95 protein-coding genes and 30 pseudogenes (2 of these 125 only partly in view) are annotated in these 115343 nt (G+C 34.6%); 64 read left to right on the forward strand and 61 right to left on the reverse strand.

The genetic code is table 11. The features are described from left to right. The 3 genes in view from bfr to wVul_RS01110 are tightly spaced (at most 59 nt apart) and all read right to left on the reverse strand, a layout consistent with a single transcriptional unit that may run on beyond the window. Nucleotides 1-355, reverse strand: partial view of a bacterioferritin gene (bfr, locus tag wVul_RS01100; RefSeq protein WP_047758815.1) — the 5' portion only. 122 nt of this gene lie to the left of the window's left edge; only the first 355 of its 477 coding nucleotides appear in the window; its start codon is at nt 353-355; its stop codon lies off the left edge, out of view. Between the two features lie 59 nt (nt 356-414). Then, a complete protein-coding gene (locus tag wVul_RS01105) occupies nt 415-891 on the reverse strand; it encodes an RDD family protein (RefSeq protein WP_047758816.1) in 477 nt (158 codons plus the stop codon). Continuing rightward, nucleotides 891-1529 carry an HAD family hydrolase gene (locus wVul_RS01110; RefSeq protein WP_047758817.1) on the reverse strand — a complete coding sequence of 213 codons (639 nt, stop codon included), beginning with the start codon at nt 1527-1529 and terminating at the stop codon, nt 891-893. The genes wVul_RS01105 and wVul_RS01110 overlap by 1 nt, the downstream gene beginning before the upstream one ends. A gap of 151 nt (nt 1530-1680) precedes the next feature. Between wVul_RS01110 and wVul_RS01115 the strand changes: the two genes are divergently transcribed. From wVul_RS01115 to wVul_RS01135, 5 genes and pseudogenes are all read left to right on the forward strand, one after another. Further along, on the forward strand, nt 1681-2556 hold the full coding sequence (locus wVul_RS01115) for a hypothetical protein (RefSeq protein ID WP_047758818.1): 876 nt from the start codon (nt 1681-1683) through the stop codon (nt 2554-2556). A gap of 236 nt (nt 2557-2792) precedes the next feature. Further along, nucleotides 2793-3530: pseudogene (locus wVul_RS01120) on the forward strand (transposase family protein); the annotation flags it as partial. Between the two features lie 134 nt (nt 3531-3664). Beyond that, nucleotides 3665-4027: a ferredoxin family 2Fe-2S iron-sulfur cluster binding protein gene (locus wVul_RS01125; protein ID WP_047758819.1), complete on the forward strand. Its 363-nt coding sequence runs from the start codon at nt 3665-3667 to the stop codon at nt 4025-4027. Then, the gene (locus wVul_RS01130) at nt 4020-5051 is read left to right on the forward strand and encodes a hypothetical protein (RefSeq protein ID WP_047758820.1); all 1032 of its coding nucleotides are present in this window, start codon (nt 4020-4022) and stop codon (nt 5049-5051) included. The genes wVul_RS01125 and wVul_RS01130 overlap by 8 nt, the downstream gene beginning before the upstream one ends. Next, nucleotides 5035-5424: a cytochrome c-type biogenesis protein gene (locus tag wVul_RS01135; RefSeq protein WP_047758821.1), complete on the forward strand. Its 390-nt coding sequence runs from the start codon at nt 5035-5037 to the stop codon at nt 5422-5424. The genes wVul_RS01130 and wVul_RS01135 overlap by 17 nt, the downstream gene beginning before the upstream one ends. Nucleotides 5425-5513: 89 nt before the next feature. Here wVul_RS01135 and wVul_RS10225 read toward each other — a convergent pair whose 3' ends face one another. Further along, entirely contained in the window at nt 5514-6002 is a 489-nt protein-coding gene (locus wVul_RS10225) for a PD-(D/E)XK nuclease family protein (protein ID WP_410543404.1), read from the reverse strand. A 26-nt stretch (nt 6003-6028) separates the two neighbouring features. After that, complete coding sequence (locus wVul_RS01140; protein WP_410543405.1) at nt 6029-8797, reverse strand: UvrD-helicase domain-containing protein; 2769 nt, start codon at nt 8795-8797, stop codon at nt 6029-6031. A 74-nt stretch (nt 8798-8871) separates the two neighbouring features. On the opposite strand from wVul_RS01140, the gene wVul_RS01145 reads away from it, so the two are divergent. The 5 genes from wVul_RS01145 to holA all read left to right on the forward strand — a co-directional run bounded on the left by wVul_RS01145 (nt 8872) and on the right by holA (nt 12240). Beyond that, nucleotides 8872-9741: a 4-(cytidine 5'-diphospho)-2-C-methyl-D-erythritol kinase gene (locus tag wVul_RS01145; protein WP_047758822.1), complete on the forward strand. Its 870-nt coding sequence runs from the start codon at nt 8872-8874 to the stop codon at nt 9739-9741. Nucleotides 9742-9744: 3 nt separating this feature from the next. Beyond that, entirely contained in the window at nt 9745-10092 is a 348-nt protein-coding gene (locus wVul_RS01150; RefSeq protein WP_047758823.1) for an Mth938-like domain-containing protein, read from the forward strand. Beyond that, the gene (locus wVul_RS01155; protein WP_047758824.1) at nt 10086-10895 is read left to right on the forward strand and encodes a metal ABC transporter permease; all 810 of its coding nucleotides are present in this window, start codon (nt 10086-10088) and stop codon (nt 10893-10895) included. Before wVul_RS01150 ends, wVul_RS01155 begins: the two co-directional genes overlap by 7 nt. Before the next feature lie 122 nt (nt 10896-11017). Next, on the forward strand, nt 11018-11203 hold the full coding sequence (locus wVul_RS01160) for a hypothetical protein (protein ID WP_047758825.1): 186 nt from the start codon (nt 11018-11020) through the stop codon (nt 11201-11203). A gap of 5 nt (nt 11204-11208) precedes the next feature. Further along, on the forward strand, nt 11209-12240 hold the full coding sequence (gene holA / locus wVul_RS01165) for a DNA polymerase III subunit delta (protein ID WP_047758826.1): 1032 nt from the start codon (nt 11209-11211) through the stop codon (nt 12238-12240). On the opposite strand, the gene gltX is transcribed toward holA, so the two are convergent. Continuing rightward, the gene (gene gltX, locus wVul_RS01170; protein WP_047758827.1) at nt 12224-13558 is read right to left on the reverse strand and encodes a glutamate--tRNA ligase; all 1335 of its coding nucleotides are present in this window, start codon (nt 13556-13558) and stop codon (nt 12224-12226) included. The genes holA and gltX overlap by 17 nt on opposite strands. 285 nt (nt 13559-13843) lie before the next feature. Here gltX and wVul_RS09650 point away from each other — a divergent pair, with 285 nt between their 5' ends. The 3 genes and pseudogenes from wVul_RS09650 to wVul_RS01185 form a co-directional block, all read left to right on the forward strand. After that, a complete protein-coding gene (locus wVul_RS09650) occupies nt 13844-14371 on the forward strand; it encodes an ankyrin repeat domain-containing protein (protein WP_238580340.1) in 528 nt (175 codons plus the stop codon). Continuing rightward, nucleotides 14340-16433 (forward strand): ankyrin repeat domain-containing protein, encoded by a 2094-nt coding sequence (locus wVul_RS09655; RefSeq protein ID WP_238580341.1) that lies wholly within the window; start codon nt 14340-14342, stop codon nt 16431-16433. The genes wVul_RS09650 and wVul_RS09655 overlap by 32 nt, the downstream gene beginning before the upstream one ends. Nucleotides 16434-16829: 396 nt before the next feature. Then, nucleotides 16830-17363 (forward strand): annotated as a pseudogene (locus tag wVul_RS01185) (GTP-binding protein); the annotation flags it as partial. Here wVul_RS01185 and wVul_RS09660 read toward each other — a convergent pair. Next, nucleotides 17354-17669, reverse strand: a pseudogene (locus tag wVul_RS09660) (IS66 family transposase); the annotation flags it as partial. The pseudogenes wVul_RS01185 and wVul_RS09660 overlap by 10 nt on opposite strands. 91 nt (nt 17670-17760) lie before the next feature. Next, nucleotides 17761-18450, reverse strand: coding sequence for a hypothetical protein (locus wVul_RS01190; protein WP_153295413.1), 690 nt, complete (start codon nt 18448-18450; stop codon nt 17761-17763). 159 nt (nt 18451-18609) lie between these two features. On the opposite strand from wVul_RS01190, the gene wVul_RS01195 reads away from it, so the two are divergent. After that, on the forward strand, nt 18610-21159 hold the full coding sequence (locus wVul_RS01195) for a valine--tRNA ligase (protein ID WP_047758831.1): 2550 nt from the start codon (nt 18610-18612) through the stop codon (nt 21157-21159). Nucleotides 21160-21208: 49 nt separating this feature from the next. Then, the gene (locus wVul_RS01200) at nt 21209-23242 is read left to right on the forward strand and encodes a hypothetical protein (RefSeq protein WP_238580342.1); all 2034 of its coding nucleotides are present in this window, start codon (nt 21209-21211) and stop codon (nt 23240-23242) included. Here wVul_RS01200 and wVul_RS08205 read toward each other — a convergent pair. Then, nucleotides 23198-24264, reverse strand: a pseudogene (locus tag wVul_RS08205) (IS4 family transposase); the annotation flags it as partial. The gene wVul_RS01200 and the pseudogene wVul_RS08205 overlap by 45 nt on opposite strands. 196 nt (nt 24265-24460) lie before the next feature. On the opposite strand from wVul_RS08205, the gene wVul_RS08210 reads away from it, so the two are divergent. Both wVul_RS08210 and wVul_RS01220 read left to right on the forward strand, forming a co-directional pair. Then, nucleotides 24461-24610: a hypothetical protein gene (locus wVul_RS08210; RefSeq protein ID WP_153295416.1), complete on the forward strand. Its 150-nt coding sequence runs from the start codon at nt 24461-24463 to the stop codon at nt 24608-24610. Between the two features lie 246 nt (nt 24611-24856). Beyond that, the gene (locus tag wVul_RS01220) at nt 24857-25078 is read left to right on the forward strand and encodes a hypothetical protein (RefSeq protein ID WP_047758834.1); all 222 of its coding nucleotides are present in this window, start codon (nt 24857-24859) and stop codon (nt 25076-25078) included. Nucleotides 25079-25433: 355 nt separating this feature from the next. Here the strand turns inward: wVul_RS01220 and wVul_RS01225 are convergent. Beyond that, nucleotides 25434-25757, reverse strand: a pseudogene (locus wVul_RS01225) (IS4/Tn5 family transposase DNA-binding protein); the annotation flags it as partial. A gap of 80 nt (nt 25758-25837) precedes the next feature. On the opposite strand from wVul_RS01225, the pseudogene wVul_RS01230 reads away from it, so the two are divergent. Both wVul_RS01230 and wVul_RS09670 read left to right on the forward strand, forming a co-directional pair. Beyond that, nucleotides 25838-26198: pseudogene (locus tag wVul_RS01230) on the forward strand (IS110 family transposase); the annotation flags it as partial. A 15-nt stretch (nt 26199-26213) separates the two neighbouring features. Then, nucleotides 26214-26453, forward strand: a complete 240-nt coding sequence (locus tag wVul_RS09670) for an ankyrin repeat domain-containing protein (RefSeq protein WP_410543406.1) — start codon at nt 26214-26216, stop codon at nt 26451-26453. Here wVul_RS09670 and wVul_RS08215 read toward each other — a convergent pair. Next, nucleotides 26426-26621 (reverse strand): annotated as a pseudogene (locus tag wVul_RS08215) (transposase); the annotation flags it as partial. The gene wVul_RS09670 and the pseudogene wVul_RS08215 sit on opposite strands and share 28 nt — an antisense overlap. After that, nucleotides 26611-29202, reverse strand: a complete 2592-nt coding sequence (gene alaS / locus wVul_RS01240) for an alanine--tRNA ligase (protein WP_047758835.1) — start codon at nt 29200-29202, stop codon at nt 26611-26613. The gene alaS and the pseudogene wVul_RS08215, both read right to left, overlap by 11 nt. A 195-nt stretch (nt 29203-29397) precedes the next feature. Here alaS and wVul_RS01245 point away from each other — a divergent pair, with 195 nt between their 5' ends. After that, the gene (locus wVul_RS01245; protein WP_047758836.1) at nt 29398-30405 is read left to right on the forward strand and encodes a hypothetical protein; all 1008 of its coding nucleotides are present in this window, start codon (nt 29398-29400) and stop codon (nt 30403-30405) included. 178 nt (nt 30406-30583) lie between these two features. Next, nucleotides 30584-31174, forward strand: coding sequence for a hypothetical protein (locus wVul_RS01250; RefSeq protein WP_238580343.1), 591 nt, complete (start codon nt 30584-30586; stop codon nt 31172-31174). Here the strand turns inward: wVul_RS01250 and wVul_RS08220 are convergent. Continuing rightward, nucleotides 31171-31323: a hypothetical protein gene (locus wVul_RS08220; RefSeq protein ID WP_153295420.1), complete on the reverse strand. Its 153-nt coding sequence runs from the start codon at nt 31321-31323 to the stop codon at nt 31171-31173. The two genes, wVul_RS01250 and wVul_RS08220, sit on opposite strands and share 4 nt — an antisense overlap. A gap of 73 nt (nt 31324-31396) precedes the next feature. Here wVul_RS08220 and wVul_RS01255 point away from each other — a divergent pair, with 73 nt between their 5' ends. The 6 genes and pseudogenes from wVul_RS01255 to wVul_RS08225 form a co-directional block, all read left to right on the forward strand. Next, nucleotides 31397-31840, forward strand: coding sequence for a PAS domain-containing protein (locus wVul_RS01255; RefSeq protein ID WP_047758837.1), 444 nt, complete (start codon nt 31397-31399; stop codon nt 31838-31840). A 90-nt stretch (nt 31841-31930) separates the two neighbouring features. Next, nucleotides 31931-32137 (forward strand): 50S ribosomal protein L35, encoded by a 207-nt coding sequence (gene rpmI / locus wVul_RS01260; protein WP_047758838.1) that lies wholly within the window; start codon nt 31931-31933, stop codon nt 32135-32137. A 21-nt stretch (nt 32138-32158) separates the two neighbouring features. Then, nucleotides 32159-32524: a 50S ribosomal protein L20 gene (gene rplT / locus wVul_RS01265; RefSeq protein ID WP_047758839.1), complete on the forward strand. Its 366-nt coding sequence runs from the start codon at nt 32159-32161 to the stop codon at nt 32522-32524. A 19-nt stretch (nt 32525-32543) separates the two neighbouring features. Further along, entirely contained in the window at nt 32544-33443 is a 900-nt protein-coding gene (fmt, locus tag wVul_RS01270) for a methionyl-tRNA formyltransferase (RefSeq protein ID WP_047758840.1), read from the forward strand. Nucleotides 33444-33523: 80 nt separating this feature from the next. Continuing rightward, nucleotides 33524-35032, forward strand: coding sequence for a bifunctional phosphoribosylaminoimidazolecarboxamide formyltransferase/IMP cyclohydrolase (purH, locus tag wVul_RS01275; RefSeq protein WP_047759078.1), 1509 nt, complete (start codon nt 33524-33526; stop codon nt 35030-35032). A gap of 129 nt (nt 35033-35161) precedes the next feature. After that, nucleotides 35162-35837, forward strand: a pseudogene (locus wVul_RS08225) (transposase); the annotation flags it as partial. 127 nt (nt 35838-35964) lie between these two features. Here the strand turns inward: wVul_RS08225 and tnpC are convergent. Then, nucleotides 35965-37310: pseudogene (gene tnpC, locus wVul_RS10230) on the reverse strand (IS66 family transposase). A gap of 86 nt (nt 37311-37396) precedes the next feature. On the opposite strand from tnpC, the pseudogene wVul_RS09680 reads away from it, so the two are divergent. The 4 genes and pseudogenes from wVul_RS09680 to wVul_RS01300 form a co-directional block, all read left to right on the forward strand. After that, nucleotides 37397-38035: pseudogene (locus wVul_RS09680) on the forward strand (IS5/IS1182 family transposase); the annotation flags it as partial. A gap of 302 nt (nt 38036-38337) precedes the next feature. Next, nucleotides 38338-38937: a peroxiredoxin gene (locus wVul_RS01290; RefSeq protein WP_047759079.1), complete on the forward strand. Its 600-nt coding sequence runs from the start codon at nt 38338-38340 to the stop codon at nt 38935-38937. Further along, entirely contained in the window at nt 38924-39871 is a 948-nt protein-coding gene (trxB, locus tag wVul_RS01295; protein WP_047758842.1) for a thioredoxin-disulfide reductase, read from the forward strand. The genes wVul_RS01290 and trxB overlap by 14 nt, the downstream gene beginning before the upstream one ends. A 91-nt stretch (nt 39872-39962) precedes the next feature. Next, nucleotides 39963-40283: an ankyrin repeat domain-containing protein gene (locus wVul_RS01300; protein ID WP_047758843.1), complete on the forward strand. Its 321-nt coding sequence runs from the start codon at nt 39963-39965 to the stop codon at nt 40281-40283. A gap of 138 nt (nt 40284-40421) precedes the next feature. On the opposite strand, the gene wVul_RS01305 is transcribed toward wVul_RS01300, so the two are convergent. From wVul_RS01305 to wVul_RS01325, 5 genes are all read right to left on the reverse strand, one after another. Beyond that, nucleotides 40422-41855, reverse strand: coding sequence for a Mur ligase family protein (locus wVul_RS01305; RefSeq protein WP_047758844.1), 1434 nt, complete (start codon nt 41853-41855; stop codon nt 40422-40424). Further along, nucleotides 41824-43056, reverse strand: coding sequence for a cystathionine beta-lyase (gene metC / locus wVul_RS01310; protein ID WP_047758845.1), 1233 nt, complete (start codon nt 43054-43056; stop codon nt 41824-41826). Before metC ends, wVul_RS01305 begins: the two co-directional genes overlap by 32 nt. A 7-nt stretch (nt 43057-43063) precedes the next feature. After that, entirely contained in the window at nt 43064-43348 is a 285-nt protein-coding gene (locus tag wVul_RS01315) for a BolA family protein (RefSeq protein ID WP_047758846.1), read from the reverse strand. Between the two features lie 71 nt (nt 43349-43419). Further along, a complete protein-coding gene (gene dnaK / locus wVul_RS01320) occupies nt 43420-45333 on the reverse strand; it encodes a molecular chaperone DnaK (RefSeq protein ID WP_047758847.1) in 1914 nt (637 codons plus the stop codon). A 73-nt stretch (nt 45334-45406) separates the two neighbouring features. Next, on the reverse strand, nt 45407-47170 hold the full coding sequence (locus tag wVul_RS01325; RefSeq protein ID WP_047758848.1) for an Rne/Rng family ribonuclease: 1764 nt from the start codon (nt 47168-47170) through the stop codon (nt 45407-45409). Nucleotides 47171-47319: 149 nt separating this feature from the next. On the opposite strand from wVul_RS01325, the gene rpmG reads away from it, so the two are divergent. Beyond that, a complete protein-coding gene (gene rpmG / locus wVul_RS01330; RefSeq protein ID WP_047758849.1) occupies nt 47320-47520 on the forward strand; it encodes a 50S ribosomal protein L33 in 201 nt (66 codons plus the stop codon). Between the two features lie 859 nt (nt 47521-48379). Next, nucleotides 48380-48738 (forward strand): annotated as a pseudogene (locus tag wVul_RS08230) (IS4 family transposase); the annotation flags it as partial. Between the two features lie 34 nt (nt 48739-48772). On the opposite strand, the pseudogene wVul_RS08235 reads toward wVul_RS08230, so the two are convergent. The 13 genes and pseudogenes from wVul_RS08235 to wVul_RS09695 form a co-directional block, all read right to left on the reverse strand. Further along, nucleotides 48773-49125: pseudogene (locus wVul_RS08235) on the reverse strand (integrase core domain-containing protein); the annotation flags it as partial. Nucleotides 49126-49169: 44 nt separating this feature from the next. Continuing rightward, nucleotides 49170-49980: pseudogene (locus tag wVul_RS09685) on the reverse strand (transposase). Nucleotides 49981-50148: 168 nt separating this feature from the next. Beyond that, nucleotides 50149-51025 (reverse strand): annotated as a pseudogene (locus wVul_RS01345) (IS110 family transposase). Beyond that, nucleotides 50922-52291: pseudogene (locus tag wVul_RS01350) on the reverse strand (IS4 family transposase). Before wVul_RS01350 ends, wVul_RS01345 begins: the two co-directional pseudogenes overlap by 104 nt. A gap of 75 nt (nt 52292-52366) precedes the next feature. Beyond that, nucleotides 52367-52543 (reverse strand): annotated as a pseudogene (locus wVul_RS01355) (IS110 family transposase); the annotation flags it as partial. Between the two features lie 344 nt (nt 52544-52887). Next, entirely contained in the window at nt 52888-53079 is a 192-nt protein-coding gene (locus wVul_RS01360; RefSeq protein ID WP_179943843.1) for a hypothetical protein, read from the reverse strand. 312 nt (nt 53080-53391) lie between these two features. Then, the gene (gene argS, locus wVul_RS01365) at nt 53392-55098 is read right to left on the reverse strand and encodes an arginine--tRNA ligase (RefSeq protein WP_047758851.1); all 1707 of its coding nucleotides are present in this window, start codon (nt 55096-55098) and stop codon (nt 53392-53394) included. Nucleotides 55099-55222: 124 nt separating this feature from the next. Continuing rightward, nucleotides 55223-55834, reverse strand: coding sequence for a hypothetical protein (locus tag wVul_RS01370; RefSeq protein ID WP_153295422.1), 612 nt, complete (start codon nt 55832-55834; stop codon nt 55223-55225). A 162-nt stretch (nt 55835-55996) separates the two neighbouring features. Then, nucleotides 55997-56606, reverse strand: a pseudogene (locus wVul_RS08240) (transposase). Between the two features lie 124 nt (nt 56607-56730). Further along, nucleotides 56731-56898: pseudogene (locus wVul_RS08245) on the reverse strand (transposase); the annotation flags it as partial. Nucleotides 56899-56941: 43 nt separating this feature from the next. Then, on the reverse strand, nt 56942-57709 hold the full coding sequence (gene surE, locus wVul_RS01385; RefSeq protein ID WP_047758854.1) for a 5'/3'-nucleotidase SurE: 768 nt from the start codon (nt 57707-57709) through the stop codon (nt 56942-56944). A 112-nt stretch (nt 57710-57821) separates the two neighbouring features. Beyond that, nucleotides 57822-58445, reverse strand: coding sequence for a hypothetical protein (locus tag wVul_RS09690; RefSeq protein ID WP_238580348.1), 624 nt, complete (start codon nt 58443-58445; stop codon nt 57822-57824). Further along, nucleotides 58423-59232 (reverse strand): hypothetical protein, encoded by an 810-nt coding sequence (locus wVul_RS09695; protein ID WP_238580349.1) that lies wholly within the window; start codon nt 59230-59232, stop codon nt 58423-58425. The genes wVul_RS09690 and wVul_RS09695 overlap by 23 nt, the downstream gene beginning before the upstream one ends. 136 nt (nt 59233-59368) lie before the next feature. Here wVul_RS09695 and wVul_RS01395 point away from each other — a divergent pair, with 136 nt between their 5' ends. Both wVul_RS01395 and wVul_RS01400 read left to right on the forward strand, forming a co-directional pair. Further along, entirely contained in the window at nt 59369-60643 is a 1275-nt protein-coding gene (locus wVul_RS01395) for an APC family permease (protein WP_047758855.1), read from the forward strand. Nucleotides 60644-60713: 70 nt separating this feature from the next. After that, on the forward strand, nt 60714-61991 hold the full coding sequence (locus wVul_RS01400) for an APC family permease (RefSeq protein WP_047758856.1): 1278 nt from the start codon (nt 60714-60716) through the stop codon (nt 61989-61991). Between the two features lie 36 nt (nt 61992-62027). On the opposite strand, the gene wVul_RS01405 is transcribed toward wVul_RS01400, so the two are convergent. Continuing rightward, nucleotides 62028-62453 carry a hypothetical protein gene (locus wVul_RS01405; RefSeq protein WP_047758857.1) on the reverse strand — a complete coding sequence of 142 codons (426 nt, stop codon included), beginning with the start codon at nt 62451-62453 and terminating at the stop codon, nt 62028-62030. 132 nt (nt 62454-62585) lie between these two features. On the opposite strand from wVul_RS01405, the gene wVul_RS01410 reads away from it, so the two are divergent. After that, complete coding sequence (locus wVul_RS01410; RefSeq protein WP_047758858.1) at nt 62586-63623, forward strand: aspartate-semialdehyde dehydrogenase; 1038 nt, start codon at nt 62586-62588, stop codon at nt 63621-63623. A gap of 603 nt (nt 63624-64226) precedes the next feature. Here the strand turns inward: wVul_RS01410 and wVul_RS01415 are convergent. Then, entirely contained in the window at nt 64227-65291 is a 1065-nt protein-coding gene (locus wVul_RS01415) for a 5-(carboxyamino)imidazole ribonucleotide synthase (RefSeq protein WP_047758859.1), read from the reverse strand. Between the two features lie 89 nt (nt 65292-65380). Here wVul_RS01415 and apaG point away from each other — a divergent pair, with 89 nt between their 5' ends. After that, on the forward strand, nt 65381-65782 hold the full coding sequence (gene apaG, locus wVul_RS01420; protein ID WP_179943847.1) for a Co2+/Mg2+ efflux protein ApaG: 402 nt from the start codon (nt 65381-65383) through the stop codon (nt 65780-65782). Here the strand turns inward: apaG and wVul_RS01425 are convergent. Then, on the reverse strand, nt 65779-67386 hold the full coding sequence (locus wVul_RS01425) for an ABC transporter permease (protein ID WP_047758861.1): 1608 nt from the start codon (nt 67384-67386) through the stop codon (nt 65779-65781). The genes apaG and wVul_RS01425 overlap by 4 nt on opposite strands. A gap of 130 nt (nt 67387-67516) precedes the next feature. Here wVul_RS01425 and trhO point away from each other — a divergent pair, with 130 nt between their 5' ends. Beyond that, nucleotides 67517-68380 carry an oxygen-dependent tRNA uridine(34) hydroxylase TrhO gene (trhO, locus tag wVul_RS01430; RefSeq protein ID WP_047758862.1) on the forward strand — a complete coding sequence of 288 codons (864 nt, stop codon included), beginning with the start codon at nt 67517-67519 and terminating at the stop codon, nt 68378-68380. 294 nt (nt 68381-68674) lie between these two features. Here the strand turns inward: trhO and wVul_RS01435 are convergent, their stop codons facing one another. The 6 genes and pseudogenes from wVul_RS01435 to wVul_RS01450 form a co-directional block, all read right to left on the reverse strand. Next, complete coding sequence (locus tag wVul_RS01435; protein ID WP_238580350.1) at nt 68675-69058, reverse strand: hypothetical protein; 384 nt, start codon at nt 69056-69058, stop codon at nt 68675-68677. After that, nucleotides 69051-69374 (reverse strand): HNH endonuclease signature motif containing protein, encoded by a 324-nt coding sequence (locus tag wVul_RS09700; protein WP_238580351.1) that lies wholly within the window; start codon nt 69372-69374, stop codon nt 69051-69053. Before wVul_RS09700 ends, wVul_RS01435 begins: the two co-directional genes overlap by 8 nt. Before the next feature lie 42 nt (nt 69375-69416). After that, nucleotides 69417-69641, reverse strand: a pseudogene (locus wVul_RS10235) (group II intron maturase-specific domain-containing protein); the annotation flags it as partial. A gap of 16 nt (nt 69642-69657) precedes the next feature. Next, entirely contained in the window at nt 69658-70830 is a 1173-nt protein-coding gene (locus wVul_RS09520; RefSeq protein ID WP_202966470.1) for a reverse transcriptase domain-containing protein, read from the reverse strand. 424 nt (nt 70831-71254) lie between these two features. Continuing rightward, a pseudogene (locus wVul_RS01445) lies at nt 71255-71791 on the reverse strand (Rpn family recombination-promoting nuclease/putative transposase); the annotation flags it as partial. Nucleotides 71792-71934: 143 nt separating this feature from the next. After that, nucleotides 71935-72279 (reverse strand): group II intron maturase-specific domain-containing protein, encoded by a 345-nt coding sequence (locus tag wVul_RS01450; protein ID WP_153295425.1) that lies wholly within the window; start codon nt 72277-72279, stop codon nt 71935-71937. 60 nt (nt 72280-72339) lie between these two features. On the opposite strand from wVul_RS01450, the pseudogene wVul_RS08250 reads away from it, so the two are divergent. The 5 genes and pseudogenes from wVul_RS08250 to wVul_RS09720 all read left to right on the forward strand — a co-directional run bounded on the left by wVul_RS08250 (nt 72340) and on the right by wVul_RS09720 (nt 74188). Then, nucleotides 72340-73446, forward strand: a pseudogene (locus wVul_RS08250) (IS3-like element ISWpi17 family transposase). A 151-nt stretch (nt 73447-73597) separates the two neighbouring features. After that, the gene (locus wVul_RS09705) at nt 73598-73753 is read left to right on the forward strand and encodes a hypothetical protein (RefSeq protein ID WP_238580352.1); all 156 of its coding nucleotides are present in this window, start codon (nt 73598-73600) and stop codon (nt 73751-73753) included. Beyond that, on the forward strand, nt 73741-73890 hold the full coding sequence (locus wVul_RS09710) for a hypothetical protein (protein ID WP_238580379.1): 150 nt from the start codon (nt 73741-73743) through the stop codon (nt 73888-73890). The genes wVul_RS09705 and wVul_RS09710 overlap by 13 nt, the downstream gene beginning before the upstream one ends. Next, nucleotides 73841-73945 (forward strand): annotated as a pseudogene (locus wVul_RS09715) (group II intron maturase-specific domain-containing protein); the annotation flags it as partial. The gene wVul_RS09710 and the pseudogene wVul_RS09715, both read left to right, overlap by 50 nt. Before the next feature lie 15 nt (nt 73946-73960). Further along, nucleotides 73961-74188, forward strand: a complete 228-nt coding sequence (locus wVul_RS09720) for a hypothetical protein (protein WP_238580380.1) — start codon at nt 73961-73963, stop codon at nt 74186-74188. A gap of 53 nt (nt 74189-74241) precedes the next feature. On the opposite strand, the pseudogene wVul_RS10415 reads toward wVul_RS09720, so the two are convergent. The 3 genes and pseudogenes from wVul_RS10415 to proS all read right to left on the reverse strand — a co-directional run. Beyond that, nucleotides 74242-74353, reverse strand: a pseudogene (locus wVul_RS10415) (IS5 family transposase); the annotation flags it as partial. Nucleotides 74354-74494: 141 nt separating this feature from the next. Further along, complete coding sequence (locus wVul_RS01470; protein WP_047758864.1) at nt 74495-74881, reverse strand: holo-[acyl-carrier-protein] synthase; 387 nt, start codon at nt 74879-74881, stop codon at nt 74495-74497. Beyond that, nucleotides 74878-76146: a proline--tRNA ligase gene (gene proS, locus wVul_RS01475; protein ID WP_047758865.1), complete on the reverse strand. Its 1269-nt coding sequence runs from the start codon at nt 76144-76146 to the stop codon at nt 74878-74880. Before proS ends, wVul_RS01470 begins: the two co-directional genes overlap by 4 nt. Nucleotides 76147-76403: 257 nt before the next feature. Between proS and wVul_RS08255 the strand changes: the two genes are divergently transcribed. Beyond that, nucleotides 76404-77509 (forward strand): IS3-like element ISWpi17 family transposase gene (locus tag wVul_RS08255; RefSeq protein WP_153295427.1). Its coding sequence is split into 2 segments (ribosomal slippage): nt 76404-76677 and nt 76677-77509, totalling 1107 coding nucleotides; the frame shifts between segments, so codons are not numbered across the junction. An 89-nt stretch (nt 77510-77598) separates the two neighbouring features. On the opposite strand, the gene wVul_RS01490 is transcribed toward wVul_RS08255, so the two are convergent. Further along, nucleotides 77599-78750 (reverse strand): hypothetical protein, encoded by a 1152-nt coding sequence (locus wVul_RS01490; RefSeq protein WP_153295429.1) that lies wholly within the window; start codon nt 78748-78750, stop codon nt 77599-77601. 92 nt (nt 78751-78842) lie between these two features. Here wVul_RS01490 and wVul_RS01495 point away from each other — a divergent pair. Then, a pseudogene (locus tag wVul_RS01495) lies at nt 78843-79064 on the forward strand (IS4-like element ISWpi18 family transposase); the annotation flags it as partial. Between the two features lie 111 nt (nt 79065-79175). Here the strand turns inward: wVul_RS01495 and wVul_RS08260 are convergent. Further along, nucleotides 79176-80282: pseudogene (locus wVul_RS08260) on the reverse strand (IS3-like element ISWpi17 family transposase). A 343-nt stretch (nt 80283-80625) separates the two neighbouring features. Between wVul_RS08260 and wVul_RS01510 the strand changes: the two are divergent. From wVul_RS01510 to wVul_RS01530, 8 genes are all read left to right on the forward strand, one after another. After that, on the forward strand, nt 80626-81141 hold the full coding sequence (locus wVul_RS01510; protein ID WP_202966467.1) for a reverse transcriptase domain-containing protein: 516 nt from the start codon (nt 80626-80628) through the stop codon (nt 81139-81141). Between the two features lie 262 nt (nt 81142-81403). Next, on the forward strand, nt 81404-81541 hold the full coding sequence (locus wVul_RS08265; protein WP_153295389.1) for a recombinase family protein: 138 nt from the start codon (nt 81404-81406) through the stop codon (nt 81539-81541). Nucleotides 81542-81558: 17 nt separating this feature from the next. Beyond that, the gene (locus tag wVul_RS08270; RefSeq protein WP_161794180.1) at nt 81559-82053 is read left to right on the forward strand and encodes a recombinase family protein; all 495 of its coding nucleotides are present in this window, start codon (nt 81559-81561) and stop codon (nt 82051-82053) included. Continuing rightward, the gene (locus wVul_RS10240; RefSeq protein ID WP_153295385.1) at nt 82013-82159 is read left to right on the forward strand and encodes a recombinase family protein; all 147 of its coding nucleotides are present in this window, start codon (nt 82013-82015) and stop codon (nt 82157-82159) included. The genes wVul_RS08270 and wVul_RS10240 overlap by 41 nt, the downstream gene beginning before the upstream one ends. A 61-nt stretch (nt 82160-82220) precedes the next feature. After that, on the forward strand, nt 82221-82676 hold the full coding sequence (locus tag wVul_RS08280; protein ID WP_161794179.1) for a recombinase zinc ribbon domain-containing protein: 456 nt from the start codon (nt 82221-82223) through the stop codon (nt 82674-82676). Beyond that, nucleotides 82666-83007, forward strand: coding sequence for a hypothetical protein (locus wVul_RS08285; RefSeq protein ID WP_153295381.1), 342 nt, complete (start codon nt 82666-82668; stop codon nt 83005-83007). The genes wVul_RS08280 and wVul_RS08285 overlap by 11 nt, the downstream gene beginning before the upstream one ends. Before the next feature lie 218 nt (nt 83008-83225). Continuing rightward, entirely contained in the window at nt 83226-83657 is a 432-nt protein-coding gene (locus wVul_RS01525; protein WP_161794178.1) for a group II intron maturase-specific domain-containing protein, read from the forward strand. 183 nt (nt 83658-83840) lie between these two features. Then, a complete protein-coding gene (locus wVul_RS01530; protein WP_047758867.1) occupies nt 83841-84674 on the forward strand; it encodes a P44/Msp2 family outer membrane protein in 834 nt (277 codons plus the stop codon). A gap of 181 nt (nt 84675-84855) precedes the next feature. Here wVul_RS01530 and topA read toward each other — a convergent pair whose 3' ends face one another. The 3 genes from topA to wVul_RS08300 form a co-directional block, all read right to left on the reverse strand. Further along, on the reverse strand, nt 84856-87306 hold the full coding sequence (topA, locus tag wVul_RS01535) for a type I DNA topoisomerase (RefSeq protein ID WP_047758868.1): 2451 nt from the start codon (nt 87304-87306) through the stop codon (nt 84856-84858). A gap of 79 nt (nt 87307-87385) precedes the next feature. Next, entirely contained in the window at nt 87386-89629 is a 2244-nt protein-coding gene (locus wVul_RS08295) for a TomO hydrophobic C-terminal domain-containing protein (RefSeq protein ID WP_153295431.1), read from the reverse strand. A gap of 125 nt (nt 89630-89754) precedes the next feature. Then, complete coding sequence (locus tag wVul_RS08300; RefSeq protein ID WP_153295434.1) at nt 89755-89922, reverse strand: hypothetical protein; 168 nt, start codon at nt 89920-89922, stop codon at nt 89755-89757. Between the two features lie 41 nt (nt 89923-89963). On the opposite strand from wVul_RS08300, the pseudogene wVul_RS10420 reads away from it, so the two are divergent. Together wVul_RS10420 and wVul_RS01555 are read left to right on the forward strand one after the other, a co-directional pair. Next, nucleotides 89964-90865 (forward strand): annotated as a pseudogene (locus wVul_RS10420) (transposase). 248 nt (nt 90866-91113) lie between these two features. After that, nucleotides 91114-91396: pseudogene (locus wVul_RS01555) on the forward strand (transposase); the annotation flags it as partial. A 259-nt stretch (nt 91397-91655) separates the two neighbouring features. Here the strand turns inward: wVul_RS01555 and ltrA are convergent. Further along, the gene (ltrA, locus tag wVul_RS01560; protein WP_338062139.1) at nt 91656-92579 is read right to left on the reverse strand and encodes a group II intron reverse transcriptase/maturase; all 924 of its coding nucleotides are present in this window, start codon (nt 92577-92579) and stop codon (nt 91656-91658) included. Between the two features lie 129 nt (nt 92580-92708). Beyond that, nucleotides 92709-92867 (reverse strand): hypothetical protein, encoded by a 159-nt coding sequence (locus wVul_RS01565; protein WP_238580355.1) that lies wholly within the window; start codon nt 92865-92867, stop codon nt 92709-92711. A 360-nt stretch (nt 92868-93227) separates the two neighbouring features. Between wVul_RS01565 and wVul_RS10425 the strand changes: the two are divergent. From wVul_RS10425 to wVul_RS01590, 4 genes and pseudogenes are all read left to right on the forward strand, one after another. Beyond that, nucleotides 93228-93829: pseudogene (locus tag wVul_RS10425) on the forward strand (transposase); the annotation flags it as partial. Nucleotides 93830-94383: 554 nt separating this feature from the next. Continuing rightward, on the forward strand, nt 94384-96114 hold the full coding sequence (locus wVul_RS01580) for a hypothetical protein (protein ID WP_047759087.1): 1731 nt from the start codon (nt 94384-94386) through the stop codon (nt 96112-96114). 40 nt (nt 96115-96154) lie between these two features. Continuing rightward, nucleotides 96155-96751, forward strand: coding sequence for a riboflavin synthase (locus wVul_RS01585; RefSeq protein ID WP_047758871.1), 597 nt, complete (start codon nt 96155-96157; stop codon nt 96749-96751). 56 nt (nt 96752-96807) lie between these two features. Continuing rightward, a complete protein-coding gene (locus wVul_RS01590) occupies nt 96808-97395 on the forward strand; it encodes a CvpA family protein (RefSeq protein WP_047758872.1) in 588 nt (195 codons plus the stop codon). Between the two features lie 132 nt (nt 97396-97527). Here wVul_RS01590 and wVul_RS01595 read toward each other — a convergent pair whose 3' ends face one another. Continuing rightward, the gene (locus tag wVul_RS01595; protein WP_179943844.1) at nt 97528-98853 is read right to left on the reverse strand and encodes a phosphomannomutase/phosphoglucomutase; all 1326 of its coding nucleotides are present in this window, start codon (nt 98851-98853) and stop codon (nt 97528-97530) included. A 129-nt stretch (nt 98854-98982) separates the two neighbouring features. Between wVul_RS01595 and wVul_RS01600 the strand changes: the two genes are divergently transcribed. Beyond that, nucleotides 98983-101298: a hypothetical protein gene (locus wVul_RS01600; protein ID WP_047758874.1), complete on the forward strand. Its 2316-nt coding sequence runs from the start codon at nt 98983-98985 to the stop codon at nt 101296-101298. 146 nt (nt 101299-101444) lie between these two features. Here the strand turns inward: wVul_RS01600 and wVul_RS01605 are convergent, their stop codons facing one another. Next, complete coding sequence (locus wVul_RS01605; protein ID WP_047758875.1) at nt 101445-102149, reverse strand: ComF family protein; 705 nt, start codon at nt 102147-102149, stop codon at nt 101445-101447. 65 nt (nt 102150-102214) lie between these two features. Next, complete coding sequence (uvrA, locus tag wVul_RS01610) at nt 102215-105037, reverse strand: excinuclease ABC subunit UvrA (RefSeq protein WP_047758876.1); 2823 nt, start codon at nt 105035-105037, stop codon at nt 102215-102217. A gap of 278 nt (nt 105038-105315) precedes the next feature. Between uvrA and wVul_RS01615 the strand changes: the two genes are divergently transcribed. After that, nucleotides 105316-106944 (forward strand): ankyrin repeat domain-containing protein, encoded by a 1629-nt coding sequence (locus wVul_RS01615; protein WP_047758877.1) that lies wholly within the window; start codon nt 105316-105318, stop codon nt 106942-106944. Nucleotides 106945-107011: 67 nt separating this feature from the next. After that, nucleotides 107012-108010: a pyruvate dehydrogenase complex E1 component subunit beta gene (locus wVul_RS01620; RefSeq protein WP_047758878.1), complete on the forward strand. Its 999-nt coding sequence runs from the start codon at nt 107012-107014 to the stop codon at nt 108008-108010. Nucleotides 108011-108015: 5 nt separating this feature from the next. Here wVul_RS01620 and wVul_RS01625 read toward each other — a convergent pair whose 3' ends face one another. Further along, entirely contained in the window at nt 108016-108369 is a 354-nt protein-coding gene (locus tag wVul_RS01625) for a TrbC/VirB2 family protein (RefSeq protein WP_047758879.1), read from the reverse strand. Nucleotides 108370-108682: 313 nt separating this feature from the next. Between wVul_RS01625 and lepB the strand changes: the two genes are divergently transcribed. Continuing rightward, nucleotides 108683-109429: a signal peptidase I gene (gene lepB, locus wVul_RS01630; protein WP_047758880.1), complete on the forward strand. Its 747-nt coding sequence runs from the start codon at nt 108683-108685 to the stop codon at nt 109427-109429. A 3-nt stretch (nt 109430-109432) separates the two neighbouring features. Here the strand turns inward: lepB and wVul_RS01635 are convergent. The 4 genes and pseudogenes from wVul_RS01635 to iscU all read right to left on the reverse strand — a co-directional run bounded on the left by wVul_RS01635 (nt 109433) and on the right by iscU (nt 112523). Further along, a pseudogene (locus wVul_RS01635) lies at nt 109433-111285 on the reverse strand (Hsp70 family protein). Then, nucleotides 111263-111721, reverse strand: coding sequence for an iron-sulfur cluster co-chaperone HscB C-terminal domain-containing protein (locus wVul_RS01640; RefSeq protein ID WP_047758882.1), 459 nt, complete (start codon nt 111719-111721; stop codon nt 111263-111265). The pseudogene wVul_RS01635 and the gene wVul_RS01640 overlap by 23 nt, the downstream one beginning before the upstream one ends. Then, entirely contained in the window at nt 111714-112127 is a 414-nt protein-coding gene (locus tag wVul_RS01645) for a HesB/IscA family protein (protein ID WP_047758883.1), read from the reverse strand. The genes wVul_RS01640 and wVul_RS01645 overlap by 8 nt, the downstream gene beginning before the upstream one ends. A gap of 12 nt (nt 112128-112139) precedes the next feature. Beyond that, nucleotides 112140-112523: a Fe-S cluster assembly scaffold IscU gene (iscU, locus tag wVul_RS01650; RefSeq protein ID WP_007548853.1), complete on the reverse strand. Its 384-nt coding sequence runs from the start codon at nt 112521-112523 to the stop codon at nt 112140-112142. Between the two features lie 191 nt (nt 112524-112714). Here iscU and ftsY point away from each other — a divergent pair, with 191 nt between their 5' ends. Beyond that, nucleotides 112715-113626, forward strand: coding sequence for a signal recognition particle-docking protein FtsY (gene ftsY / locus wVul_RS01655; RefSeq protein ID WP_047758884.1), 912 nt, complete (start codon nt 112715-112717; stop codon nt 113624-113626). On the opposite strand, the gene radA is transcribed toward ftsY, so the two are convergent. Continuing rightward, entirely contained in the window at nt 113613-114956 is a 1344-nt protein-coding gene (gene radA, locus wVul_RS01660) for a DNA repair protein RadA (protein WP_047758885.1), read from the reverse strand. The genes ftsY and radA overlap by 14 nt on opposite strands. A gap of 375 nt (nt 114957-115331) precedes the next feature. Continuing rightward, nucleotides 115332-115343 (reverse strand): annotated as a pseudogene (locus wVul_RS01665) (cbb3-type cytochrome c oxidase subunit I); its annotated part runs 435 nt beyond the window's last position; the annotation flags it as partial.

Raw genomic sequence — 115343 nt, forward strand, 5'->3', positions numbered from 1 at the left:
CGAAATCTTTTTCTTTTTTGGCGACAAAAATTGCCTCTCTGATATCTTTGATACCCTTGTCCTCTAATTTCAAATTAGCTTCTAAGATTTTCTGTATTGTATCTTTTGTAAATTTTCCATCACACTTTGATATCTCATTTGTATCTTGAAAATTTGGTACACCTCTAAGCAATAAAATCCTTTCTGCTAGCTTGTCTGCATGTTCAAGTTCTTCGTTAAGCTCATTTTTTACCTTTTCTGCAAGTCTATTAATTCCACTGTTTTTGAGAATCGCAAAATGCAAAAGATACTGGCGTACAGAGGTCAGCTCATTGGTTAATAATTTGTTCAAATGTTTTACTATCTCTTCATTCATAATCTTCCCTTAGTTCAATTTATCAGCATAATTTATATGATAACGATAGTTATAGCAACTCATTTAATAGTTCCTTTGATAACAACCGTATTAAATAGCATGTCGTGGTATGTCTGTTTCTTTTTAGAAAAACAAGCAACTAGATACCAACAGAGAGTAAGCATAACTATAATTGTTTCTAGTGTACTTAAAACATTTACTAACGTATGAAAAAGTTTGATAAGGGTGATAATAAAATTATGTAGCAGGGGAAGAAAAAACTGAGAGATACTGCGATCAAATGCTAAGCTCAAACCTATTTTAGAATTATCTAAATTTTTGGTATATATATTTAGTAACTGTTGACCTGGAGTTGCTTGGGCTGTTGAAGATATGAAGTATGTAAAGTAACTACAATTTATACACATGTATGACACGTGTAAAATCAATGGAAAATCCCCTATTAACAATACAATTAGTAAGCTTGGAATTAATAAAATTGCTACATCTATTAAATATGCGCAGAAGCGTCTTTGTATACTAGCAATTTCTGTCATTATCTGTCTTTCAAATATTTTATTATGAATTCTGTAAGTTTATCAAAATGTTGAAAACATAACAAATCTTCATAACCGCTTATCGATTGACCGTATATAATAGGTAAGCAATTGGCATTTTGTGCACATAGAATATCTGTGATGCTGTCACCAACAAAAAACACATTTTCTCTATTTACAGGTAACGTACTCTCTTCAAGTGCAAATAGCAGTGGAGTTGCAGATGGCTTATCTTCTGCAGTATCACATGAACCAACTATTCTTTCAAAGTAAGAATCTAGTTTAAAATAGGCAACTTCTTGACGTAAATTAGTATTTTTCTTATTGCTAACTATCGCTAGATAAATATTGTGATTTTTCAGTGTCTGCAGCATTTTCTCTACTCCTTGGTTCAGAGTAATGTTTTGCAGTAGTGCATTATCTAAGTATTTTTGATATATCTGATTTGCTTTTTTCCACTGATCACCAAACAAATTGACCATGTAGCTCTTTCTTGATTCATTAGAGTTTCTATCAGCAACTTTGTTGCTGCACCCCATTGAATTCAAGGTGTGCTGAATAGCATTAGAAATATTATCTTGAGTGTCAACTAAGGTATTATCCCAATCGAATACTACTGCTAATGGGCTATTTTTCATTTTTATATTGTTACGTATTTTAAGTTAATAAGTAAATGATATTTTGATGAAAAAAGCATAAAGAGTTGGTCTTTATTGCAAGTTATGTTAATCATTTTTACATAATAGCCTAATACACTGGTTATATGATATGTTTTAATAGGTAACAGGTATGGCGCAGACATCTAAAGAAAGTGTTGAAAAAAAGTTTAAAGATGTTTTTGAACGTTCTCCGGGTGCTTTTCCAGAGGGTACGTCGCTGGAAGAGAAGGTTGATCGTATAGCAAAAGGAACAAAGGCTCTAAGGGCTATGAAAAGTGAAGAGCTCGAAAACAAAATGGAAAATATTGCAAAGTTAAACAAAGAACTTGAAAGACGACAAAGGCAAGAAAATGAGGAAATAGATAAACTTAGACGATCAACACAAGAGTTAAGGAAAGAGTTTGGTACAAGTAAAAGAAGTAGATCAGGTGCAATACTGCAAGAAGCTAGGCAAGATACGCAACTATCAAGGATTGAAGGGTTGCGTGATAATAAAGAATTTCAAGAAGTGACTAACACTCTTAGAGAAACTATAGCAGAAGGTAAAAGTGTTGAACAGAGTGGACAAAAAAAGACTTCTGAAGCTTCTGCGCAAACAGATACACAGCCATCAAAGCACATCGTTAGTCCCTCAGTGAGCAAGAGTTCTGTAAAAGAGAAGCTCAACACTGAGTCGGACAAAAAAGATAACACACCTCAACCACAAGAAAATCAAAAAGAAGAAGGGTTTTTGAGTCTTCTGAAGCGCTTTGTTAAGAAAATATTAGAAAAACTTTTAGGTGAGGGTAAAAAGAGTGTGGAAAATGCTCGTGGCATAAAAGAAGATGCTCAAAGAGATACGCCAAATAACGAAGAGCAACAAAAGAGTAAGCACTTTGATAAAATTTTAAATCAGGACCAAAGTATAAGCAAGGGCTTAGAGCAAGCAACACAACTTGAAAACCCAACGATAACACCTGTTAATACTCCTGAAGTGAATGAGGTGCAAACAGGACGTGAGAGATAATTCACCTTAAAATAAAAGGAGAATGTGAAACAAAGCATAGGAGCCAAGTTGAGAAGAAAGTTGGAAAGAAAAAGAAGATAAAATCTCAATCTGGAATAAAGTTACAATTAGTTTTTGGTTACCTAAATTAGGTATAACAGATAGGAAGCAAATAACTAAACAGGAATAAGTTGTATTAAACAAGACTTACTTTAAAAAAGTAAGTTATAGAATAATAAAAGAAAGGAGTGTTAGAAATGAGAAACAAAAATATTAAAACCAAAGCTAGAGAACTAGCAAAGCAATTAGGTAACGTATCACAAGCATGTAAAGTGATGACGTGATACATTTTATAGGTTCAAGTAGTTATATGAAAATGGGGGAGAAACATGGAATAAGTAAGAAAAAACCGCTATTAGCAAACAGAGTTTCCGAAGATATAGAAAGAACAATAATTGGCATAGCTACAGAATTTCCAGCATATGGACAAGAAAGAGCTGCAAATGAGCTTAGAAAAAGAGGTATCCCAAGGTGGATGTATAGCTAAGAAATGACCTTGAAATTTTGAAAAAGAGACTTAAGGCACTGGAGACAGAAGTAGCCCAAGACGGAATCATTTTAATTGAAGAACAACTTGTAGCCTTAGAAAAAGTGAAAGAACGAAGATGGTGAAATTGACACTCAGGGGTTATTTGGGTTCTCAAGATACCTATTATGTAGAAGGGTATAGGACCAGCAGACTTTCATTGATACTTATTCTCGAGTTGCATTTGCCAAACTTTATGTAGATAAAACAGCAATTACTGCTACTGACTTGTTACCAGAAAATCACAGCTATATTTAGGAATTGAAAATGTTGATCATTCTAGAACCAACTTCGTAAACTAATGGCATATGCGAGAGATTTCATAGAAGATGAGTGTTATAATATTATTTTTCGCAAGAAAATCTACAGTTCTTTGGAAGATCTGCAGATAGACGTTGATCATTGGCTGCCTTTGCTTACAATGCTGTGAGATGCTGGTGGCACTGGCCTACTCTCCTAATAGAAACACAAAAGAGTTTGCAAGTACTAGTTATTATTTGTAGAATGTAGAGAAATTAGTAGGGATTTCAATAGGAAAATAGTATGCCATCTGTTACTTTTATCTTACCTGATGGAAGCAAGAAAAGCTATGAAGCTGCGGAGGGAGAAACTCTGCTTAATTTAGCCCACAGAAGTGATCCAGATCTGCTTGAAGGTGCATGTGAAGGCTCTCTTGCTTGTTCTACATGCCACGTAATTGTTGATCCAAAATTTTATGATGTTGTAGAAACACATAATCCTATATCTGATGAGGAAAATGATATGCTGGACCTAGCTTTCGGCTTAACAGAGACATCAAGGCTTGGATGTCAAATAAAAATCACAAAAGATATTGACGGTTTGTGTGTAACCGTGCCAAGAGGTACAAGAAACATATCATTAGATAAACAAGGAAACGATGCGTAAGATTTTTATCTATATTGTCTTCTCTTTACTTTTGTTTATTCCTGTAGCGTATAGTGGTTTTTGGTATTTTTCCGCATGTAAGGTAAAAAATCTTTTAGCTGAAACAATACTATACATTAACGACGAAAAGTTTGATATTTCACATGATTTTAGCGGATTTCCTTTTAACCTAGTTTTTCGTCTAACGAACCCAAAGGTCTCCAATGAGCAATTAACTATTTCATCTGAAGCTTTATTGATAAGAAATAAATTGCTTGATAAATCAGCATATATCTACATACCAAGCAATGAAGTCAATATTACTGTCCGTGGTGATGAAAAAAAGAATATAAAATGTCACACAAACGATAGCAGCCACTTTGTTGTTAGACTAAATGATTTACCATCTTCATTACAATTCAACAGAAATAGCACTGTGATAGACTATATAGATGCACTTCGTTACGAAGATTACGGATTGAAATGTGATGTTTCAGAAAATCAGCAAAGTGTTATAACTGAAGTGAGTGATAAAAGTAATTACATTCAATTTCACCTTGATAAAGAACTGAATGGAAATACTAAACTAGGGTTTGATTTTTATACTTATCGGTATAAACATACTGCAAGTCCTGAAAATTACCTTAGTTTCGACGCTAAATTCGATTATGAATTTGTAAATCATATTTCAGCCTCCAAGATTAATTTCAACATAGAAAAATTTTTGATCCAGAGTAATAACTTTTCTATTATTGCGAATGGCGGGATAAATAATTACAATTTAATCACATCTTCATTTGAAGACAAAATCAACATAGCCATATCAAATTATAAAGAATTAATTTCGTTTGTGACTGGTGATTTAAAGACTGCAGATGCATTAGAAAAATCAATGTCTTCCTTATCAGAAAAAACAACTGATAACGATATTCAATTTTCAATAAAGTACGACGATAATGTAGGTTCAGGTTTTATTGGAAAATTATCCACTATTGATTTTATGAGGCAATTTACTGAATTCACCAAGAATGAGAATAGTAATTAGCTTACTTTTTACACTGATATTCCATTTAGGCATAAATGCTTTCACTTTGGATGATAAACTAAGAGACGAAAGCATGGAAGAGCGAGCAATTAGCTTATTTGTAGTGATAAAGTGTCCAGTATGCTCTGGTGAATTATTATCCGAATCTGAGTCTCAAGTTGCATATGGTATGCGCAAGGCAATTCGCAAGAAGATCAGTGATGGATATACTGACGAGCAAATAATTTCAGAGCTAAAAAATTCTTATGGAGATTCAATTATAATTGCACCACCTGTAAAATCTAGTACCTACATTTTATGGTTTATTCCACTTATAACTCTGCTTATTGGGTGTTTTCTAATACGAAAGTACAGCAGGAGAGCGGCAAAATAAGATAGATAAGGCAGTATAAAAAGATAATCATAGAGTAAAGTGAGTTTACAACAAATGCAATGTGCGAACTTTATACTATATTATTGAGTTTAGATCAAAGATTGTAAGGTTAAATCTTCTACCCAAATAACCGCACACTCTACCTGCTTATCTGGGTAGACTTCTTGCACTAAGGTTTTATAGATCAACATTTGCTTTTTTATTTCATTTAATGAGGAAACAGAAACGTTATGGTGTGATTTATAGTCAATTATGATTGCTTTATCTTCTGTTATGCATAGCCTGTCTAGCCGTACTAATACTGGTTTGTCGTCAATTGTTCCACTCAGTGTAATTTCTGATTTGCCTTCTAAGTCGAATAGATAATCATATTTTTCATTAAAGGCTAATATTTTGCTGTAAATTTCATCTTTATCTTCACTAGTGTTTATGCTATTAAGATATTTCCTAACCCAATTTTTTCTCCTGTCTTTCTCTATCTTGGGCATATATTGCAATATACTGTGGATTATTAAGCCTCTTGCATAACCGTCTGCTATCCCATTGCTCTTTAAGGTGTCATCCCAATGCTCCAACACTGGCTTTTTTTCTCCAGATTCTAGCGTTACGTGCTGTCCTTCTTTTTACTGGATAAGCACTGGGATGACATTGACAGGTTTGGCGGAGGTGAAATCACTGGAACGTCGAAATAATCACGTTTTTTATAAGTGTAAGGGTAATTTGCATTCATGCATAGTACTTCAACTTTTTCTTTAAATATTGGCTGTAAGTGTGCTTGTTTCTTCTCATATAATTCTCCATATTGAATAACTAGATCATACCAAGAGCCCTTTTGTACCGGTTCTTTACCTAAAATGTATAACTCATCTTCAGCACGCGTGAGTGCCACGTATAGCAAACGCAAATATTCGTTATAATCTTCTAGTTTTTTCTCTCTTTTTACTTGATCGCAATAAGCATTATTATTTTTGCCACACCAAAATGGCGCTTCTGTTGCATCAAACACAATACTTTCGCTGTTTCTTGGCACCGTATTTGTGTCAACTAAAAACACTATGGGAGCTTGTAGACCTTTTGATTTATGAATTGTCATTATTCGCACAGCATTGCGTTCTGATTGCATATCGTTTTTAATCTCAGGATTGTTTTCCTTGATCCACTGAACAAATGCTTGAAGAGATGGGTTCTCAAATTGCAACACGAGGTTCATAAATTCGTCTAAAACCTCGAAGCACTCAAGACCTAGCCTTGAAGCAAATTTTTTCTTACCTGTGCGCAATATATGCGTGAATAATGTAAGAGGGGATTCTGTCTGAGATAAGTTAATCAGATAGTTTAATTCACTATAGATAACCTTATGATAATCTTGAATTCTTTCCCATAACGACTGTTCTTTACGATCATATGCAATATTGAATAAATCATCCTCAGTGAAGTTAAATAGTGGTGATTTTAAAACATTTGCAAGAGCAAGATCATTTGCCTGGAGGAGCAAAAATTCAGCCAAAGCTATTAAGTCCTGCACAGCTATGTAATCCATGATTCTGAAATAATCTCGGCCTATAACTGGTACATTTACTTTTTTTAATTCACTTATTATGTAATCAACTAACACATTTCGCTGCCGTACCAAAATCATAATGTCCCTTGGTTCTATATGGCGATCTTTAGCGACTAAAATCCGCCCTTCGTTTAACCAATTGTGAATTCTGCGAGCTATTGCCTGAGCAAGCAATCGATCTGTTACTACATAATCTTTCCTCTGTGTTAAATGAATTTGTAAGACTTGCTGCTCTTCCTCTTTATATCTTGGTAATAACGGCCAAATTTCAATGTACCCTTGATCATTTTCTCTATGCGGAACATGTTTTATCTCGTTATCATTGAAAGATATTTCTTCACGGAAGTTGTTAAATATCCTGTCTACAAGCATCAAAACTTCTGGAGTTGAGCGAAATGACTTTTCAAGTTGACATGATATCCAATCTCTACCACCAGTTTTTGTGTAAAAGTATTGTTGCATGTAGTTAAATAGGTGGGGATTTGCTCCTTGAAATCTGTAAATCGATTGTTTTACATCACCAACAACAAATAAGGTTCGCTTTTCATCACCACCGGTAAAAAATTCATCACAGAGATTTGTTATAATTTTCCATTGACTGATACTATTGTCTTGTGCCTCATCAACAAGAATGTGATCTATTTTTTGGTCTAGATTAAACAATATCCAATCTTTATAGCCTGGGTTGCTAAGGAGATTTGTTGCTAAATTGATGAGATCATTGTAGTCAAGCAGTGCGTTTTTTGATTTTTCATTATTATATAGATCAACATATACTTTAAATATACTAAGTAAACTACTGGTTCTTTTGAATATTTGATAAGAATTCATGTCTCTTATATAAGTAAATACTGCATTTTGAATGCTTTCTATCATTTGCTCTGCGTCTTCAAATTTTTCCAAAGTACTTTTTGTTATGACCGATGATATGTTTTTCTTTTCATATGATTCTGACTTCAAAAATACTTTAGCTAAGCTCTCTATCTTGGTGTTATTCCACTTTATTCCGGTATTATCCCACTTTATTCCATTATCATCCAAGTAGCTGACACCATTTGGTACGGACGATTTTATGCTATTACACCAATCATAGAGCATTGTACTATAACTCTGATCTCTTTTGCTGCCCTTGCTTAATATTTCAGCCAATCTTTTTATCTGCTCAATCGTTTCATTCTGTAAATCGTGAATCTTATCAGGGGCACTCAATTTATTTTTGATATACTCTAAATTATTTTCTAGAACTGATCTCTTTACACATAAAGTATAGAGCAAATCACGCAGCTTATTTTCATCAATTTCAGCTGCAATGATATTGATATCGTTCTGCACAATTTCGTTATGAAGCGTTTTGTCAAAAACGATGGAATGCAATTCTTTACATTCGCTCAACGTACAATTTGGAGCGATACCAGCTTCTGTAGGAAAGCTGGAGATTAACTTGTAACAAAAGGCGTGTATAGTTTGAATAGTAAGACCAAGATTTTCCAGTTCAGAAAAAAGCCTTCTTGCTCTTGTTAAATAATCTTTATTTTCTCTGGTCACGCACTGAGATGACATCGGAAAGAAATCTAATTGTTCTAAATCTGCAACTAATATACCCTCTGGACATATTGCCCACTTACTAAGTGTACTGTAAATGCGATCTTCCATTTCATTTGCTGCAGCATTGGTAAATGTTAAGCAGAGAATATTTCTCTTATTTTCTAATAAAAGTCTTAATACTCTGTCTATTAAGATTTTTGTTTTACCTGTACCAGCGGATGCACTTACCCATACAGAGAAATTAGGATTTATGGCATTTAATCTCATTAGGAGTGTATAAAGTTTGACTGAAGTGGCATTTCAAGTATAGTAAATAAGGTAGTGTTAGTGAAGATATACGAATGGAAAGTTTTTGTGTAAAGGCTCCTGCAAAGATCAATCTTTTTTTACATATTATAAATAGAGAGGAAAGAGGGTATCATTTGATCGAAAGCTTGGTTGTTTTTGCTAAGCTTTCTAATTTTTTAGAAATAAAAGTAGGAAAAAAAAAATTTAGATATGATCACTCTACAGTTGAATTTGTAAATTCTGAGTTTAAAATAAATTATCGATATAACACTGTAACGAAAGCAGTTAATTTACTGCTTAGGTATGCTCCTGCACGCACTAAAGTCACTGTGAGGGTTATAAAAAATATACCAATTGCTGCGGGACTTGGTAGTGGTTCCTCAGATGCTGGAGCTGTGATACGCACGCTAGGAGAGCTATGGGAGGTTGATAGGCAAATTTTAAATGATATAGCTTTAAGCGTTGGTGCTGATGTGCCTGCAAGCATAGATGATAGTAAGCCAGTTTTTGTTAGAGGTATTGGTGAGGAATTATGCCCCGTTAAACAATGCTCTTTACCCACAAGTGTGGTACTTGTGAAACCGAAAAAAAAGTTTTTAAATACATCAGAAGTATTTTCCAAGTATAAAGGGGATTTCTCTCAGCCAATTAAGTGGAGTAATAACACTGAGGAGGGTTTGTTAGAGCTTCTTAAAGAGACAAAAAATGACCTGCAAGAAGCAGCAATAAGTCTTGTACCTGAAATTCAGGATGTAATATCAACACTAGAGTCACAAGAAGGCTCTATACTTTCTCGCATGTCAGGCAGCGGTGTAGCGTGCTTTGGAATGTTCAATAGTGAAGAAAGTGCAAAAGCTGCAGCGGCAAATATCAAAAAGGAATATCCAGAATGGTGGGTGTACGATACGCAATTAATAGTTTGATTTATGTCCTTAGTTTCTGAGAAGAAAAATCTTATAAATGGTTACAGGGAAGGAAGGTTTTGGGTAAATAATCAAGAATATCATGGCTCAATTATAATTTTTCCTGAAAAGGTGGTTGAATTGAAAGAAAGTGATATAAATAATAAGGAGTATTTTAAATCTTTTTTAACAAAGGAAATAGAGATTTTGATAATAGGTACTGGTAAAATATTCGATTGTTCAATGAAGTCTTATCTTATGGAGCAAAAGAATTTAAATTTTGAATTTATGACGACTGATGCAGCATGCAGAACCCATAATGTTTTAATATCTGAAGATAGGTTTGTTGTCAGTTATCTGATAGCATGTTAGAAATATTTACACAGAGTTTTTTTATCAATAGCCTAATTGCAGTAGTTATGATTAGCCTAGTAACAGGAGCTTTAGGGTCATTTATGATATGGCAAAGGTTATCGTATTTGGGTGATAGTTTGTCTCATTCTTCATTGCTTGGTATTGCACTTGCTTTGATCTTTAATATCAGCCCATCGGTAAGCATAATGCTCATTGCAATTATGTTTGCGATACTACTTTCTCTTAATTTTAATAAATTATATTCTGCTGATACGGTATTGAACATAGTTACCAATGTAGTTTTATCATCGAGTTTAATACTTATGTCTTTTCTTCCATCAGGTAATAATAGTATTATTAGCTCATTGTTTGGTGATATATTAATGATTGACCAAAGTGATATAATATCAATTTTTCTAACCTCCTTAATAGTTACTTTGATATTAATATTTAGATGGCGCTATTGGCTGATGATTTCAATTAATCAAGACTTGGCAGCAGTTGAGAAAGTTAATGTTAATTTTGTTAGGCTAGAATTTTTAATTGTACTTGCTATCTTTATTGCAATTTCTGCTCAATTAATAGGAATATTACTCATTGCTGCATTTTTGTTAATACCTGCTGCATCAGCGAGGCTCATTTCAAAAACTCCAATGCAAATGATTATTATTGCAACAGTTTTTTCTGTGATCTCTGGTGTATCGGGTCTGATATTATCTGCAAGTTTTGATTTATTAACTGGACCTGCAATTATACTTATTGCAGCTGTGTATTTAATCATTGCTTATTTTATAAGGTTAGTGTTAAGTAGATCGACTTAATTTTGGTCTTGGGTATTCATAATTCATTAATAAAGGAATGTAACCATCTTAGCGTAAAGTAGTTTTTGCTACATTGTTTTTATGTGCTAATAATAAATTGTTAATTTTATGGAGTGAAAGATATGGCCGAAGAAGGATTTTTTTTTAGGTATGTAGGGCAGCCTGTGAAAAAATTTTATAATTATATTACAGGAAAGAAAGAAGTGTCAGATGATACGAAGAATACAGCAAATCAAGAAAGCTCAGAATTTTTGGACATTGATGTGCAACCAAGTGATGTACAATCAAATGAGAATGATATAATATAGATGGCATGAGAATAACGCCATCTAAAGTTAAAAAATTCCTTGAGAAACCTGATACTTTAAGTGGTGTGTTAGTTCATGGAAGTGACAATAGTAAAATCGATATTTTCATACAAGAAATAATTGCCAACTTGGATGAGTATTCAGTCCAGGTGATGGATTTTGCAGTAGTGAATAAGTCGCCCGGTTTGTTATTTTCCGAGCTGGCAAACATTTCAATGTTTACTAACAAAAGATTAGTTAAGCTGATAAATGTAAGTGGAAGTATATCTAAAGAGTTAAAAAACATATTGGATCATAATATAGGCGGTCATTATGTAGTGATGATAGCAAATGATCTTCCATATAATTCTGCAACTAAAAGTTATATGGAAAGCTCAAAAATTTTTGGTGTAATTACCTGCTATAAGGACAGCGTTAGTAATCTTTGTGATATTATATCAAGTTACTTGAAGCAAAATGATATAGAGTACACAAGTGAGATAATCTACCACTTGCAGTCTTACTTTAATCGTAGCAAACTGCCCATACATCGAGAGCTTGAGAAATTAGTTTTATACCTAGGAGAGAGAAAAGACCTTAAACCTGCTGATATAGACCTGTGCTTTTCAACCTCCGGAAATGATTATGTTACACTTGATGATCTGTGCTCTGCAATAGTGAATAAAGACATGGCACAATTCATCAAAATTTCCGATACATTGATATTACAAGAGAATTTTTCACCGATAGCATTAATCCGTATTATATCAAATTATTTTCTACGACTGGAAAGCGTTTTGCTGTTAATACAAGGTGGAATGAGTGGACAAGCTGCAATTGACCAGCTAAATCCTCCATTGTTCTTCAAACAATTGCAGAGTTTTAAATCTCATTTGAAAAGTTTGCAACTTTCAGAACTTAAGAAGATCTTGGAAAAATTGATGAGCTTGGAAGTGACCTGCAAAAAAACTGATCTAAATCATAAAATGATCTTTCAGCATGAGATTAACTATTGGTGTCATTCAAATACATCCAGTGCATTTAAACCTTTTGTATAATTCTTTGACTTTCTTCTAACCTTGCAACAATGCTCTCTCTACCGATAAAAATTAATAATTTAGCGAGTTCTGGACCTGTTTCTGTTCCTGTTAAAGCGAGACGCAACTGCGTAAATAGGTCTTTTGCCTTTATATCTACTGTTTGTCGAATATTTTTGACCCACTCTGATAATGTGTTTTCATTACAATCACCTTGAGGTAATGAACTTAGCGCTATTTTTATAAACTCCTTATTAAGAACCACAGGCTCTATATCGGATTTGCATATTTTCCACCACTTAGCCACCTCAGAAAACCTGTTTATGTTGTTTCTTATAAAATACCAAAACTCTGAACCAATTTGACTTAAGCGGTCTTGCACCATTTCAAATGGCATTTGTTGCAGCACTTTACTATTTAGCTTATACATTTCACTCAAGCTGAACTGTGCAGATGCTGAGCTAAATTTTTTAATATCAAATGAGTTAATTAAAGACTGCATATCAACATGAGCTTCTATCGGATCAGATGTGCCAAGTTTTGCTAAATAGCTAGTTAGCGCCATTGGCTCAATCTCATCTTCTCTTATGGACTTAATATCCAGCCCGCCTTTCCGTTTCGATATCTTGCTATCATCAAAATGTAGTAGGGAAAGGTGAGCAAAGATAGGAATTTTCGCTTTTAATGCTTGAATCATTTGGATCTGAACTGCGGTATTAGTTACATGATCTTCCCCGCGTACAACATGGGTTACATTAAAGTCAACATCATCAACAACAGAAGGTAACATGTATGTATAAATTCCATCTTCTCTTTTTACCACAGGATCGCTAATGTGAATTGTTGCAATATTTATTTCACCTTTAACTTCATCATTCCATTTTACAATTTCGTTTCTATTCAATTTAAATCTGAAATGTGGTTTTCGTCCTTCTTGTTCATAACGAATTTTCTCTTGCTCAGTTAGAAGCAACGCACCTCTATCGTAAACAGGGGGAAGACCTTGTTTTAATTGCAATTTTCGTTTAATGTCTAACTCTTCTCTCGTGTCATAGCATGCATAAATATGACCTTCTTTCATTAACTGTAAGAACACCTCGTTATAGCGCTCAAAACGCTCTGATTGCTTGAAACTTGAATCCCAATTTATGCCAATCCATTTTAGATCTTCTATGATATTATCTACATATTTGATATCTGAACGCTCAAGATCAGTATCATCAAAACGTAGTAAAAATTTTCCATTTTGATTACGTGTGTACATCCAACAAATGAGAGCAGTGCGTATGTTTCCTACATGTAGGTAGCCAGTTGGGCTTGGAGCGAATCTTGTTAGCATTTAAATTGTAAAATAATTACTTTAGTTTATTTTAATTTTATATAAATGTACTGCTAAAGCAAGATTCTTTCTCTTTAATATACAGTTGGTACGAAACTTCAAAAAAAGTTGCTAAATATTTATAGCGATAAAATTGTTATTTTTAATCGTTTATTCTCTTCTTAACTAATTATACATTTCCACTTGGATGAAAAATCAGCATTTCTAATTTTTTCCAACTGTAAATTAGAGTCTTTACAAGTTTCACAAATATGGTATAATAAAACTAATCTTTATAGAGGGTATATGACAACAACAGAAAATAGTAATAGAATTACTATAGCATGTGAGCAAGCGGAAAATATTGCTTACTTAGAAAGAATACAAAGACCATTAAAAAATGAAGTATTTTACGATGCAGAATCTGGCTTTGGAGATGCATTAGAAAATGAAGCATCTTATGATTCAAAATCTGATTTTGAGTATTTTGAAGATGTGTTAAAAATAAAAAACAACATCGATAGGGAAAACAAAATTAAGCAGCTTATCAAAGATGATGTAAACATAAATGCTACGAAAGATGGCAAAACTATTCTAGATATTGCTATAGAAAAAAGATGCTCACCAGAAATTGTAAAGTCATTGGTAAGCAATGGTGGTAAGATTAATACTATAGATGCTGACGGCCGTACTGTGTTGCATAGGTCTGTTAAGAATAAAAATAGAAAAGTTGTTGAGGTGCTTTTAGAAGCTAAAAAAAGAAGTGCTTTGGCATCCATTAGCAGGACTCTTTTTAGCATTTATGCTATGTCATCCAATAGAAGTCAACGCTAAGGATAATGACAATTTTACTGCCTTAGATTATGCTCATCATGGCAGTGAAATGTATAGCCTGCTGCAAAAATATGGAGCACAACATAGTGAAAAATTTTTATACTTACGTAACCTTAACATAGAAGAATTAGATTTAAATAAACTTGTTTCTGATAACAACTACTGCTTTGATATATTTACAAAAGCATTGGAGATTGAAGATACATACAAGAAGAAAGAGACTATAGATTGGTTACTAAACAATGGTGCCAACATTAATGTTATTAAAGATAATCAAGCACTACTGAGTATCACAGCTGCAAAAGGTGATGTTGAAAATGCTGTGCTACTGCTTGAAAGGGGAGCACGTGGAGAAATAAACTCTCAAGACGCTGAAGGAAGAACGTTATTACTAAATGCAATTATTCAAGATAAGTTGGATCATGCAAAATATCTCATGAAACAGAAAGTTAACGCTAATATACCAGATAATAATGGAAATAGTTTATTACACTATGCTGTTGTCAATACAGCTGACGCTACTTTTTATGATTTGCTTAAGAATGGCGCAGATTTCTATATAAAAAATCATGACAACCTTACAGCATTTGAATATGCTTTTCATGTAGGAGTAGCTCCTGGGAAAGCCGTTTATTTATTCAAGCTATATATAGAAAAAGGTGACCAGGATAAAAATACACAGTTAGTGAAAAATTTTAGATTACCTTCTGGTGAAACATTACTTGAGTATTTTTTCAACAATAAATTATTTGATAGTGCTCAATCCTGCATAAATTTAGGAGCGAATGTTTCGCGTAATGGATCATCTTTACTGATGCAAGCTCTTCAAAATAGAGATATAGAAGGTATTCAGTTTCTTTTGCGAAATGGAGCAGATGTTTTAAATAATAAGAAAAATGGTAAATTATATTTCCAAGTAGCAGTTGGGTGTGTAGCGATGTTTTCACTTGGTATGGGAGCTGCAGCTACGTTTACTTTAATTAAAATGTCTCCGCTAGCGTTAGCGATAGTAGCTACAACCATCTTTTTGACTGCAATAGCAGCTATGTCTCTGTTTGTGTTATATAAGAGAGTAAAAGAAGAACGCATGCACGAGAATAATACTGAATTTAACATAAGCCTAAGAGAAGCAGCTAATGATTTGTTTAGCGGGTTATCAACTGTAGCAGAAAAAGGAGCAGAAGCAGGTGCACTATGCCTGGAAGTAAAGGAAAAGGCTGAAAGTGTAGTTGAAAAAATAACATTCAAACAGGAATTAATTGCGGCAAAATTTAAAAATATACAAAGGATACGCTCTAACATTCCTATTTCTAATTTACACCTGCTGTCACTTGTTTATCATTCCTCATTGGAAGTATCATGGGCTATTTTTCAGGCAATAACTGATCCAACTCTTGTAAGTACGATTTTAACTGCCATAAGTGAAAGAAGATTGCCTGAAAATAAGCAGTGGGCTAAGGTATTAAAAGATACAGTACCAAACTTAATAAGAAATCAAGAAATTATGCAGAACGTTATAGTACCAACTCTTACTGATATTTTAAAGAGCTTGTCGGAGTCAAAAGAAGAAAGAAAATTTATAATCTATACTCTGGTCTGCCTGAAAGAAGTGATTGATGAAGTTTATACGACATCGGTACAAGAGTCATTACGTAGAATTTTAGGAATAGAACTTGCAAATAGCTTAAATGGTACAATGCGGGCAATAAATAACTTACTCAACTGTTATGGACATGAAGAAGTAGAGCACGCAAAAATTGCAAATGAGTTAGATTATAGAGTAGGTAAACTTACACCGAAACAAACAGAGCAACTTGTTAGAGAGTTAGGAGAGAGAGTAGGGCCTCTCAGAGAGTTTGAGGGTCAAATTGCAGATAAACAATCAATCAGTAAATTGGTAGATTATTGTTTGGATCCAAAACCGAATGACAGGGAAGCAGCTGCAACACTATTAGGTTATATATGCGTATATACTGAAGGTTTGGCTGCTGAAGCTGGTAATTTATCTCATGTTGTACTTGTTAAGCACGTAGGAGTAAATCGGGTAGCACAGCAAGGCTAGAAATAGTAAGATAGTTTCAGGAGCAAAGTACAGTAAGTGGGTAGATTATGGCAAGGCTAGAAAGTGTGCAGTATTATGCTAGATTGCTCCGTTGAATGATATGAGAACACACAAATTGAGGTATTAGTATAATGAGAATTTTTTAAAAAATTCTAGAGAAAGTGTTAAGTACAGTCTTTCTTATTAAGATAGGGAGCTCTTGTTCAGGAGAGTAGTCAAAGAAGTCATGTATTAATTCAGTGATCATATTTTACCACACTCTATCGTGATATTTCTATATTAGAAACCTTAATTATATAAATTGATTATTGACACCTGGCACTTAACTAATCAGTTATTTACTCTAAATATATTATACGTATACTTATTATTAAATTAAATTTGAAATGATAAGAAATGAGTGAATTTAAATCAATCCGCAATATTGCAATAATTGCACACGTTGACCACGGAAAAACTACTTTACTTGATAACATGTTAAAACAAAGTGGCACGTTTCGTGAGAATCAAGAAGTTCAAGAACGAGTGATGGATAGTGGTGATCAAGAACGTGAACGTGGGATTACAATACTTGCAAAATGTACGTCAATAATGTGGGGTGATGAGAAAATCAATATCATTGATACACCAGGACATGCGGATTTTGGTGGAAAAGTGGAAAGGGTGCTCTGCATGGCAGATGGTGTATTACTACTGGTTGATGCTGCAGAAGGTCCAATGCCACAGACTAAGTTTGTGTTGTCAAAAGCACTAAAGGCAAATTTAAAACCGATTGTGATAATCAATAAGGTTGATCGACCAGACAGCAGAATTGATGAAGTACTAAATGAAATATATGAGTTATTTTTTAACCTTGATGCAACCAACGAGCAACTAGATTTTCCAGTACTCTATGCTTCAGGTAGAAATGGTTGGTGTGCTAAGGAGCTACTTCTTCTTTTTCCACACCTTCAACTGATATTCTACTACATAAGACTTGATTTGGTGAATTCCCCACCACATTCGCAAGAATTCTACCTTTACTACCTTCCATTTTAGATGCCCAACCTGACCGCCAATGTTCCTCTTGCTTATCCTTTTTTATTTTATACAATTCTTTTGAACTTGGCATTGATGAATTTTTCGAGTTTAAACCAAGCCTTTCCTTTCTTTGAGCATTCTCAGAGCTTCTTTTTCGGCTTTTAAATTTTCTACCTCTATTTTTAAGTTTTCGCAAGGTTCTAAAAGTTTTACCATATTACCTCATAGCTATTCTATGATTAGACCACCTTGCTACTCCCCTGAACAGATACGGAGAATTAACTGACAGAAGAATTGAAAACTAATATCAGCATTCTGTTAAATGTATGTTACTTGTAGAGATTAAGTTTTGTCTTTTACAATTTATCTGTACTTCCTTTGATTCATTTACTTGAGTATTAGGTCTTAGTGTTGTATGTGTAACGTAACCAGCTACGAGTGCAGATACTATTGCTATACCAACCATTAACCATATATCTAATTTAGTTGTATGCTCAAGTGCAATATATGTTGCTAACCCAACAGCAAGAACAGTACTAGCATTAGCGATGTATGTTGTTTTTTTTCTTAGTTGTCCAGTTGCTTCATTTTTGGTTTCTAATATTTTCTTTTCTTGCTGTGAATGCTGGATTTGAGTATTTAGTTTATTTTTTTCAGCTTTTAATTCTATATTTTCGTTCTGAGCTGTCTTCCTTGCATATTCTAAGGATCTATTTAACCGTTCAGCTCTATCCTTTTTAGTTTGTAAGTCTTTATTTTCCGCCTTTAGTTGCTCAAGCTTACTTATTTTTTGTTTCATTTCACTGCTCATTTCATTTTTTAGTTCATTTCTTATTTTATCTTTTAATGTAGCTACTGCTTCTTCTGAGCTTTTTTTACCTTTTAACTCCAGCACGTCTTCAAGCAATTCTGCTAGATCTATTTTTGCTGAGTGGGGCACATAGTATGGGTGAGTTAAAATATCTCTCATCTCTTTTAAGTTGTGAAAGTTAAGCATAATAAACCTCAATACTAAAAATTTATCATGTAATACATTAAAAATTATAAGATCAAGAAAAATTTGTATTGTAACGAGGCTAAACTAAAAATGGCAGACATTAAAATTGCTGTATTTGCTCAATTGTGCTAACTTAAAGCTTAAAACTGAAAAATATTTATGTTAGAAGAAAAATACAGCTTTAGAGAAATTGAAGACAAATACAACATATTATGGGAAGGTAGTAAAGTTTATAAATGGAATGGTGAAAAGGATAATACTTTCACTATAGATACGCCTCCACCAACGATATCTGGAAAGTTGCACATTGGCCATATATTTAGCTATTGCCATACAGACTTTATTGCAAGGTTTCAACGTATGCTGGGGAAAGATGTATTTTATCCAATTGGGTTTGATGATAATGGGCTTCCCACTGAAAGGTTAGTTGAGCAAACCTATAAAACCCGTGCAAAAGAAGTTGGCAGAGAAAAATTTATAGAAATGTGCCATGAAGTTATTGAAAAGTCAAAACAAGAATTCAAGGAGTTGTTTAAGTCAATTGGTATTAGTTATGACTGGAATTTGGAGTATCACACAATCAGTAAAGAAGTTGTGACACTTTCTCAAATGTCATTCATTGATCTATATAATAAAGAGTATGCATACAGAAAAATGCAACCTATTCTTTGGGACCCAGTCGATAAAACTGCAATTGCACAAGCAGAAATAGAGGATAAAGTCTTTGAGTCATTTTTGAACACGATAGTTTTTTCCACTGAAGAAAATGAGCAGATTAAGATTGCAACTACACGGCCTGAGTTGCTTCCAGCATGTGTTGCAGTTTTTTGCCATCCAGAAGATGCACGCTATACTCATCTGATTGGAAAAACAGCTACAGTAGCAATAACAGAGGCAAAAGTTCCAATAATAGCTGATGATAAGGTAAAAATAGATAAAGGTACTGGGCTTGTTATGTGCTGTACATTTGGTGATGAGCTTGACATATATTGGCAGCAAAAACATAACTTGCCGATGAAAATTATCATTGATCAGAATGGAAGGATGAATCTGCATGCAGTGTGTGATCAAAAATGGATCCCAGTGTCAAGCACTGGGATGACAGGGGAGAAAGATGCTCAGTGTCAAGATACTCAGATGACAGAGGAGACACATGTCGGTGTCATCCGAGTAGCTGACACTGGGATCCATGGACTAAAAGTTAAAGAAGCAAGAAAGAGAATTATTGAAATCCTAACTGAAAAGGGCCTCTTGATAGAAAGTACTAGTATTTCTCATTCTGTCAAATGTGCGGAAAGATCTGGTACACCACTTGAAATATTACCTACTTATCAATGGTTTATCAAGATTTTAGAGCAAAAGGCTCAAGTATTAGATAAAGTAAGAGAATGTAATTGGCATCCAGAGTCTATGCGTAAACGTATGGAGGTGTGGATAGAAGGGCTAAATTGGGATTGGTGCATTTCAAGGCAGCGCTATTTTGGTGTGCCATTTCCGGTATGGTATTCAAAGCGTAAAGGAGAGGAAGGCAAAATTATTCTAGCTGAAGTAAAGGATTTGCCTATAGATCCACTTAAAGATTTGCCGAAAGGCTATAGCAAAGAAGAGGTTGTTCCAGATCAAGATGTAATGGATACTTGGGCTACAAGTGCAATTACTCCTCAGCTAAGTGCACTAGCAGTAAACAGTGAGCTCAGCTTGCCAAACCATCGCTATGACAAGATATTTCCTGCAGATCTGCGCAGCCAAAGCCATGAGATAATAAGAACTTGGGCTTTTTATACGATTTTGAAGGCACATTATCATGCAGATTCACTGCCGTGGAAAAACATTATGATTAGCGGTTGGTGTTTGGCTGATGATAAAAAAAAGATGAGTAAATCAAAAGGTAACATCATTACTCCTCATGTAATGCTTGATACTTATGGAGCTGATGTGGTTCGCTATTGGGCAGCAAACTCAAGACTTGGTGTTGACACAGTCTACTCTGAAAATATCTTCAAAATTGGCAAACGGCTCGTTACGAAACTTTGGAATGCCAGCAAATTTGTTTCCATATTCATGGAAAAACATCAAACTATGAGCATAAATTCCATCAGTGAGACGATGGACAAGTGGGCATTGTCCAAATTATATAAAGTGATAGAAAAGGCAACGAACAACCTATTACAATTTGAATATTGCGAAGCTTTAAGTGCAGTAGAAGAATTTTTTTGGAAAGATTTTTGTGATAATTACTTAGAGCTAGTAAAAAAACGTGCATACGGTAGCAGTGAAGCAAATTCAAGCGCTAAACAGAGTTTAGCATATGTTTTAAATATTGTTTTGCGGTTATTTGCACCCTTTTTGCCATATATTACAGAGGAGATATATCACCAACTGTATAGTTATAACTCCGTACATAATAAAAGTAATTGGCCTAGCAAGGAAGAATTGATCTATGATAAGCAGTCTGAAGAAATGGGAGATAATTTCGTGCAGATGTTAAACTTAGTGAGAAAAATAAAAGCGGATAATAATGTGTCAGTTAAGCACTTGATAAAAAAATTGATGATAAAAGCAAATGCAAAAGAGGATAAGTTAAATCAATCTGCACAGGATGATTTGCAGGCAATTTGCAATGCTGAAGTGATAGAATGGGTTGAGAGTACAGAGGCAGAGCTTATAACTGAGAATGGAAAATTTACTGTAAGTGTATTGATTGCATAACTTAGCATTCGTGTTAGCATGATAATTATTTAGCTGTGAGGGAATGGTGATGGGTGGTTCATATTATAGTAAAGCTAAAGGACAAGAAGACGATTATCATAACTTCGTTCAAAAATTTTTGTTTTTGCTCAATAAGATAAGAGAAAAAAATAAATCAATTCACACTGCTGTAGCTAATTTTAACGTATTATGTTTTTTAATAAAACATAATACCAATTTTAATGAAGATGAAGTATATAAAGCCATTATCCAAGATTACAATAGTATAGCTAGACCAGAGCTTCAAGATGAGGCTAAAAAAGTGTTGAATGGATATATTGAAAATGGTGTTGAAACAGTCTCAATATATAGAAGTTGTGCAGAAATTGAATTGAGGGCTAATAAACATGAATTCAAAATCAGTGAGTTTTTAAATAGTAATTTCTGTAAAGATAATGGAATTTTAGGGTTTTCAACGCTGCATAGCAATGGAAAAAGTGGAATACACGGCTTTGTTTCTGAAGAAGGGATAAGGTATTACATTGTAACTGATGGTTCATACGAAATGACTCTGAACTGGTATGATAAGGATGGAAAAAAGTGTACTATTATAATTAACATTGATGCTAGTGGTATAGAACTCATTGAGCGTAATAGTGTTACTGACGATCAGTTGAAAGCGAACAAAGATGTAAAAATAGGTAACTTATTCTTGTATCAAATAAAATTTAAAAATAAGGAGGAAGGCAATCATAAATCATCTGAAACCGTGATAGAAAATGGTAATAGAAATATTAACATTCAAACAACTCAAGAAATTGAGTGTGATAGCAAAGAAACTCAGATAAGTGCTACTAAAATGCAAGACAAAAGTACACAAGCTATAGATGACAGCTTAAACGAAGAGATTAATAAATTGGAAAAAGAAAATACAAGATTAACTGAAGATAAAGAGGCTATATTAGAACAATTCCAGCAAAAAGTGAGAGAGGTAGAGGAATTGAATGGAAAGGTAAGGAAAAAAGATGAAGCTTTGGCTGAAGTAACACAAAAACTCAAGCAGCCAAGTGATGAGTTAGAGAGTGAGTTTGAAAAGAGAAGAATAGAGAAGGAAGAGTTAGAATTGAAGTTAATGGAAGCACGGAAAAAGATACAAAAGTTAAGTGAAGAAAAAGCTGAATTAGTGCAAGAAAAGCAAGGCTTGGAAGAATATGCTAAAGTTCTAGTTGTCAAAAGACAAACACTAATTGATCAAATAGGGCGATCAGATCTTAAACTGAACGAATCAATAAATGAAAATAAAAGGTTAGAACAAGAATTGAATGATACTAAAAAAGAGTTAGATGATAAATATAGTGAAATCCAGAGATTAGAAAGTCAATCACATGAATTAGAAAGTCAAAAAATAACAGAATTGGAAATGTGCTTAGCAGAGAAAGAGAAAAAAATAGCAGAGTTAGAGGTGCAGTTGGGAGAAGAAGAGAGCAAAGCTTCTGATTTAAGATCTAAATCATGGAGTTTAGAAGAAGACAAAAGACAATTAAAACAAGAGTTAAGTGAAGAAAAAGCTAAAGTAGCGCACGAAAAGCAAGTTTTGGAAGAACTAAATAATAAATTGGAAGAGAAAGAAACTGAATATTCCAATAGGATTAAAGAGTTAAAAAAATGTCTTAAGCAAGAAGTAGAAAAAAATAAAACTCTGCAGAATTATAGCAGAGCTCTAGAAGAAGAAAGTCAAAATCACTCTGAACAGTACAAAAAGTTACTATCTGAGAGACATATTCTAGAAGAAGAAATTTCACGTTTGGAGGATCAATCTTCATTAGCTCCTCAGGATTATATGAGCTCGGTACAGGATTTGGTAAAAGATATGATATGTTTGTTTAAAGAGAATGCGAAAGAAGGAGGTAACGTGATTATATTAAAGGAAACTGTGACAGAGATTTTTGGCAGATTTGACGAATTGCTCAAGCGTGAGGGAGTAAGTAATGAAGAAATAAAAGAGATGATTGAAGAAGCATCTGAACAAATGAAGGATAGTCCTGCTTCTTTGGATATCTTACCCACAAGTATAGAATTGATGAGCAAGTCGCCATCCCTCTGATAAATCAAAGAGACGTTTACATCCTTTCCAAAGAACATAAGGTCCTGGTTCTGGATCATTTTTTCTTGCTAAATGGCTTCCAAGTTCAGGAAACAGCTTCTTTTATAGTAGGAGTTACATTTGGGCATTTATGTATTTTTACGTATAAAACTTTCCATTCTTCTTCAGCTAATAAGGTGGTACATGGCAATAGATCTTGCAATTGTTGTAATAAAGAAAATTCTCCAATACTCATAACTGTTAGATATCTCATTAGCCTTTCTGCTGTTCCAAGCTTCAATTTTGAGGCCAGATTTTAAAATTTTGTGTAATATCTCTATTTTCTATCTCAGGCAATAATTTTTTCAACAGCTTCATCAAAAGTATTAACTGGTTAGCAGCATCCACTCTAGCGGTTTTTTTTCAAAAGAAGAATTTTTCTCAACAGCATAAACTGCGTAAAGTGGTAGGTTAGGTAACTCTTCGGTTTTATGTCTTATGCTGCTTTTGTCCGGATTCATCATAAATTTTCCAAATCTCACCTCCAAACACGCTGTCCTTTTTGGCTTATTATCTCTTGCAGGAATTTCAACTTTTATTATCCCTTGACAAGGAAAGCCTTTAACAACTTCCCATAATCTTTGCTTATCATTAGAAAATCTGGATTGTTTGTTTATGCTTCTATTTTGGTAAGCTCTTACTAAAACTGCTGAGTTAAGATTATGTGCACACTCAAAAAAATCATATATGTCTGCTTCTCTGTCACACACAGTGACAACTTCAGTTTGAGTACTATCTATAAGATTATTTGTTTTTTTTAAGGCTTCTAACCACCTCACACTCTTCTTATCTTCAATACGGATAGCAGTGTTATGCTTTCTTTTTTCTAAATTTTTGATTTCTTTAGAATTAGAAGGTCTCGAATGAATCTTTTGATCTAGTATTCCCAACACTAATCCTCCCGTACTAACAGCAAGAGCTGTATGCATTACCATGCCCTTAGCTTGACCATTACTCATCTTGCTAGAAATAGCCCCCAACCCCCATAAGTGTTGAAAGTGTCATAAGAAGAAGATAAAAGAGCTATTATTAAAGAAAAATGGAGGCAATAATGGATCAAATAGAAAGAATACTAAACTTAATAAAAGACGAGGATTTGGAAAGACTAGGAAAATCAACAGAGGTAGATAAATGTAATACTAAGTTAGTTGGTAAATAATATTTAAAGGCTTAATATTAATGGGTCAGAAAACAAGCTTAAGAGCACTAGAAATGGTAATAAATAGGTGTGTGATAGATAAAAATGATGATAAAAGTACAGTTACATACAGTGGCTTATCGAAAAGGTTAAAAGTTCTGATTATTTTAAAGGTGTATATATCGATTTAATAAGCAAAGTGGAAAAATTATTGCCCAGAAAAACGTCACATAACTTACATAGATTCGATTCAACAATTATAAATTTATCAGGGTACCTTATAAAAGATGGGTTAAAAATAGGTGATGACAGTCAAGTCAAAGTAAGCGTTGGATTAAAAGGCCAATTACCGACGAGTTTTGTCAAGGGCAAGAAGAAAGTAGCTAGCGCTGGTTAGAGCAATTAATGAAGCTAAAGTTAAAAAAGAGGATATTTTATTGTTTGATAGAGGGATTGCAAAAGTTGCAACTTTCACTGAGTTTGACAAAAAGGAGTACAAATTTATCACAAGAACATACTTAAAAAGAAGGTACTGCGTTATAAGAGAGAATGAAATTACGCAAAAACAACAACCAGATGGATCGGAAATTTTGGAAGATAATATAGTGAATCTTTACAGCGGAAGCAGAGCAATAGCAAGTACGACTAATAAAAATTAAAAATAGAACAGAAATGGTTTTTGACCAACTTATTTGAAATACCGGCTTATGAAGTAACACAAATATACAGACGCAGGTGGGATATAGAAGTATTTTTCAAATTTAAAACCTCGGATATAAGCATTTTTTAAGCCATGACATGAATGGAATAAAAGTGTATATTTATATGATTATTATTACAGCTTTATTATTTCTTGTTTATAAAATAAGAAACAACTTAGACGGATTTAAGATAGCACTATTACAGTTTACATTAGATCTTAATGACCCTTTTTTACGTTCAATTATCAGGAGGTAACTTACATGCCGTTGATCACCTTATATCACGCCATTTTTGATACTTTCAACACTTATGCCCCAACCCGCTTGTTTTTTTGTGGCCAGTATATGAAAGAAAACTTGTATCTTGAATTACAATAATTCTTTTATAATCTTTTGCTCTTTCAACAGTTTTTGTAATATGTGATGCTAAGATGTCAGCTTCTTTTATGCTCTCGTTTTGGAAAAAGCGATATGCTGCCTTTGCCTCTGACCAACTTTCACATGCTTGATTGATTGAACTTTCAGGCATATTTGCCAAGCTATCAGCAATATCTACTAATCGATCAGTTAATCTTTTATCCCCAAGTACAGCATTTCCAAATTCATTTTTAGCCCATTCATTACTCTTGCTTTCCATTTTACACCCTCAATATTTGCAAACTTTAATATTGTAATACTTTGTTTTTATGTCCATTTATATTTGTGGGTAATAGTAAGACTTTAGAAAACACAGGAAAATATGAGCTTGGTTTGTCGAATTTTCTTATTGACAAGAATATCACAGTACATCGAGCTAATACCCGCAAAGTAAAAAGCTTCATCTTGTCTCACGGAACTTTAGCAAAGTCTGATAAATCAGACGCAAGGGCTCTTGCTCAATATGGATTTGAACGTCATAGAACTCTCTCTCTATTTGTACCTACCCCTAAAAAACAAACAACTTTGATCGCACTTTGTCAACGTCGTTACGCAAATGAGAGCTCAAGAAAAATGCAGACTAGAAGCACCGGAAAATGACCATATGAAGGAAAGTTGTCAAAAAACTATAGAATTCTTTAATAGTCAAATAGATGAAATACTATACAAAAAATTATTGACTGCTATAGAAAATGGAGATCTCTCTGAAGTCAGAAAATTTGTTAGTCAGGGTGCTAATGTTAATGCTATAGAAGTGGGCATTTTTGGTAAGAAACCTATACACATTGCTGCTGAAAAAAATTACAAGGATATTATAGAGTTCCTTCTCGGTAAGGGGGTAAGCGTTGATGATACCAGTATAGCCCTTCTCATAACAGTCCAAAAAGGTCATAAGAAGAAAGAATCAACAGCATGACGAAAAGATGTGAATAGAGTTCCTGATTCTGTTTTTTATAGCAAACCAATGATGCTCAATTTTGTTAAAATCTGGAGAATACGGAGACAGATATAAAATTTCTGCACCAACCCCTTTAGCAAGTTCGGTAATCTTATTAGACTTATGAAAAGTAGCATTATCTGTAATAGTCCTTATAAGCTGTTATTTTGCTATAAATAGCTGTAATGGCATCATCTATTTTATTGCTATCACAGCCTATTTGAGCAAGTTCGGCATTTCCACCGCAATCCCTTTCGGTTACAGTAGATACTAGCTCTTTTGCATTGATCTTATCAGTCAAGTCTTTACTTACTTTGACAATCAAAACTGTTTTATCCTTTTCTGTTACCGTGAAGGCTATTACAGTTTTTGGTTTTTGTTGCTGCAAAACAAATTCCCTTATTATACTTACTGGAACGTCATTGAAAGTGTGGCTTACGAAATTTATTCCATTTATTTCGGTACTTTTTATATTCTCTACACTGACAAGCTTTTTATAAAGATTTTTTATTTTGATTTCAAATTCTTTGCGCTCTTGGCTTAAAATACTGAGTCGACTTATTATTTCATTTACTGGTGCTTTTACAGATTCTGCAACTTTTTTTAAGCTAATTTCATTATTGCGTACATAATTAATTGCTTCTTGATCGGTTAAAGCTTCAATTCTTCTTACTCCAGATGCAACGGAACATTCTGCTGCTATCTTAAACAAACCAATTTCTCCAGTACGCTCCACGTGTGTACCGCCACATAATTCTTTTGAATCTCCAATTTTTATAACCCTAACCTTATCACCATATTTTTCACCAAATAAAGCCATGGCTCCTTCGTCTATTGCCTGATCCATACCTTGAATTTTTGTAGATGTAGAAAGGTTTTCTCTGATTAGAGAATTTACTGTATCTTCTACTGAAAACAGCTGATCCTGAGTGACTGGCATGCTATGACTGAAGTCAAATCTTAGTCTATTTGGTGCGACTAGAGAACCTTTTTGAGTGACATGATCGCCCAAAATTTGCCTCAATGCAAAGTGCAAAAGGTGTGTAACAGAATGGTTTCTTTTTAAGTTTTGCCTTCTTTCTTTGTCAATGCTTGCTGTAACTGTGTCACCTTTACGAACTGAACCAGATCTCACGATACATCTGTGTAAATATAGGTCGTTAATCTTGTTGGTATTTTCAACTGTGATAATACTTTTGTCAGATTTGATTATGCTTCCAGTATCTCCCACTTGTCCACCTGACTCACCATAAAAAGGTGTTTTATCAAGTATAACGGTTATCTTCTCTCCCTCTTTCACAGAATCAATCATTTCATTTTTAGGAGAAATTATTGCTAGTACTTTTGCGTCCTTTACTTCATCACGCTCATAACCAACAAATTCCGTTTTGCCAAACTGATCAATTAAATTAAACCATACTTGTTCAACAGATTTTTCACCAGATCCAGACCAATTAGCACGTGCTCTTTCTTTTTGCTCTTTCATTGCATTGTCAAAACCTTTTTGGTCAAAATTTATTTTCCTTTCTTTCAAAATATCAAGAGTGATATCCAAAGGAAATCCATAAGTGTCATATAGTTTAAATGCTGATTCTCCAGGCAGAGTGTCACCTGATTTTAAATCTGCAGTAAATTTGTCCAAGAGATTAATGCCTTTCATTAAAGTGTCTTTAAAGTTTTCTTCCTCTGATTTTAACGTCGTTTCTATTAAGCTTTTAGCTCTGATTAGCTCTGGATAAACATCTCCCATATAAGCCAAATTTGTGCCATCTATGAGTGCAGGAAAAACAAGGTGCAATAGAGAATCATTATATCCAAGTAGGTGAATATAACGTGCTGCTCTCCTGATCAGTCTGCGTAGTACATAATTTCTGCCTTCGTTTCCAGGGAGCACTCCTTCTGCGATGAGAAATGCAGCTGCACGAAGGTGATCTGTGATAATCTTATGAGCTACTTTATTTTCCTTATTTCCACAGTACTCTTGCGATTTACTTACCAGAGCGGAAAATAGGTCGATATCATAGTTATCATGGACCTTCTGCATAACAGCTGCTATTCTTTCAAGACCCATTCCGGTATCGATGCATTTTTTTGGTAATTTTTGTAAATTACCTTTCTCATCTTTATTAAATTCCATGAACACCAGATTCCAGATTTCAATAATTCCGTCGTCCTCATGCAAATCAGGACTTCCATAATCGTAAAAGATTTCAGAACACGGACCGCATGGGCCAGCATTGCCCATGCTCCAAAAATTGTCATCTGTTGCAATTCTGATGATTTTATCATCTGAAAAGCCACTTATCTTATGCCAAATCTCATATGCTTCATCATCAGTGTGGTAGACAGTTATGGACAGTCTGTTTTTATCAAGAGGCAATTCTTCAGTGATAAATTTCCACGCGAGTTCTATTGCCGTTTCTTTGAAGTAATCACCAAAGCTAAAATTTCCAAGCATTTCAAAAAATGTGTGGTGCCTGGTTGTATAGCCAACGTTTTCCAGATCATTGTGTTTACCGCCTGCTCTGAGACATTTTTGACTCGAGACAGCACGTTTCATTTCAGTTTTTTGCGCACCGGTAAAGATGTTTTTGAACTGCACCATGCCAGCATTTGTAAACATGAGTGTTGGATCATGCTCTGGAATCAAAGGAGAAGAAGGAACTTGCTCATGATTATTATTTACAAAAAATTTTATAAATCTTTCTCTAATTTCGTTTAGCTTCATCGTTTTTACTGAGGTTATCTACGCATAATAAGCTGTAATGAGAGTAAAATCAATTTATCAATCTAAATATTGATATATATTATTTAGAATAATATATATAATTTTTATGTAAAAATCTTAATAAAAATTATAGACAAAAATAATTTATCCATCATATATGTAGTAATATTTATTAATTAATTTAAGGAGCATAAAATGCCAAAAGAATTCCAAAACACTAAGAATAGCATGCGAAAGAGAGAAACAACAAATAAGCAGGAGATGGATAGTCCAACAATTAGAATTGCATCTGATTTGGAAAGTATAGAACAAAACAGAAGGATAGAATTTTCAATTAAAGGAAAGGATTTAACAATAGACTACCTCTCTATATCTTCTAGAGTAGCTCAGATAGGCTTTGTTACAGGAGAAGTAAAATCAATAGAAACTCCTCAAGCAATTTGTGAATCGATAATAAATGGAATTATTTTAGGTCTTAAGAGTAGAAAAATACAAAATAATAAAGAATATGATTATAGAGAATTTAAGGAAAGATATCTAAAAAAGCTTTGGGATAAGGAAGTAACACAAGAGCTAAAAGAAATAATTGATGAAAATATGCAAATTAACCAATTGAGAAGATCTACTACTGAAGGGGTTGATTATCAGATGAAAGAAGATAGTGAATATGTAACTATAGAACCAGCTTCTTTAAAAAAACAAGAGCCAGAATTATTCGACTTTGCATCAAGCAAAGCAACTACTAAAGAGATTAACAACGTAGTAGGAGAAGTAGTAAGATCAAATGCTAGCAATGGAATTGCGACTGAAAATATAAGGAGTGTTTCCCGTTTTGATAGCAATTCAAAAGAAGTATTAGAACATCCTATATTTAATAGTACGGATGTGGAAGGGCCTAAATTACCGGAAATAAATGGAGGACAATATATAAGAATATCAGTAGCAGGGATTGCTGGTGGTATATTGGGTGGAGTGCTAGCAGTAGCTTTTGCAGGATTAGGATACTTTATATGGCACAGAAAAAATAGGGAAGGCAGCTACGATGTTGAAAAAGCACAGAGGAGCAATGGTGAGACGGCAAGCCTTTCTGAGCAAGCTCAACTTGAGCATTCCAGAGCTACACCAGAAGCAGAAGAAAGAGAATCTTTGCTCAGCAATGCTACATCAATAGCGCATCTATCTTCTCAAATTAGCATCGAGTAAAATCCCAGATTGTGATGGCACAACAGTGCCATCACAAGGATGCACCTTAAGCTCTACCAGCATTTGTAATGCTTTGGAATCAAAGGGGAAAAAGAAACCTGCTCGTGGTCACTACTTACAAAAAATTTTATAAATCTTTCTCTCTATTGGGAGGAGGTGATTTAAAACTCAATTATGTATGCTTGATGATTCATCTTATCGTATACTTGTTGCTGAAGGAGAAATAGTGCATGCAGAAAATCCCAAAGTAAATTATCGATCGATGATTGATGATATTGTTTCTGGTCTTAAGAGTGGAGAAATACAAAGTCATAAAAGATGTAATGCCAAAGAATTTTATGAAAAATATCTCAAAGGGTTTTCGAGTAAGGAGGGTTTGCAAAAGCTGGAAGCTAGTGCTATTGAAAGTGCAACAACAGAACTATCAGACTTAAAACAAGTAATAGAAGAAATAAAAAAGTCAAATGCTAGTCATAAAATGATGACACAAAATATAGAAAATGTTAAAAATACAACAAATATTTTAGATAGTCTTATACTTCGTGATACGAATGTGAGAAGGCCTAAATTATTGGGAACATCTCGATCAAACAAGGAAAATATGGGAGTGTTAACAGTAGGTATGTTAGCAGTGGTAGCAGCTGTACCATTTAAATATTGGTTTTGTAATAGAAAAAGTAAAGGCCATAGTAGGTCTAAAGAAGAAACTCCATCTAGTAATTTATTAAATGTAATAACCTTAGAAAGTAGAGATAATTGTATTAATTAGCCAAAATATTCCAAATACTCTTTAATAGAATTCTTTTCAGTACTTTTTTTTATAACTTCCTCATTTAATAATTTTGATGTTCTAATTATTATACTTAATTTATCATTACTTATTGTGCAAGCAGGATGAGAATTTTCAACAATGTACATCCTTTAGTAAGAAAAAATCAATACATTCACGATAAATTTACCTCATATCTGTGTTTTATGTATGGAATTTGTAATGGAAAATTATGCAGGCAAAGAAAGAAGAATAGTGAATGTAGTTATTCAACATTGGAGCGATATAAAAGGATCAGATAGGGAATGGCCAGAAAGACATGAAATAGACACTGCAGAAATCATGGAGTCATGGCAGCATTGTTTTATTATTGAAGTTAAAGATCGAGGTTATGTTTGTGAAAGTGCAGGAGAAAAAGCCATTGAATTCTATGGTTTTGAAAAAAGGATGTTTATCGATAATAAGTATGCAATTGATGCACCGTTTTTGCTGCTATATAAAATAGGTGCAGTTATTGATAAACTTGATGCTCTAATAGAAAGTAAATGCCCAATTAACGAAGAGGAAGAAAGTGAAAGTGTTAAAATGAGGCAAGTATTGTTGCCAATTGGGGATAAAGAAGGTATAACACATATATTAGGCGTAATTACATTTAAGCTCCTTTAGAATATAATTTTAATTTGATTCTTTAATAAAATTATCTATACTTGTACTACTAAGGAACTAGATAGTGGTGTTTGTAAATTTGTTTGGGATATGACAAAAATAAAATTAAAAACTAAATCTTCTGTTAAAAAGCGCTTTCGCCTTACAGCTAAGGGTAAAGTCATCTCTACTCAGTCAGGCAAAAGGCATGGCATGATAAAGAGAAGTAAATCTAATATTCGTAATCAGCGCGGCACAGCAATTCTCAATAAATCTGACTCGCGTATAGTTAAACTTTATATGCCTTATGGTATTTAATAAAATGGAGGTAAAATAAAAATGGCTCGGGTAAAATGTGGAGTCAATACTCATGCTCGTCATAAAAAGATATTGAAATTAGCAAAGGGTTATAGAGGACGGGCAAAGAATTGTTATAGAATTGCATTACAAAGAGTTGAAAAAGCACTGCAGTACGCTTATAGAGATAGAAGAAATCGCAAACGTGATTTTCGTGGCTTGTGGATAATACGTATTAATGCAGCAGCAAGAGAACATGGGCTTACTTATGGTAGGTTTATGCATGGTCTTAAACTTGCTAAAATTGATTTAAACAGAAAAATTCTTGCTGAGATGGCTGTTAATTATAAGGATAATTTTGCTAAATTAATAGAAACTGTAAATAGCAAATTAGCAGAAAATTCTTAAAGCAAAAACACTTGAAAACATGAGAATTATTTTCATGGGGTCACCGGAGTTTGCGGTTAGTACGTTAAACTTACTATTGAAATCGCACAACAAAATAGTAGCAGTATATACCAAGGCACCAAAACCTTCAGGGCGTGGGCAGAGACTAACAAAATCTCCAGTACATGTTGTTGCTGAAAAAAGTGACATGGAGGTATGTATCCCTGCCTCTCTAAAATCTCCAGTAGAGGAAGAAAAGTTTAGAAATTTTAAGCCAGACGTTGCAGTTGTTGCTGCGTATGGATTGATACTACCAAAAGGAATTTTGAATATTCCAAAATATGATTGTATTAATATTCATCCTTCATTGCTACCTAGGTGGCGCGGTGCAGCTCCGATACAGCATGCAATTTTAGCAGGGGATCAAGAAACTGGGATCAGTATCATGCAATTGGATGAAGGATTAGATTCTGGCCCTGTTTTCAAACAGAGAAAACTTCTTATTGAAAAGAACGATAATTACAAGACGTTGCATGATAAATTGTCTGAATTAGGTAGTGATTTACTGCTGGAAGTGCTAAACGAAATTGAAAAGCAGGTTCCCTTAAAACAGAATGATAATGACGCGTGTTACGCTGACAAAGTAGAAGACTATCAAATTTACGCAAGTGATACCTGTGAAGTTGCTTATAGAAAAGTTAAAGCTTTTTATCCAAAAGCATTCATTAAGATAGAGAATAAACGTATCAGGATACTTGATGCTGACTTTGAAGCTTCTGCTTCAGAACATGGCAAGATTATTAACGATAATATACATATAAGTTTAAGAGGCGGCACTTTAATTCCTAAAGTTGTACAAATGGAAGGAAGAAATCCTTGCAGTATTGAAGACTTCGTTCGTGGCTTAAAGTCAAGTGTGACAAAAAAATTTATAGAATAAACTACTTTAAATTAGTACAGAAATGTAATAGCTAAATTTCTTTTTCTTAGATATAATCTTAAAAAACCTTCCATATGAAAATGAAAATTAAAAGAGCTTTAATATCAGTATATGATAAAACAAATATAATTGACCTTGCATCATTTCTAATGCAGCAACAAATAGAAATTCTTTCAACGGGCAATACTTATGAAGTGCTATCTGATGCCGGAATAAAAACACGAGAAGTTTCAGATTACACACAATTTCCAGAGATACTAGGTGGTAGAGTGAAAACTTTACATCCTAAAATTCATGGAGGAATACTTTGTAATAGAGAAAAACACAAAACGGAGATAAAAAATCTAGATATTGAGCCGATAGACCTGCTTATAACTAACCTATACCCATTTTGGGAAACAGTAAGTGGTGGCTCAAGTGAGGAGGAAATCATAGAACAAATAGATATTGGTGGAGTGGCATTAATTAGAGCTGCAGCAAAAAATTTTCATTTTACTTCAGTCATTTCTAGCACTCAAGATTATGAAACACTAAAAGCTGAGATGATAAAAAATAACAATGAAACAACATTGGAATGTAGAAAACATTTGGCAACTAAAGCGTTTGCTCTCACTGCACACTATGATTCTAACATTCACAGTTGGTTTTTATCCCAGAGTAAAAATAATGAATTGCCAGAGTTTTTTGCACTATATGGACATAAAGTACAAGAACTCAGGTATGGTGAAAATCCTCATCAAAAAGCTGCATTTTATAGCAATCAATTTACCAAATATCCGCTGGAAAAAATACATGGAAAAGAGTTGAGTTATAATAATATAGTAGATATAGAGTCCGCACTTAACATAATTTCTGAGTTTAAAGAGCCTGCAGCAGTGATAGTAAAGCACAATAACCCATGTGGTGCTGCTGTTGGCAATAATGCTTTGGAGGTATATGAAAAGGCTCTATCGTGTGATGAAATAAGCAGTTTTGGTGGCATAGTTGCCTTAAATCGGGAGATAGATTTAAAGCTAGCAGAAAAATTAAACGAGATATTTTTGGAAGTAGTGATAGCACCTTCAGTCAGCAATGAAGCACTAAAAATTTTGCAAAGAAAGAAAAATTTAAGAGTGATTATTCATAAATCTTTCCAACAAAATGAGAAGTACCAAATTAAAAATGTTGTTGGCGGGTTCTTAGTGCAAGAAAATAATAACCACGCAATAGGAGAAATGAGTCAAGTAACAGAATGTACTACAACAGAAAAAGAGGACCTTATTTTTGCTTGGAAAATATGTAAACACGTAAAATCCAATGCAATAGTGATAGCAAAAGGCGGTTGTGCTATTGGCATTGGTGCAGGACAAACAAGCAGAATAGATAGTGTAAATATTGCAGTAAAAAAAGCAGGTGAAAAATGTAAAGGCGCGGTACTTGCTTCAGATGCATTTTTTCCATTCCCAGATAGCATAGTAGAAAGTGCAAAACATGGGATCACAGCTATAATTCAGCCTGGCGGTTCGTTGAAAGATCAAGATGTGATAGCAGCTGCAAATGAGAATAAAATTGCTATGTTTTTCACTGGCGTTCGCAGTTTTTTCCATTAGGCTTTGTGTCTTATGGCTAGAGATTTTTCCATATCATACCACCATAACTGTACGAACATTGTGTGATATAAGAGATCAAGAATGACGTCAGCTGACACTGGTTAGCTATAGCAGAAATATCAAACATTACTACTGCCAGTAATCAATGAATGGCGCAGCCGCCCACTGCAATCAATGTATCCAATAGTGTTCATGGTTTTTTAAGGAGTTGTGTGAGTAGATGCATGTATAACATATTAGCAAAATGGCAGAAAAGAAGTTTTATTTGGCTGAAAGCGAAGTTTTAGTTGGGAGTGCTAAATGACCTTAAAGAGAGAGGAGTAGAGGACTGCATGTATTAAAAAGCTTTCCTACAGCGATAAATAGCTAATGCGGAAATGTATAGTGCATCAGATAAGGAATTCACTGAAATATGTATCCAGTAAAGATGTGAAAGTTTTCATGAATGATCTGAAAAAAGTATACCGTGCTGCAAGCAGAGAAATTGCCGAGAATTATTTGCTTGAGCTGGAAGAAAAATGGAGTGAAAAATATCCCTTGGTTACAAAATCGTGGCAAAACAATTGGGAAAATTTGTCTGGTTATTTTAAGTATTCTGGGCCAGTTAGGAAGCTAATTTATACTACTAATCCTATTGAGGGGCTGCATAGGCAGATCAGAAAATTTACCAACACAAATGCCTTGTATAAGCAGGTATATTGTGCTATAAAAAAAGTAGAGTAAAAGTGGACTACAACTTTGCCTTTTAACTATGTCTCAACTTGACATCTTCTTTCCTGGTAGATTGAAAATCGAGTTGAATTAAAAATTCGGTTTGACACAGTTTATTTAACACTCCCTAATCTTTTTACAGGGATTTAAAATAGCACTATTGCGATTCACACCAGATCTTAATGAGTAACCGTTCACGGATTGTGAGAATGAATAAAGAACTAAGCAGTGACAGCTACTAGATTCTGTAGCTTTTGAAAGGGGTTCTGGCCATTTAGACGTGATGTCAAAAATATCGACAACATTCTTTCCACGAATCTTTCTCCACGTTCTGACCAGGTGAAAAAGCTGTTTTTACGATAAATTACGTACCGTCTAATTTGCCGTTCTGCAAGGTTGTTGGTTGTTTCTATCACTTCAGGTTTTCTTAAAAACTTCCACATCATATCCTCAGACCGTAACATCTTAGCGGCCATTCTTGAAGCTTGAGTGCTATTTACAACCCTCGTCATTTTACGTAAAAAATGTTTTACCCTTTTCTGAATTTTTCGCATCAGTCGATAAAATCTCAAATTATCTATCAAATTTTGTTTTTTTGCCTTATCTACTACAAACACCTTATTGCTGAGCGATTTTAGTGCTTGGCCAATTTTGCTTACTTCAACATTTTTACTATGGGCAAATCTCTCAAAATCTCTTGCCAAATGTGCCCAACATATCTGTCTATTTTCACGATTGAAGTAATTGTATACAGCGTATCTATCGCTCACAACTATACCATCATATTCTGGCATAAACTCTTCAACACCTTCTTACCACGAGACTCAGTTACCCTCAGAAGTGTCAACGCTTTGTTCGTTATTACCCAACTCCAGCCTCTCTTTCCTTGATCTGTTTCGTCTATATGCAAATATTCGCTTTCTTGCAACTCTTCCTTCATTTTTTCATATTCAGATGCACACTTCTTCGATACCCTGCGTTCAGTATTTGAAACTAAACCAAGGCTTATATTTAGATTAAAAATACTGCCTAAAATTTGCTGTACCTCTCTTTTTGAGTTAATAAAAAAGCCGCTAAGGCTGCTTATGATCGCTTTAGCATTAGACCCTAGAAGATCTCTTGCAACACCTTCGGGTAAATTTGCTGTAATTCTTTTTTTACATACTCTACAACGTCCTCTTTGCAATCTGTACTCAGTTATAATTGGCTTAATTTCTGGCAACTCTGCCTTCTGATGAATAATTTCATCTTCTAAAATAACCTTACCTCCACACATACAAATCGTATCAATTGTGCAGCTCACTACCTCATCTGCAGCCATTAATTTACGCTTATGCACCTTATGTCCTGGCTGACCTCCTGGTTTTTTATCACTTTTCTTTTTTGCTTTCTTACGATATATATCTCGTGACGGTGGTAGCGATGAATTTTGCGAATTTAAGCCCAATTTGTCTTCTAATTCAACTATTTTTGCTTTCAAGCTATCATTTTCTCTGATCAGCGCTTTTATTTCTTCCTTGAGATTAACGTTTTCTGCTACAACCCTCTCTTGCAGCACTGTTATCATTTACCCATTCCATATTTAGCTTCCTATTTCTTTACACTTTTATACTTACTTTGTAAACCACTTTATCTCCGTGAACGGTTACGCGGGAAAAGGTTGAAAAACAGAAGAAATGTCATGGAAGAACGTCAAAATTGCCTGTATTGGAAGGCAAAATCCTCTGTATTATCAAACTTATATAACACACCGATTCTTGAGTAACTTGTATAACTCAAACATTTGCCGATTATTCAAGAAAATGGAACCACTTTTGGCTAAAAAAATCTCAATAAAAAAGGACAGGCCAGAAAGAATTTTGAAGATATTAGCAGATGTAACCAATACAACGGCCAAAAGATAGAAAAATTGTCTTATTCTGGAAAGAAAAGAGTAAACACAATGAAAGCAGAAATCGTTATAAAAGAAGATGGGCAAATTCTATCAGTGTCACACAGAGCACGATTTTAAGATACGAAAACAGGAAAAAATGTTGCCAAAAGAGAATGTAAAGTATGCAGATTCTGGGGTGGCAAAAATTGAGAGTAACGTTGTAATTCCACATAAAAGGTATCGGGCTGACGGATGATCAACAATCGGAAGCTGGTATCATTTAGGTAGAGCATAAAATCCGTGAAATTAAGATTTTATGTCGCATACCTATCGCAATTTTCAGAAGAAATACAACATGAATAATTGCTGATCTGGTAAACCTCAGACATGGGTTTTTATTGATCCTGCTGTTCGCCTAACTCATGCTGAAATTAGTTGCATACCGTTTCGCAGTGGGTCTTTCAATCAACCATCTTGCCAGCAAAAATTTACCTTCCATGAATATAAATGTAAAAGAAATGGTTGCACAAATTGAAAAGAGAAAAGGTGGAAAATAGTAATATTTGGATATAAACTACTTCCTTGCTCACGAAAGTTAGCTCTTATCATAACATTTTTACAAACGTAAAAGGAAGTTTTTATAGGATTGGGGCTAAAGAAAACTTGCATATAAATGTATCAAGGTGTAAAATTGTAAATATTGAAAATGAATAGGTTAGTTATGAATCTTGTAACAAGATCCGCTATCGATTTCACTGCTCCTGCTGTTCTCGCTAACGGAAAAATAGTTGACGACTTCTGCTTAGGTAAACATATAAAGGATAAGTATGCTGTCCTTTTTTTCTATCCGCTTGATTTTACTTTTGTCTGTCCAACTGAGTTGATATCACTTAGTAACAAAATAGAAGACTTTTCAAAACGTGGTGTTGAAGTTATAGGGTTAAGTGTAGATTCAAAATTCTCACATTTTAAATGGAGAGAGACTCCAGTTAATGATGGTGGCATTGGAGAGATTAGCTACACTTTAGTATCTGACCTTAAAAAAGCTATAGCAAGAGATTATGGAGTATTACATGATGACTCAATTGCACTAAGAGCAACTTTCATTATTGATGATAAGTTTGTTGTGCGTCATCAATCGATAAATGATTTACCTTTAGGACGTAATGTCGATGAGTTTATTAGAATTATTGATGCAATAAAACATAATGAAGAGCATGGTGAAGTATGTCCAGCAGGGTGGAAAAAAGGCAAGCCTGCAATGCAGGCAAGCGATGAAGGAGTGGCTGATTATCTAAACTCACACAGTGCAGAATTATAGATTTAGTACAAAAGTTCTTATTATTGGATCTGGAGCAGCGGGTTATGCTGCTGCTATATATGCAGCACGTGCAAATTTAGAGCCAATTGTAACAACAGGAATGCAACCTGGTGGCCAACTTACAATTACTACTGATGTTGAAAACTATCCAGGTTTTATTTCTATACAAGGTCCAGAACTCATGGAACAAAAGAGGTTGCATGCAGAGAAGGTGGGGGCAAGGATAATAGATGACGAAATAAAAAGCGTTGAACAATTTGAGGATTCTAATGAGTATAGATTCAAGTCCTTTGGTAATAGTAATGACTACTATTCAGATGCAATTATAATCGCAGCTGGTGCGCAAGCAAAGTGGCTTGATCTGGAGAGTGAAAAGAAATTTCAAGGTTATGGAGTTTCAGCATGTGCAACTTGTGATGGCGCATTTTTTAAGAATAAAGTTGTAGTTGTGATTGGTGGTGGAAATACTGCCGTTGAAGAGGCAATATTTTTAACTCGATTTGCCAAAGAAGTAATATTAATACACAGGCGTAATTCATTAAGAGCGGAAAAAGTAATGCAAGATAGACTCTTTAAAAATGATAAGATAAAAATAATGTGGAACCATACCGTGGAGCAAATTCTTGGGGAAGAAAATCCTAAAAAAGTTACTGGCATTACAATTAAATCGACGGAAACCAATGAAGTTCAGGAGTTGAAAGTGGATGGTGTGTTCATTGCAATTGGGCATGCACCAAATACAGGTATTTTTAAGGGCTTTGTTGAAATGGATCAGCAAGGTTATATAATTACGAAACCTGGGACAACTCTAACCAGTAGGGCAGGAGTGTTTGCTGCTGGTGATGTTCAAGATAAGGTATATCGCCAGGCAGTAGTTGCTGCAGGAACAGGGTGCATGGCTGCACTTGATGCGGAAAAGTTTTTAGAATCATAACTAGTTTTAAAGTTTTCAATTAAATTGCTTGCAATTTTCTTTGTTTTTTTTATAATTATGTTAATAAATTATAAGATGAGGAGAATTTAGTATGCCTTTTGAAAACAATGTAGCTTTTGGAAGAAGATTTGTTGATGGTACAGCATTAGGACAGTTCAGTGCATCAACAAAAAAGTTATTTAAGGCAATTGATGATGAAATTCTAGAAGATTTTAAACAAGCTCTGGAAGAAGGTGCGGATGTTAATGCGTTTGATGCGGGATATACACCACTAATGACTATTATCATGAATGGTGATGACAGCCCTATATGTTTGAAAATGATGATGTTGCTTTTACAACATCAAAATTTAAATATTAATGCTCAAGAAACTAAAGAACGCAATACTCTAATTTTGGATTTAGAAATTTAGAAAAAGGCATAGGAAACCCACTTAAAAAGTGTTAATAGTATACACTATTCTCTACGATTTTTCAACGTTATAGTAAAAAACAACTCTATAAACATATTATATACATTCCTCCTTCCTCTTCACCTTAGGTGGCTTCGCTCAGCTCAAAAATAACTCATTTTTTTGGCTCTTTCTAATAACCTCAACATCACTAAATTCAAAAGTTTGGCTTCCTAAAATTTGAAATTTCTCATGTCCTTTTCCTGCAACCAGCAGAACCATACCCTCGTTATAGGCAATATCTACTCCTTTCTCTATAGCTTCTCTCCTACCTCCTATCTCCAGTGCATCAGGGCAATGTAGTAAAATATCATGGCGAATTTTTGCCGGATCTTCATCACGCGGATTGTCATCTGTGATTATTACTTTGTCCGCACATATTTGTGCTATTTTACCCATTTCTGCACGTTTTGTTTGATCACGATTTCCACCACAACCGAACACTAGAACTATTTTTTTGTTAAAGTGCCATTTTAAAGACAACAGAGCCTGTTTAAGTGCACTTGGAGTGTGCGCATAATCCACAAATGCAAAAGGCTTCACTTTTTCTATTCTCCCTGGTGGAGAAGCGAGTTTGTCTATACATATCCTTTGATATTCCACTCCAGATGAGATAACTATGCCAATTGCACACAGCAAATTATACGCCTGAAATTGCCCTAGAAGTGGAAAAAACGTATCATAAATTTCACCACCGATTTTAATTGTCAGATGTTGGCCACTTTGAGTTGGTATTTGCTTTATTAAAGCAATGTCAGAAGCTGCTTTTCCATAGGTTATAATTTTGTTGCCACGCTTTTCAGCTATGTTGAGCAACTCTCCGTATTCGCCTATATCTGCATTTAAAATCGCTGTTTTTTCTTTTGGCAATACCTCACAAAACAACCTTTTCTTAGCCTCAAAATACTCATCGATACTTTTGTGATAGTCTAAATGATCTTGAGAGAAATTAGTAAAAGCTGCAGCAGCGAGCCTAAGTCCGTGGATTCTGTATTGATCAATTCCATGACTTGATGATTCCAACACTAAGTGTTCTACATTTATACCACGCAATGTTGCGTAAAGGTCATCTGCACCTGGAGTGGTAAGACTGTTGCTATTACCTTTTCTGCCATTATTGATACATGTTCCAAGTGTTCCTATAGATGCTGCATTATCTTGCCAAATCTGGCGGCAAAATTCTACTACTGAAGTCTTGCCATTTGTGCCTGTTACAGCAGCAACATATTTTGGCTGCTTGAATTGATAAAACCTGCTGACTATTTCGCTGTATATTTCTTGAGGGTTCGAGTGGAAGATATGGATTCCAGTGTCACGCACTGGAATGACACCATTTGCTATGCAATCACTTGCAATTATCGCTTTAGCTCCACAAGATAATATCCGATCTATGAAAATCCTATCCCTTTCTGACGCACAAACAAAAAGATAACCTTCTTTGACTCTCTTAGGATTACATGTGACGCCTTTGATTTCAATATCAAAATCAACATTTATAATATTATGCAGTAGTTCTTTCAGTCTCACAATCATTTTTAATGCTTGAACATGGCAGTCTTACTAATGCAGCATCCAAGTCAAAAATCAAATCTTCAGGATCTTCTAATCCGCAAAATATTCGCACAAAACTTCCATCATAATCTGAATTCATTACAGATCTTGACATAGATCTATGATCTATTGGTAATATCAAACTGTCGCACCCTCCCCAAGAAGCACCGATGCCGAAAACTTTCATATGATCAACCATGCAGCTTAGTTTCTCACATGAATATTCTCTATCCAGTACTATACTAAATACGCTACTTGCTCCTTTGAAGTAACTTTTCCATAATTCATGTTGGAAATGGGAGGGAAGTGCTGGATACAAAACTCTTTTGATTTTTGAATGTTTCTCTAGCCACTTTGCCACTTCCATTGCTGTACTTTGATGCTTCCTCATACGTGTTTGCAGTGTTCTTAATCCCCTATGTGCAAGGTAGCAGTCGTGCGATTGAACGGTTACTCCATAATTTTTATAGCTCTCATAAAGCAATTTAAAAGTTTTACCTTCGGCAACCATAGTTCCCATCACTAAATCTGAGTGACCAGCTAGATACTTTGTCACCGCATATAGTGCAACATCAATTCCATAATCAAGTGGCTTGAATAATAAAGGGGTAGCCCAAGAATTGTCACAAATGGTTACGATTCCATGTTTCTTAGCAATTTTTACTATGTGTTCTATGTTTGAAATTTCAAACGTTACAGAACCTGGAGTCTCGATCATGATGAGTGAAGTGTTACTCTGAACTAAATCAATTATATCCTGTGTTGGATCATAGAAAGTTACTTCTACTCCTCTTTTTGATAGTTCATTTTCGGCAAATCTCTTGAGCCTATAATAACTATTATCTTGAATTAAAACATGCGAGCCTGTTTTAGTAAAAGTCAAAATAGCAAAAGTAAGTGCAAATAATCCAGAAGGATAGATCAATGCTTGCCCCCTACCCTCAATCTCAGCTAGTGCATTTGAAAGATAATGAACAGTAGGCGTACCAACATTACTGTAACTGTAATCCCTTGCAACACCATCGTTGATTACATCGTATATACTTTCTCCATTTGCTGCATTTAAGTAATCCTTGTAAGTAGGAAATAATATAGTAGAAGAATGATAAACTGGCGGGTTCATAGACCCTTTATAATCATTAAATTTTCTTCCTGCTTTAACTAATACAGACTCTTTCTTCACATTTTTATTATTTATTTTTTAGATTGTATTCGCTTTGCGTATACAAGTGAAGAGAAATCGCATGTACTCGCTCTATTTCACTCTTTAATAATTCATAGATCAATTTATGCCTATTTAAAGAGCTCATTCCAGAAAAGTCGTTAGATATTAATATTAATTTGATATGTGAAGGTACTGTTGAAGACGAAGCAAAATAATGACCTGTATGCTTAGTTGACTCATCTATAATATTAATACCAATTACACCTATTGAACCACGCAGCTTTTCTTCTATCGTCTTAATAATATCCATAAATGGTTCCTTTAAGCAACAATACGCTCCTCTTGTCATCCAAGTAGCTGACACTGGGATGACAATCACAATTACTTATTCTCTTCTTTATTATCTATGTCTTGATAATCAGAATCTACTACTTTTTCTTCCTCATTATTTGTTGTGGATGAGCTTTCTCCACCTTGCTGTTGTTGAGATTCCTTATACATAGCTTCTCCAAGCTTCATAGAAAGCTGGGAAAGATTAGTAACCTTTTGTTGCATTGAATCAGCATCATCAATGTTATCAGATTTACTAACTTCCTTTAATTCGTTAACTGCATTTTCAATAGCAGATTTATCTTCCGGAGAAATTTTATTACCATACTCTGTCAGAGATTTTTCTGTAGAATGAACTAAGCTATCTGCCTGATTCTTCACTTCAATAAATTTCTTACGCTTTTCATCTTCTTGTGCTTTTTCTTCAGCTTCTTTTACCATGCGATTTATTTCATCATCAGATAGACCACCTGAAGACTGAATACGTATTTTCTGCTCTTTTCCAGTAGCTTTATCTTTTGCAGAAACGTGCGCTATTCCATTTGCATCTATATCAAATGTCACTTCAATTTGTGGAACTCCACGCGGAGCAGGAGGTATTCCTTCTAAACTAAATTGACCAAGTAACTTGTTATCAACTGCCAATTTTCTTTCACCCTGATGCACCTTAATTGTAACAGCTGTTTGATTATCTTCTGCAGTTGAAAACACCTGGGATTTTTTAGTGGGAATAGTAGTATTACGTTCAATAAGTGGAGTGAATACTCCTCCTAGAGTTTCAATACCAAGAGAAAGTGGAGTCACGTCAAGTAGTAACACATCTCTTACATCACCTTGAATGATCCCTGCCTGTATTGCAGCTCCAATTGCTACAACTTCATCAGGATTGACTCCTCTATGTGGATCTTTGCCAAAGAATTCTTTAACTTTCTCTATGACTTTTGGCATACGAGTCATGCCACCAACGAGAACCACTTCGCCAATTTGACTAGCAGACAAACCAGCATCTTCAAGAGCTTTTTTACAAGGAGCCATAGTTCTTTCGATTAAATCATTCACTAAGCTTTCAAGTTTTGCTCTCGTTAATTTCATATTTAAGTGTTTTGGAACAGTTGCATCAGCTGTAATAAACGGTAGATTTATTTCCGTTTCCATTGCACTTGATAATTCAATTTTCGCTTTTTCAGCAGCTTCTTTGATTCTTTGCATAGCCATTGGATCATTCTTTAAGTCAATCCCATTACTTTTCTTAAATTCATCAAGTAAATGATTCACTACTGCATTATCAAAATCTTCACCACCCAGATGAGTATCACCGTTTGTCGCTTTCACTTCGAAAACTCCATCACCTATTTCAAGTATTGAAACGTCAAATGTACCACCACCAAGATCATACACTACTATTGTGTGTCCGTGCTTTTTATCAAGACCATAAGCAAGTGCTGCAGCAGTTGGTTCGTTAATTATCCTGAGCACATTTAATCCAGCAATTTTTCCTGCATCTTTTGTTGCTTGACGTTGAGAATCATTGAAGTATGCTGGCACTGTTATCACAGCATCTTTTACTTCCCCTCCAAGATAAGCTTCTGCTGCCTCTTTCATGTTTTGTAGTATATATGCACCAATTTGACTAGGAGAGTATTCTTTATTATCAGTTGTTTTAACCCATGCATCACCATTTTTCGCTGCAAACACTTTATATGGCACATTTAGATTTTTCATTTCAGGGTCACCATACTGACGGCCTATTAATCTCTTAGTAGCAAAAAAAGTATTACTTGCGTTAGTAGTTGCTTGCCTTTTTGCTGGAGCACCAATCAATTTTTCTCCTGACGAAGTGAATGCGACTATAGACGGAGTAGTTCTTGCCCCTTCTTTATTTTCTATTACCTTTGTATCTTTACCCTGCATTATTGCAACACAAGAATTTGTTGTCCCGAGATCTATACCTATTGCTCTTCCCATAATGAATACTCCCTTGTAAATATTATCTGATGTAAGATATATAAGTATAAGACTCGTTAATTACAAGTCCCGTTTAGTTATTAGAACTCAAAAGACGCGAAAGCCATTTAGTCAACCAAAAATTGCCTAGTAGTTTATTTGAGCTATCGGCTTCTTTATTGCTGCTATTCACAATTTGATATCCAGAATTCTGTAATGGCTCATAATCATTTAAATTAACATCATCTCCTTGCTTTAAAATAAATGTATTCACATCTAAACTGTCATCGATACTAACATCCAATGTAATATTGAACTCTTTTTCGATTGTAGAAACTACATCGCGTTTATTATTAAAAATGTGCGCTATAACTGCACTGCGAGCTACTAAATCAAAGGACTTATTTTGATTCTTATTAGCAATATGTTGCAAATTCCTTAGTATCGATGCAACAACCACTTCGTTTGATTTCACTCTTCCAATACCTTTACAGTGTAAGCACTCTGTAGTATTAATTTCTTGTATATTTGGTTTAATTCTTTGTCTTGAAAAGACCATTAAACCAAAGTCATTTATAAAGCTAAATTGAACTTTAGCTTTATCATCTTTAAACGCCTGCTTGATAGCAGACTCAACAGCTCTACAATACTGATATTTCAACATGTCAATAAAATCAACGACTATTAACCCTGATAGTCCCCTGAGATTCGCTTGCCTTGATATTTCAAGTACTGCCTCCATATTAGTTCTATAAGCCGTTTCTTCTATGCTATCTTCTCCTGTCATCTTTCCTGAGTTTACGTCTATTGAAACAAATGCCTCAGTTAAGGTTATTACCAAAGACCCACCAGATGGCAATTCTACTCTATTGCCATATAACTCAGAAATTTGATCTTCGACTTTATAGTGAGTAAAGATTGGAACATAACCTCTATATAATCTGTAACGCAACTTACTACCCTTTAATGCATTTTTAGCATATCGCCTTACTGCTTCAAAAGCTTCCTTTCCAGACACTATAATCTCTATATCATTACTACAAAAATCACGAACAGATCTTATAATCACATCTACTTCATTGTAAATTAATGACGGAGCATTTACAGAAGAGGCATTTTTTTGGATGTCTTGCCACAATGAAGATAAGTAATCGTAATCTTGCTCAATTTCTTTCTTACTTTTTCCTGCACCAACAGTTCTTACTATCAAACCTGATCTTTTTGGTAAATTTATTGAATTTAATATATCCTTTAACTGTTTTCTAACATTGGTATCTTCAATTCTGCGAGATACTCCACCCTTACTCATGGAATTAGGCATGAAAACACAGTATCTACCGACTAAAGTTATGTATGTTGTAAATGAAGCTCCTTTGTTTCCTCGTTCTTCTTTTGTGAGTTGAACCAATATCTTTTGATTTACTGAAATCACATCTTGTAACTTGTACTTTTTGTGTAAAGGTATCTCCCTCACAAAATTACTGCCAGACTCACCAATACTCTTGCTCACTGTAGAATCAGAGGAAACATTTGCTAGCGTTTCCTCTGTGTGATTATCATTGGAACAGCCCTCAAAGATAGTTTCCTTTTCTTTTTCTGGAATATTAAAGTAATTTAGAGATATCTCAGAAAAAGACAAAAAACCTTGTTTATTTTTTCCATATTCAATGAACACGGCCTGCAAAGCAGGTTCTATACGCTTTATATAAGCAACGTATATATTACCTCTTAATTGCCTTTTTTCCTTGAATTCTTGTTCAAACTCTACAACCTTATCATTAACTAGTAAGGCAATCCTTACCTCGTTAGAACAGTTAGCACTTTCTATCAACAATAACCTTTTGCCATCATTTGCCACTTATTTACCGTCTGCTTTTCATTCCGAAATTGGCTCTATACTACTTAATATATTATTGATTGTCAAGAATTTTACGATCTGCATTATTCGGTTGACTTTCAGTGTTTTGTGTAATAAACTTGCATAGAATTTATTATATTACTATAATCATGGCGAAAAAAAATGCTTCTTTGCTTGTTAAGTTAGTTAGTACTGCAAACAAGATAACAAAAACTGGAGAGGAGAAACTAACAGGCTATTTTTATGTAAAAAAACGTAATCCTAAGAAGCTTTCCAAGAAGCTCGAATTTAGGAAGTATGATCCAGTGGTCAGAAGACACGTATTGTTTAAAGAAGAAAAATTAAAGTAAGTCTATTATTATGTAAAATCTACAGCCAAGTCATACTATAATGATAGAGCTAAGTAATATAAGGCAAGAGAGACTGAAGTTAATAAGGATTATTGAATAATTAATAAACATAAAAGTACAAAACAAAGAAAACGCTCTGAAACCTAAAGTATCACACAGTAGGTCAAAAATCTAAGGGTTTTCCTTGAGATACTTATTTGACTTACTTATTGGGCTGGGTCGGATCAATATATAAACGTAAAAATAACCTGAGCTTGTCTAATGTGAATGTAGTTTGAGTACAGAACAAACAGCAGAGTGGCAAAATAAGATAGAGAAGAAAAATAGAAAGAAATGCAGACTTGGTATTCACTAAGCAAATATTGTACCCTTAACGGCATCATTCCAGTGGCCTTGTTGTCAAGTAATGATTTTTTTTCAAAAAGTAATAACACTTATATTAATATAATGTTAGTATTAGCATGTTAATATTATATCAATTTTTAAATCAAGGGGTATATTATGACAAAATATAGTTATAAAAGTCGGGATGATCAATTAAGTTACGGTCCTGAATTTCAGAACATGTTGTCACAAAAAGTAAACAACTGCGTGGGCCTCTGTAAAGCATAGGCGTCAAGTTAAGGAAATAAAGGTATGAAAGAGATAGAATAATAAGTTCTCCCAGATATACTTTTAGTGAGAGAACCAATGAATAAAATAACTTGCTTATCAAAAAAGCTCAAAGAATTTTTTAATTGAAAAAGCAGACAAAATCTCAATTACAACAAGGTTCATAATTGAGATTTTAGATTTACTGAAGAAGCAGCGGAATTTATGAAAAGAATGAATCTGTGGTTCTCTTTAAAAATATCTTGCAAAGAGATTTTTAGAAAATGAGGTATTGTTAGGAAAAGAAGCAAAAATTAGAGTAAGAATTATATGTCAGAAACTAACTGAATATGGCCAGAAGAAGGAAAGCTAATAGATTAGCGAGATCGCAAGGATATACATCCTCTACAAGAATTGTTAAACTGGTCAATACTAATGTTCCAGAAAATAAAATTAGTGCTGAGCAATAGAGTAAGGTGGCAAATTATTTAAATTGTATAAAAGCCATATCAGACTTGATAAGCTGCCGTGCAGAGATTATGTGAACTATATGCTAAATTGTGCGCAATTCTTATATTTCACGGCATAGTTGGTTGCACAGAAGTGAAAAAGAATACAGAACTTAGCTGTAATAGTTTAGACTTAATCTGACAGGCGTGAATTAACTGACAGAAGAATTGACAAAGTCAAAACCAAAATCCTGTTTAATGCTATCAATATTTTTCTGATAAGCAATATGTATACTATCAAAAAAGGTTTGCATAGCAATATTTACCTGAATGCGGTCTAGATCTATTGTAAGAATGGACCCAATGGTCTACATCTAACTGAAGTCCTGCCAAAGAGGTGTAAATTTTCTTTCTAAAGATAACATTGTAACATTCATCTTCTGTGGAACCTTTCACATATGCCATTAGTCTGTGGAGTTGGTTCGAGAATGATCAATATTTTCTACTCCCAAATATAGCTGCGATTTTCAGGTCTGCCACAATACTCTGTACCACGATCCGTCAAGGCTATGTTGCATAGCACTGATAGGCATGTAAATCACAATGAATTTACGCAGCTAATTTAAATTTAGCCATACCTATATCAGTAAATTTGTTCAGTAAGTAGCACTTAATTAACACACGATTTACCTCTGATTTATTTTTCAAGCCAAACCCAAATAACCTATAGAAAAAGACTTCAATATAAGACCGTGCTCCATACTTAACTTTTTTCTTCCATTCATTAATACCATCTTCATAATTCTCATATTCTACTTGTTTCTTTCTGATAGCTAAACAAATTTTAGCTAGGGCGAATAATAGGCACAATATTCTGCATTCTTTATACACACTTTTTATATCATAAGCCGCATCTGCTCGAATAGAACAAATGTTATATTTATCACTGACTTCCTCTAACATATTGCAGACCGGCACAGCAACACCACTATTCTTATCATTTACGTTTAAAACAACATGTAGTTTTCTTACTTGACCATAGCCACTGTATTTTCTTTTTCGAGTATTATGCCCACCGTTATTATTGTAGATACTAACTCTAGTGCTATCTACGGCAATTTTAATATTTTCCAAATCATCTTTATTGGTTCTATGGTCATCAATCTTCAAATTAAGCTTTTTAAATCTTCTGGAAGCTTGTGTATAGCTGATAACCTTAAGTTTTTTGCCTATTTGTACCATATAACCTTTTACAAAACCTACAGCTTGTCTCAAGCCAATTCTAAAAAGATATGTGTATTAAAATTACAACTTTACCACTATAAGTGTACCTGCAACTTTTGGACTATTTTCATACCAATTTTCTATTAACAAAATGAAAAACATTTCCTCTTTTTTTGAGAAACTCGTTATCAACTATGTTTTTTTAAAAATTTTTTATTTGTGTAATTCTGTAACTTTGTTCAATCATGTGGGCAATAAAAATCCGTGTGTCATAGAAATAAAATTTTATATCAAACAGCTGCCATAACAATTTCTGTTTAGCTAATGAATATGTGCTTTAAGTCTGTGTAGACGCACATATTCATTAGCCAATTTCAGTCACCGTTGTGAGAGTATGCAAATTAATTGCTGCTTTAAGTCTTGCATTAGCAATTACTATGATTTTTCGCATTAGAGCTTACCATTTTCTTCTTACCACTTTCAACAAGCTTGGAATAAAAGGCACCAAGTACAGATTTGGACCTTGCAGCAGACATGGCAGCTGTAGCTTTTTACGGACATTACTTCTACCACCTTCGATAACCAACAGCTTTACCACTTTCCCTAGGATGAGGTGCTACTCCGGCAAGACTTGCTACTTCTCTTCTGTTTAAGTAACCAAGCTCTGGTATTAAATACAGAAAATCTTGTGATAACTTTTCAGGAACTGTTTTAAGGATTTTTTGATGTTCTTGTAACTCATGGCTTTCATCAATGATTTTTTGTATAGTATTATTGAGTTCATCTATTTGGCTATTAAAGAATTCAATAGTTTTTTGACAACTTTCCCTTATATGGTCGTTTTCAGGTGCTTCCAGTCTACATTTTTCCTGAGTTCTCATTTGCGTAACGACGTTGACAAAGTGCAACCAAGGTTGATTGTTTTTTAGAAGTAGGTACGAATAGAGAGAGAGTTCTATGACACTCAAATCCATATTGAGCAAGAGCCCTTGCATCTGATTTATCGGATTTTGCTAAAGTTCCGTGAGATAAAATAAAACTTTTTACTTTGCGGGTATTAGCTCGATGTACTGTGATATTCTTGTCAATAAGAAAATTCGACAAACCAATTTTCCTGTGTTTTCTAAAGTCTTACTATTACCCATAAGTATAAAGTTCAGTAGCAAGCCTCCATCCTTCTGATAAATCAAAGAGACGTCTCCATCCTTTCCAAAGGGTAATAGGTCCAGGTTCTGGGTCATTTTTTCTGGCTAAGTGGCCTCCAAGCTGAGCAATCCATGAAACAACCTCTTTTATAGTAGGAGTTACATTTGGGCATTTGTGTATTTTCGCGTATAAAACTTTCCACTCTTCTTCAGCTAATAAAGTAGTGTTGGATTGGTTCTTGCAATTGTTGTAATAAAAAAAATTCTCCAAGCAATAACACTCATAACCGTTAAATACCTCATTAATCTTTCTGCTGTTTCAAGTCTACATTCTTCAACTTTAAGGCCAGATTTTAAAATTTTATGAAGTATCTCTATCTTCCATCTAAGACAATACCAACTAACCTTTTCAACTGCCTCATCAAAAGTATTAACAGGAAGATTCGTTAAAAGCATCCACTCTAGCGGACTTGCTTCAGGAGGACAGAACAACATAAACTGCATAAAGTGGTAGGTTATATAACTCTTTATACCTTATGTGCCTTTTAGGCGGATCCATCATAAACTTCCCAAACTTAACCTCTAAACATGCTGTTCTTTTTGGCTTATTATCTCTAGCAGGGATTTCAATTTCTATTGTACCAATGCTAGAGAAGTCTTCAAAAAATTCCATAATTTTTGTTTATCGTTGGAAAATCTGGATTTTCTATTTATATCTCGATCTTTGGAAGCTCTTACTAAAACTGCTGAGTTAAGATTACGTGCAAGTTCAAAAAATTCATAAATATCTGCCTCTCTATCACATACAGTTATAGCTTCAGTTTTAGTTGAGTCTATAATGCTATCTGTTTTCTTTAGGCTTTCTAGCCACTTTATACTTTCTTTATCTTCAATATGTGCTCTTTTACGATTCCTCTCTTTTAGCTCTTTGGCTTCTTCAGAAACAGGTGGTCTCGAGTAAATTTTTATTCCTAATGCCAAGCCTTCTGTACTAACAGCAAAAGCTGTATGCAGCATAACACCTTTACTACGTTTTCTTGAGATAATTCCCAACCCACTTGTTTTTTTATGGCCCGTGTATGAAATACAACTTGTATCTTGAATTACAAGAATCTTTTTATGAGCTTTTATTCTTTCAACAGTTCTTGTAGTATGTGAAGCTAGAATATCGCTTTCTTTCACGTTCTCATTTTGAAAAAAACGATATGCCCCTTTTGCTTCTGACCAACTTCCACATGCCTGATTAATTGAGCTTTCAGGTAAACTTATTAAACTATCAGCAATATTCGCCAATCGGTCAGTTAGTCTTTTATCTCCAAGTGTCGCATCTCCAAATTCATTTTTAGCCCATTCACTTGCCATTTTTATACCCTCAATATTTGCAAACTTTAATATTCTAATACTTTATTTATAAGTCCATTTATATTTGTGGGTAATAGTAAGTTCTAAAGTCACTAAAGAATTAGGTAAGATATCTGAGAATTTTTGACACAATTGTTGCCAACCAGAAGTATTATTGTCAAATTCGACAGCATTCTTCTGCTTGTGAACTGCAACAACATTTTTGAATTTTCCGATGTCAATGCCAATAAAATTTTGATAAGATGCAATCATGATAACCTCGATAGTTTTATTAATTTAAGATTGTAAACGGGTATGTCCCACACAACTATTCAAACGTATCGAGAGATGGGCTAGTGTACCTTGATAACGACGGTTGTAATACCAATTTTCCCTCGGTCGCACATGCCCGTGATAGCTCTATTCCTATAGTGAATAGAGCTATCTTTCCCTCTTGTTCGTTTTATAACATATTTTTAACTTACAATATTCTCTTTGGTTACTTACTCTCATTTTTTGTGGCATAAGTTATACTTGTTTGAAAAATGCTTATTTTACAACAAAATGCGTTACTAACCATATATTGAAAAGCTTTTCTCCTTACAATATAACACTAGCTATGCAACAAAGCCATCCCGATAAAGTGAATGATAACTTGCCTTATCGTTATCCTCCATGCTGTCTTCCATCCTATGAAAAATGTCGACCTCTATGATGCCAGAAATTTCGGGACTCAATACCTTCACTTGCGTTGTACCCTGTGTTGTCCATTCCATTAGCTTTACTACGCTCGTTACCTTACGCACCATAATGGTCTATTCTAGGCTGTTGGCTAGACTTTGCCTAGGTTGACCAACTGTATTCTAAACGCTTTTCTTGGCGCACTCAATAGACTTCTTGTATAATTTTTGGCCTTACGGATTAGGAAGCAAGAAATAATAATTCTTGTTCTACTAAGACATGCTCTACTACAACAGCATCTTCATTTAAGTGTTGTAGCATTCCACTCTCTCCTCTTTTCATATCTCACAATGACATCTATTACTTTTATTATTGTACTTACCTCTACTTACATAAATAATTTATTATCACACTTAATATTACGCATTATTTAAAGTAAATTAACTCATTTCTTCCAAAGGCTCTATATTAAAAATAGAAAGTCCAGAAGCAATGACATGCGCTAAAGCTTGTACAAGAAACATTCTTGCGGCAGTAAGGTTTAAGTTGTTTTCCAATATGAACCGCATGTTTAAATCGCTTTTGCCATACCCCCATAAAACGTGAAATGCTTCTGCAACTTCAAGTAAATAGAAAGTAATTCTGTGTGGCTCACAAAGCCTTGCTGCAATTTCTACCACATCTGGCCATTTTGCTAAGGTTTTTATGAGAAATATCTCTCCATCTGTCTTTAAAAGTAAAGGATTTGCTTTTGGCAATTCTTTTGGAGCATTGCGCATCAGTGAATGAGCACGAGCATGCGCATATTGCACGTAAAAAATAGGATTATCTTTTGATTGCTCTTTAACTTTAGCAAAATCAAAGTCAAGAACCATATCATTCTTGCGTGTTAACATTATAAAACGAGTGATATCCCTGCCAACCTCTTCCACTACATCTCTTGCTGTGAGGAAGTTTCCTGATCTTTTGGACATCTTAACAGGTTTGCCGTTCTCAAAAAAATTCACAATATTATGCAGTTTTACCTCTATTTTTGCTTGATCATCACTGAGCGCAGAGACAACTGCTTTGAGCCTTTTGACATAACCGCCATGGTCACTACCAAGCTCTACGATCATATTGTTAAAACCACGTGATATCTTATCGAAATGGTAAGCGATATCCGAGGCAAAATAAGTCCAGCTGCTGTCCTCTTTTTTCAATGCTCGGTCAACGTCATCACCAAATTTTGTAGAGCGAAATAACATTTCTTTTCTGGAAGTCCAATTTTCACTTTCTTTGCCTTTTGGTTTCTCCAGGTACCCTTCATACACTAAGCCCTTGTCGGATAATATCTTTATACTCTCTTCGATTTTGCCACTTTTTTGCAGCTCATACTCTGAAGTAAAGACATCATGATTTACTCCAAGCAAGTTCATGTCTTCCTTTATGAGTTCTAAGATAGAGCTTAAAGTATATTCTCTAATTATCTGATTATCTTCCTCTTCTCTAAGCTCCTTACCATATTTTTTAGCCAGCCCCTCTCCTATTGATTTTAAATATTCACCTGGGTATAAACCTTTTTCGATGCTAATTTTTTTTCCCAGAGCTTCTTTATATCGAAGATATACTGACCGAATTAGCGTATCTATCTGCGCTCCAGCATCATTAATGTAGTATTCTCTAGTAACTTTATAACCAACTTTCTTTAGTAAATTTGCTAAAACATCACAAAACACTGCTCCCCTTGCATGACCAATATGCAGTGGACCAGTTGGATTTGCAGATACAAATTCAACATTGATGGCTTGATTGCCTCCTATATCTAGGGTACCAAATTCTGTTTTTAGCTCATTTATTTGTTTCAAAATTCCATGCCACACTTCTATTTTTAAGTGCATGTTGATGAAACCAGGGCCCGCTATTTCCACTCTTGCAATTTCATCAAAAAGTTCAAATTCTTTAGCTAAAACCTCTGCAATCTCAACAGGATTCTTTTTTTTATGCTTTGAAAGCACCATAGCAACGTTTGTGTAAATATCTCCATGCGCTCTATTGCTTGGAGGTTCTACGACAAAATTTGTTACACTTGTGCTTATAACACCCCTTTGTTTTAATTCATTTAATTTGCTGGAAATTAGAGAAAAAATCCGCTTGAAAATGCTCATTAACTAAAAAGCTAAAAATCTATAGCAGTATAGTGGATAAATGGGGAAAGGTGAAGGGTTATCTTACCTGATTTACGTTGCAATTTTTGTAATTTCTGGACCAGAAATTAATTGCATACCATCTCTAAATATAAGCTCTACCAACTCCTATAGAGGTTAGTAGAGCAGAACTTATAATTAAGAATACCGAATCAGCATATATTGGGTTAGCTACACATTGCATACTTTCCCAAAGATCGTACATGTCAGGTTCACGAGAAGGGACCTCAATTACTAGATCTTTATTATTAGTGAACAGTTTTTCTAAGTTAATACCTTCATAAAGATAAATATTTGAAATAATCTTAACAAAATCAAGTACATAATCTTTTATCTTTAACTCGATGTTATTACTATAGCAGTGATTTTGACAAGGCCCATCATCTTTATATTTCGCTAAAAACAGAAAGACTCTCTGCGGGTTTTGACTCTTACCTTCATCTCTAGAGTAAGTAACATAATCTTTATCTGTTACTATTACATCTTTGCCTTTAGTTGTGCAATCACTAAATATAAATTCCCCCTTTTCACCATCGGCAGAATTGCGAAATATTCCGTATTCGTGATTTATAGTTCCTATTAACTTTCCAGGAACTGCAATATTATTTTTTAAGCTATACTTACGTATTTCAACTGCATTAGTCAATAAATTGTCTTCCGCGCCATTAAAATATTTGTATAGTTTTGGTCTTGCCATTAAATATACTGAACCTACTTTTTTTGAAAGGTCATCCAAGTCTTTTATGTGATCCTTATTGAAGTGAACTAAGTTTGTGAAGGGAATATGAATCTTGCATCTCTGGTTATGCTGCTACCGCCTTTATCACACCACATAGAGGTTGTCCTGAAACTAGAAAACTTAGGCATATTTCCTCGTTAACATAACCCTATTCATAGCAAGACATATGAAATTTTCAGTAGATGTTGTAAGCAAATCATATTCCTTTGATAGCCTTCTATTCCTCAAGCAAAAGTCCTTTCTACAACCCACCTTCTTGGCTGTACTTAAAATCCCTGTTCTCTCGCTGGCAGCAGCTCAAGCGTTATGTACCCAAAATCTACATGGAGGTCTTTTAACAATTTTAATATCTATGTCATATTCTTTCTTTATATGCCTTTTTCTACCTTTTACTTTTTTATTTCCATCATAATCTTTGACCCCCCTTTTTCTGTAGTTTTCACAGATTGACTGTCAAGCGCTTGGCTTCTCATTTCTTCCTATTTTTCTCCTGCTATATTTGGCAATTCATTTTCTCAAAAATTTCCTGCTTTTTCCATTGCCTAAACTGCTCATACACAGTCTTCCATAGCATTCCCGCCATTGGCATCCTGTACGCAATACATAGAAAATTGCCTCTAATATTTCTCTTTTACTATACTTTGGCGGTCTTCCTCCTTTCTTGTATCATACTCTGAAATATTTTTCTATTCGGCCTTTCACTTAGATCTGTTGGATACTTTTTTCTCATTTCTTACCTCACTTTTACATTTCTTATACTATACCTTATCCTACTTTCAAGATAATCTCTAAGTTTCCGCTCGCCACAGTCTTCTACATTTTCCAACCAAGCAAAAAATAACCCATCTTTTGGTCCACTGACAACCACTTTTTAGAATGTATAGCACTCCGCAAAATATGCCATACAAATCAACTTTTCTTGGTCTTATTTTCTTCCTGCTGCTCTCCAGTATTGGCCTGATTTTTTCAAATTGCTCTCGATTTATATCACTTGTTTTGCATAGATATACCTCATTCTTAATCTATGCCTATTTTACCTCATCATCTAGAGATTCTTAACAGGTTCTAAGGAGCAATATAAGTGTTAGCTATAGAAGAAAATTCGTCTGCGTAAGAATTTTTCATAGCATTCAATGTATCATAATCTGTAAAATCTAATTTTACCGGTGTAATAGTAATAAATCCTTCTTTTATTTTATCTACACTACCGCTGCCTGAGTGTTCTCGAGACCAATTTAAGCTAAAAGAGCCATTTAAATTTTCAGTAAAAGTGAGATCTCCATCAATGTTATATTCACCTTGTTCAGCAAATTCTACTCCTTTCACTTTTTCTGTAGCAGGAAAATTTACACTCATCACTATATTTTTAGGCCAATTAACTTTAACTAGCTTGCTGATAGTCTTTGGTGCAAAAATCTTTGTATTGTGCCAGTTTATTTCATTACAATAAGCTTGGCTTAGCGCGATAGAAGGTATAAACCTTGCAGCACCTTCCATTGCAGCACCAACTGTTCCTGAATAACAAATATCATCTCCGACATTTGATCCAATATTTATTCCAGACAATATTAGGTCTGGTTTTTTATTCATAATCTTATTTAGTGCAATGATGACACAGTCTGCAGGGGTACTAGATACACTAAACTCCCTTTCGCTATGTTGGTTTATTTTAATAGATTGTTTGACTGGATAATCAAGAGATCTTGCAGCTCCACTCCTATCAGCATCTGGTGCCACTATCCATATTTCTGATGCAAAATTTTGCGCAATCTCTTTGAGTAATTTTATTCCCTCACTTTCAAAACCATCATCGTTTGTTATCAATATTATCATATGCAATACTTAGCTATCAAAATACACCTGATCATTGATGAGACTTTAAATTTCTTTGCACAACTATAACAAAATAACCTGCGATAAATCAATAAGGAAAAATTAAGAGCTACTAAGCAGCAGAAAATCTTGCCACGTTTCCCAAAAATGCTTTCACTTTTTCAAGATAAGTAGATGGTTCTGCAGGGATTTCTATATTATCTATTACAGCATTTACCGATTCCTTGATATCCTCGTCTGTAATTAATTCTTTCAATTTCTGCTTTATAGGGCCCCTTCCAACTTCTTGACCATATCTATTATAGTAATCAATATACAATTTATTAAAGACAAATTGCTTTGCCTCTTCCATTAACTTACCCATACTATCTTTTACTTCAAGATCCATATCATTCTCAGAGTAGAAATTGTCAAAATTATCCTTTAAAATCTTCATCTTTTTACTTTCACAACGGTTGAGAAACTCTTCCGTAATGCTCGGCATTCTTTCGTATACTTGAGCATTTATCTCAACTGTAAAGTTATTTTTTGCTTCAAGACAACTAAGTGAATAAATAATACGATTAAACATTCCAAGATGACATGCACCGTTTCCTTCTTGTAAGCGCATTAGTAACATACACTTTAGTAAATCTACATCTAATTTTTGATTTTTCGCTGCAGCTAAAACTAAGTTTGCAGCTTGTGTTAGTGTTAATCCAGTTCTTGATTCTCTATAAGTTGCTATTGGAATCATTAAAATTAAGATAAAGTTTTAATTGCTCTTTTTGCTCAGTTGTCAGCTCATCTGAATTATTTATGTAGTCTTCAAATTCTTTGTTGAGCACATTTGGTTGATTCCCGAATTTCTGCTTTAAGTCTTGAGCGCATCGGAGAATGCTATACTCAAAACTACTCGTATGGACACTCTGGCTGCCGGTACCTACATCATTCACGTTGAACAAGAAGCTAAGCTGCTTTACATTCAAGCCCAAAGGTGAAAAAAACTTTATCAATGGATATTTTATTAACTCAAGAAGTGTCACTGGGATCAATAATATAGCATTTATAAGTGTGAGAACGACTGTAATACCTGGTATTATCCTGTGAATGTTCAAACCTACTAGCCACCTAATAAGGGCAGATATTTTTAACGCGCAATATAAAAGTGGTAACTGAATGTAATATATCAAATATATGGAGAAAAACAAAATTTTATCTTTTAATCTTATTGTTGGATCGTTATACACTTCAGAAAAAATATTACTATCAGCATTTTCACGTTTAAAAGATTGATAACTGCTTATAATCTTTGTTGAAAAAATAAGAGGTATTACGCAACACACGATACAAACAATGCATAATGCTATTAATACCTCATTTGAAGTTTTTGCAAGCGTATCAACAAAGGGTGCCAGTACTTTCAATAGATAGAAAGATAGTAATTCCAATAGGTAGAGAAATAAAGCCATTGCTCCAATAGCAAGACTAACTAATAAAACACCCCCACAAATAATCAAAAAATTTTTTAATCTTGGATTCATACCTCTCCTAACAATCTATTAATATACCCCTTAATTGTATGTATAAATAAAAAAGATGTAAATTTTTATATAAAAAAGATCGATTGAAATTTCTGAGCTTCAGCTATATTGTTGATATATTCAGATAAAAATTATCGTGTCAAATAAAATAGGCTTTTTGGCTATTTTCGCCTTGGTGATTAGTAGCCAAATTGGCTCTGGAATTTTTATGCTCCCAATTAGCCTTGCTCCATATGGCGCTTATAGCCTTATAAGCTGGGTGATATCAGGTCTTGGTGCTATATCTCTTGCTTTGGTTTTTGCTTCACTCTGCGCAAAATTTCCAGAAACGGGTGGTCCCCACGTTTATGTAAAGCATGCTTTTGGCCCCACTGCAGCGTTCTTTGTTGGTTGGACGTATTGGGTGAGTTCATGGGTGAGTTCAACAGCTGTAACAATTGCAAGTATTGGTTATTTAGCTCCACTTTTTCATAATGATATACAAGATATACGTTTGCTTTTAGAAATAATATTAATTTTAGCTATTATGCTAATAAACTTGAGAGGAGTAACTACTGCTGGCTGTGTTGAGCTTCTGCTAACCATTGTTAAAATTATTGCACTTCTTGCAATACCCATAGCAGGGTTATTTTTCTTTGATAGAAATAATTTTATTGTAAGCGAGGAAGTATCAAACTTTACAATATCGCAAACTCTTGCTCGCTCTACACTACTTACTCTATGGTGTTTTATCGGACTTGAATCAGCAACGGCACCTGCAGGATCCGTTAATAATCCAGCTAAGACAATACCAAGAGCCATTGTGCTCGGAACAGTTTGTGTTGCTGTGATATATTTCATCAATAGCCTTTCAATCATGGGGTTAATAAGCGGTCACGACCTAGCCGGTTCAAAAGCACCATATGTTGATGCAGTAAAAATTATGTTTCCAGGTAATTGGCATTTGATTATTTCTGTTGTTGCTTTTATCGTTTCCATAAGTAATTTAAACGCTTGGTTTTTAGCTGATGGACAGGTCACCTTAGGCCTTGCAAAAGACAAGTTAATGCCGCAATTTTTTGTCAAAAAAAATAAGCACGATGCTCCATTCTGGGGAATAATACTCAGTACTTTGGGGGTATTAGCTCTACTTGTCCTAACATCAAACAAAAGTTTTGCTGAGCAAGTGACTTCAATAATTGATATCTCTGTAATGTCATTTTTGTTTATCTACTTAGCATGTAGCCTTGCTTTTTTCAAAGTTAATATACAAGAGAAAAACTACTGCAAATTTTTAATTGGGGGTGTGGCTGTATCTTTTTGCTGCTGGATAGTATACGAGACTTCTATAAAAACATTGTTAATATCAAGCCTATTCCCTTTAAGCGGAACACTTATTTATCTACTTTGGTATCATAAACTAAAAACTTAACTTAAATTTTTTATTTGCTAAAATTCTTAAGCTATACTACTGGCTTACATTAATAGAATTAAGAGGTATTGTGTCAAATAAAATAGGTTTTTGGGCTGTTTTTGCTTTAGTTATTAGTAGTCAGATCGGCTCTGGGGTTTTCATGCTTCCAATTAGCCTTGCTCCATATGGTGCTTATAGCCTTATAAGCTGGGTAATATCAGGTTTTGGCGCCATATCTCTTGCACTAGTCTTTGCTACACTATGTGCAAAATTTCCAGAAACTGGAGGTCCTCACGTTTATGTAAAACATGCTTTTGGTCCTACCGCAGCTTTCTTTGTTGGTTGGACATATTGGGTGATCTCATGGGTTAGTACAACAGCTTTAATAGTTGTGGGTGTTGGCTATCTTACACCATTCTTCCATGAAGATATCCAAAGCATGCGTTTGCTTTTAGAGTTACTGCTATTTACAGTCATTACGTTAGTAAATTTAAGAGGAATAGCTACTGCAGGGCGCGTTGAGTTTCTACTCACGGTTGTGAAGGTTGCTGTATTGCTTGCAATACCTGTAGCAGCGTTGTTTTTTTTCGATAGAAATAATTTTATCACAAGTGAAGAAGTATTAAGCCTTACAACATCGCAAATTCTTGCTCGCTCTACACTCCTTACTCTATGGTGTTTTATTGGACTTGAATTGGCAACAGCACCTGCAGGGTCAGTTGATAATCCAGCTAAAACTATACCAAAAGCTGTAGTGCTTGGCACAATTTGTGTTGCTGTTATATATTTTATCAACAATTTCGCGATTATGGGATTGATTAATGGCAATAATTTAGCAAGTTCAAGAGCACCATATGTTGATGCGATAAAAATTATGTTTTCTGGTAATTGGCATTTAATTATTTCTATAATTGCATTCATTTTTTGTGTTGGTAGTCTAAACGCTTGGGTTTTGTCTAGTGGACAGGTTGCTTTTGGTCTTGCAGAAGATAAACTAATGCCACAATTCTTTGCTAAAAGGAATAAGCATGGCTCTCCCTTTTGGGGAATAACAATTAGCTCAGTTGGCACTGTAGTTTTATTAATTCTCACTTCAAGAAACAATTTTGCTCAGCAGATTAAATCAATTATTGACTTTTCTGTAATTTCATTTTTATTTGTCTACCTCACATGCAGCCTTGTTTTTTTAAAGGTAATTATAAAGGAGAAAAATTATTGCAAATTTTTAATTGGTAGCATAGCAACAATCTTTTGTTGTTGGGTGATACTTGAAACTCCTATAAATACCTTGCTAACTGCAAGTTTGTTTACTGCAAGCGGCATACCCGTTTATTTACTTTGGTATCGCAGAGGTTCTATGCAGTGAATATTATAGCTGGAGATTTCTTTAAATAATCGATATCTATGGATCAAGATTTTTCTCCTCTTTGTCCACCTGTTCAACATTACTCTTCTTAAGTTTGCTGCTCACTTCTTCTGTATATTTATTATCTACGCAAGCCTCATCCTTTGCTTTGCTAGAGTCACCTACTTGCGATTGCGGTTTTTTATATGCCTTTTCTTCATGTGTGAAAATTTTCACTAAAAACTTTCCCATTATTAGTATTGACCTTAAAAAATCTTTTAACCCAAAAGGTTCTTGCTTTTTATTTGAGAGATGTTGGTCTATCTTAGGAATTTTTACACCATACTTTTTATCATCAAAATTTATTGCTGGCTTGCTTTTTTTCGAAAGAACATTTTGAGCCTCTGATCTATTGACTTTTTCAAGCTTTTGAAATGTAGATACCGAAGGCTTAACCTTAGTGTCACTATATTCTTTATTCATCTCTCATGCAATATTATCAACATAATGTAATTATAACTAAATTATGGTTAATTGCAAGGTAAAAATATTAAAATAATTGTAAATTTTATCAGTAAAAATATAATATAGCTTTAAAGTCAGAGGTTTATCTATATGGGATATAAAATTGCTGTTGTTGGAGCAACCGGAAGAGTAGGGCGTGAGGTATTAAGCACGCTTGCTGAGTTTCAAAACGAAGGAAAGATTTCAATAGGTTCTGTAATTGCACTTGCATCAAAAAAATCAGAGAGGAAAAAGGTGAGTTTCGGTGATGAGGAATTAACTGTCTTAGGCCTCGAGGATCACGACTTTGCTGGAATTGATATAGCAATTTTCTGTGCTGGATCTCATGTTTCTGAGAGATACGTACCGATTGCAACTAAGGTTGGATGCATTGTAATAGATAACACCTTCCATTTTAGAATGAAAGAAGGCGTGCCACTAGTGATTCCAGAGATCAACAAAAATAAAATCATAGAATACAAAAACCATAATATAATATCTAACCCAAATTGTACTACAATACAGATGTTGCTGGCATTGCATTTATTGCACCAAAAAGCAAAAATAAAGAGAATCGTTGCTTCAACTTATCAATCAACTTCTGGTGCAGGTAAAGCAGCAATGGATGAACTCTACAACCAGACAAAAAAAATCTTTATGAACGAAGCTAAAAAACCTGAAATATTTCCTAAGCAAATAGCATTTAATTGCATTCCTCATATAGGAGAATTCATGGAAGACGGCTCTACAAAAGAGGAATGGAAAATGCAAGAGGAAACAAAAAAAATTTTAGGGGAGGATGTAAGAGTGACTACAACTTGTGTAAGGGTACCTGTCTTTATCGGTCACGCTATTGCAGTAAATGTAGAATTTGATCAGCATATAACTGAAGAAGAAGCTCGTGAAATGCTCAGTGAGGCCGAAGATAGTGGGGTTTTAGTACACGATAGACGCGAAGATGGTGGATATAAAACACAAATTGATACTGTACAGGAGGATGCTGTATATGTATCGCGTATTAGAAGAGACAACACTGTTAAGCATGGATTAAATATGTGGATAGTGGCTGATAATCTGCGCAAAGGTGCAGCACTAAATATAGTGCAGATTTTGGAGATTCTAATAAAAGAGTATTTGTCAATCAAGTAGAGTGCACGTGTGTTGTAATTCGGAGGAAATTTGTATGCAGCGCCGTAACGTTAGGCCATGAAAACTCCTTGACAAACTTTCCCACTTTCCTTATTATATCAATAAGAGTATTTATCCTTGTTTTTGATACGCGCGGTTTCAACGACAAAATTCAGTAAAAAACTCAGATATTTATTGGCAAATTACATAAAATTATAGCGGCTGCATGTCTTTTTTATTTTTTCTACATTCAGCCAAAACGCGCTTATTTTAAGCGTTAGCACATTATTACAATGCCAATTTAAATTATTACAGGGTCAAAACTCACTACTCGGGGATTCTTTTGCCTTTTTTCTATTTGGTAAATTTCTTAATGTTTATGGCTAAAGTAATTTTAGCGAGCCAGTGCTTGACACTGATCATCAGAAACGTTGTATTTTAACATTACTTTTATACTCGTAAATTTAACTGGATCTCAGTGTCAAGCACTGGGATGACACCATCATAAAGGAACTAGTGTCAGCTACTTGAATGACAAGAGGAGCTACTTAAATGACACCAGAGATGACGCCATCTGCGGCCCTGCAAATTGTAATATTGTGGTGGTATGACGTAGAAAAACTGTTAACTTAAATCTATATTGACATGTCCCATTTTACGCTTGTCCCTAACCTCTTTTTTCCCATATATGGTTAAGCTAGCTTTTTTGTTGCTCAGATACTTGTGAGAATCATATATATCATGACCTATTATGTTTTTTGTCATGCAAGGGAAGCGTAATACTACTTCTTGTATAGGTAACCCGCATGTTACCCTAACCAATTGCTCAAATTGACTAACGTTACATGCATCCAAGCTCCAGTGGCAAGAATTGTGAGGTCTTGGGGCTAGTTCATTAACTAGTAACTCATGATTTTCAGTGATGAAAAACTCAATAGTTAGAATTCCTACTACATCAAGCGCAGCTGCTATTTTCTCTGCAGTTTTTTGTACCTCTTTAGTTAATTTATTATCTATTTTAGCTGGTACTGTCGAAGTATCAAGTATTCCATCAACATGACAATTTTCTGCTATAGGAAAAAAGACCACCCTACCATTTTGATCTCTTGCAATAACTATTGAAATCTCCTTCAATAAGTCGATACTTGCTTCTAGAATATATTGTGTATTCCAATCAAAAGAAACAAATTGTTTTACTTCATAATCATTTTCAATCACATATTGTCCTTTTCCATCATAACCCATTTCTGTTGTTTTCAGCCTTGTTGGATAGCCAAAAGTTTCACTACTTTCTAGTAGCTGATTATAATTTTGTATACTTTTGTAATCAGCAGTTTTTATGCCCAAACCTCTAATAAAATCTTTCTCTCTCAGCCTATTTTGCGAAATGTGTAACGCCTTTTTGCCTGGATAAAAATCTGCATGCCGCGACACAATATCAATTGCACTACATGGAATATTTTCAGACTCAATAGTGACTAAATCCACACTCTGTGCAAAAGATTCAAGTGCCTTCTTATCAGAGAAGTCTAAATCATCAGCAACAGAACAAGCTGGATCGTCTTTAGCACTGGCAAAAACATGCGTTCTTTGCCCAAGTTTCATTGCAGCGATAGCGGTCATTCTACCCAATTGCCCACTTCCTATTATTCCTATCACTTTTTTACTAAGTGGATCTGGTTTGTTCATAATATAAATTAATATTTCCTAGTTAGAGTACGATAATATGCTTGGAAAATCTATGAAAAAAGTGTATAATTGAAATGTGTTAAGCTCTTATCATGAAATACACACTTACTACTAACTTTGTTGAAGTTACAGTTTTACCAATTTACATTGAAGAGCAATCCATTCCTTATGAAAATTGCTACGTGTGGATGTATAATGTTAAGATAAAAAACAAAAGTTCATCAACTATTCAATTGTTAAGTCGCTATTGGCAAATAATAGATTATAAGGGCAAAATAAATGAAGTTTCCGGAGTTGGTGTTATTGGAGAACAACCTGTAATAAAACCTGGAGAGGTATTCAAATATACAAGTGGAACATACTTAAATGAACCATCAGGAATAATGCAGGGTAAATATGAATTTCTGAACGAAGAGAGCATAAAAACCTTTGAGGTTATGGTACCATCCTTTTCCTTAGATAGTCCATACGTTAACACTAGACCTCATTAACTATCAAATTTTTGATCCTTATCATCAAGCGTGAATAAGATTATCGTAGAGATTAAGCCTATCATAACTATCATTAACGAAAATGGGGCAGCTTCTCTATAACGCTCGTCGCTTACAAGTTCATATATTCTAGTTGATATAGTTTCAAAATTAAATGGTCTTATAATGAGTGTTGCCGTAAGTTCCTTTATAGTATCCATAAATACGAGCAGAAATCCCGACATTATGCTTTTCTTGATAAGAGGGATATGAATATTCAGGCATGTAGAAATAGGCCCATGACCCATAGTATATGCAGTCCACTCAATTTCATTTGGTGTTTTTTTGAGCCCCGACTCTACCGCCTTGAAAGATATGGCAAAAAAACGAAATAAATATGAGTAAACTAAAGCACCAATAGTTCCTACCAAGCTAATTTCCACAATATATTGAGTAATGAAAGAGGATATTCTGCTTAAAAATATTATTATGCTAATTGCAATAATTGCATTTGGAATTGCATATCCGAGAGAAATGAAACGCGCTATATTAGCGATTATCTTATTTCTACGCGCTGTATATCCAATAATTATCGCAATGCTAATTGAGATTAATGCGGTAATAAATGATAAACCAACACTGTTTGCTATTATATTATAGAATCTTGCTTCATATATGAAAAACCCCTTCTCTATGCTCCAATATATAAGTGGAATCATTGGCAAAATAAAACCTATTAATATTGGCAGTGCACACATAGTATAAGTAAAGATCAATGGTATAGAACCATTTATACTCCGTTTATTGTGATAATCTGCATTAGTATTGATTGAAGAGTAGGATATTCCTCTTTTTTGTAGTTTTTTCTCGATAACTATTAGTGTTGCAACGAAAATCAGTTCTGCAACTGCCAAAACAGTAGTTGAATATTTGTCATGCAGTAAAAACCAAGTACGGTATATTCCCGTCGTGAAAGTATCGATAGCAAGAAACTGTGGTGTGCCGAAATCTGTAATTACTTCCATTAGTACCAAGGACAGCCCAGCTATAATTGATGGGCGTATAGAGGGTATGACGACAGAAAACAGGCTCTGTAATGAAGAAAACCCAAGTGTTGATGCAATAGTGACTGAGTTACTAACATTCTTTAAACTTGAGCGGACTAACATATAAACGTATGGATATAGGCTAAATCCCATTACTAATATTCCACCACCTAGAGATTTTATTTCAGGAAACCAATAGTCACCTTTGCTCAATTGAAAAATATCTCTTAATAAGCTCTGAACTGGGCCTGGAAATTCTAGCGTGTTTACATAAACAAACGATACTATATATCCAGGAATTGATATCGGAAAGAATAAAGCAATCTCAAAAGTTTTACTTCCTGGAAACGAAAAAAATGTAGTAAGCCAAGCTGGAATTACTCCAAATATGAAGGATATTACCCCTACTCCTACCATCAAAATCAACGTGTTGAGTATATATTCAGGGAAAAGTCTACTAATTACCCATCCAGAATTTGCTGATTCTGTAAATAGAATCGATATTAACGATAGTATAGGGCAGACAAATAATATACTTACTAAAAATAAGAATATATTTTTAAATATTCTCAAAAACATTAATTTGAATCTATATTTGATACTAAAATGTTATATATAAAAACTGAAGATATCCAGTAATTAACAGCCGTCCTATTGAATATCTTTATAATTTTATATATTATGTTTTAAATCGATAAACTAATTAATCATGAGTTTCATCATTGCAACTTTCTATCACTTTATAGAACTCTCTAATTATTATGACATGAAAGACGAAATAAAAGTTGCATGCGACAACGTGGAGTTAAAGGGTACTATACTACTTGCAGAAGAGGGTATTAATGCAACTGTATCTGGTAGAAGAACCGCAATTGATAAAATATTTGATTTTCTATGTTCTGATGACAGGCTGAAAGGTCTTACATGGAAAGAGAGCGCGGCAGAATATCAACCATTTAGTAAGATGAAAGTGAGGTTAAAAAGAGAAATTGTAAATCTTGGTGTAAGTAATCTCGATACTGTCGTTAGAGGTCAGTACGTTGATCCAGAGCATTGGGATGATTTTATCTCTCAATCTGACGTTTTAGTAATAGACACGCGAAATGAATACGAAGTAAAACTAGGCAAGTTTAAAAATGCAATCAATCCACACACTCAACGTTTTCGCGATTTTCCTCAGTGGGCAGAGTCATTTTCTGAGAGTAAAGATCTGAAAGTGGCTATGTACTGCACTGGTGGAATCAGATGTGAGAAATCTACAGCATATATGAAAAGCCTTGGATTTAACGATGTTTACCACCTTAAAGGCGGTATTCTTTCCTACCTTGAAAAAATTGGTAATAAAAACAGTAATTGGGAAGGCGAGTGTTTTGTTTTTGATGATAGGATTGCTGTTGATCACTCACTTGCCCCAAGTGATAAAATAAAATGCATATTCTGCTCAAATCAAGTTTCAACTGATGAACTGAAATCAGTTCCACGTGGACAGGTGGTTTGCTCTGATTGCAAATCTTTAAGTATTGAAAGAAAGCCAGACGAACCTTTAACAACTCCTTTCTCGTTGCATATTTGAACCTTAATTTACCAAGGCATTTACCTACGACATAGCCCGCTCCAGCTCCAAGTAACGCACCAACAACACTACACCAGAAATACCAACAAGAGTTAAAGTTGCTTCCCCTAAATAACATGCTGCAACTAACTAAACCAATTGCTGCACCTATACACCTAAGTTTCACATTCTCTGTGGCAAAGGCTACGTTGTTTAGATATTGCCATAATATACTCCTTAATTTAAAAATTAATATAATTATTTTTAAGAGATATAGCTGAAACCATATCTTTTAATACAGATGTACAAAATGTTTTACTTTAGTTTTTCGATCTCATCAATTGCAAGATCGGTGGATTCAGCTATTAATTCGATAGATACGCCAGCTTTAAGTAGGTTTTTTGCTACCTCAATCTTTCCTTCAATTCTACTTTGCATGATGCAAGAGAAATTATCATCTTCGCGTTTCTTATCTTGTTCATATATAGCTCGTTCTTCACTAGTCCAGCTATATTGGTTTAACTCATTATAAGCCCTGCCAATAATTTCATCACTTCCTATTATCTTCTTTAGATCCTCCTCACTAGTCTTGTTTGCGTATTGTTGTCTAAGTGAAGAAGGTCGCCCTTCCTCACTCGACTGCAAAACCGTACGTGAGGCCTCATACGGCTTCTCTCTAATTTGGTGCTTTTCATGCACACCTCCTATGTAATTCATCGTGACAATGTCCATGTAACAAAGATAAGTTTGTGATCATATTGTTTTGTCTATTCCGATCTTTGTGATGTATTTCTATTGTATCATCACTTTTAAACCATAGTCTACAATTATCGCATTTACTTTGTTGCAACCTCAATAATTTTATTACTCCTAGTGGCTTATCTGGTATTTCTCTCAGACGTTTACCCCAATATACCCAATCACCATCATATGGGGATCTGGTTTTTTGCACTTTGATATGTCGTTTAATAACATGATCGCTGTGTATAGTAAGACGTATCTCGTTACTTGTCATAAAGCGCCAGTTTTCGTTATTATACTTCTTAAAGTATTTTCTTTTTATCCAGCATCTCCCTTTGTTTGGGTGCCTAAAAACTGCCCACTTCCAGAGTTTTCTATGCATAATATTATCCAATGAGCTAAAGATTTTACATGAAACTACTGAGGAGTAATATTGACTCCATCCTCTGTTTATTGGATTGAGATCCTTTATCACCCGCTCTTGTGGTGCTCCACGCATTTCTCTGAGCTTATGTTTAATAGCTAGTGTATGTTGTTTTATAGAATTACGACTTGGTTTACTTGTAACCTTTCTTACTTTCTTTTATTGGATATTGTCTTATTGAAAAACCAAGAAAATCAAATCCTGGTTTTGTTTCGTCAATGGTTCTTAATGTATGAGAAACTCTTGTTTTAGAGGGCTTTAATTTTAGTCCAATGGTTTCTAGCCATTCTTCAACTAAAATTTTTGCTTTAAGAATAATCTCTTCATTTTCATGTATGATGACAAAATCATCACAGTAGAAAATTACACTAATAGACTTTTGCGCGTTTTTATGCGATATCTTACCATATTTTCTTTTCATACACTGAAAGAGTTCGTTTGTTAAAGCTTTTTTGACATGTTGCTCTAATCCGTGTAATGCAACACAAGCTAGCAACGGTGAGATCGTCCCTCCTTGAATTGTACCACGTTTTGTGGATTGAAGCTTTCCATCTTCCATAATACCCGCTCCTAACCATCCTCTTATGATTTTCTTTAACGTTGGTGTGGTATTGAGCTTTTCAAGCAGTTTATTATGGTTAATATTGTCAAAGCATCCAGCAATATCAGCATCTAATACATATGCTGTTTTCTGTTTTAGCACATCAAATATGGCTTCAATTGCATCATGACATGATCTACCAGGTCTAAAACCATAAGTGTTTGGCTCAAGTTTTGCCTCCCATTCTGGTTCTAAAGCCATTTTTACAAGTGTTTGTTTTGCTCGACACGATATAGTGGGTATACCAAGCGGGCGATGCTCCGATGGCTTACCAGGTTTTGGGATCCAGACACGTCTTGATGGCTTTGCTTTTCCTTTTATATCTAAAGAATATGATAGTTGTAATCTTTCTTTTTGATTAAGGTTAGCTTTTCCATTAATACCTGCAGTCTTCTTCCCCCTATTGTCCTGTGTTACTTTCCTAACAGCGAGTGTTTTTGCACTTGTTGATTTGAGTAATAATCTCTGAAGATTATGCATCTTTTTGATATCATTACATTTAGAAGCTTGGTAAATTCGTTTTTGTAGCTTAAATGAAGATTTCTTTAGCTTGCGCCAAGGAATTCCATTCCATTCATACCTAACTTTTTGCTGGTCCATAACATATTCACTACTATTCACCACTTTACCTTCCAAATTAAAGTGTTTACGTCTGCATATCCCAAATATTACTTTGGGCATTAGCTTCTTAAACAATCCTTCCACATAGCAGCTTATGGTTGGCTACTTACTTATATTTTATGAATATAAGAGCTTCTATGTGGTTACTCTGTTCCATGGCTTCGTTTCACGTTAAACTTAGATTCCTACTATTTGCCGGAAGCTTGGAACATCAATAACTAAAGTCTTCAATCTTTAGTTCCCTTTTTGCTTCGTACCATTTTGGTCTATGCGTATTCAATCTCTTTTCGCATATTATGCTTTGACGACAATTCAAACATAGGTTTCTCTCGTAATCATATCTAACTCTGTTTGCAGGGATTCACCACGAGATTTAGTGTTACCTGCTTTTATCTCATGCTTGCATCCCAGAGGTTGCCACTCTTTGAAATGTGAGATATACATTATCCCTGATGTCTGGGAAGATGGAATTTAACCACCACAAAACCATGACCTTCCAGGTCGCACTGAAAAAATAACACCACTTTTCGACTATATTTTCTAATTGATCTTCTTGTGTTTTTGGGAATTTCGGTAATTCTATGAAAGTAAAACTAAAGTCCTTCAGGTCATGTTCAAATGTTTTTCTATCAAGAGTAACGTGATCGGATTTGTACTCTGGTTTATTAGGAAATAGGATAAAATCAGTGATAGCAATAAAGACAACTTCCTTCAGATCTTGATATTGACCACCTACGTCAGCTTGACTGGAATAAGCTTTGGCGGCATAGTATTGTGCACGTTTTTCGAAGCCAGTAGTTCTAGCGACTTGCATCTCAACAATTGTTTGAACACCTTTAGAATCTCTACAAAGTACATCAACAATATTTTCCTTTTTAGCAGCAATATCAGGATTTTGAATGGGATTTAGAAACTGCACATTTTCTATTTTAGCTTCATCAGTAAGGCCTAGAATGTCATTGAGAAAGTGGATAAGAATGTCTTTATTTTTTTCAGTGCCAAATATTCTTTTGAACGAGTAAGAGTTTAGTGGACTGAGATATTTTCCACTAAACTCTCCTCTAGGAACCGTACTTGAAAGTTTCCCTTCATACGGCTCGAGCCATCTTAAGTCCTTTTCTCGAGAACCGGCAACAGCTTCCTTCAAATATTCTGGCATTTCAAATTCCTTACTAGGATTAACATTAATCATATCTTATCATCCTCATAAAGAGAAGGATTATTTGATCTACGTTTTTCAAAGTAGGCATACCATTCTTTATCGTAGGGATTTGCCTCAGCTTGAATTTTCTTGTGGCGACGAATTGGTACGCTTGTTGCTTGAAAGAGTTCCTTCCACTCAACTGTACCTTTATTCTTAGTCAGCGCTGCAAAGCACCATCTTCTGGCTTCTTTTGTTTTAAAGTATTTCTCCTTAATCCAGCGTAAGCCTTTATTAGGGTGTCTGCGTTTTGACCATTGCCATAAGGCTTTAAAAATCTCAGAATCCACTTTCTCATAAGCTTTTCTTGCGCATATTCCCCTATAATGCACCCCATAAACTAGACCAAAAAAAAATGGTTAATCCGAGTAGGAAGGTAAAGGGGTAAAAGTATGGCAACAAAAAAATATGAACCAGAGTTAAAAGCAAAGATAGCTTTGGAAGCAATAAAAAATCAAAAAAGCACATCTGAGATATGTAGTGAATATAAAATACCATCAACAAATCTATATGATTGGCGTGATAGAGTATTGGCAAGGTTAAAAGACCTATTTGTTGAAGAAAGTGAAAGTGCGAGAAAACAAAGAATCTTAGCGCAAGAAATAGAAAGTTTACATAAAGTAATAGGAGAATTGACAGTGGAAAATAGTTATTTGAAAAAAAAATTACTGAAATAAGCAAAAAAGATAGAGTAAGGTTTATAGAAAAAGATTCTGATCTGTCAATTAGGAAACAGGCTGATTTATTGGGGATTTGCAGATCTAGCCTATATTATAGGCCTATAATTAATAACGAAAGTGAAGTAGCAAATTTGATTCAATTGGCTTCTGATTGCCGTTATGGATATCGTAAAATTACTGCTGAAATCATAGCGAGTGGAGTAGTAGTCAATCACAAAAAAATCTTAAGAATTATGAAAAAAATGAAGATTAGTGGGCTGTATTGTAGAAAAAGATGTAATACAAGTATTAAAGAAAAAAAAGCATAAAATATATCCTTATTTACTCAAAGATTTGATTATTTGCAGAGTTAATCAGGTATGGGCTACTGATATAACATATATTATGGTAGAAGGTAAGTTTGTCTATTTTGTGGCAATAATGGACTTGTATAGTCGCTATATTATTGCTCATTCATTATCACCATATCTCGATGCTGGATTTTGCCTTTATACTCTCAAAGAAGCTCTAAAACAAGGTAAACCTGAGATTTTTAATAGTGATCAAGGGATGCAGTTTACTAGCTACAACTTTATTATGGAATTAGAGCGTGCTAATATTAAAATCAGTATGGACCATAAAGGACGTTGCTTCGACAATATATTTGTTGAGCGCTTATGGAGAACTTTAAAGCAAGAAGCTATATATTATTATAGACCAAATAGTATCAGAGATTTGAATCTTATAATAAATGATTTTGTTGCTTGGTATAACTATAGAAGGCGACATCAGACTCTACATTATAAAGTTCCTGCTGATCTTTATTATCATAAACAGTAAATGAATATGTTGATAAATACTTTAAATGTGTGTCGACGTATTTATCAACATATTCATTTTAAAAATCGGATCACTTTGAAAAAAATGGTCTAGACAAATGGGTGCACTATAGACAGATGGGTACCAAAAATGGGAATGGCTCGAGAAATTGGTGTACAAAAGGTTACAAGAAGAATTAGCAAAACTAGAAGTAAGCGTGAATGAAGAAAAGACAAAAGTAATCAACCTAAAGAAGGGAGGAACGTTCAACTTTCTAGGATTCGACTTCCGAGAGAAAATCACAAGACAAGGAAAGTGGAGTGTATAAATAACACCAACGATGAAAGCACGGACAAATTTGCTTCAGAGACTGAAGGAGGTATTTCGTGGACAAAAATCGCAACCGATAGGGAAGGTGATAAAAATCATCAATCCAATATTGAGAGGGTGGACAAACTACTTTAGAATTGGGAACTCAAGTCGAAGCTTCAACTACGTTAAACAATGGGTAGAAAAGAAAACAAGACGCAACTTAATGAGATCCAGGAAAATGCGAAAAGGATTTGGCTGGAAGAGGTGGAGTAAGGAATGGATAGATAAACTTGGTCTGTATTCAGACTATAGAATACGATACTATGAACCGAAAGCACAACCAGTACAATATGTTATAAACTTTGGTAAGAATCTGCTAGGAAAGCGTAGTGCGGATGCTGCGTTTGACGAGGCGGGAGCTGGAAACGTAAATATGGGAATTTTGGATTGAGGTCCTCAACGAAAGCGATGGAATAACCACCAAACCCTAAAGGAGGCGCGCCAGCTCTCGACCCTACTCTCTATTACTTCATTAATAAAATGAAAAATATTTCCTCTTTCTTGGAGAAATTTGTTATATTCTACCTTGGTTACTGACTCTCATTTTTTGTGACATATTTATCCTTAAGCGGTTAAATGGCTATTTTATAATGAATTTTGTCAGTAATCGCTATTTTTTTCCTGCTATGCAACAAAGCCCACTGGAATCCAGATTATTTACCTATGGTTAAGCCATAGGATGACAAAAGAGCAAACTTTACCTATGTGAGCCATAGACGCAAATTACAACAAACGCAGTAGCGTAATCTCCATCGTCACTTAGAGAAAGATGAATTATGTGGTCTTTGGAGATAAAATCCTTGCTAACGGTAAGATACGGCTTTCCTTTTACACCACTGTATATTTCTATATCTTTCATTATAATCCCCTGGCTGAATCCAGTGCCTAGAGCTTTAACAAAAGCTTCTTTTGCTGCAAAGCGTTTAGCAAAATACTTTGCTCGCATTTCGTGACTACTATACTTTCTACTTAGTCCTATTTCTTTTTTGGTATAGACTTTATTGAGAAATTTCCCCCCGTATTTTTGTAATATTCTCAATACCCTTGGTATATATACTATGTCAGTACCTATTCCATATATCATTTTGCACTAAAGCGATTTATTGCTTCTTCAACTTGTATTTCCTCTACCTCTCCAGTTGTTCTATTTTTTACTTCAACTGTATTTTCACTTACTACTTTTTTTCCAACAATTATTTGCCATGGCAAGCCTATCAGATCCATTTTAGCAAATTTTACTCCTGCACTTTCTTCCGTATCATCGTAAAGCACTTTATCGCTTTTCAAAGTTTTATATATCTTATCTGCAGCGTTTATACACTCTGCTACTTTCGTTTGTAAATTGATCAAACCAACTCTAAAAGGAGCTACTGACTCTGGCCAGATAATTCCTTTATCATCATGGAAAGCTTCTATTATCGCCCCAACAAGCCTTGAAACTCCAATACCATACGAACCCATATGCATATTGACATTTTTTCCACCCTGCACAGTAACTTTTGCATTCATTGATTTTGAGTACTTATCTCCAAAATAAAAAATATGTCCTATTTCAATACCCTTACTAACATTTAACCGTTCTTGCGGTATAGGACATATTTTAGGATCGTGCATATCGTCTGCAACTGCATATATACTCTTCAGACTTTCAATATCTTCGCTTTCTAGTAATTCAAAAAGTTTATTGTCATAATATAAGATGCTCTCACCGGTGCTTGCCAATATATGAAATTCATGACTTAAATTTCCTCCAATTGGCCCAGTGTCCGCTTTCACTCCAATTGGAGTAAGGCCCATACGTTTGAAGATTTTTATGTAAGTTTTATACATCAAATTATATGAATTCAGTGCACCTTCGTAATCTACATCGAAGCTATACGCATCCTTCATCAAAAATTCCCTGCCTCTCATCACACCATAACGTGGCCTTACTTCATCACGGAATTTCCACTGAATTTGATATAAACAAAGTGGCAAATCTTTGTAACTTTTTACCGTATTTCTAATCAAATCAGTTGCTACCTCCTCATGCGTTGGACCAAAAAGCATATCGCTTTCATGCCTATCCTTAATACGCAGCATTTCTTTACCGTAATCATCATAACGGCCTGACTCTCGCCAAAGACTTGCCGGCTGCACACAAGGCATTAACACTTCAATCGCACCAATTTCATCTCTGATAATGTTTTCAATATTTTTAAGTACCAAAAGACCGAGTGGCAGCCAAGAATAAATGCCAGACGCTGTCTGCTTGATTAAGCCCGCACGTAACATATATTGATGAGAAGCAATTTCAGCACCAGCCGGGATCTCTTTCAAAGTTGGTAGGTAATATTTAGATAAGCGCATTTAATGAATCTGATTGCATTAAGCAATCTTAATACAATCAGACCTGTAGGTAAACTTATTTTAAGAAGAGTATACTAACTTGCTCTTGCCTCGATCTATGACACTTTGAACTTGGTATTTGTCTGCTTTTCTACCAAAAATTTCAATCTTTTGACTAATCGAAGAAGATGGTTTTTGCACCTCACTATATAATGCACCCCATAAACTAGACCAAAAAAAAATGGTTAATCCGAGTAGGAAGGTAAAGGGGTAAAAGTATGGCAACAAAAAAATATGAACCAGAGTTAAAAGCAAAGATAGCTTTGGAAGCAATAAAAAATCAAAAAAGCACATCTGAGATATGTAGTGAATATAAAATACCATCAACAAATCTATATGATTGGCGTGATAGAGTATTGGCAAGGTTAAAAGACCTATTTGTTGAAGAAAGTGAAAGTGCGAGAAAACAAAGAATCTTAGCGCAAGAAATAGAAAGTTTACATAAAGTAATAGGAGAATTGACAGTGGAAAATAGTTATTTGAAAAAAAAATTACTGAAATAAGCAAAAAAGATAGAGTAAGGTTTATAGAAAAAGATTCTGATCTGTCAATTAGGAAACAGGCTGATTTATTGGGGATTTGCAGATCTAGCCTATATTATAGGCCTATAATTAATAACGAAAGTGAAGTAGCAAATTTGATTCAATTGGCTTCTGATTGCCGTTATGGATATCGTAAAATTACTGCTGAAATCATAGCGAGTGGAGTAGTAGTCAATCACAAAAAAATCTTAAGAATTATGAAAAAAATGAAGATTAGTGGGCTGTATTGTAGAAAAAGATGTAATACAAGTATTAAAGAAAAAAAGCATAAAATATATCCTTATTTACTCAAAGATTTGATTATTTGCAGAGTTAATCAGGTATGGGCTACTGATATAACATATATTATGGTAGAAGGTAAGTTTGTCTATTTTGTGGCAATAATGGACTTGTATAGTCGCTATATTATTGCTCATTCATTATCACCATATCTCGATGCTGGATTTTGCCTTTATACTCTCAAAGAAGCTCTAAAACAAGGTAAACCTGAGATTTTTAATAGTGATCAAGGGATGCAGTTTACTAGCTACAACTTTATTATGGAATTAGAGCGTGCTAATATTAAAATCAGTATGGACCATAAAGGACGTTGCTTCGACAATATATTTGTTGAGCGCTTATGGAGAACTTTAAAGCAAGAAGCTATATATTATTATAGACCAAATAGTATCAGAGATTTGAATCTTATAATAAATGATTTTGTTGCTTGGTATAACTATAGAAGGCGACATCAGACTCTACATTATAAAGTTCCTGCTGATCTTTATTATCATAAACAGTAAATGAATATGTTGATAAATACTTTAAATGTGTGTCGACGTATTTATCAACATATTCATTTTAAAAATCGGATCACTTTGAAAAAAATGGTCTAGACAAATGGGTGCACTATACTATTCACTGGGTCAACATTATTTGCTTGTGCTGCAGGAGAAGCTTCAGATTTCGTTTGTAAACTAGCAGGCTTAGGTGGTACCTGTGGCTTTCCTGCCTTTGGTGCAGAGAAATGTAACGGAGATGTGGGTTTAGATTGTACATTATTATCAGATCCATAACCACTTTCGGAAGTGTCTGCCCCTCCTTTTTTGTCTGGTTGGGAAGTTTGAGGTGTTGCACACTCATTTTCATCATTGCTCCAATTCTGTTCATACTCTTCACTACTACTGCTCGATACACTATTACTACGACTACGTAACTGGAGTTGAGGAATTATATCTGACATACTGGCATATATCGTTGACTGTCGCACGTTATTCTTTTGCTTTCCACTAATCACTTCCCTTCGATTCTTAAGTGTTTTCTCCAAATCACCTGTAAAACCTTCATTTTTTTCTCGTTGCTTAGGCGAAGTATTTCTAGTATCTTTATTCTCGTTTTCTAACTTCTTTAACCTCTTCTCCTCCCTCTTGTCACGCTCTTCCTTGCTCATAAGTTTTTTTCCTTTTTTTATTTCTGCAATTAGAGAACCATCGTCAGGTTTATCTACAGGATCACCAGCCTTCTTCGGTGCATCATTCTTAGGTTGCTCCGTACGCTTGGAAGCTGGAGGAAGCGGAGGAGGAGGAGGCGGCGGCGGAGCAGGACTGTATGGCAATGGAGGAAGCGGCGGTGGAGTAGATGATACACCATTTGGCAGAGAAGAAACAGGTAACGTATTAGGTGCTGTAGGAACATTTGTTACTGTCTGCATTTCTGCAGCATTGTCGTTATTTTTTTGTTGCTGTTCCTCAGGAACTTTACACTTTTCATTTCCTCCTAATTCATTATCAGGCTTTTTCTTACTCAGATCTATTTTCCTCTCACTGTTTACAGCAGAAACAAACAAGTTGATAAGATGTGCAGCTGAACTCAACATAACCAATGCAGAAACAGAAGCAATGACTGTGAAAAGTACTGGAACTGCAATAGCACTTAATGTTGCTGAAATCGCAAGATAAGTGTATATTCCAGCTGTAACACTAGATATACATAGCAATAAAGTAGCAATTGAATATTTTAAGGCAGTTGCCTTACTCACTGCCATTAAGTTAAGGGAAAGTGATGGACTGTATTGTAAAATCAGGTAAGATCCACAAATTAAAAGAAGTAATGACATGAGTAAAAAAAAGAATAATCATGTTTATAAAAAATAAATTGATGAGTTTAAACTTTATAAACGCACACAGAGCATCCTCAAAAGACTTCTCACGAAAAAGAAAGCTGCCCTTCATTAATGTATTTCTCCTGATTTTTAGAAAGAGTGTAAAGTCATTACAAGTAATGCTTAATGAGTTTGTTCTGCATACAAGAAAAGATTACACAATTACGGCAAGTGCATTTACTCAAGCAAGAAAGAAGTATAGTGCACCCATTTGTCTAGACCATTTTTTTCAAAGTGATCCGATTTTTAAAATGAATATGTTGATAAATACGTCGACACACATTTAAAGTATTTATCAACATATTCATTTACTGTTTATGATAATAAAGATCAGCAGGAACTTTATAATGTAGAGTCTGATGTCGCCTTCTATAGTTATACCAAGCAACAAAATCATTTATTATAAGATTCAAATCTCTGATACTATTTGGTCTATAATAATATATAGCTTCTTGCTTTAAAGTTCTCCATAAGCGCTCAACAAATATATTGTCGAAGCAACGTCCTTTATGGTCCATACTGATTTTAATATTAGCACGCTCTAATTCCATAATAAAGTTGTAGCTAGTAAACTGCATCCCTTGATCACTATTAAAAATCTCAGGTTTACCTTGTTTTAGAGCTTCTTTGAGAGTATAAAGGCAAAATCCAGCATCGAGATATGGTGATAATGAATGAGCAATAATATAGCGACTATACAAGTCCATTATTGCCACAAAATAGACAAACTTACCTTCTACCATAATATATGTTATATCAGTAGCCCATACCTGATTAACTCTGCAAATAATCAAATCTTTGAGTAAATAAGGATATATTTTATGCTTTTTTTTCTTTAATACTTGTATTACATCTTTTTCTACAATACAGCCCACTAATCTTCATTTTTTTCATAATTCTTAAGATTTTTTTGTGATTGACTACTACTCCACTCGCTATGATTTCAGCAGTAATTTTACGATATCCATAACGGCAATCAGAAGCCAATTGAATCAAATTTGCTACTTCACTTTCGTTATTAATTATAGGCCTATAATATAGGCTAGATCTGCAAATCCCCAATAAATCAGCCTGTTTCCTAATTGACAGATCAGAATCTTTTTCTATAAACCTTACTCTATCTTTTTTGCTTATTTCAGTAATTTTTTTTTCAAATAACTATTTTCCACTGTCAATTCTCCTATTACTTTATGTAAACTTTCTATTTCTTGCGCTAAGATTCTTTGTTTTCTCGCACTTTCACTTTCTTCAACAAATAGGTCTTTTAACCTTGCCAATACTCTATCACGCCAATCATATAGATTTGTTGATGGTATTTTATATTCACTACATATCTCAGATGTGCTTTTTTGATTTTTTATTGCTTCCAAAGCTATCTTTGCTTTTAACTCTGGTTCATATTTTTTTGTTGCCATACTTTTACCCCTTTACCTTCCTACTCGGATTAACCATTTTTTTTTGGTCTAGTTTATGGGGTGCATTATAAACTGCAGGAACCAGTCGATTTGATGAAAAGCGAGATAAGCAAGAGGCTAATCCTCAAGCTTTAGAGTAGCGATGCAAATCACTGGGGCGCGTAGTAGTGAAGAAGTGGTTGTAATGACCATGGAGCAAAGGGGTTGAACTAGTTGATTTTAGTAAATCATTCAACTTGAAGGAGGATGAAAATGATTGAAAGAACAAAGCCTTTTAACATACCAAAATCTCTAGTGTTTTTGGCTTATAAAAGAGTTAAAGAAAACAGAGGAGGAGCAGGTATTGATAATTGAAAAGTTTGATCAAGACTTAAGCAAGAACCTTTACAAGCTATGGAATAGGCTATCATCCGGTAGTTATTTTCCACCTGCAGTGAAGGCTTGTGATATAACTAAGGCAGATGGAGGGACAAGGACACTTGGAATACCAACTGTCTCGGATCGTATAGCACAGGAAGTTGTAAGAAGTGTTTTAGAACCAGAACTTGAGAAGGCATTTGATGAAGATTCATATGGTTATAGGCCAAATAAATCAGCATTAGATGCCATAGGACAAACCAGGAAGCGATACCAAAATTGGTTAATAGAGTTTGACATCAAGGGAATGTTTGACAACATAGACCACAATCTACTGATGAAAGCAGTCAGAAGACACACTACAAACAAATGGGTTATCTTATACATACAAAGATGGCTAAGTGCAGATATGCAACTTGAAGATGGAACAAAGATAAAGCGTCTCGGCGGAGTGCCGCAGGGAGGTGTAATTACCCCGCCAACAATGTTGCAAAAAACGTAAAATTAGAGAAAAGCATTTCTCGAAAACTTCTATGTCCAAAAACAAGAGTGCCATTTATTTATAGTGCCAACAATCAATTAACCATCAGTTTCAATGAATGATATGAACATATTATTTCAAGGAAAGTTCATGGGGAATAAGAGATTAGCTATACGGATTAGCTGTAGCTATGAAACTAACCAGTTGGCAGAAAAGTATTTGTTAGATGCTTATGAAAAAGCCGTGTCAAAGCAAGTAAGCCAAAAAAATTTAAAACATAAAAATGGGATTCAAGGAGGATCAAATGGTAACAGTGAGTTTATATGCAAGAGTTTCTTCAGGGAAACAAGCACAAGAAAATACAATAGCAAGTCAAGTTGCAGCTTTAGAGAAGCAAATTAGTACGGATGGGTACAAGTGAGTATAAATTTATTGACAATGGCTACAGTGTTAGTCCGTCCTGATCTAGAAAAATTACGTGATAAAGTAACAGAAGGTAAAATTGATAGATTCATTCACCTGATCGCTTATCTAGGAAATATGCATATCAAATTTGAAGAATTTGAGAAAGCAGGAGCAGAAACGGTTTTCTTAAATTATGAGATTAACAATAATCCAGAATCTCAGTTACTGTTACAAATGCAAGGTATGATAGCAGAATATGAACGAGCGAAAATTATGGAACGAAGTCGTCGCGGAAAGATTTACGCAGCTAATAAAGGTTGTGTAAGCGTAATGGGAGGAGCTCCTTATGGTTATCGTTATATAGATAAATATATGGGAGGAGGACAAGCTTTATTTGAAATAAACGAAGAAGAAGCTAATGTTGTTAGGAAAGTATTTTTGTGGGTAGGAAGAGAAAGTTGGGGAAGTGTGTCGTCGGCTAAACACTATGTCTATTATAACACGAACAGGAAAAAAGTGCTGGGATAGAAGTGTGATTTGGGGTATGTTAAAAAACCCTGCTTACAAAGGACAAGCAGCTTTTGGTAAAACAAAAGTAGGTACAACATATCAGACCACAGAAACATTCTTGTGAACAACCGAAAGATAATTACTCTACCTATTCTGTTGAAAAAGCAAACTGGATTTATGTTAAAGTGCCAAATATAGTGGACGAAGATGTATTTGATATAGCTCAAGAACAATTAGCTGAAAATAGAAAAATAGCAAGGACAAGAGAAAGAGGAGCAAAACATTCACTACAAGTATGTAAGCGTTGTCGTTATGCATATTACGGAAGTCCTGTAAGAAATAAGCGAGGAGAAAAAATTGATCATTATGCTTATTATCATTGTATAGGTAGAGATTCTTACCGTTTTGGTGGTAATAAAATTTGTGATAATAAACACATTCGTACAGATGCATTAGAAACAGCCGTGTGGGAAGAGGTTAAGCATTTATTGAAAAATCCAAATAGGGTTTTAGAAGAATACAGGCGTAGACTTTCAGAGCTTAAAAAATCATCATGGGATCAAAAAAGCGATTTACTAGAGAAACAAGAAAATAAATTAAAACGTGGTATTGCTAGACTTATTGATAGTTATGCTCAATAATCAAGAAGAATTTGAACCACGAATTAAAGCAATGAAACAAAGTTTAAAAACAATTGAAGAGGAGAAGAAAAGGATATTCGATCAAAAGAAATTAAAACAGGAATTAACTTTGGTTGTAACCAATTTAGAAGACTTTTCTTCCAATATTACATCAAACCTTGATAACGCAGGCTGGCTAACTAAACGTGATATTATTAGAACGTTAGTCAAGAGAATTGAAATTAACCTTGAGGACGTAAATGTGGTATTTCGTGTAAAAGAGCTACCAAACTCTCCTGGAAATAATCGAGAAGAAAAGAAAAATTTGCAACATTGTTGGCGGGGTAGTTAGTCCTATCTTAAGCAATCTATTCATGCACTACAGCTTTGATGCATGGATGAGAAGAGAATATCCAAGTGTAAAGTGGGCAAGATATGCTGATGATGGTGTTATACATTGTGTACCAAGCACAACTAATTTTAACTCAACTTGAACAGAGACTGAAGATTTGCAAATTGGAAGTAAAGCATACAAAGACCAAAATTATCTACTGTCAAGATGGAAAACGAATGGATAATCATGAGAATGTGTCATTTACATTTCTTGGATATGAATTTCGAAAAAGACTTGTACGAAATAGAAAAGATAGTAGTCTGTTTGTAAGTTTTACTCCAACTGTAAGTAAAGAAAGCCTGAACAAGATGAAGAAAGAAATTAGAAGCTGGAAATTTGCTAGAAGAACAAACTTGGAAATAGAAGATATATCACGAATATGTAATCCAATCCTGAGAGGGTGGTTTAACTATTACGGGAAGCATCATATAACTGCACTAGATAGCATAATAAGAATGTTTAATAGGAAACTCAGAAAGTGGTTGCAGACAAAGTACAAGAAGCTGAATAGGCATAAGACCAAAGCAGCTAAGTTACTAGAAAGAATCGCAAAGAGTAGACCAAATCTTTTTGTGCACTGGAAATTAAGTATAGGATTAGGGCAATGACTAGTGGGAGCCTTATGAGGCAAGAGTCTCGCGTAGGGTTCTGCGAGGGGCCAGGAGGGAAGTTCTCCTGGTCTACTCTCCTGACTTCCTCTCTACTTTTTCTGGGTAAGGTCAGTTTTTCATATTAAACCATTTTTAATTAATTAGTAGTAGATTAGCTAATTTAACTAGAGGAATAGTCATATGAGTAAAAAAACATTAGCAGTTATAGCACTTGCTTTATTGTTGTCACAACAATCCTTTGCAAGTGAAGCAGAAGGGTTTTACTTTGGTGGTGGATATTACGGTCAATATTTGAACTTTGGTGAGTTAAAAGCAAAAATTGGAGGTCAAGATGCTACAAGCGCTAATATGGTGTCTATAAATGATAGGAATTCTCAGGACACAAAAGGTCAGCTACTAAGTAAGTATAAAGGAGATTATAATCCACCTTTTGCTGCAAGTGTAGCATTTGGTTACACAGGAGAACTGGGTAATAATATCTATAGAGCTGAATTGGAAGGGATGTATTCTTCTGTAAAAGTGGATAATATTGGTTTAACAAGCGGCCAAATGACAATATCGTACATGAAAAGTGGAGATAAATATGGATCAATTATTAATCATGACCAAATTGAAAACGCATCTATAATGGCAAACGTTTATCATTATTGGAAAAGCGACCGTCTCTCTTTTTCTCCTTACTTTGGTATTGGAGTTGGTGGAACAAGAATGACGATGTTTGAAAAAACGTCAATAAGACCTGCAGGTCAATTCAAAGCTGGCCTTGATTATCGCATAAACGAAGATGTAAATATACATATTGGATATAGAGGTTTTGGTGTTATTGGTAGCAGTGATTACACACCAAAAACCTTAAAGTTAAATCCTAACTTTAATAATGATCCAGGCAAGCAAAAAGCTAAAATGGTTGAACAAGTAGGTGATAATAAAGTGTCTACTACCATACAGAACGGCTTTTTTCACACACACGGTATAGAGGCTGGTCTTACTTTCCATTTTGCCAGCAAAGCTTAACTCTTATAGAGACATTTTCTTGGTAGCACGTCTGCGTCACACTACTACGGCCGCTGACTAGTAGCAGAGTCAGCGTTCTCGTCACCCGAGTGGCTTCTTTCCTGTCACTCAGGTTCTTCTTTCTAAGTTCCAACGTCACGCACTGGAACGACAATAAAGAGCATATGATCATGCAAGAAGTCTACTTTTTATTCTTAATCAACTCTAAGGCTTTTTTCAGATCTATACTTTCAATATCTATATCTTTGCCCAAAGCAACGTTTGTTTTACCGCATTTTATATAGAATCCGTACCTACCGTTGCAGATAAAAACTTCTTTTCCCTTTTCATTAAAACCAAGAGATTTTAGCTCTTTGCGTGGGCTGCTCTCAATAATTTGTATAGCTTCGTTTAATTGTGTGTCTAATACCTCCTTAGAGCTTTTTTTAAGAGAAAAGTATCGACCATCATAGAGAATATAGTACCCAAATCGTCCAAGACCTATTTTTACTTCCTTTCCAGTTTCTGGGTGTTCTCCGATTATTTTCGGAAGGGAAAGTAATCGAGTGGCGGTATTTAGATCAATATCATTAACATTTATATCTTTTGGTACAGAAATCTTTTTTTTCTTTTCTGACTCACTATTAAACTCCAGATAAAGTCCAAAAGGACCTTTTTTGATCATTACCTCTTGGCCTGTCACATCATCTATACCCAAACTTTTTGGATATTCTGAATTGTCATTACTGCCCGTAATTTCTTTTGTATGATTGCATGCAGGATAGTTAGAACATCCAAGAAACACACCGGCTTTTCCAAAATTTAATTTCAATATACCACCAGAGCAATTAGGACATTTTTTACCTATTTCTTCTTTTCCTTTCTCTGAACAAAACCAATCAACTACTAAGTCAGTAATACCACTAAAAATCTCATCATGTGTCATTTGCTTAACAGAATTTACATGATTAAAAAATGGCACCCAAAAATAGCCTAGTTCTTTTTTCCAATCTGCATGTCCATTTGAGATTGAATCAAGCCTTTCTTCCATTTGCGCTGTAAAGTCATACTCTACACAACGCTGAAAAAAAGTTTCCAAAAATATAGTAACGATTTTACCTCGGCTGCTTGGAATAAATCTTTTGTTATCCAATGAAACATACTCACGATCTTGTAATACCGAAATAATTGTTGCATAAGTTGATGGGCGACCTATACCGATTTCTTCCATTTTTTTAACAATACTTGCTTCACTATAACGAGGTGGCGGTTGAGTGAAATGCTGTTTTGGCTCAACTGAAATCAGCTTACACGCTTCCCCTTCCTTCATGGCAGGTAGCAGGCCTTCATTTTCGGCTTCCATGTTATCTTGATAGACTTTATAAAAACCATCAAAGAATATACTTGATCCACTTGCTCGCAGAATCACTTTCTGATCAGTAGAACTAATTTCAACTACCACTTGATCAAGAATCGCCGATTCCATTTGACTTGCAATGGTTCTTTTCCAGATTAAATCGTACAATTTAAATTGCTCTGGTGTTAAGTAATCCTTAATACTACCCGGCGTTCTATTGATATCAGTTGGACGAATTGCTTCATGTGCTTCTTGAGCATTTTTGACCTTTTTTACATATTTACGAGGAGACTGCGGTAAATATTTATCACCATATAATGACTTAATTGACCCTCTAATTGAGTTTATAGCCTCATCTGCAATATGAAACCCATCTGTACGCATGTAAGTTATCAACCCTACAGTTTCACCGCCAATATCGATACCTTCATATAAATTTTGCGCTATGCGCATAACACTTTTCACGTTGAAATACAGTTTATTCACTGCATCTTGCTGAAGGCTTGAAGTAATAAATGGAGGAAGCGGGTTTCTCTTAACTTGCTTGCGTTCTACTGTGCTTACAGCATACTGCCTTGACTCAATCTCCCTGACTAAGTTCTTTGCTTCTTCTTCATTCTTAATATCAAATTTTTCTAGCTTTTTATTGTCATAGTGGCTTAGCATAGCAAAAAAAGCCTCATCTTTGCTATTTTGCATTTCTGCCTTTATGCTCCAATACTCCTGTGTTATAAATTTACTAATTTCATCTTCTCGTTCGCATATAAGCTTAAGTGCAACAGATTGCACTCGCCCTGCAGACTTGCTTCCTGATAACTTTGTCCATAAAAGTGGTGACAAATTAAACCCAACCAAGTAATCCAAAGCTCTTCGTGCTTGCTGTGCATGTACTAAGTCCATATTTATTTCGCGTGGATTTTTTATAGCTTCTTGCACGGCTCTTTTTGTTATCTCGTTAAAGACCACTCTGTAAATTTTGTTCTTATCATTGATAGCCTTCCTTTCCTTTAGCGCCTCTATCACATTCCAAGCTATTGCTTCTCCTTCTCTATCTGGATCGGTTGCAAGGTATATATCCGATGTTTTATTCGCTTCCTTGACTAACTCTTTTACATGCTTTTCTGCTTTTTCAATAATCTCATACTTTATGGCAAAATCATTATCCGGATCGACAGAACCGTTCTTCACTGGCAGATCTCTCACATGTCCAAAGGATGCAGCAACTTTGAACTCTTTACTCAAATATTTACCTATCGTCTTTGCCTTTGCCGGCGACTCAACTATCAATAATGCCATAATTATTAGTACTTAAAGGTAATATGTTGAAATATATAGAATAAAAAGTAAAAAAATATTTTAATAGGTCTTGTGAATTTTACGAACCGGGTTGTAGATCTTCTCCAGAAAACCCTTGGACGTTGCTATTTTCAAGTGACTTTGAAGGCTGATTACAATAATATATGGCAGCAGCAATCAGACAACAAATTGCTCCAACTGCTATTCCCACTGCTAACATTTCCAAATGAACTGCAATAGCTATTCCTAAAGCAACTCCAGCTATTCCAATAACCACACCACATCCAATACCTATTTTGCTATAAACACTTTGAGATTGTTTTGCTGGTTGATTTAAGTCTTTTATATTAGACTGTGTAAGTATTTGTGGTTGATCATCTTTTTCTAGTGCAAAATCTTTCATTATCTCAGTTTCAAATAATTCTTTAATTATAATTTTATATTCATCTTCTTTTGGTATACTTCTACCATAATTAACCAAGAGTTTTGTGATATTTGCAGTGAATTCTTGGTTAATCTTTGCTAAAATTTTTTGTTGTTCAAACGTAACTTTCTCAGGATCATCAACATCTATATGTTCTAAGTATAATAAGTGATTTTGCAGAACCTCTTTCGACTCTGGATTGTCTTCGACATATTGAATTAATTTCTTAGCTAAATTTTCTACAAATGGTGTAATGTTCTCTTCCGTAATAACATCTTTTTGTGCCTCCAGCTTTTGTTCTTCTTCTAAACAGCAATCATATTGTTTCACGATTTCCGAGCTAATTTCTTCTATACTACTAATAATCTGGGTCCATGTGCCTTGGATGCAGGCACTGCTATTTTCACCATAAGTTGTTGCTGCTATATATATTTGTTTTAGGAGAACAAACTCTTTTTGCTCTCTCCAGACTTTTTCTATATCTAAGCCACTGATTTCTTTAAACAACTTATCTACTTCTTTACCGTCATCTATACCATTTAATAATCCATGTAGTTCTGTTTTATTAAACTGTTCTTTATCGAGGATTACGCTATTTCCAAGTTTTTCTTTTACCTTAGATAATTTGTTCTTTACCAAATCTGGATTTTGTTCCATAAGAGCAATTAGCAACTCTTTTTTCTCTTTCAGTGGAACAGAAAAATTATCAATAAGTAGTTTTATATAACCTATAGATTCAGGTATAGTAATTTTTGCATCATCCCTTGCGTAATCATACTGCATCCTATTTGTAGGATATCCCTCGTCATATTCACCGTGGCAGTTCTTTTTTAAATACTGCCGTTTTAGTGCTTGCTCAGCTTTATCAATGACAGTCTTAATAAATTCTTCATCACCTGGTGTAGGATCAGTCTCACGTAATGTTTCTTTCATCACACTTCTTTTTTCATTATCAGTTAAACTAAGAAGCCTCAGTTTTATTGAATCATTCTGATTCTGATATCCTTTAAGTAATCTTATACTTTGTACGTAAATGGGATCATTCTGATATTGTTTAAGTAGTCCTATATTCCCTACGTAAGAAACTGCTGCTCGCTCTAACTGTTCTTTACTGGCTTCCATGGATTCAACTAGCTTCCTAGTAAAAAAATTTGTCCGTTTAACTATTGGACTTGCATGAACAGATTGACTATCTCGTGCAATACGTGCATCATCTCCTCTTCGATTCCTTTCTTGTTCAGGAATCATACCATGTTCAAACAAAAACTTTTGCATCTCAGGAGAATGAGTATAAAAATGAGATAGCGTGTGCCCTTGACTATCTTTTGAGTTGATTAAAAAGGGATATTTATCAGAATCATTCAGCAGAAGCTCAATTCTCTCTCTGTGATGATTTTGTCGCACAAGATCAAAGAACAAGCTCTTTGTAGTGTCTTCATCTAGCTTGCCAACATTACCGTTAGACTTTGCTCTTGCTTCAGACCATGATCTTTTTAGATACTCATAAAAACCTAGAAGGCTGTAGCTATCTACATAACCATCTATTTCAAGGTGGTTCTCAGATTCAGCTAGAGCTTTCATGCCCTTATTACCAATGGAATTCTCTTTAAGAGAAATTCTAACATTTTTTAGGCATAAAGATTCAGCTAAAGCTATTGCACCTTCATCACCAATTTTGTCGTAATGTAAACTAAGCTCAGTAAGATTTTTGAGCTTAGCTAAAGCTATTGCGCCTTCATAACCAACTTTGTTACTATTTGAATTAAGCCTTGTAATGTGTGTGTTACTTTGTAAGAAACTTATCAGTGCGCTTATGTATTCACTCATAGTTATGTTTGTGTGGTAATAGTAGTAAGATACTTCAAGGATATCGTCTTTGACATATTGATTAAAATCCATTTTTTCTCACTCAACACTATTATGTAAACATTCTACCCAGTATCTCAGCAACTGTCAATTTTGCTAACAAATTACGTGAAAGTTTGTAGAAAATACTGGACTCTGTAGCATTACAAAAAATCCAATTATTTTCTTGCATTACTCTCTGTCATCCAAGTAGCTAACACTGGTTCCTTTATGACGGCAGTGTGCCCTCTTCTTGTCATCCCAGCACCTTCTTCTGTCATTCCAGCGCGTGACGCTGGAATGGCTTTGTTGCATAGCAACTGAAAAAATCTGGTGGCTACTGACAAAATTCATTATAAAACAGCCATTTAACTGTTGAAGAAAAAATATGCCACAGAAAATGAAAGTCAGTAACCAAAACGAATATAACAAATTCCTTGAAAAAAGGGGGAATATTTTTCGTTACATCGATGAAGCTATCGAAAATTGGTATGAAAATAGTCCAAAATGCAGGGCGGCAACTATATTTATAGTGATAAAGTTGTGATTTTGGTGCATATAATCGTTAATCTTTTTAGAATTGGCTTAAGACAAACGGTAGGGTTTGTAAAAGGATATCTGCAACAAATAGGAAAAATTTGCAGCTATTCACAAGCATCAAAAAAAACTTAATATTAAGATAAATGATTGCAGGATTGATAAAAGCAACATGGAAAATATTGAAATTATCATAGATAGCACAAATTTACAGTAACACTCCTGGCCACAGTAAGGAAAACAGTGCAGATAGAAAGTACCGAAGCTACGAGCAAGTAAGAAAGTTACATGTTATGTTAAGTGTGAATAGTAAAAAAGCTATAGCTGCAAGATACAGTAATGGCGTCTACTCTGACCACTATGGAGCTTGCTTGAAGAAGTTAATTTTCAGCACAAAATAAAAGCATTATATGCAGATAGGGCATACGATAGGCACAAACTTTATAAATTGTATATGATATAAAGACAAAAGTTCTACCAAAAAAGGATGCAGCAGAACATTCAAAAATAGATTATATGTCTGACAGAAATGCTGCTATTAGGTTAATAAAATTATATGGACAAGATGGTGTAAAAGAGTGGAAAAAGGAAGCAATTTATGGAAAAAGATCTTACATAGAAGGATTTTTCTCAAGCAAGTATTTGTTTAGGAATAAATCTGAAGTAAATCGTGAAAAAGAATTACTAATTAAGTGCTATTTGCTCAACAAATTCACTGGTATTGGTATGGCTAAATTTGAAATCATTACATAAATTTGTCGTAAACCATCACTGCTTAAGGTGCTATGCAACAAAGCCCACTGGGATCTAGTTCTCTTTACAAATTCACCAAAAGTGTTTCATTCTATAACGCAAAACCCATATTCACAAAACCCAATGCATTACTTGCAGTTAAGTTTCCTAGATCCCAGTGGGCTTTGTTGCATCACTCAAGAGAAAAGAACTGGCAGTTACTGACGAAATTCACTATAAAACAGGCATTTAACCTACGAAAGAAAAATATGCCAACTAAAATGAAGATCAGTAACTGCCATGAATATAACAGATTTCTGCAAGAAAGAGGAAATATTTTTCATTTTATTAATGGAAAATTGGTACGAAAATAGCCCCAAAATGCGAGGTGGAAATTATATTTATAGTAATAAAGTTGTGATTTTAGTGCATATAGTCGCTAGTCTCTTTAGAATTGGCTTAAGACAAACGGTAGGGTTTATAAAAGGATATTTGCAGCAAGTAGGAAAGGGCTTAGCAGTCATTAGCTATTCGCAGGCTTCAAGAAGGTTTGGAGAGTAGACCGGCGGAGCTTCCCCACCAGTCTCTCGCAGAACTGTACGTAAACCTCTCAATTTATACAGCTCCCGTTATTCAGCCTTTTGATCCCAATCCTAGTGTCCAGTGATAGAAAATATTTGGAGACCTCTTTCTCACTTTTGCTAGAAATTACTTTGCTAGTCTTCCATGATTTCGAAGTTTCTTATATTTGGCTCTGACCCATCCTACTAGGTGCCACTCTACATTTCTGAGAGATGGATACATCTCTGATTTATAAAACCTGCCATAGCCAGCCTCGGACTATAGGATTTATTCTCTTTGATATTTTCTCTAGTGTTGTATATGTTTGCCTACGTATTTTCCATGACCTTATGGTTTGGTTGATCTTCTTCTTGGCTTTGTTGCTAATTGCAGGTAGAAATGAGACAAAATAGTTTCCTATTTTATTGTTCTTTGCCAGTCTAGGTCTGAACGTGTAACCCAGAAAGTCAAAGCTCTGTATTGGAAACTCATCTCTCCTATTGTCATCCTTACAGTACACTATTTGTGTCTTTTCAGGATGTAATTTTAGCTTAAACTCAGCCAATCTTTCTTCGATCTTGTCTTTTATAAATTTTGCCTGTTTCTGGGTTTTACAGTGCACCATTGCATCATCTACATATCTCTCAAACGGTATTGTTGGGTAGTTTTGCCTCATCCACATATCAAATGCATGATGCATAAATATGTTAGAAATGATTGGGCTTACAGAACCTCCTTGTGGAACTCCCTTATTCCTAACTACCTTACTGCCATCTGCTAGTTGAATCGGGGCTTTCATCCACCTTTCCACGTACAGTATGACCCACTTGCAATCTGTATGCTTCTTGATAGTTTGCAGTGCTAACACATGATCCAGATTGTCGAAAAATCCAGAAATATCAAGATCTATCGTCCAATCACTTCTCCAACATCTCTTACACGCTGTACTTACCGCATCCAGTGCAGACTTGTTTGGTCTATAACCATATGAATCTTCGTGAAATTCCGGCTCTACTAACGGTTCGAGATACATAGTAGCTGCTGTTTGCCCTATCCTGTCGAATACTGAAGGAACACATAAAGTTCTTTGTCCTCCTGTATCTTTTGGTATCGCAACAGCTTTTACTGATTCTGGTTCCGGATGACATCCGATTCCACAGTTTGTATAGATTATCTTTTAGATTTTCTTCAAACTTTGTTATCGAGACCTCATCTACACCTGCCGCACCTCTGTTTTTGGATACTTGTTTATAAGCTTTCCAAATCAGTTGCTTTGATATGTCAAAAGATTTTGTTTTATTCATTAACTCTTCCCTTTCGGTTGATAAATAATTAAAACTAAATCCCTTCGCTCCATTTCCATTACAAAAACTTCTTCACTACTACAAGCTAATCCGCCCCTGTTTTTCGCATCAGTACTCTCTTCCTTAGAGTTCAGCTCCTTGGACTTCTCCCTTATCATCGAAACGACAGGTTCCCGTAGTTCCACACAATAGCCTGAAACAGGTTCATGCCACCTATATGCCGGATGCCACCTACCCAGTAGACAAGTTCCCGATAGGCTTATCCCAAGTTACTTTTTCTCCCCTGGTTTTGACATCATCGCATTACCTTTCGACGTGTAATCAGTGGTTCACTTGCGTTCATCTCTCTATTTCACACATGACGCATAATTACGCCTTTTCCATAACGCTCACTACCTTACCAAAGCAGCTTATGGTTGTTTGAAGCCTGCTCTTGTAAACCGGCTCCGAGGGGTCCACCCTCATCTATTGTGCAGCTTTCGCACTTAGTTTGCTCTTTCCTGAACATTCCTTGTGTCTCTACGGCACACAAAAAGCTCAATATTAAGATCAATGATTGCAGAGTTGATAAAAACAATATGGAAGATATTGAAATTGCAATAGACAGTACAAATTTATAATAATACCCTTGGTCACAGTAAGGAAAATAGCGAAGATAGAAAGTATCGCAGTTATAAACAGGTAAGATGTAATATTGAGTATAAATAGTAAAAAAGCTATAGCTGCACAATATAGCAATGGTCAACCATTACGGTACTTGCTGACTTGATTTCAGCATGCTAAAAAGCATTATATGCAGACAGAGCCTATGATAGGCGCAAGCTTTATAAATTGTATATGATATAAAGACAAAAATTTTACCGAAAAATCGTGCAGCGGAGCATACAAAATTGGATTATATGGCTGAAAGGAATGCTGCCATTAGATTATGTGGTAAAGACGGTGTGAAAGAGTGGAAGCGGTTTATGGAAAAAGGTCATATATTGAAGGATTTTTTTCAAGCAAATATTTGTTTAGAAATAGATCTGAAGTAAATCGAGAAAAAGAGTTGCTAATAAAATGTTACTTACTCAATAAATTTACTGATATTGGCATGGCTAAGTTTGAGGTAGTTTCATGAATTTATTATGCTTTACCCACTATCCGATAAGCGATGCAACAAAGCCCACTGGGATCCAGTTAAATTTACGAGTATAAAAGTAATGTTAAAATACAACGTTTCTGATGATCAGTGTCAAGCATTGGCTCGCTAAAATTACTTTAGCTATAAATATTAAGAAATTTACCAAATAGAAAAAAGGCAAAAGAATCCCCGAGTAGTGAGTTTTGACCCTATAATAATGTAAATTGGCATTGTAATAATGTGCTAACGCTTATTTAAAGCGCGTTTTGGCTGAATGTAGAAAAAATAAAAAAGACATGCAGCCGCTATAATTTTATGTAATTTGCCAATAAATATCTGAGTTTTTTACTGAATTTTGTTATTAAATCTGCAGAGATTAAAAACAAGGATAAACACTCTTATTATCATAATAAGGAGACTGATGAGGTTTGTAAAGTAACTTTTTCTGCTTTTATTGAATCCAACGCGCCGCTGTTATGCAAGGGTACTCTAATTATTAATTTATTGACTAATTGTGTTTTTTATTTCACTCTACATTAAAAAATTTACTCATGCATAACAGTAACATAAAAACTCAGAGAAAATACGAAATGGAGGATTTACCTAAGTTTTTTAAGGATAGATCCAAAGACATAAGTAAAGCATTTTCTAATGAAGTGCTGGAGATTAGCACCATTCGCTCAAAAAATGTTGCAAGTGATACACAAGAGTTTTCATTTAAGCTCAAGCTGCTAACAGAGGTAAACCCTAATGCAGTATTATCTCAAACAAAATATTTAATTGATTTTTTTATCTGCCTTTCTCGGAAGAAAAACTTCACAGCCAATATAAAAGTGCTAAAAGAAAGTGAAGAATTATACAATAACTACTATAAAACTAACAAAACTGTAGAAAAATTCATAAGTAATGCTCCAATTCAAATCCTTCTACAGGGCATAACGATAACGCTACAAACAAATGTTAAAAACATCAACCTCAATAGCTTGCAACAAATTGAGGCATCCTTGAATGAGCGGCTAAAACATATAGAAAAAGCCAAAAATGAGGAGCAAAATCAAGATACATTACAAGTAGAAGAAACTGAAAATAAAAACGAAAATGTGGTTAAAAAAGGGAACACGCAAGATAAACAAATTGTGCAAAGTTCATTTGGCTACAATATAGCAAGTAACAGAAAGCAAATTACACGTGCACCAGTAATCGTTGCTGCAATGCATGAAAATTTTTCCCAGCTTAGATCTCTTTTTCAGCCATTCAATTTTTTTAATGCAACACAATTTTTCTTTCAAAAACTACCAGAATTTCCTATAAAGAATAACAATATGCCATTAGGTATCATTCCAGCGCTTGACCAGGCAGAAAAAGAACCAGTGTCAGCTACTCAGACAACAGAGGATAGCACAAGAAATTTAGTGTCTCAAGAAACAGAGCGGGACATAGGTCAAACTAGGTCGCACACAGACTACTTTAAAGCTAACAGAAAAAAGAAGTCGAAAAAGCAGGCCAAAGAACTATCGGAAGAGGAAAAACAATCAATCATAAAACAAGTTCAACTTGATGCTAGAGTAGCTATGATAGATAATTTGGCTGAGCACAAGGGAAAAAAACTCGATGAAATATTCGTAGAAGTAGTAAGTGAATATAAAAATCAAGATTCAGATACATTTTACAATATTTTCAACTCAGTGTTTAATATTATTTATTTCCAAGATAAACAACTACATGAAATATTAGAGCCGAATGAGATATCAGAAGTGCTAAAGGTACTCAAAAGGCCACAACCTCCTAATAACTCACTTCTAGGTAAAGAATATTTAAAAAAGCAAGTAGATAGAAAAAAAGTGCAATTGCTCAAATTAGTTTCGGGCATTCCTATACAATCTTCTCCACAGCTTAGGAAGATTTCTCATGAAATTTTACCAAGCAAAGCTGTAGACCATTTACCAAAAACAAATGAAGCTAAAACTCGATTGCCTACTAATATTAGTCTCAAATCACCATTAAAAGCTATGTTTTCTTCGAAAGAGACTTATTTTTGTCTATTTTTAGTAGCAGCTTCTATATCAGCACTCTGCCTATGGCACTTGCCGCTGGGAAAAGTGTCAATTTTAAAGGAATTGGTGCCAACAGAAAAAAGGGAAAGTATCGGTCTAACATTAAACATAGGGTTACCAATATTAATTACACTGTGCGTTTTGAACCTGGCTTACTTTCTATATTCTGAATATTCTGTAGAATCTATTGAGCAGATAAGTAAAAAAGATCTTCCTTTGCGCACCTAACAAATAAGATCTTTTGTGATATAATTATTTATTTTATTGCATGTTTAAAGGAATTATCAAAGATATTGGCACTATAACTGATATCACTATCCACCCTAACTCTGATCAAATCTTCCATATTGAGACACAAAATTTATCCTCTATAAACAAAGGAGATTCAATAGCCTGCTCCGGAGTGTGTTTAACTGTTGTTGACACAATGAACGATGTATTCACAGTTCAAGCATCTCAAGAAACCATGAAGATTTCTAACTTAAATATGTGGAAAATAGGAAAAAAAATCAACCTAGAGCAAGCAATGAAACTGAGTGACAGTATTGATGGCCACCTAGTTCATGGTCATGTTGATGGAATAGTAAAAATCTTAGCAATTGAACGAAATTTAGATTCTCATGAAATCAAGCTATCGTGCCCACAAGAATTAATTAAATTTATTGCAAAAAAAGGTTCTGTAACGCTAGATGGGGTTTCTCTCACAGTAAATTCAGTTGTCAATCAAGAGTTCACTGTGAATATCATTCCCTACACATGGAAAAACACAACTTTTCAGCATAATAAAACAGGTAATTGCCTAAATTTAGAAGTTGATATGATTGCTCGGTACTTAAATCAACTGATGAAACATAAATACAATTAATTTTACAACCTTGTTATTTACAACTATTATATCTTGAAAATCATATAGATTAAGATATGTTTTTCGATAGTCTAATTATCTTTATTATTGTCTTGTGTGTAATAATATCGGTAACTAGAGGTTTTATAAAAGAGTTATGTGCATTAATGTTCTTGCTCTTATCAGTCTTTTTGACAGCTAGTTACTATGATTTTTTTATTATAAATTATAGTAACTATTTTGACTCTAAAGTTACGCAAAACATACTTTCTACAATCTCTGTATTTATCGTACTTAATCTTACATTCATGACAATGAATAACTGGCTAATGTACATATTATTACCCATAAGGTTGGGATTAATGGATAGAGTTACTGGAATCTTTGTCGGAGCACTTAGAGGAATATTGCTTTCTTATGTACTATTTTTTGCTGTGCACTTATATTGCCACACAGTATACGATAAAAAAGAGGGAGAGTCTAAAATAGAAGCAAAAGACATATTGCCTAACTGGATAATCAATTCACACTCTTACCAGGCTCTATTTGTGACAACAGAAGAAGTAATTGACATGTATGTACCAGAGTCGTTGATACTAAAAATAAAAGAGATTGGTGAGGAAATGGTTGATCAAGAAAAATCTAAAAATAATAAAGAAAAGTGAGTATTCACTTTCTATAGCTAAACTAGATTAGACAGCTGTTATTCACAGCAGTGCGCCATAGGTCATACCAATTCCTATTATTAATCAAACAAAACTGCAGACATTTTTGAATAAGTAAACCATCAAAAAAATTTAAATGTATGATTTTAGTTCATCGATGTAATAAAACAAAACTTTTTTAGTGAATTCAAAATCTTCTAAGGTATTTCCTTCACATCTTGCTGTAATGCAGTTTTGCGTATTTGATCCTCTAAGAATCCACCAACCTTTATTATCAGTTACCTTAATACCATCAAGCTCTGAAAATACAATATTTTTCTGCTTTAGTGTCTCCTTTATTGACTCAATTATTTGAAATTTTCTCTCATCCTTTACTACAATTTTCACTTCATGAGTGATATATAACTTTGGTAAACCTTCAATCATCTCAGATAGGCTTTGGTTTTTCTTAAGTAAAATGTCAATGGCTTTAATAGCAGAATATAGTCCATCATCAAAACCCAGCTCAGAAAAGAAAAAATGGCCACTGAGTTCACCGGCAAACTTTGCTCCTTCTTCTACCATCTTTTTCTTAACTAGTGAGTGTCCAGTGGCACAGGTAATTATTTGCCCTCCTAATTTGCTCACGAAATCATGCACTTTCATACTCATTTTTATGTTGGCAATAACTTTATTTTTTGGGTATTCCTCCAATACTTCACGTGCAAAAATCATAAATAAGTGATCATTGGAAACAACATTACCTTTATTATCAGTCAAGCGTACCCTATCACCATCACCATCTAGTGCAATGCCAAGATCACATTTATCTTTCTTGACAATATCGATTAACTGAGCAAGATTTTTTTCTTCTATGGGATCTGGGTCATGCAATGGAAAAGTTCCATCTATAGAGTTATTGGTTACGATGTGTATATGACCTGGTAAAACCTTTTCAATATACCTTACAATTGTTGGACTATTGCCAAAATCCCAGGCTATTTTTAGTTTTTGTGTAGTGTTGTTCTTGAGCGCATTTTTTAATATATAAATGTACTCACTATATGTATTCATGTTAATTAAGCTTCCAATTTTCGTGCTGTTTTTAATTGTACTGCCTATAATTTCCTTCATTTCTTGATCTGAGTAAACTTTTTTACTACTGAAAAATTTAAAGCCGTTATATTCTCTGGGATTATGAGAAGCAGTGATCATAATCCCAAGATCTGCCTGCATTGTTGCAGCGTAGAGCATAGGTGAAGAACAAAGCCCAACTCGTATAACATTTGCGCCGGATAAAATTAAGCCTCTGATTAATTCTTTTTCTATGCTTGGTGAATCTATCCTGCTGTCATAGCCTACACAAACGTTAGCTGCAATTTGACCAAATTTTCTACCTACCTCATACCCATCACTGATCTGCAGGTCTCTGCCTACCACACCTCTAATATCGTATTTTCTTATAATAGTATTGTCCATACTGCACTTCTTGGAGTGATTAATATATAACATTCCCGCCAAATACTCAAGTTTATTTAACTATAAAATTAGTTGATTTTTTAAGAAAATGTGCTAATATTATAATATAGTTCTCTAAAAACAGAAATTATGCCAAAAGAAAACTTATTTATAGCTGAAAATCAAGGTTTAGATGTAGATGAGCAGAAGAAAAATGATATTTTAAGTTTCATTGAATCTTGCAACAATTTTCAGGATTTTATAAAAAAACTAGAGGAAGAAAATTTAATCTGGTATTTTATTGGCCCTTTACGCAAAGATGAGAACATTAAAGAACAGATAGATTTAAAGTGGAAAAAGGAGTTCCAAAAATTTGAGCAATCAATAAATGAAATACATAAAAAATTTGAAGCATCCCTACCAGGTGAAAATTTCTTAGTATATACAACAAAAGATAATGACTTTCAAATTAGGTTTGAAAATAAAGAAAAACCAATAGAGATTAGCACCCTTTTAAGAGCCAGCGACGAAGGTAAGGTTTATAACCTATCTTTAGGGAAAGATAGTCAAATAACTGCAACCAAAAAAGGCAGCGAAAGGCACTATGATTTTACTGGTTCAAGCTCATGTGAAATGACCATTAACTGGCAGGCTAAGGACTCTAAAGGCAATAGCATAGATTGTAGCATGACTGTAGAAGTAAATTCTAAGGGCATAAAAAGAGTGATTAGTGAACCAAGATTTGGAGGAATAACGAGTTCAGAAGAAGTATTAAAATTAGTTAAGCAGAATAAAGAAGTTTTTATCAACGGAAAAATTCTGTATCAAGCTTTTACTGACATGGGCAAAAGTGTGAACGAGCAGCAAACACCAGCAGAGGAAACATTTACAAAAAATTCACCACAGTCACCTATACTAAGTAGTAGTGGATATTCCTCTCCTGGTTCGCGTAGAAGTTCTTTCTCTGGCGTTAGTGAATTTAGTGACGAAGAAGATGAAATGCTTGAGAATAGCATGTCTGATGACGAGAAAGAGTATGAACAAGAAGGATCAGAAAATGGAGTGGATGAAATTATAGATGGAATTGAGGAGTTAAAAGAAGAAAAAGAAACGTTTGCTCAATATTTTGCAAAGCAGGCAAAGCAGCTTGAGGATCTAAAGTCAGAACGTAACTCCTTGAAAAAGGAAGTTAATGAACAACAGCAAGCAATATTTGAAAGAGATCAAAAAATCAAGGAACAAGATGCTTCTATTAAGTCACTTACAGAGAAACTCAAAAAATCAGAAGAACTTAATCAAAATATAGAAAAGGAAGGTGATACAGAGATAAGAACATTAAGTGAAGAAAAGCAAATTTTGGAAGGAGAAGTTAAAAGACTTAAAGCTGAATTGAAAAGAATAACGCAAGAAAAAGATCAAGGTATTGAACAACTAACACAAGAAATAAAGGCGTTAGAAAAAGAACTACAGGGTAAAAATAATGCAATTGGTAAGTTAAGTGATCAGTTGAAAGATAAAGAAAATGAAATAAATAGGATAAATGAAGAGCAGCAGAAAAAATTAGAGCAAAGTGAAGCTAAGTTAAGTGCACTAGAAAAAAAGAATGCAAATTTGGAAAATGATCTAAAGAAAACATTGGCAGAAGGTTTAAAGGATAATCACGAAAAGCAGTTGGTAGAAGAATTGACGGAAGAAAAAGAGAAAAATAATACATTGGCTAAAGAGATGAAACTATTGTCTCAAGAATTCAATGCATTACAGAGAAAAAACGAAGATTTAGAGAGGAAAATTCGACAACTTGAACCTGGAAGATCACTCGCAGATGAGATGAGTGAGGTAAATACGAATGAGGAAATAGATAAGCTTAAACAACAACTTAAGGCAAAGGAGGGTATGTTAACACACACACAAGAAGAGCTGAAGTCTGTTAAAGACGCTCTAGAGCAATTGCAGGACATATTACAGCAGGAAAAATATCAGGCAGCTATCTCAACTCAAACTGAAGTTGAATATGAAAGTAGAAGAACAAGCATGCAGCAGCAAGACCAAGATATACAAGCTGTAAACAACAACTCAAGCAGAATAGCTAGTGGGTTAAGACAAGAAAACAAAAAATTGACTAGAGACAAACTAACTATATCTGAGCAATTAAAACAAAAAATAAAAGAGATTGATGAGTTAAAGAAAAATTTAAAGCAATTACAAGAAGAAAATACACAACTAAGACAAAAAGCTACTAAAGGTACAGTAGTTAATGCGTCATCTTTAGCAGATCAAAGAGAGGCTAAGGAAGAGGAAGCTCGAACAAACATACCGCAAAACATTATGGATTGGCCTGTTCCAATTCCAGACGATAAACCGGAAGAGCAGAAAACTCCATTAGAGCCAATCAAGGTAAATACAGAACTATCAGATCCAAACATAGTTCCTGCTGAAGCTTCAGAAAAATCTACTCCTTCAAAATGATGATTTTGCTTCAACTGTAGCTAATCCAATGTCTATTTAATAAAAAAATGTGAGGCTCTTTTGTACTCCATTCTTCTGAAATTTTCAATAAAAAACCGTATTGAAAAATAATTATAGACCTAGTATACACTATAAAAAGCTGATTTTCATACAGTTCTTGCAAGCGATAGCACTCTCACTTCTCTTGCACCAAAGTTTAAAATTTCCTGAGAGCAAGACCTTACGGTTGCTCCAGTTGTTACTACATCATCAACCAATATCACTATTTTGTTTTTGATAATTTCGCTGTTGCTTATTTTAAAAGCCTTTTTCAAATTTTTTTCACGCTGCTTAAGTGAAAGACCAGCTTGAGGTACGATGTGACGAATACGTTTTATTGCAAATGGTATATAGGATAAATTGGATAGTTTACTTAATTCCTTCGCGAGCAATGCTGCTTGATTATATTTACGTTTAAATAAGCGTATTTTGTGTAGCGGTATGGGGATTATGACCTCTGCATTTTGAAACATGTCTTTGTTAGTTTGATACATCCACTTTGCGTAGACTTTCACATAATTTAAGTTATCAAAAAATTTAAAATTTATAATCATATTTTTGCTATGTTCATCGTAGGTGAAAACTGATCTTAACACTTTAAACGGTGGAGGATTGCTGATGCATTTGCCACATGTATAAAGATTATCTGAAATTACTACACCACAAACATTACAGTAATGCTTAGTTAAAAAATTGATTTTTTTATTGCATTCACTGCATAAATCATAACTTTTATCAATTATACATTCACAACTTACGCATACGTTTGGAAATATGAGATCTGTAGCTTTTTTTAGTAAGAGAAGATTCATGAATTAAATATGTTAGGTGTAATTTATACCTTTTAAAATACTCCTCTACAAATTATAACCAGTGATTAAGAAATAGTTGATACTTGATCTAATAAATACGTTTTAAGATACTTGCCTGTAACGCTTTCTGGAGTCTGTGCAACTCTTTCTGGAGTTCCTACAGCAACCACCTTTCCACCCTTCACTCCACCCTCTGGACCAATATCTATTATGTAATCAGCAGTTTTTATAACATGTAAATTGTGCTCAATAACTATAACAGTGTTTCCTAAATCAACTAACCTATGGAGTATTTTCAGTAAGTTATTTACATCTTCAAAATGTAATCCAGTTGTTGGCTCATCAAGAATATACAATGTTCTTCCGGTAAATCGCTTTGATAGTTCCTTAGACAGCTTTATTCGTTGTGCTTCACCCCCAGATAAAGTTGTTGACGACTGTCCAAGCGTTATATAGCCAAGCCCCACTTCCTGTAAAGAAATCAACTTTTCCTTTATCATTGGAAGATTTTCAAAAAAGTCACATGCTTGATCTATTGTCATATCAAGCACATCAGAGATTGATTTTCCCTTGTAAGTAACTTCCAATGTTTCCCGGTTATATCTCTGTCCTTTACACTGTTCACATTTTACATAAACATCCGGTAGGAAATGCATCTCGATCTTTAAATGCCCATCACCTTTACAAGCTTCACATCTTCCTCCCTTGGTATTAAATGAAAATCGGCCTACATTATATCCCCTAGCTTTCGATTCTGGAAGACCTGCAAACCAATTTCTGATGTGAGTAAACATACCAACATATGTTGCTGGATTTGATGCTGGGGTCCTACCAATTGGCGATTGATCAACTTCTATAATTTTATCTATGTACTCAAGGCCTTCTATTTTGTCGCATTGACCATGCTTTACAGATGAATGATTTATCTTGTGTGCTGAGTATTTATATAGTGTTTCTATCACTAAACTTGATTTTCCTCCTCCTGATATTCCAGTAACACAAATAAAATTCCTTATAGGAAATTCAACATTTATACTTTTTAAGTTGTTCTCACACGCGTTAACTACCTTTATGAACTGAGTTGCTTGTTTTCTTCTTTCTGGAATTAAGATTTCTTTCTTTCCGCTCAAATATTGCCCTGTTATGCTTTCTAAGCTTTCTTGTACCTGATCTGGTGTTCCTTCTGCAATGATTTTTCCTCCGTTTACACCAGCTCCAGGGCCAATATCAATCACATAATCAGCAGCCATTATTGTGTCTTCATCATGCTCAACAACAATCACAGTATTACCCATGTCTCTCAAATTTTTAAGCGTGGCAATTAATCTATCATTATCACATTGATGAAGGCCAATTGAGGGCTCATCAAGTATGTATAGCACCCCTGTTAAACCAGAGCCAATTTGCGAAGCAAGCCTGATCCTCTGGCTTTCACCACCAGAGAGAGTGCTAGATTCACGATCAAGCGTAAGGTAATCTAGCCCTACATTCTTTAAAAATGTCAATCTCTTGATTATTTCATTTGATATTTTATCTGAGATTTGCTTCTGTTGTTCTGTAAGCTTGTCTGACAAATTTCCAAACCACTTAAGGGATTCATCAATGCTGAGCCCTGATATTTCACCTATATGTTTTTCGTCAATTTTCACTGTAAGTGCTTCTTTTCTTAATCTATAGCCAGCACATTCCTTGCAGTGAGCGATAGAGCAATACCGCTCAATAAGTGCTGCATCATAATCCATCTGGCGTTCTAGGATACTGACCAAGCCTTGAAATTTCATTTCTCTAGAGCCAAAGAGTATCAAATCCTTCACTTTTTGGTCTATATTCTTCCACGGAATATCAAGGCTAAATTTGCAATTTTCAGCCAGTGATAGAATTGCATTTTTTAGCAATCCATAATTTGCATGCACTTGACGGGACATTGATCCAATTGGCTTTAAAGCACCCTCAGATATCGAGAGCGTTTCATCTGGCACTATCAGTTTTGCATCAACACTTAATTTCTTACCCAGTCCGTTACATGAACCGCATGCACCGTAGGGGCTGTTAAAAGAAAATAATCTTGGCTCTACTTCCTCAAGAGTGAAGCCAGACTCAGGACATGCAAAATTCTCTGAGAAAGTTAAAGTTTGACCATTTTTATACTCGGAATTATGGTTATCAGGTAAGTTCACTATTTCTGCATATATTAAGCCATGGCCAAGTCTCAATGCTGATTCTATACTGCTTGGTAGTCGATTTCCTATATCACCTGATATGGATACTCTATCTGCAACTACGAAAATATCGTGCTTCTTGTTTTTATCGAGTTTAGGCAAATCATCTATATTGTATATTTCACCATCTATTTTTAGTCTCACGTAACCCTGCTTTTTAATTTCCAATATTTCTTTGAAGTGCTCTCCCTTTCTGCCACGTACAATAGGAGCAAGTATATATATTTTAGTTTCTAAAGGTAATGCTGTAATAGTATCTACAATTTGAGATACAGTCTGTTTCGTTATTGGCAACCCAGTTACAGGTGAATAAGGCATTCCCACTCGTGCATATATCAAGCGTAGATAGTCGTAAATTTCAGTAACGGTTCCGACAGTTGATCTTGGATTTTTTGAGATTGATTTTTGGTTGATTGATATTGCAGGAGAGAGGCCTGTGATTAATTCAACATCAGGTTTATCTTGAATGTTGAGAAATTGACGCGCATAAGACGATAGACTTTCAACGTATCGGCGTTGGCCTTCTGCATAAATCGTGTCGAATGCAAGGCTGGATTTACCAGAACCACTTAGTCCAGTTATAACAACTAACTTATTTTTCGGTATATTGATATCTATACTCTGGAGATTATGTTCTCTTGCACCTTTAACTCTGATAAAATCATCCATACGTCATGTACCTTTGACCATTACAGCCTCAAAATACATAAACTTACAACAACTTTCTACTAATTTTTTTAACTATTACAGAAAACGAGGTAGCACAACTAGTGCAAACCATTTTACCATCTGATCTACAACTATATAAACATCTGTTTCTGCTAAGGTAACTCGTGCAACAAACCAATGTTGGGAAACAGAAATTTTATTTTATACAAAATATAGAATTTCGATAAATTTAACTTTTTTATGAGATTATGCAGCGATAAATTTGAGAAGGAAAGGTTATGGCAATAGAGAAGGAGAAGTTTTTTGAAATAATAAATAAGGTAGGTAAGAGTGAAGGTTTGGATCAGGATAATTTGCTTGAAAGAATAAAGAATGAGTTAAAAGGAAAAGATGTAGGAGAGTACAACAAGTTTAGTAGAAATTTTAGTAAAGAATATCAATTCAGTATAAAAATTTCAGAAGAAACTGTAGAAGATTGGACATTATTACATCTTGCTACAGCATGTGACTGTCTGTTGATAGTGGAACTTCTACTGAAAAAGAAAGTAAGTGTTAGCACTCGAGTAAAAAATAGTTCTAAAAATGATGGGCCAACTACTTTGCATGTAGCTGCTTCTTATGGGCGTGAAAACATAGTAAAGCAACTACTAAGTGATGATCGAGTGAATCCTTCATTAAAAAGCAAAAATAAGACTCCAAGGGAGGTGGTTGGTAATACAGAAAATAAGGAAGCTATAGTAAAAATGTTAGAGAAAGCAGAAAAAGATCATTCGCGGAAGAAAATAAAGGGTTTTCACATAAAGGTTGAAGAGGGAAGTTGCCACCATTTATCTCAGAATGATCATATGACTCAGTCGAGCTCAGCTGTGAATGGTAATAATGCAACTACTGCATTAGGAAATGGTAAAGGAAAATCAGTACCGATAGAAGTACAAATGCGGAATGAAAGTAAGAAAGAGAATAATGACAATGTTCAGAGTGAACAAATTGCTTCTAATTCGATTACTGGTGAAAGTAATAACATTATAGTAAATAAGCAATACTTACCTGTTAGCGTTAAGAGTATGGTAGAAAAAATTGAATCACCGCAAAGAAGAAGTGTTACATGTAGTGGTAAACAGACTCCTACTGGTGAAAGTGTTAGTAGTGACGACAGCGGTCTAGAACTTGAGACTACATTTGATACTTCTTCCTGCTTCGAAATAAATCATGACGGGGTAGGTAATGAAGTTGATAACCAAACTTTAGAAAGTTTACCATCTCAAATTCAGTTGCGAGATAGTCGAACCCGGGAATTAGAAAGGTTAGATAAGGAATTAAAACAGATTGAACTGGGTAAGGCAGAAAAAGAGCCGGCAGAATTAAAGAGTTACGCAGCTGGACATGAGACTAGGTTGGAAGCACTTGGTAAACTCAGTGAAGAAAATCAATCACTAAAACAAAAAACACAAGAGCTCAAAAGTGAAAACGCAACACTTAAGGATGAGTTAGAAAAAATAAAAGGTCAGCACTCTAATGATTTAGATGAACATAAGACTCAGTTAGAAGAACTTAACAAACTCAATAAAGAGAATCAATCATTAAAGCAAAAAATAAAAAATCTGGAAAACGAGAATACAACGCTTAATAGTGAATTAGAAAAAATAAAAACTAAAACAGATGAAATGCCACTAGAAAAAACAGAAAAAAGACAGCAGTGTTTCTTAATTGCTTCTGTAAATCTTGTAACCATGTTGGCAGTAGGTGTTATCTTTAGTATAGCTTTCCAATTACCAGTTCTATTGATGATTGCAATTTCTGTGACATCTGCGTTGGTAGCTGGTGGCGTTACATATGCAACAACAAAACCTGCTACTGAATTAACTGAATTGAAAAAAGAAGTAGCCATTCAACAACATAGTTTGTAAAACTTAACTTGTGCGCTTCCTGGTAATTTTGATATAGTTATTTCAGTTAAAATCTACAGGTTTACAAATGGCAAGCTTAAGTGTAAGAGAAGCGTTATGCATAGCAATCAGAGAAGAAATGCAAAATGACCCTGATGTATTTATCATGGGTGAAGAAGTTGCAGAGTATGATGGTGCTTATAAAGTAACAAAAGGGTTACTGAAAGAGTTCGGAGAAAATAGGGTAGTTGATACACCTATTACCGAACATGGATTTGCTGGCCTTGCTGTTGGAGCAGCATTTGCTGGGCTTAGGCCAATTGTTGAGTTTATGACTTTTAATTTTTCCATGCAGGCAATTGATCAAATCATAAATTCCGCAGCAAAAACAAATTATATGTCAGGCGGACAACTTGGATGCCCTATAGTGTTTCGTGGACCAAATGGTGCTGCAGCAAGAGTTGCAGCACAACATTCTCAGTGCTTTGCATCTTGGTATTCGCATGTTCCAGGGTTAAAGGTAATAGCACCTTATTTTGCCTCTGATTGCAGAGGTCTGCTTAAAGCTGCAATTCGTGATCCAAATCCAGTAATATTTCTAGAAAACGAAATAGCTTATGGGCATGAGCATGAGGTTTCTGATTCTGAGCTATCAAATAAAGATTATCTACTTGAGATAGGCAAAGCTGCTATTACACGGGAAGGAAAGGATGTAACTATCACTGCTTTCTCATTGAAGTTAATGGATGCGTTAGATGCAGCAGATTTACTCTCTGATAAAGGCATAGAAGCGGAAGTTATTGACCTCAGAACCTTAAGACCACTTGACACTGAAGCCGTTATTAACTCTATTAAGAAAACTAATAGATTAGTTAGCGTGGAAGAGGGTTGGCCATTTGCAGGAGTAGGAGCAGAGCTGTCAGCCGTTGTTATGGAACAAGGATTTGACTACCTTGATGCTCCAGTTGTACGCGTAACCGGCAAGGATGTTCCCTTACCTTATGCTGCAAATTTAGAAAAGAAAGCGTTACCACAAGTGGAAGATATAATTGAAGCTGTGCACCAAGTCTGCTTTAGAAAGAAATAGCCCTATTAACTCTTTTTTTTATCTCCTGTTCCACACTCTTCCATAAAAGAGGCATTTGTAGAGTTTATACCACCCATTACTTTTATGACAATAGTTTTAGCACCAAAAAACACAGCGCAAAATACACCGAGCGCAAAAAGAGCAGGCCATGGCATTCTACCAAATATTGCAAGTAAAGCTGCGCCTATTATCACTACGGTCATAAGTGGCCCACCTATTCCCCAAACGTAACCAATAATATTACATATTACTTGAGCAGTTGTATCAGCATTGGTGTCAGCAGCACTCCCAACATGAGAAAAAGAAACAAATAATACTATAAGAAAAATATTGAAAATTCTCTTGATTGTAGGGTTCATCCCTATACCTTAAGTGTAAATATTGTAATTATATCTAAAATAGTATAATTTTCAGTAAAACTAGCATAAAGATTGAATAACAAACGATGCAGCCAAAAGTAGTTGATGCACAAACATTGTGATTTATACAATATTGCATAGCAAATGACATCTATTGGCTGGGAATCATTGTCAATTACTTGAGACAATGCCTTACTCCTTGAAGATACAAGCTTATTTCGACTTTCGCAAAAGAGCAATAACACCTATGAGTAAAATTTCACATTACCACTTTTATGTGTTATAATAAGCCTAATTTATAAAGAAAATAAAATTGAAAAAGTTGAGAGAGAACCGGATAGTAAGAACGAGAAAGTTTTTATCTTCACTATCTTTTTTGCTACTAATTGCGCTATCAATACGCAGTTTTTTATTTGAGCCATTCCATATCCCTTCTGGTTCAATGAAAAGCACACTACTTGAAGGAGATTACATTTTTACTAGTAAATATTCATACGGTTACAGTAAACACTCTTTTCCATTTTCTCCCAATATCTTTAGCAGCAGAATCTTTTATACCCCTCCAGAGCGTGGTGACATAATAGTTTTCAAACCTACAAGAAACAACAGCATTAGATTTGTTAAGCGGGTAATAGGAATACCGGGCGATAAAGTGCAAATGATAGAGGGAGAATTGTACCTAAATGATCAAAAAGTAGAGTGGAAGCAAATTGAAAGTTTTTTTGATTATGAGTCAAAGCGTAGCATACCAAGATACATAGAAACGCTTCCGAGTGGCAAGGAACATGAGATTTTAATAGACAATGCATCCAATAAGCTATCACATAACACTCCAGTTTATTATGTACCTGATGATCAATTTTTTGTTATGGGAGACAATAGAAATAATTCTTTTGATAGTAGGTTTCCTGAAATTGGGTTCATACCAGCGGAAAATATAATTGGATGCGTGAACATGGTTGGTTTATCGTTTAAATTAGGCAAAGTTGATTGGTTGCCATTTAATTTTAGGTTACCTATTGCTCTGAGATTTGACAGGGTACTGCACAAAATTGTGTAAACTCTATCTGTCTACTAATTCGCAAATTCTAAAGCAAAATTTTCTAACTCAGCGATAGCATTATTAATGTTGTCTAAGTCATTTCCCTGTAAAGCGTCTTTTGCGTTCTGTAATAAAATTTTCAACTTTTGGTCAGTGGAAACATTTTCAACTAGATGTATGAGCTTGTTACCGTTAATTTTAGCCTCTGCAAGGGAACGAGCCTTCATGTCTTCATCAAAGTTGTTTACTGACTGGCTGACCATATCCTGAATATCTTCTTCACTTAAGCCAGAGCTTGACTTTATTTCAACTGTTTGCTCAATTTGAGTAGTTTTTTCTCTCGCAGTAACAGTCAATATGCCGTCAATGTTGACTGTAAATTCTATTTCAACTCTTGCTAAACCTGCAGGCAGTGGCGGTATACCTTTTAGTTCAAACTGCGCTAAAGATTTGTTATCCTCTATCATTTCACGTTCTCCCTGACAAACGTGAATTTTTATTGCTGTTTGCCCATCAACATAAGTTGTAAACTCTTTTATCTCTGAAACTGGTAGTGGCGTATTTCTTGGTATGATTTTTTCAACTATGCCTCCCATAGTTTCTATACCAAGTGATAAGGGTAAAACATCTAAAAGAATATTCCTATCTTTTGAGCTCGAAGTTAAATCATGAGCTTGCAGAGCTGCCCCAATGGCAACTGCTTTATCTGGATCCACGTCATTTAGTACTTTATTTCCAAAGAGTTTGACTAGTGAATTTTGAACCAATGGTGTTCTAGTTGCACCACCAACTAAAATTACTCCTTTTATATCATCAATTTTAAGATCTATATCGCTTATAGTACGAGTGACTATATTGATAGTCTTATTGACCAAGGGACTTATTGCCTGTTCGAACTTCTCTCTAGTTATTTCACATTCAAATAATTCACCGTTAATATTGAATTCAAAAGTGCCTACGGTGTTTTCGCTCAGGTATTCTTTTACAATACGTGATTCAATAAGTGTTGTCATTCCAGTGCTTGACACTGGAATCCAGTTCTTATTATATAACTTTCTAGTGTGTTCATTTGTAATCAAACTTTCTGGATCCCAGTGTCGGAGCACTGGGATGACACTAGAGCATTCTTTGTTTAAACCTACTTTTTCTCTATACTTATCAAGTACAATTGAACTTAATAGGTGATCAAAATCATCACCGCCGAGGTTGGTGTCACCACCAACCGCAAGAACTTGAAACACTCCTTGATGCAATTTCAATATCGAAATATCAAATGTTCCACCACCAAGGTCATAAACTGCATATATTCCACTATTATTGTTCTTTTCAATGGAGTAAGAAAGTGCTGCAGCGGTTGGCTCGTTAACGAGGCGAAGAACTTCTATGCCAGCTAATCTTGCTGCATATTTGGTTGCGTTACGTGCTGAATCGTCAAAGTAAGCTGGCACAGTAATCACTGCTTTTTTTACTTTCATCTCTATAGACTCTTCTACCCTCTTGCATAAAGCTTTTAATATCTCAGCAGAAATCTCAACAGGAGTAAGATACTTCTCCTCTGCGCATTTTATTCTAATAACTTTTTCGCTTTCATGATCTATTTCAAAATTGACGCCTTCTTTATTTAATTCTTCAACACTTTTACCCATTAAACGCTTTATTGAGTAGATTGCATTTTGACCGACGTCACAGCCAGTTTTCAATGTATTATTTTCATATGAAAGAGCAGAAGGCAGCAGTTCTCTTCCTTGTTCATCTTTAAATATCTCCACGTTACCAGCTTTATTTACCATGGCAATTAAAGAATTGGTAGTACCAAGATCTATACCAAAAACTACTTCACTTGAATTTGGTTCAGAAATTTGAATTGGTTGCATTTTTCTTCACCTCCTCAAATGACTTATATAAATATTTCAATCTTAAGACTTGTGTAGCAGCTCCATCAAAATTCTTTACAGCAAAAGTGTTAATTAGGTTTTTAACGCAATCTTTTATTTTTTCATCAACCATCCTACTTGCAAATTGTAAATCATCGCAGTCCAGCAAATATTCTCTTATTTCCATTGATTCATTTAGTATTTCAGAATTTAGATGATCCTTTGGGCTTTTCATACCAAAAAGATTCAACAAATGCTCGGCACGTTTTAGAGGTGACTTTAGCACCTGATAAGCTTTGTTAATATTAATTATATTTTTAGATTGTCCTTCGTTTATATCAGTCCTGCTTAGCTCAATATATTTTTTCTCTAACTCATCAAAACTGATATTGAAAGCTGGTTCAATTTCAAACAATGTAAAATAGCTGCTAGACATGAAAACTCTCTCCACAACCACATTTTCCTTTCTCATTAGGATTTTTGAAAACAAAACCCGATGAAAATTTTTCTTCTACATAATCCATTTCAGAGCCAAGAATAAACATGACGGATTTTGGATCGATCAACACTTTGACTTTTTGGTCATCGCTGCAGCTTTCTTCAATTATCGATTCTAAAGGACGAATATCATATGCATATTCAATATCATATTTTAAACCAGAACATCCTTTTTGCTTAATTAGCACTCTTATTCCTATTGCTTCTTCCGGTTTCTCAAGGTTAGTATGCTTCTTTTGGTCCAATAAATACCTTATCCTTTCTACTGCTTCCGCAGTTATAGTGATAAGTTTTTTATTCTTTTTTACAGTTTCACCTCCGCCTACTTCTTGATATTCACCCATGTTCGTAGCTTCTTAATTCTTTTGTTTACTTTGATAGTCATGAATAGCAGCCTTTATAGCATCTTCAGCAAGTACCGAACAGTGTATCTTCACTGGAGGTAAAGACAACTCTTCCACTATTTGAGTATTCTTTATCTGTGTAACGTCACTGATGGTTCTTCCCTTTATCATCTCTGTTAACAAGGAACTTGAAGCAATGGCAGAACCGCAGCCAAAAGTTTTAAATTTTGCATCTTCAATAACACCTTTGTCATTGACCTTTATCTGCAATTTCATTACATCACCGCACGATGGTGCACCAACTAGGCCAGTACCAACATTTGGATCATTTTTATCCAGAGAGCCAACATTCCTTGGATTTTCGTAATGATCTAAAATTTTCTCATTATAACTCATAAAATTACCTATAAACCACTGTCCTACATTATAACATATTTAGGTTGAAAACTAAAGTAAAATACACCAGCAAACGGTATATTTTACTCACAAAATATATGGGTTACGAGTGTATTTACTTTACAAATACACGTAGTGCATGTCATTCTTTATATTGTAATTAAGTTTATAATTTTAAAAGGAGCATTCCCTTGAGTTTATTTGGTAACCTTTATAAAGGCTTGTTAAAAACTTCTTCTCGCTTTAGCAACGGGGTGAAAAGTATTTTTTCTGGCAAAAAAAAATTAGATCAGTCGCTTTTAGATGAATTAGAAGAATTGCTAATTAGCATGGATATTGGCTATAAAACTTCTAAGTTGATTATTGACAGGCTCACAAGCATCAAATTTGACAAGGAAGTTGAGTATAACATTATCTCGCAGCAGTTAATGAACGAAATAGAAGCTATATTGAATCCAGTCGTGCAACCGTTAATTTTAAATAAAAAACCACATATAATAATGGTATGTGGAGTAAACGGTAACGGTAAAACCACAACTATAGGTAAGCTCGCATATAAATATAAGGAGATAGGAAAATCCGTTATGCTTGTTGCATGCGATACATTTAGAGCTGCTGCTAGTGAGCAGTTAAATATTTGGGCAGAACGCTCTGGTTGTTCTATCGTTACTGGAGAGTATGGTAGCGACTCTGCAAGTGTGGCATATAGAGCTGTAAGTCAAGCTATAAAAGATAACGTTGATGTTGTTCTAATTGACACAGCAGGAAGGCTGCAAAATAATGTGAACCTTATGGAGGAATTATCAAAAATATATAGAACGATAAAGAAATTGGATGACACTGCCCCTCATGATGTTATTTTAGTTCTTGACGCAACTACCGGCCAAAATGCTTATAGCCAATTAGAGGCATTTAGTAAGATGGTTAGTGTTACAGGGTTAATCATAACAAAGTTAGATGGCACTGCTAAAGGTGGAGTAGTAATTGGACTTGCAGAAGCTTATAAGGTAAAGTTACATGCTATAGGAATTGGCGAAAGTATAGAGGACTTAAGGGAGTTTACTAGCAAAGAATTTGCTGAAGCGTTATTTAATTGTAATTAAAAATTTCTCTTAATTCCCTTACGTGACCAAGCTTAATTATCTCAATATCATGAGAAGAGTAATTACCATTTTTAGGCATAATTGCTTTTTTAAATCCTAACTTTTGTGCTTCTTTTAGTCTGAGATCAGCATGCGAGACATTCCTAATTTCTCCTGAAAGTGCAACTTCACCACAGATTATTGAAGAAGTTGGCAGCGGTAAATTTACTACACTTGAAATAAGGGAAGCAGCAACAGCAAGATCAGCCGATGGTTCCTGTATTTTTAATCCTCCTGCGATGTTTAGGTACACTTCTTTATCATGCAAAAACATTTTGCAACGAGCATTTAGCACCGCGATGATCATAGCCAATCTATTAATATCCCACCCAACTACTGCCCTTCTTGGGGTTGCCATATTAGTCCCTGCTATTAATGCTTGCACTTCCATTAAAATTGGTCTTGAACCTTCAATTCCTGCAAATACGGCGCTGCCAACTACTTCTCTGTCATGGGCCATCAGAAACAATGATGATGGATTATCAACAGGCACAAGTCCTGCTTCAGACATCTCAAAAACACCAATTTCATTTGCAGGGCCAAATCTATTTTTAATAGTGCGTAAAATGCGGTATTGATTACTGTTTTCACCTTCAAAATATAATACCGTATCTACCATATGCTCCAAAGTTTTGGGTCCAGCTATTTGTCCATCCTTAGTTATATGACCAACTATTAAGAGAGAAATACCATATTGTTTCGCAAGAATGGTTAATTCATGTGCGCAAGTACGAACCTGAGTTACAGTTCCTGGTGCCGATGTAATTCTGCTATCATACATTGTTTGTATAGAATCAATTACTAAGAATTTAATACTTTTATTTTCCTTTATTGTTGCTACTACATCAGTTAAAGACACTGTAGATAAAAGCTTAATTTTAGGTTCGTTTATCTTAAGACGCTTTGCTCTAAGGCTCACTTGCTCTAAAGATTCCTCGCCAGACACATAAAGACATTCAAAAGAGGAAAGTTGTACAACATTAGCTGCAATCCTAAGCAAAAGAGTAGATTTTCCAATTCCAGGTTCACCACCAATTAAAATACTAGCTCCCTGAACGATACCCCCACCAAAAACTCTATCTAATTCTTCTATTCCTGTTAAAAAACGATCCGGAGTAATAATTTCACTATCTGATAATGCCTTTATTGGATTTGGGGTAGATGTACTTCTCGTTTCTGTTTTTAGCACTATTTCTTCGACAACCGTATCCCAATTATCACATGCAACGCACCTTCCTACCCATCTTCCAGTACTATGACCGCAGAACTGACATACGTATACAGTCTTCATAAAAGTCAAAATTATAATTGTAATAAAAATCAGCTAAATAGGTGAAATAAATTTAAACGCTGAGCCTTACAAATCTTGTAATGTTAAAATAATTCTCATAAGTTTTAAATCCATGTACAATAATTGCACAAATTTGTGATTTGACCAGCCGTCATTAAAAACGAAAAACTTACTTGGCCAATCGATTATTATGGTAAGTAGATTGGCGGAGTTTGTAAAGCAACTTTTATATCTGTTCAGGTGTACGGTAAATAATTGAAACCTGTGCTTCTTTCCTTGTCATTCCAACTTCCATAATGTCATCCCAGTCTGGGATCCAGTCCTTTTTTGCCACTCTGCTGAACGGATACCAATTTTTAGTTTTGTTTCTATGGGTCAGTTAGTACG

This window comes from Wolbachia endosymbiont of Armadillidium vulgare str. wVulC, from assembly GCF_001027565.1.
Taxonomy (GTDB): Bacteria; Pseudomonadota; Alphaproteobacteria; order Rickettsiales; family Anaplasmataceae; genus Wolbachia.

Bases quoted from the DNA above. Each gene is read 5' to 3' on its own strand.
- wVul_RS01105 (WP_047758816.1), bottom strand. From the start codon at position 891: ATGACAGAAATTGCTAGTATACAAAGACGCTTCTGCGCATATTTAATA.
- wVul_RS01110 (WP_047758817.1), bottom strand. From the start codon at position 1,529: ATGAAAAATAGCCCATTAGCAGTAGTATTCGATTGGGATAATACCTTA.
- wVul_RS01115 (WP_047758818.1), top strand. From the start codon at position 1,681: ATGGCGCAGACATCTAAAGAAAGTGTTGAAAAAAAGTTTAAAGATGTT.
- wVul_RS01125 (WP_047758819.1), top strand. From the start codon at position 3,665: ATGCCATCTGTTACTTTTATCTTACCTGATGGAAGCAAGAAAAGCTAT.
- wVul_RS01130 (WP_047758820.1), top strand. From the start codon at position 4,020: ATGCGTAAGATTTTTATCTATATTGTCTTCTCTTTACTTTTGTTTATT.
- wVul_RS01135 (WP_047758821.1), top strand. From the start codon at position 5,035: ATGAGAATAGTAATTAGCTTACTTTTTACACTGATATTCCATTTAGGC.
- wVul_RS01140 (WP_410543405.1), bottom strand. From the start codon at position 8,797: ATGAGATTAAATGCCATAAATCCTAATTTCTCTGTATGGGTAAGTGCA.
- wVul_RS01145 (WP_047758822.1), top strand. From the start codon at position 8,872: ATGGAAAGTTTTTGTGTAAAGGCTCCTGCAAAGATCAATCTTTTTTTA.
- wVul_RS01150 (WP_047758823.1), top strand. From the start codon at position 9,745: ATGTCCTTAGTTTCTGAGAAGAAAAATCTTATAAATGGTTACAGGGAA.
- wVul_RS01155 (WP_047758824.1), top strand. From the start codon at position 10,086: ATGTTAGAAATATTTACACAGAGTTTTTTTATCAATAGCCTAATTGCA.
- wVul_RS01160 (WP_047758825.1), top strand. From the start codon at position 11,018: ATGGCCGAAGAAGGATTTTTTTTTAGGTATGTAGGGCAGCCTGTGAAA.
- holA (WP_047758826.1), top strand. From the start codon at position 11,209: ATGAGAATAACGCCATCTAAAGTTAAAAAATTCCTTGAGAAACCTGAT.
- gltX (WP_047758827.1), bottom strand. From the start codon at position 13,558: ATGCTAACAAGATTCGCTCCAAGCCCAACTGGCTACCTACATGTAGGA.
- wVul_RS09650 (WP_238580340.1), top strand. From the start codon at position 13,844: ATGACAACAACAGAAAATAGTAATAGAATTACTATAGCATGTGAGCAA.
- wVul_RS09655 (WP_238580341.1), top strand. From the start codon at position 14,340: ATGCTATGTCATCCAATAGAAGTCAACGCTAAGGATAATGACAATTTT.
- wVul_RS01190 (WP_153295413.1), bottom strand. From the start codon at position 18,450: ATGCTTAACTTTCACAACTTAAAAGAGATGAGAGATATTTTAACTCAC.
- wVul_RS01195 (WP_047758831.1), top strand. From the start codon at position 18,610: ATGTTAGAAGAAAAATACAGCTTTAGAGAAATTGAAGACAAATACAAC.
- wVul_RS01200 (WP_238580342.1), top strand. From the start codon at position 21,209: ATGGGTGGTTCATATTATAGTAAAGCTAAAGGACAAGAAGACGATTAT.
- wVul_RS08210 (WP_153295416.1), top strand. From the start codon at position 24,461: ATGGGTCAGAAAACAAGCTTAAGAGCACTAGAAATGGTAATAAATAGG.
- alaS (WP_047758835.1), bottom strand. From the start codon at position 29,202: ATGAAGCTAAACGAAATTAGAGAAAGATTTATAAAATTTTTTGTAAAT.
- wVul_RS01245 (WP_047758836.1), top strand. From the start codon at position 29,398: ATGCCAAAAGAATTCCAAAACACTAAGAATAGCATGCGAAAGAGAGAA.
- wVul_RS01250 (WP_238580343.1), top strand. From the start codon at position 30,584: ATGCTTGATGATTCATCTTATCGTATACTTGTTGCTGAAGGAGAAATA.
- wVul_RS08220 (WP_153295420.1), bottom strand. From the start codon at position 31,323: ATGTACATTGTTGAAAATTCTCATCCTGCTTGCACAATAAGTAATGAT.
- wVul_RS01255 (WP_047758837.1), top strand. From the start codon at position 31,397: ATGGAAAATTATGCAGGCAAAGAAAGAAGAATAGTGAATGTAGTTATT.
- rpmI (WP_047758838.1), top strand. From the start codon at position 31,931: ATGACAAAAATAAAATTAAAAACTAAATCTTCTGTTAAAAAGCGCTTT.
- rplT (WP_047758839.1), top strand. From the start codon at position 32,159: ATGGCTCGGGTAAAATGTGGAGTCAATACTCATGCTCGTCATAAAAAG.
- fmt (WP_047758840.1), top strand. From the start codon at position 32,544: ATGAGAATTATTTTCATGGGGTCACCGGAGTTTGCGGTTAGTACGTTA.
- purH (WP_047759078.1), top strand. From the start codon at position 33,524: ATGAAAATTAAAAGAGCTTTAATATCAGTATATGATAAAACAAATATA.
- wVul_RS01290 (WP_047759079.1), top strand. From the start codon at position 38,338: ATGAATCTTGTAACAAGATCCGCTATCGATTTCACTGCTCCTGCTGTT.
- wVul_RS01300 (WP_047758843.1), top strand. From the start codon at position 39,963: ATGCCTTTTGAAAACAATGTAGCTTTTGGAAGAAGATTTGTTGATGGT.
- wVul_RS01305 (WP_047758844.1), bottom strand. From the start codon at position 41,855: ATGATTGTGAGACTGAAAGAACTACTGCATAATATTATAAATGTTGAT.
- wVul_RS01315 (WP_047758846.1), bottom strand. From the start codon at position 43,348: ATGGATATTATTAAGACGATAGAAGAAAAGCTGCGTGGTTCAATAGGT.
- dnaK (WP_047758847.1), bottom strand. From the start codon at position 45,333: ATGGGAAGAGCAATAGGTATAGATCTCGGGACAACAAATTCTTGTGTT.
- rpmG (WP_047758849.1), top strand. From the start codon at position 47,320: ATGGCGAAAAAAAATGCTTCTTTGCTTGTTAAGTTAGTTAGTACTGCA.
- wVul_RS01360 (WP_179943843.1), bottom strand. From the start codon at position 53,079: ATGGTGCGTAAGGTAACGAGCGTAGTAAAGCTAATGGAATGGACAACA.
- argS (WP_047758851.1), bottom strand. From the start codon at position 55,098: ATGAGCATTTTCAAGCGGATTTTTTCTCTAATTTCCAGCAAATTAAAT.
- wVul_RS01370 (WP_153295422.1), bottom strand. From the start codon at position 55,834: ATGGCAAGACCAAAACTATACAAATATTTTAATGGCGCGGAAGACAAT.
- surE (WP_047758854.1), bottom strand. From the start codon at position 57,709: ATGATAATATTGATAACAAACGATGATGGTTTTGAAAGTGAGGGAATA.
- wVul_RS09690 (WP_238580348.1), bottom strand. From the start codon at position 58,445: ATGATTCCAATAGCAACTTATAGAGAATCAAGAACTGGATTAACACTA.
- wVul_RS09695 (WP_238580349.1), bottom strand. From the start codon at position 59,232: ATGAATCCAAGATTAAAAAATTTTTTGATTATTTGTGGGGGTGTTTTA.
- wVul_RS01405 (WP_047758857.1), bottom strand. From the start codon at position 62,453: ATGAATAAAGAATATAGTGACACTAAGGTTAAGCCTTCGGTATCTACA.
- wVul_RS01410 (WP_047758858.1), top strand. From the start codon at position 62,586: ATGGGATATAAAATTGCTGTTGTTGGAGCAACCGGAAGAGTAGGGCGT.
- wVul_RS01415 (WP_047758859.1), bottom strand. From the start codon at position 65,291: ATGAACAAACCAGATCCACTTAGTAAAAAAGTGATAGGAATAATAGGA.
- wVul_RS01425 (WP_047758861.1), bottom strand. From the start codon at position 67,386: ATGTTTTTGAGAATATTTAAAAATATATTCTTATTTTTAGTAAGTATA.
- trhO (WP_047758862.1), top strand. From the start codon at position 67,517: ATGAGTTTCATCATTGCAACTTTCTATCACTTTATAGAACTCTCTAAT.
- wVul_RS09700 (WP_238580351.1), bottom strand. From the start codon at position 69,374: ATGACAAGTAACGAGATACGTCTTACTATACACAGCGATCATGTTATT.
- wVul_RS09720 (WP_238580380.1), top strand. From the start codon at position 73,961: ATGAGATCCAGGAAAATGCGAAAAGGATTTGGCTGGAAGAGGTGGAGT.
- wVul_RS01470 (WP_047758864.1), bottom strand. From the start codon at position 74,881: ATGATATATGGAATAGGTACTGACATAGTATATATACCAAGGGTATTG.
- proS (WP_047758865.1), bottom strand. From the start codon at position 76,146: ATGCGCTTATCTAAATATTACCTACCAACTTTGAAAGAGATCCCGGCT.
- wVul_RS01490 (WP_153295429.1), bottom strand. From the start codon at position 78,750: ATGGCAGTGAGTAAGGCAACTGCCTTAAAATATTCAATTGCTACTTTA.
- wVul_RS08265 (WP_153295389.1), top strand. From the start codon at position 81,404: ATGGGATTCAAGGAGGATCAAATGGTAACAGTGAGTTTATATGCAAGA.
- wVul_RS08270 (WP_161794180.1), top strand. From the start codon at position 81,559: ATGGCTACAGTGTTAGTCCGTCCTGATCTAGAAAAATTACGTGATAAA.
- wVul_RS10240 (WP_153295385.1), top strand. From the start codon at position 82,013: ATGTCTATTATAACACGAACAGGAAAAAAGTGCTGGGATAGAAGTGTG.
- wVul_RS08285 (WP_153295381.1), top strand. From the start codon at position 82,666: ATGCTCAATAATCAAGAAGAATTTGAACCACGAATTAAAGCAATGAAA.
- wVul_RS01525 (WP_161794178.1), top strand. From the start codon at position 83,226: ATGGATAATCATGAGAATGTGTCATTTACATTTCTTGGATATGAATTT.
- wVul_RS01530 (WP_047758867.1), top strand. From the start codon at position 83,841: ATGAGTAAAAAAACATTAGCAGTTATAGCACTTGCTTTATTGTTGTCA.
- topA (WP_047758868.1), bottom strand. From the start codon at position 87,306: ATGGCATTATTGATAGTTGAGTCGCCGGCAAAGGCAAAGACGATAGGT.
- wVul_RS08295 (WP_153295431.1), bottom strand. From the start codon at position 89,629: ATGGATTTTAATCAATATGTCAAAGACGATATCCTTGAAGTATCTTAC.
- wVul_RS01565 (WP_238580355.1), bottom strand. From the start codon at position 92,867: ATGATAAGGGAGAAGTCCAAGGAGCTGAACTCTAAGGAAGAGAGTACT.
- wVul_RS01580 (WP_047759087.1), top strand. From the start codon at position 94,384: ATGCATAACAGTAACATAAAAACTCAGAGAAAATACGAAATGGAGGAT.
- wVul_RS01585 (WP_047758871.1), top strand. From the start codon at position 96,155: ATGTTTAAAGGAATTATCAAAGATATTGGCACTATAACTGATATCACT.
- wVul_RS01590 (WP_047758872.1), top strand. From the start codon at position 96,808: ATGTTTTTCGATAGTCTAATTATCTTTATTATTGTCTTGTGTGTAATA.
- wVul_RS01595 (WP_179943844.1), bottom strand. From the start codon at position 98,853: ATGGACAATACTATTATAAGAAAATACGATATTAGAGGTGTGGTAGGC.
- wVul_RS01600 (WP_047758874.1), top strand. From the start codon at position 98,983: ATGCCAAAAGAAAACTTATTTATAGCTGAAAATCAAGGTTTAGATGTA.
- wVul_RS01605 (WP_047758875.1), bottom strand. From the start codon at position 102,149: ATGAATCTTCTCTTACTAAAAAAAGCTACAGATCTCATATTTCCAAAC.
- uvrA (WP_047758876.1), bottom strand. From the start codon at position 105,037: ATGGATGATTTTATCAGAGTTAAAGGTGCAAGAGAACATAATCTCCAG.
- wVul_RS01615 (WP_047758877.1), top strand. From the start codon at position 105,316: ATGGCAATAGAGAAGGAGAAGTTTTTTGAAATAATAAATAAGGTAGGT.
- wVul_RS01620 (WP_047758878.1), top strand. From the start codon at position 107,012: ATGGCAAGCTTAAGTGTAAGAGAAGCGTTATGCATAGCAATCAGAGAA.
- wVul_RS01625 (WP_047758879.1), bottom strand. From the start codon at position 108,369: ATGAACCCTACAATCAAGAGAATTTTCAATATTTTTCTTATAGTATTA.
- wVul_RS01640 (WP_047758882.1), bottom strand. From the start codon at position 111,721: ATGTCTAGCAGCTATTTTACATTGTTTGAAATTGAACCAGCTTTCAAT.
- wVul_RS01645 (WP_047758883.1), bottom strand. From the start codon at position 112,127: ATGGGTGAATATCAAGAAGTAGGCGGAGGTGAAACTGTAAAAAAGAAT.
- iscU (WP_007548853.1), bottom strand. From the start codon at position 112,523: ATGAGTTATAATGAGAAAATTTTAGATCATTACGAAAATCCAAGGAAT.
- radA (WP_047758885.1), bottom strand. From the start codon at position 114,956: ATGAAGACTGTATACGTATGTCAGTTCTGCGGTCATAGTACTGGAAGA.